Source organism: Mesorhizobium sp. LSHC420B00 (assembly GCF_000503055.1).
Lineage (GTDB): Bacteria > Pseudomonadota > Alphaproteobacteria > Rhizobiales > Rhizobiaceae > Mesorhizobium.
The window spans coordinates 568,747-675,537 of the sequence record NZ_AYVY01000001.1 but is presented as its reverse complement, the minus strand read 5'-3'; the positions used below and the strand labels follow the sequence as shown (position 1 = coordinate 675,537).

Sequence of the window (106,791 nt, the reverse complement as noted above, 5' to 3'; positions counted from 1 at the left end):
AATTTTCTGGTGATTGAACCTGAGGAAGGCATTGCCGTGCTCAAGGGGCTTGCCTCCTCGGCGCGTATCTCGATGCTGAAACTGCTGCATGAGAAGGGGCCGATGAATGTCAACGAAATCGCCGCCGTGCTGTCGCTGCCGCAGTCGACCGTCTCGACCAACATCCAGGTGCTGGAGGATGCGGGGCTGATCCGCACCGAGCACCTGAAAGCGAAGAAAGGCAGCCAGAAAATCTGTTATCCGACGGCCGAAGAAGTGCTCGTCGTGTTCAAGAGCGAATATCGTGCGGTCAAGAACGACGCGATCGAAGTGTCGATGCCGATCGGGCTTTACACCGGCTTCGAGGTTACCGCGCCCTGCGGCCTTTCTTCGCCGGACGGCATCATCGGTCTGCTCGATGTACCGAACACTTTCCTCGATCCGGATCGTATGAAAGCCGGGCTGTTGTGGTTCACCCGCGGTTTTGTCGAATACCAGTTTCCCAATAATGCCAAGCTCGCCAATGCCGAGATCACCGAGCTCGAAGTGGCGATAGAGCTGTCTTCGGAAGTGCCGGGCACCAGCGCCGATTGGCCCTCGGACATCACGCTGACGATCAATGGCGTCGATGTCGGCACCTGGACGTCGCCGGGGGATTTCGGNTCACCCGCGGTTTTGTCGAATACCAGTTTCCCAATAATGCCAAGCTCGCCAATGCCGAGATCACCGAGCTCGAAATGGCGATAGAGCTGTCTTCGGAAGTGCCGGGCACCAGCGCCGATTGGCCCTCGGACATCACGCTGACGATCAATGGCGTCGATGTCGGCACCTGGACGTCGCCGGGGGATTTCGGTGACAAACGCGGCGTCTTCACGCCGTCCTGGTGGAAACTCAAGGGTTCGCAATACGGCAAGCTCAAGAACTGGCGAATTGCCAATGACGGCACCTATGTCGACGGCCTCAGGATTTCCGAAACCGGCCTCGCCGCACTCGATCTGAAGAGCCATCATTCAATCCGCGTCCGTATCGGCGTCAAGNAGGATTTCCGAAACCGGCCTCGCCGCACTCGATCTGAAGAGCCATCATTCAATCCGCGTCCGTATCGGCGTCAAGAACGACGCCAAGCGCCCTGGCGGGATTAACATTTTCGGCAAGGGCTTTGGAAATTACGATCAGGACATCCTGCTCAGGATCAAAACCGGTTGATATCATCGATCCCGGTTTGAAAAATAGTGAACCCAATTTCAGCTGCTTCCTTTCATCTAGCCAACTCGCATCCAATGGTCAGACTTGCGGCTATCTTGTCACCGGCGCTGAGAAACCGATTGGCACGACTGGTCTCACCGAGGAGTTCGAAGAGAGAATTTAAATGTATTATCTGACGACCAGCTTACCTTGATCCATTTTATACTCTCAACCTGCCTCGTCGCAGGCTTCGCCGACTGCCTACGTCATCCGCCTGGGACATCTAGCCCATCCGTTATCGCTTGACGACCATTGATCCGAAACGGCGACTGGCAGCACCATTGTGATGAGCGAGCTTAATCTGTGCCTTTCTTGGGTTTTGTCGGCGTCCGTCGGCAATGCGACCTGGACGAGGTGGGTAGCCCAGCGGCTACGATTGGATCACGTTCTCTAGGCTACTCTGGAAAGTATGTGCCGATCCAAGTCGCACTTGGCCAAGCCATATCGCCAGCGGTGGTTCGTCGTCTCGCGTCTGCTCTGGTAGAACAAAGTCAATTGCCGGCCTTCGATCATTACGGTCGAATGGCCATTCTCGCCGGGCTCACCAGGGTCGAGAACGGGGCCAACGGAAACGTAGGGACCCTTGACGTCATCGGCGATGGCGAAGAAGACGCGCTGCCGGCTGCCGCGCGGACCTTCGGGGAGGAAGCAGGTGGCGTTAAGAAGCACACGACCGTCCGGGAGCTCGACGAGCTGCGCGCCTTCGATCCCCCATTCGTAATCCGGGTGTTCGCGCGCATTGTGATGCGGCACGTCGAGATGATCGAGTATTTTGCCGAGACGTTTCCATGGCCCGAACCAGGAATCGGATTGGCTGCGCGCCAGATAGACATCAGGCTGGGGCACCCTGGTGAATTTTGGCATGCCTGAATAGACGATGTAGCGCTTGCCGTCGACGATTGCCGGATGGGGATCGTAGATGCCGTCCTCATCGGTGTCGGGCAGCGACAATATCGCCGGATTGAGCACCACCCAATGAAAGCCGTCATTGGAGACCGCGTGCTCGCAACGTCCGCCGGACTTCATGAATTCGGTCTGGATGAACATATGGAAGACGCCGCACTCATGAATGACGCCGGGCGCCGCAATGCCCGATCCGGTTACCGGCAAAACGATCGCCTCGTGCTCTGTCCAGGGTCCATAAAGATCCGGCGCTGTGGCGTGGAGGATTTTCCAGCTCTCGGTTGTGACGGTGCCGCTGGAGCCGAAGACGTGCCAGAGCGTGCCATCGAACACCGGACAAGGGTCCTTCAGATCATCCACCGCCTGCGGGTGAAACAGTGGAAAGACGTTGGTTTCAAAGTCGATCTTCATTCGCAAGCATTCCCGCGATTGTTTCGCGGACCCCTTTCATTTGGACCGTCTGCGTGACTCAGCCGAATCGATTCGCAGCCCTCATTTATAACTCCGCCCATGAACGGTTGTTGAACGATTGAACGATTTCAACCGTTCTGTGGCAATGCGCCACATTTTGGGTGAGGTCACGCACGGCGCGGGGCTTCAGCTTCTGGAGCGGCCATCATGTCAGCCGGATGCAGGGTCGTTCGGCTTGACCTTCTCTCTTGAGCCATGGCCGGAATGGAGCGGACCGCTGGCCTCGCCCGAGACAGTTTGGAACTATGGAACAACTTACTGGGATGAAAGTTATATAGATGGCTGCGAATTTCATTCGAAGCTGCCTCGATTAACGTATGTTAGCCGAGTCAATTTCTAATTGTAACGAAGGATTTCTATATGGAAATGGCGGTGGGCACCTCCCTAAAACCAAACACCACCGTACAGTCGTCAATTTTACTTTGCTTTTCCCACCTCCGATGGAATTTTGTATTCCAAAGACCGCAACAGATTCTGACGCTCGCCTCAAAACAGCAGCAGCTAATTTATTTCGAGGAGCCGATCTTCGACGAAAGGCGCCACGCTTCGACGCGGGTGAACGATGTTTCACCTACGATCAGAATTGTGACGCCGCTGATCCCAGTTGGTACTTCCGCGACCAGGGCGAACGCGATCCAGCGCAGGTTCGTCGATCAGATCCTCGCCTCCACGCCGCATGACCGATTGACGACCTGGTATTACACGCCCATGGCGCTACGCTTCAGCGATCATCTCGCCTGTGACGTCTGCGTCTACGACTGCATGGATGAACTCTCCGCGTTCAAAGACGCTCCCGCAGAGTTGACGCAGTTGGAAAAGGCGCTGTTGCAACGTGCCGATGTCGTCTTCACGGGCGGGCAGAGCCTTTACGAGGCCAAGCGAAGCCTGCATCGTTCGATCTTTGCTTTTCCAAGCAGCATCGACGTTGCACATTTCCATCAGGCGAGAGAGCCGGGTGAGGACCCACTCGACCAGGCCAACATACCTCACCCGAGAGTGGGGTATTTCGGGGTCATTGACGAGCGGCTCGACGTCGAATTGGTAGCGGAGACGGCTGCAGCAATGCCGGACGTGCAATTCGTCATGCTCGGCCCTGTGGTCAAGATCGATCCGGCGAGGCTGCCCACGGCAAGCAACCTGCATTGGCTGGGCGGCAAGTCCTATGCCGACCTGCCACGCTACCTCCGGCATTGGAGTGCCGGCTGGATGCCTTTCAAGCTCAACGAGGCGACACGCTACATCAGTCCGACAAAGACTCCTGAATTCCTGGCGGCAGGACTGCCGGTGGTTTCGACAGCGATCGTCGACGTCGTGCGCACCTACGGCGCCGAAGGCCTTGTCGACATTGTCGACGCCGAGGATGTCGAAGCCAAGCTTCGATCCATCCTGGCGCGTCCTCGCGATTTCCTGGTGGAGAAAGCCGACGCCTACCTCGCCGATATGTCCTGGGAGAAGACCTGGAATGCGATGGCGGCCCACATCCAGCGCGCCCACGCGATGAAGAGCGTCGTGCCGTTGCTGAGGGGAGCGTGAGCATGTTCGACTGGCTGATCGTCGGCGCCGGCTTCGCCGGCAGCGTGCTGGCGGAACGCATCGCATCGCAGCGACAAGAAAGCGTCCTGATCGTCGACAGACGAAATCACATCGGCGGCAATGCGTATGACTGTTATGACGAGGCAGGGATCCTGATCCACCGCTATGGGCCGCACATATTCCACACCAACGCCCAATCGATCGTCGACTACCTGTCGCAGTTCACCGAATGGCGGTCTTACGAACACCGCGTGCTGTCGCTGGTCGACGGAAAGCTGCTGCCGATACCGATCAACCTAGACACCATAAATCGCCTTTACGGCCTTAAGCTGACATCCGAGCAGCTGCAGGAGTTCTTCGCTTCCCGGCGAGAGACGGTGGAAGAAGTCCGCACAGCCGAAGACGTCGTCGTGAGCACCGTGGGCAGGGAGCTCTACGAGAAATTCTTCCGCGGCTACACGAGGAAGCAGTGGGGTGTTGACCCTTCCCAGCTGAGCAAGTCGGTGACGGCGCGAGTCCCAACCCGGACCGATCGGGATGATCGCTACTTTGGCGACACTTTCCAGAAAATGCCGGCAGGCGGGTATACGCGCATGTTCCAGCGCATGCTGGATAATCCCAAGATCAAGATCATGCTACAGACCGACTACCGCGAAATTCGCGACAAGATCCCCTTCCAGCGGATGATCTATACCGGTCCGATCGACGAGTATTTCGACTGGAAGCTTGGTCGCTTGCCCTACCGTTCGCTGCGCTTTGAGCACACGACGCTTGATTGCGAGGAGTTTCAGCCGGTCGCCGTCGTCAACTATCCGCAGACGGAAAACTACACCCGCATCACCGAGTACAAGCATCTGACCGGACAGAAGAGTCCGAAGACCAGCCTGACCTACGAATACCCCTCGGACATCGGAGATCCCTATTACCCGGTGCCGCGGCCCGAAAACGAGGCGTTGTACAAGAGCTACGAAGCGTTGGCAGCGGCGTGCCCACAGGTCTGGTTCGTCGGACGTCTGGCGACATATCGCTATTACAATATGGATCAGGTCGTCGGGCAGGCTTTGGCGACGTTCGCGCGCCTTCAAAACAGCATGCCGGTAAACGGCATCGGGCAGATGCCGAGGCAGCGCGAGGCGGCGGAGTGAACGATGCGCCGGGATTAAGCTGCATTCGCGGTGACCATTAACATTTGAGATGGCGCAAAGATCAGCCGAAGCTAATATGCCGTTGGAGGGGTCGTGCGTACGAGACGTTTCACAAAGCCGATAGTCGTTCAACCGGCCGGATCGATCGCGACAGGGTTGTTGTCTCGGTAACGGACGCGGCCGAGGTTCTGCTGAAGGATTGGCCGGAGCCGGCTTGCAAGCGTCGAGACTCGCAACAATCGAGGCGTGCCTTGCCGTCATGCGCGGTGAAAAGTCGCCAAAAGTCGCACGCGAGGCGATCATCGCTGCGGCCAAGGACCCCAGGATCTTTCTCGGTGGACAGATTTAGGCTTACCGCGTTGCCGATGCAGTTAAAGCGCGGCGCACTATCGGCGGGGCTATACCGCGCCTGCTGGCTCGTTGTCGAAGGCCTCGAACAATCGGCGTTGGCGCTCCAACTCGTCGGCAAGCGGCTTGTGAAGAGTGCGCGAGCCGTTCGCATGAATGGTGGAGAACAAGCCTACTTCGGCGTGGCGCGAATTGTCCCAACCGGGGTAGGCCGTCACCGGGTACAGGCATATGCCCTGAATAGGTGCGCCGAGGCTCATCGCATCGCGCACTTCGTCGCAAACATAATGGAGCCAAGCCGGCCGTCCCGACCCCTCGGCGCCGGTCTCGGCAATAATCATCGGCTTCTTGTAGCGCTCGTCGACCTCGACCAGCATTTCCGAAAGCGCCCGGTATTCGTGGTGTCCCATCGGTATCGTTGGCCCATTCAAGTACCATTGGTTGTGCGGATAGAAGTTGAGGCCTATGACGTCGACAAGGTCCTCGCTGCCACCCAACTCCGGCTCAGCGCGCCCGACCAGCATGTCGTAAGCCTCGAATTGGCCCTGACGAGCATTTTCGGCGCGCCGCCGCTCGGCGCGACTGCGGTCACGAGGAGCAATATGGATGAGCGGTTCAGCCCAGATGAACCTGCAACTGGGTTCGGCCTCCCGCATTGCTCTGATCCCGGCGATCGCTGCCCTGACAAGGTGGCGTTTGAACCATCCGCGCTTATTCTGCCCGGCGCGCGGGAAATAGCCGACCTCCACCGCCCACGCAAAGAAAGAAATTTCGTTGATCGGACACACCAGGGGAGCCACTCCGGTGGCTAAGCGATGAACCCGAACAGCTTCCGCGGCGAAACGGACATAGGCCTCGACAAAGCCGGGGCCACCTTGGTCGACGTGGTCTGGCGAACCATAGTGGAAGATATCCCAGATGACCTGCACCCCGGCCGCCTGGGCTGCTTCGATCACCAACATCCAGCTCGACCAGTCAAAGACTCCCGGCGCTGTTTCGATCAAGTGCCAGCGCAAGCCGTCGCGGATCGTGCGAAGCCCAAGCTCGGCACAGTGGCGATAGTCGCCGGATGCATGGGTGTCATGTGAGGTCGCACGGATAAGATCAAGGCGCACCCCGTCGGCACGTCGATGCGAGGAACACTCGAAACCAGCCATGAAAAAGCTCTCGATGCCAGAAGGATCTGCCGCGGGCCGACGAGCCGGTTCCTCGTTCATACCGGCATCCTGTCGGCCAGGGATGGCGCAAGTACTTGCGTTCGGCGACCGCCCTTTGCCAGGTTCGGTCGCCTCTTCGATTTCGATGAGGCTGCCGTCACGTCGAGGTGTTGGCCTTGCCTGGCGTTCACAGCCATGATTTCCTCGCGCAACACGGAGACGAGATCGGGCTGGTTGCGGTTGCGGCGCTCGTAAGCCAACAGCAGTTGCAAGCGCTCGCGCGCCACGGACGCGCTGCCGCGGCGCTTGAATATATCGAGCAGGTTCATGCTGCCCTCCTTCCCAACAGCCGGTCGAGGAGGCCCCTCCGCTCGAAAGGCAGAATGACCGGCAGGTCCTCGCCCTCGAGTCTTCTTGCTGCGTCGATACAGGCGCGTGCGGCGGGGTTGGTGTTTTTGCATAACCGGCGCGCCCACATTGGTGCGCGTAGTAGTACAATGCGGTTAGAGCCAAAACACGTGTGCTCGACGGGCAAGCGACAGAGGAAATGGCCAAATCCGAATTCGCCCATTGCGCTGCTCACGAAGATGCAAATTTCGGATTGGCCACCCCAGCAATGCGCGACCTCACGCGGCCTGCTGCATTGCCCGTTCGTTGACGCCAGTTTCGCCGAGTTGGGTGAGCGCCTCATCGGTGGCTTTTTCTTCTTCGAGAGTCTGTTCCAGAAGTGGGACTGCGTCTCGTAGGCCGAGCAAGCCCGCCCACGTCACAAGAGTGCCGTAGCGCGCGATTTCATAATGCTCGACCGCCTGGGCTGCGGCCACGAGCCCTGCGTCCAATGCTGGAGCGTCTCCGAATTCTTCCAAAATCTCCTGCCCCTCCTCGATCATGCCATCGATCGCTGGGCACGTCTTACCCTGAGCCCTCTTGCCAAACGCGTCGAAAACCTGCTGCAGGCGCTCGATTTGACCTTCTGTCTCGTCTCGATGCTTTTCGAACGCGGCCTTCAGCTCTTCGGACTTTGCGCCCTTTGCCATTTTCTTTAAGGCGGTCAGAATCTTCCGTTCGACGTAGTAGATGTCCTTCAGACCATCGTAGAAAAGGTCTTCCAAGCCCTTGGAACTGCCCTGTGATCTTCGCGTCGTCGCCATTCTCATCTCCTGTTGAAAGCTATCGATGGATGTACGGCTCTAACGAGGCCAGTGCCTTGTTGTTCCTTCACGATGGCCCCACTGACGCCGACTCATGGTGGCGAGCGGCGTCGCTTGCAGGTCATCAAGATGCGTGGGGCATAAGTACGCGGCGGCTACCACGACTTCGTCATCCAGCCGGACGTCGTTACCGTCTTTGCGCGGCTGGTAGCCGCCGAGCACCCTAAAGCCGAACACGGCTCGCCGGCCTTAAGCGGAAATTCCGTGGACACTCTGATCGGCGGCCGCCTCGATCGGGGCACAAGCTCGCTCTTGATCGGCCCTCTCAGGTGTCGGGAAGTCCACCATCGCTTGCTGCTACTCTCACGCGGCGCTCTCAAGGCCGCCTCAAGGTGCGATGGTGGATCCGCGGTTCCGCGGCTGAGCAGGTTGTTTACCTCGACCGGCAGGAGCGAAACGGCCCCGCCGTGGAGCCCCTGAAGCGGCGAGGCTTTGGAACGACATTGCTGGGAAAGGTAGTTGCCGTGCATTGCAATGCAAAGATCGAATTACACTACAACCCCGAGGGACAATCCCGAGGGCCTGCATTTCACCATGGCGTTGCCATTGCGCGAGCCAGGCTCGTGCCAGCATACTCCTGAGCGCCGGGTCGAACGCAACGTGGGAAGCATGCAGCTATGCCCCAGCAACCAATACTTGGTAACCAAATTGGCGGTTCGGCGTTTCCTTTCAACGTGGTCCACGGTGCACTCACGGTGCGGTTTTGCAGTGTCAGGATTTCTGAATGGTCGACAGAGACAAAGCGCGCCGCGATCGGATGTTTGACTCCCTGGTTGTGGGCGGCGGGCCAGCAGGCCTCGTGGCCGCGACCTACCTTGGACGTTTTCGGCGTCGGGTAGTTGTCGTCGATGCAGGTCAAAGCCGGGCAAACTGGATTCCCTTGACGCGCAACTGCCCGGGCTTCCCGCGCGGAATCACCGGCCCTGACCTGCTTCACCGCCTCAAACTGCAGGCCACCCGGCACGGCGCAGATTGGGTGTGCGATACGGTCGTGGGCATTCGCATCGCGGAGAATGGATTTTTAGCGCAGGCTTCATCTCCCATTCATGCCCGCTCACTGCTTATTGCCACTGGTGTCGTCGACAGCCTCCCCGACGTTCCGGGCACCGCCGACATGATTAAAGCCGGAGCCTTGCGATTGTGCCCTGTCTGCGACGGCTATGAGGTCATTGACAAACGGGTGGCCGTCATCGGACCGGCCGAACACGCAATGAAAAAGGCGCTGTTCATGCGGACCTTCACTCGAGACGTAACTTTGCTGATTGCTGATGCAGCCCAGCCCAGCCCGGATGACGTTCTTAGGCTAAAAAGGGCTGGAATCGAGTTCGGCGCATGCGCCCGAGACGCAATTTCAGCTGAGGGCCGTCGGGCAGTTGTCGAACTCGTCGACGGCAGGACGCTCTCGTTTGACACCATCTACCCTGCGATGGGGTCGATCATCCGCTCGAGGCTAGCGACCGACCTTGGTGCAGAATGTGACCGAGCCGGCAATCTTGTCGTGGATTCGCACCAGCGCACCGCCGTGCCGGGACTCTATGCAGCTGGAGATGTCGTCGACGAGATCAACCAGCTTGCCGTCGCGTTCGGGCACGCAGCGGTCGCGGCAAGTGACATGCATAACTATCTTGCGAATGGCGAAGGGGAGCACTGATTGAAAGGCTGAAAACACCGCGTAGGGACAGTCCTACGCGAACGGCGTGCCCGGCGCTGACGTTAAGATACCGACAATCACAAACCATTGGGCTGCTGCCATATGTGTCTCTTTCCGATCCTGCTGCCTCGCGCGAACAATTCCGGCAGACCGTTCCCCAAGCAGGAATTCGACCCGACAAGGCCGAGCTGGCTAGCCGTTCGCCGGCGTCATGGCTTTTCTGCAGTCACTGGCCGAAGGGGTGTGGCGGCAAGGCGGCCATTCCAACATTGACGACCTCGTCATGTTGGAGATGATGACGGACGAGATCGACTTGCCGCGCGGAACTCGAGCGGCGATTTCGCCAGGACGAAAATGACCATCCGTTACCTATCGATCTGCGTCGTGTAGCGCACGCAGCGCTTCGGTTCGACCACGCGTGCTTGCCGTTCCGGCTCCTCTTCGGTGTCGGTTGCACAGGGGTGCCCCCTTGCAGCCTCCAAGCGCACTCCCCGATCCGAGCGGTCTTTGCATCTCGTGCTGCGCGCTCAACCTCGATCAGTGCTCGTACAGCATCGATGTTCGGTTCTCTCTCACTTGTCTCTTTTCTCAGCCGCGCTCCCCGCCTAGTTAACCGATCCATCGTCGCAAACGGGTGTTCCACCACGACAACAAAAAGCCCGCCGGCCGGAACCGGCGGGCTAAGTGACCCAACAGCGGAACACAATTGCTAGGGGTCGGTGGAGTACGAGATTCCAACCGACGAATGCGCAGAAGGTTCCGCAACTGCTAATGTAACGTAGGAGGAGTTGGGGGAACTGGAATTCCGGTCGTAGACCTGTTCGTATCCGAGCTGCTACACCCGGCCAACGAAGCCCGTCAATGAACGATGGCGGAGCGTGCTGCCCTGCTCCGGCGCACGGCGGCAACAATCAAGACTATCAGCCTGACCGACTATTCCGGATCTCAGCCAATGACAGCGCCTCAGGCGTGTAGCTTTCGACTTTGAGTCGATGGCGGTTGTAGTGGCGATTTTCCGGCCACCAACACGCGAGCTGGAGGCTGGTGAGTGCATCAAGGCCGGCAGAGCGCTGTTGGGCCGAAAGCTGAAACTCCGCCGCCGGCTCAGTACGGCCCACCGCCGAGAGGTATTTATAGCCGCCGGTGGTCGTCTAGCGAGCGCGTGCGAGATGCACTTCCCAAACACGAACGCCCGCTCGGAAACGACGGCTGGATGCTCTGCATAGCCAACGAGATCACAATCTGCGGGCTTCGGGAGCGGGGCTAGTCTCCATGACGTCAGGGCACGCCGCCGCTTCCGGTCTGTCAGCTTGGTGCATGTGTCAACAGTTCGGAGCCGAAGCAGTGCGCCGCCCTCCCAGCCAAAGAAAGTTGGCTCGCCCGACTGGCAGAAGAAGGCCCCGATGCTTCGCGCCTTCGCGGGGCCGTCAGCCAGACCATCGTCGGTGAGCCGCCGAAGGAACATGGCATCGTTGCCGCGCTGCGCCGATCCCGGCTGCCGGAGCCGACCTCCAGGTCAAGATCTGATGCGACATCTGCTCGATACAAACCGACTCGGAGCCCCTGCTCTAAAGGACAGCCGAACGAAACGACCATAACCTTTTCATCTCCTCCCTCACAGTCGCCGAATTCGTCGCGGTGTACTTGAGAAGCTGTCGGGCAAGCGGCGTGACGAACTCGAAAAATGGTTCGCGGCGTCGGACGGTGCGCAGATGCTTTTTGCCGGTCGGGTCCTGTTGTTCGACGAGAAGGATGGTCCGGCGAGGCAAAGAGCCGGGCCCAAGGAGAGCCTGCTCAGCCTCAATCGCATCGGCCAGCGGTTCTTTGAATTCGCCGTGATCCACATTCATGCAACCACTGCCCTTGTCTTCGCGTTTAGCCGCGTTCAATCGTGGGGAGCGACAAGAATGCGGGCCTTCAGTCCAATTACAATTTGCCTCAATCGCAACCTGACGGTGGTCGCGTCCATAGCCGACGCAATGAAGGTGCTTCAGCAGCCATGGCCTAGAATGGGAAAGCCGGGGCGGCTCAAGGCGATCCGAATGGTCGAGGAATCGCTCGCCGGGCATTGCAGCCAGCAAGCTGCGTTCGAAGCCTTCAAGGCGGCCGCGGCTGAACAGGGACTCCTTAGAACAAGAGGGACCAGCACAGGTCTGGGGAAATGTGCGCGGATGGTTGAAGACCTGATGTGAGGTCATGCCGGCCTCGCTAACACTGAAGAGCCACCCCACCTGAAGCCCGAAATACTGCCTTCTCCCGCGAGAGCCGAAACGCCTCAAAACGGGCTATTAGCCCGGACGCGAGAAGCGTCCGGGACAGCCACTTATCCGACGGTGAATTCTGCGCTGGCCAAGCAGTGCGCTGCACCCCATTTGCGATCGCGTTTGGGATCCACATTGAGGTTACTCTGACGGTCTGCCCCATCTTGTCAGAAGAAGACATTTCGCTTGACCTTGCGACTAAAGGAAAGCAATCAGCCTTGACAAAAATCGCGATCAGGATTGCGCGAAGAGCCGAGCTTGACGAGCAGGTGGTTCTCCGTAGTCTCTTCGACCGCGAGGATTTCGGCTCGACGGGCATCGGTCGTGGTGTCGCGATCCCTCACGCTCTACTGGGTATGATCTCTTCGCCTGTCGCGTCTTTGACACGCTTGGCCCAGCCTATCGATTTCGACGGCCCCGACGACGACCCAGTCGATCTCATTTACACTGTACTCTGGCCGCGCTCTGCTACTTCCGCCTTCCTCCCTGCCCTTTCGCAAATATGCCGGGTGCTTCGGACATCTCAAGTTCGGGAGCGACTCCGACAGGCACAGTCATCCGATGAGGCCTTGGCGATTCTCGAAACTGAGCCGCTTCCGAGAATTTCACCAAATTTGCATACTTGCCGCGTCGGGCCTGGCGCTGTGATACCTAAGCAGTTCAGCAATGCCTTAGAATCCAGAGGCGCGACGCATACCGCAGTCAACTACGGGGCTCGCTACCAGCCGATGAGGCGGTCTTCGCGGGGGATTGACGCATCTCCGGGTTCCTTTTCTGCGCGGTAACCCAAACAGAATGTCTGCGTCGTCATTACTCCGAGGCCGCGCCGCGCTCCGGCAACGCGCGGTCTGGTCCCCGCGGGTACTGCGATCGATCAGCCCCGCATCGTTGAGCGTAGGATGGCCTGCATGTGCTCTTTCAAGTCGAGTTCGCCTCGTGCCTCAACAGTCAACAGGTACTCGGCCTTGACCCGGCGGTCGCCTCGGCTGGTCGCAGGATAGGAACAGATGGCCAGCAAGGCTTGCTCTTCAATTCGGTCTGCCGTCTTGCGGTCGTGCCAGTTGCTGCCCGCTCGATGAACAACCCTGTGGAGCGCGGCATAGGCGGTTTCATGCCTTGCGATCAGCGCCTGCAGTTCGCGCGAGATACCTTCGCCTTCAGCAAACGTCGGTTCAATGACAGACGCAACGGCGGTGAACGCAAGAAGTGTACGGCGGGTGACTGCGGGCATGCCTCATATCCTTGCCGTCTGATGAGTGCGGGCACACCATAGCACCGGCGCAGCGTTCGGAGAGATGCTTTGCAACATGACCCTATTTTCTGCTGACAAAACGTTTCCGATCCCGCGGCTGCTCCTCCTGCAATGGCTGGCAGCTTCAGTCTCCTGAAGGTCCCAGGTGGACGCTAGTATGCCATTGAACGCCACCCACAACTCAGATGCTGTGTGAGCGCCTGCCCCCAGCCGGCACATTTGCCTGTGTCTTATTCCAGACTGTTCCCGCGTGCACAGTGCCCCTGTGCGATCGGGAATCGACGCTGGCCTTTTAAAGGCCGCTTCCAGATCTCGCCTCCCGAAGTCAGTTTCGGCGAGCGTTGAGAGCACGTGCGAGGAGCCGGGTGTCAGTTAGCTGGATCACGCACGTCTCGAACGCTTTGGTCGGGCCGCGCCAGCGCAGCTCTTCGACGTCATCGAACAGCCGAGCGTCCGTGCGAAGCGTCGCGAGATTTTTGAATAAAAGCGCGAGCTCTCTACGCTTGCCGAGGGCTTCAGGCGGAAAGCTTTCAAGAGGGCCGTAGCGGCCAAGCAGCCGGGCGGCCGAGACCAGGCCGATGCCTTCGAGACCCGGATAGCCATCGGCGGCATCACCGACGAGCGCGAGGAAATCTGGAATGAGGGCCGGCTCAACTCCGAACTTCTCGCGTACACCCGCGGAATCGCGAATTTTCTGGGTCCTGCGGTCTACCTGGACCACATGGTCACCGCGCACACACTGCGCGAGATCCTTGTCCGGCGTCCAGATGCACACCTTCTGCACGCGCCCATCGGCAGCCGCGCTGTGCGCCGCGGAGGCCAGCGCGTCGTCGGCTTCCAGCTCGATCATCGGCCAGACCGCCACTCCCATCGCCGCCAAGGCTTTCTCGAGGGGGTGAAACTGCGCGAGCAATGCCGGCTCGATGCCATCCCCGGTCTTGTAGCCCGGCCAGAGCTGATTTCTGAACGATTCTACTACATGATCGGTAGCCACCCCAATGTGTGTGGCGCCATTCTCGCTCATCTCCAGCACTGTGTTCAGCACGCCGACGACGGCGCCAAACGGCTTGTCTTGGCCGTTGTTGAACCGGCGTTGGCCGTAGAAGTGGCGAAACAGTTCGTATGTGCCGTCTACTAAATGTACGATCATCGCAATCCTCGAGAAACAGCATCCGGCCCCGTCTGCAAAGCTAGACCGACAGTTGGCCTTCTCCAAACCTTCAAGTAGGTGCGCTCGGCCGTGCCCGTACGCCCACCGCAAGCCATGCCTCTCACCGGCACTTAGCAACAGCTTACCTTCAAGGGCAGGCGATATTTCTCGCCCCGCCGCCTCGCTTTTGCGCCAGGCGGCCATTTGGTTCGCGAGAGTATCCCTTCTTCCAAACGCAGCGAAAAACGACTTGGCGATGCTGTCGCGACTAGCGCCGGCCGCGCAGGAGGCAGCCTGGGCCGATATTGCGACCAGCTTGCGATGTGGGGGAAGCCCGGACGGGTGGGTTGGCCCGAACACACTGCTCCTGACGACAGAATGGAAATGACGACGTTCAGACGCTCCGATCTGCGGCGGCAGTTCCGTCATGACGATGATATGGAATGCATGCCCCCGGTTTTGGGGTTCTCATTCCTGTGACGGCCGGCGAGGCGCACCCCGCCTCTTGAAACCTTCAAACATTTTGCAGTTGTTAGGACTCACCTCGTTGACGCACTTCGACACAAAACCCGATGTCGGTAAATTGCGCAGCTTCGGAGGTGGGCACAAGGCGCAGCCTCTAGCACCTGGTCTGTGGTCGGTCGGGTCCCAAGCCAATTTCCGCCTGCCGCGCTTCACGCTATTGCAAGACGTTCAAATTTCAAATTTGAGCTTCCGCACTCATGCTTTGTCGAGAGTATCTCTTACAGTCACTTAAACCTTCTGCGCAGTAAGTTTTAGCCGTTCTGAATCGCCGTCGGCGACGATGACGATGAAATAGGAGGACGCAATGGCTCGCAGTCACGTTGAACGTCTTGGTGAGTTCAGGGAAATCCTGGTCGCGACTCGACGCGAAGGAGTCCGTAACGTGCACCATACTCGCGACGCAATGCGGGCAAGTGGCTTTCAGATCGGGGACGGCGACGGCTCCAGCTACGGAGCCGAGATGAAGGTGCTTCAAGAGGAAATTGAGGCAGTCGATCGCGCCATCGAAGACGAGAAGCGGCTGGCTTTGGCCATCGAGGGCGCGGCTCAACCCCGCCGACCGACTAAACCGAGAATCGTGAAGGGAACATAGAGTCAGGTACGGCCCTTGGCGCCGTCGCGTCGATCGCCTGCGGTATGGTGTCGGGCTCGTCGCCGCCGTGGTGCAGCACCCTGACGTCATCCATTGCCATCAAACGTCAGGAAGGGACGGCCGAAGCCGCCTCTGCCGGCGTCGCTGACTGCTCAGCTTTCATCTTCCCCGTCGATTTCGCCGTCTCCATCGTGACGATGCTTCGCTAATCTCGTGAAGGCGTTCTTCAGGTGTCCGAGTACGGCCTGAAACGCGACATTTGGACACGAAATCACGGAGGTCAGCTTCGAGGCGCGAAGCGGGGCGTGGCGGTGGAATATTGCGGCGAGCAGTTCGATAACGATGGCAGCATGGTCTCTGCAATCCTCAAAAATATGAAACGGGTGATGGCAAGCGAGTACAGCCGCGAGCTGTCCCCAAAGGTCTCCAGAGCGCAGCTGCAGCAGGCTCGTCTCGGATTCAGCCAAAGGGGGACCCGTGCCCTACGGCGTCCGGCGAATGTTGCTGGATAAGGATGGGGAGCCCCGTTACGTTCTCGGCTCTGGAGAACAGAAAGGGCTCGCTGGCGAACGTGTTCTCCTTGTCCCTGGCCCGCCAAACGAAATCAGGCTTGTGAGGGGCATCTTCAACATGTTTGTTGCTGAAGGGCAGAGCATGGCTGGTATATCAGTTCGTCTGAACAAAGAGGGAGAGCCGTCCACATACGGCGATGTGTGAACGCCTGCCCGAACAGCCCGCCGCCGACGATGAAGTTGTTGGGGCTATGAAGCTTGAAGAGAAACAGTTCGCCCGGTTGGAGCGCTCGGAACTGCGACCGCCCCCCCGGGCTGCCAGAAGTTCACCTCGTCAACGTCCTGGCGGCGCGACAGAAATTCGAACCAATCTAGATCGGTGACGCCGACATAGATCTTGATCCCATGGGTGCTCATGAAAACGCCTCAGCGCGGTCGCGCACGATCGCCTTCACTCGCTCCGCCGCTGTTTGAGCGGGATCAGCCCGTTCGGCAAAGGACGGCAGAGCGAGCATGCGCGCTGCTTCGCGCAGGGCAGCGGCGATCGAACCTATCGCTTCTTCCGCGCGAGTGACCGGCAACTCGATCGTGCGCGCGAGAGTTAGGAAGTCCTGCCGTGTAAGCCGGTCGTCCTTACCGTTGAGCTTCAGCGCCATACGATCGCCACCAAGCCCCGGAAAGACGCGGGTCGTCACGGCGTCGTAAAGGGATGCGAACCGGACGGTCTCGAACCGCTTGGAGCCAGGGCCTGCAATCTTGAGGAGCGCCAGGTTCTTGAGATGCATGTCCCCGTCGGCGATCAGCCACGCGAAAAACGCCCGGCGGAACAAGGTCTCGATATCGGCGGCAGGGTCGGTCGAAAGCGGCCGCAAACCGCGCGCCATGCGTTCGATTGGGCCGTCGTATTTGGCTGAGGTCGGCAGATCGAGAACCGAACAGAAGTCCTCGAGCGCTAGGAAGCGTCGATCATCGGGCCCGCGTCGCACGTCGAATCGCTCGACGACCAATGCAGGTGACATCCCATCCGGCATGTCGATGAGCGCGGCGGCCGGAACCTCGAAGCCCGCTGCGCGACCAAGTTCAAGACAAAGCCATTCGACGACCGGCAGCATTTCGAAGCCCGCGGTTCCGGCCGGCTTAAGGATGTGAGTGAATGGCAGATCGATCGCGGGTAGCAGCGCGCCGTCCGATGCCAAATTCATCGGCGCCTTAATCTGGACACCCGATAATCTCGGCATTTCCGCGCGCGCAAACAGCTGAGCCAAGTTGTGCTCGAACGTCTCCTGGATCTCGCCTCGCGACGGGCCGACGTATCGACCAGTGAAGCGCCCATCGTCGGTGAACGCGACAAGTTTGGTGCCGAGTTCGTCTCGCGGCAGGACGTTAAGCTCGGCTTGGCTCTCGACGACCGCGATATTTGACATGTAGCGCTTGCCGCTTCGCAGCGCTTCGCGTTCATCCCGCTGACGGAGCACTTGCGCGAGCCATCCTTCTGGGAGGAGCGACTCGATGAAAGCCGGCAGCTTGCCTGGTGCAGTCTGTCGAACGAGTGGCGGGCCGCTGCGCCTCACAGGCTTCCAGCGCCACTCGAATCCATCGTGGATTAGACGACCGAGAGGATCCCCATGCCATGCCACAAGGAAATCCAGGGCCGCCTTGTTAACGGGGCCCTTGGCCGCCGCCGGGCGCGCAATCAGATAACGCTCAGCGCCCTCCCCTTCGCGGTACCATCCGTTCTCGCGGGCCAACGCCCAGACCGCGTCAGCGGCCACCTGTGGCGAACCGTGTTCTTCTATGAGTCTTGCCGCCATGTCGGCCCGCATCAGTTCGGTGATGGCGCTAGCATGCTCGCTCCGCAAGCGGAATGCTTCCAGGAAGCGTTGGCGCGGCGAGGAAACGTCAACTCGCAGCTCGCCAAGATCGTCCCCTACCACCGCAGAGGCAGTCGAAGGATGGGGAGGCGCCTCGTTTTGGATTATTTCGAGCGTCCGTAGCCGGGTTCGTTGATTACGCCGACCGCTAACGAACAGGCGGCCGTCAGGTGTGGGAGCAAGAAGTTGGGCAGAGGCCGATGATAGATAGGCAGTAGGATAGAGGTAGCGCGCGATGCGTACGGCGTGGCCTAAAACTGCTTGCTCAACGTCGTCGCCTGATCGTGCATAAACACCGCGGACGAGCGGGACGAGTTCCCCTACCACCGCTAGCGCATGCGCACGTCTCTTGTCTATTGTCTCTCCAACCAGCAGTATGGACACGGACTTTCTCGCATTTCAGATGCGCAAAAGTCCGCTAATAGGCGTCAAGAGTCAAGGACTTTCTCGAATCTGAAATGCGAGAAAGTCATGCCTGTCTACGGGCGTCGCCAGTCTGCTCGGCCGCATTCTCGATCTGCTTTTGCCGAATGCACTGGTATTACGGTCGAGCAATGGAGCCCCGTCGAATGAGGGCTCGCGCCGAGCGGAAGCGACCAGTCCAGTACGGGTCATGCCCCTGCCCTGCGCCCTTTTCCGCAGGATCAACGTTCGTTGTTGTCATCCTCATAGCCTTCATAGTTGTCCTGCGGCGCATAATATTCCGCTGCGTCATAGACTTAGGTCTTCTTGTAGCGCTCTCCAGGCCAGCCGCAGCGAGGCGCGAAAAGCCGTTGATCTTCAAGCCGCAGGCGATGCACTCGAAACGATTGGGCAGATATTCCTGCGTCTCGGTGATCTCGCCGTCCTCGAGTTTCTGTGTCGGCGCAGTGACGGGCTCACCCACGACCAACGCTTGGGAAGCGCACGATGGACAGTTCACCCGATGGCCGGCCTGGCGGATTGCCCAACCGGCCGCCGACTGGCTGAGCGTGGTGCGCTCCTCGTTGCTCTTGGCGGCCCAGGCGTTCTTGTGAGCGTCGACATCTCCCAGGACCGCCTTAGCGCCGTCATCGGCAGCGGCGGCGATGAGTTTGGCGGCGACTTTCGCCTCGGCATCCCCGATGAAGTCAGGCAGTGACATGCCCATCGAACCAAGGAGAACCTCGCATAACCGCCAGGCGATCGATGGATTGCGGTGCAATCTCGCATTTGATGAGCCCGTCGGCGACGACGATGCCGATATCGGACGACTTCACCTTCCTGAGCTTGGCAAGCGAGCGGTCGACGATCGGGTGCGGCGACGCAGCTTGGTCATCGCCACCAACGCCGCAAATCGATAACACCTGGTAGTCGCCTTCGAAGGGCTTCCTGCTTTTCACCGGGACGTTAGACCGCCAGCGCTGCTGTTTTTCCCCGGTGTACAAACCCCTCTTTTGAGCGGCCAGTTGACTGCCGTCCAAAATGATTATTAAGTTCGGTGACAGAACGAATTAATCGGAGCTGCTGTTGAACGACGTGCCACGCATTTCTCGTCAGTTCTCGCAGCGCTCCGTCATGGAGGCGATCGTGCAAGGTGGGCCGATCTCGCGCGCTTCAATCGCAAAGCAGACCGGCTTGTCTAAGCAGACAATCTCCGAGATCGTCAGGACACTCGAGCAGGAAGGCTGGGTGCAGGAAACGGGGCGCACGAGCGGACATGTCGGACGCACGGCTGTCACTTACGAACTCGTATTTAACGCGGCCTACATCGCGGCGGTCGACCTCGGCGGCGCCAAAGTCCGGGTCGCCCTCACCGATCTTGCCTGCCAGATATTCGCGGAGGAAACGGCGCCGACCGATCCTCGGGGCGGACAGTTCGTCGTCGACCAGATCGTGGATCTAGCGCTTCAGGCGGCCCAGAGGCACCGCATCTCGCGCACAAAGATAAGGCTGGCGGTGATTGGTGTTCCCGGTGCACCCGACAAGAAGACCGGCCGCGTCCTGCTTGCCCCGAATATTGCCGGCTTTGGCACAATGAATGTCGTTCGCGCTTTCGAGCACGCATTCGGGTTTCATGTGGTGATCGAGAACGATGTCAATCTGGCGGTGCTCGGCGAGAACTGGCAGGGGTGCGGCCGCGGTATCGACAATCTCGCCTTCATAGCGCTGGGTACCGGTATCGGCAGCGGCCTCATGGTTGGAGGCAATCTGGTGCGGGGCGCCAGCAATGCAGCCGGCGAGATGGGCTTTTTGCCGATTGGCGCCGATCCTTTCGCGCCGACATCGTTGCGCGCCGGCGCTTTCGAGCGCGTGGTCGCAACCAACGCCATGGTTGAACGCTACGCGGCGCTGACGGGCAACATCGTCAACGTGCCGACGATTTTCCACAGTGCATTGGCCGGAGACAGGCATGCCGCGACGGTGCTCGACGAAACCGCGCGCTACCTGGCGCAAGGCATTGTGGCCATAGCGGCAATTGCCAATCCGCAAAAGGTCGTCCTGGGCGGCTCGATCGGGCTGCGGCCGGAAATCCTGTTGCGCGTTAGGGACCTGCTGCCGCGCTGCTTCCCCTATCCTATCGCCGTTGAGGCCAGCGAACTCGGGTCGCGGGCAGCGCTCATCGGCGCCGCCGCCATCGGGCTCGGCCAGTTGCACAACAAACTGTTCGGCGTCGACGCGCCCGACGGACGCATTTCGCTTCCCCCAGCCAGTTCGGCCGTGCTGCGCGAGGCCACGCTATGACCGCTTCAAAGGACATCACCGCCCGCTTGCGCGCCGCCCTCGATTGCGACGCAGCGGTGGAGCTTCTGCAGGGGGCAATCGGCCGCGAAAGCATAACCGGTCACGAAGAAAACTTTGTCGCCTTCCTTGAACACCGCATGCGCATGCTTGGCTTGAGCGAAATTCGGCGTGCGGAATTCGCGCCCGGCCGGCCCAATGTCTGGGGTGAGCGCAAAGGTGCCGGCGCCGGCAAGCGGCTGCTCTTCATCGGCCACACCGATACGGTTCATGTCGAGGGCTGGCGCGAGCACTGGGCTGGCACCGCCAGGCAGGATCCGTTTGCCGCGCCAATGATCGACGGGCAGATCTGGGGCCGCGGCGCCGGCGACCTCAAGGCCGGCATCTGCTCCGCGCTGTCGGCACTCTCTCTGCTCGACACGGCCGACATCGAACTGGCCGGCGACGTTGCCTTTGCCTTCGTCGGGGACGAGGAGAGCGGCCAGCCTGGAATCGGCGTCTCCGCCGGCATCAAGGACTTCGTCGGCCGCATTGAGAGAGGCGAAGTCGTGGCGCCCGATTTCATCGTATATGTGGAGCCTACCCGCCTTTCGGTTTATCCGGCCCAAATCGGCTTCTTCATTACCGACATCACCGTCACCGGACGATCGGCCTATTTCGGCGTACCCGAACTCGGCAAGGATGCCTTGCGTGCAAGCCACGCCGTCATGAGCGCGCTGTGGAAGCATTCGGAAGATGTTGCAACCAGAGCCGAGCACCCGCTGATTGGGCGTGGCTTCCTGCTGATCACCGGGCTTGCGGGCGGAGGCTACATCGCGGTGCCCGAACGCTGCACGTTGTCGCTGATCCGCAAGCTGTTGCCCGGCGAGTCACTGGACGAGGCCGCCGCCGAAATCGAGGCAGTGGTGCGCGGCGCCATCACCGATCCTGAAATCATGTTGGCGTTCGCCTATCCGGCAGGCCGCGATCATCCGCTCGGGGGTAACGCCGCCGAGATTGCACCTGACAGGCCGGAGGTCGGCGCCCTTGCTGCCGCCATGGCCCGATCGATGGCTGGTCGCGGCGCCATCGAAGGCGCGCCATTCTGGTCAGAGTCATCATTTTTCACCAACCGGCTCGGCATCCCCGCCGTGTACTGCGCGCCAGGCGACATTCGCAACTGCCACACCTTCGACGAACACGTCGATGTCGAGGAATATCTGGCGGGCATCGTAGGCTTCGCCCGGTTCATGGCGGAGTATTGCGGCGTTACGGAATAAAGGACAACTGAGAGCGAAAATGGGAGAACTACCATGCTGATAGACAGACTTGTTGCTACAGCACTTGCAGGCAGTCTGATGCTGTTGGCCGGCGGAGCCGGCGCACAGACAGTGGGACCGAGCGGCGAGACGGCGACGCCCAGCGCCGAGGTTACTCTGTCGGACACAGATCTGGCCGCAGTGAAGGAGAAGGGCTACAAGGCCGCGCTGCTGTGGCACACCTCGTCCGACTTCACCAATGCGGTCAGCGCCGGCGCCAAGGATGAATTTGCCCGTGCTGGCATTCAGATCGTCGTGACCACCGACGCCGGCTTTGACGCGGCGCGCCAGCGCAGCGACATCGAAACCGCGCTCGCAGCCAAGCCAAACGTCATCCTGTCGCTGCCCCTCGATCCGGTCACTTCGGCCGAGGCTTTCCGTCAGGCGCTCACCGACGGCACCAAGCTGGTATTCCTTTCGAATCTGCCGAAAGGCTACAAGCACGGAACCGACTATGCCGCCATCGTCACTGACGACCTGTTCCAGATGGGCAAGCAGGCGGCCGATGCACTGGCCAAGGCGCTCGATGGCAAAGGCAAGGTCGGCTACATCTTCCACGACGCCAGTTACTATGTGACGAACCAGCGCGACCAGGCTTTCAAGACAACGATCGAGAAGGATTATCCCGGTATCAAGATCGTCGCCGAGCAGGGGATCTCCGATCCGGCGCGGGCAGAAGAGCTGGCCAGCGCCATGCTCGTGCAGCATCCCGATCTTGACGGCATCTACGTCACCTGGGCCGAACCGGCCGACGGCGTGCTGTCGGCCTTGCGGGCAAGCGGAAACACCAAGACCAAGATCGTCACGCTCGACCTCGCCGAACCGGTGGCGCTCGATATGGTCAAGGGCGGCAATGTGACCGCACTGGTGGCCGACAAGGCGTATGAGCTCGGTCGCGCCATGGCCGCTGTCGGCGTCAAGGCGCTGCTCGGCCAGGAGACGCCGGCCTTCGTCGTTGCCCCGGCGCTTACCGTGACCAAGCAGAACGTTGCGCAGGGCTGGAAGGATTCGTTGAACCGCGACGCACCGCAATCGGTGCTCGACGCGGCCAAGTGACAGGCGAATGCCGGCGGCCAATGAGGGCCGCCGACACCATAAAAACAAGGGGAACTGACATGCGCACAGCAATTGGAATGTTGTCGGCACTGGTAGCGCTCGTCGCCGCCAACGCCTTCGCAGCCGACGGCACCACCACGGGACCGAACGGGGAAAAGCCGACGCCGGCAAAGAGCGTCGTGCTCACACCAGCTGAGGAGCAGCAGATCAAGGACGGCAAATACACCGCCGCGCTGGTCTGGCATGAGATGAGCGAATACACCAACGCGGTGAACAGCGGCGCCCAGGACGAGTTGAAGCGGCTCGGCATCACGGTGGTCGCTCAGACCGACGCCGGCTTTGATGCAGCCCGGCAGAAATCCGACGTCGAGACAGTACTCGCCAAAAAGCCCTCGATTATACTGTCCCTACCGGTCGATCCCGCAAGTGCGGCCACCGTCTATGATCCTGCGCGCCAGGCCGGCGTGAAATTGGGATTCGTCGACAATTCGCCAGCAGGCTACGTTCACGACAAGGACTATGTGACCATCGTTTCGGACGACCTTTTCCAGATGGGCAATAAGGCCGGGATCGCAATGGCCGACGCGCTCGGCAAGCAGGGCAAGGTCGGCTACATCTTTCACGATGCCGATTTCTACGTCACCAACCAGCGCGATGGAGCATTCAAGCACACAATCGAGCAGGACTATCCGGACATGAAGATCGTAGCCGAGGCCGGAATGGCCGACCCCGCGCGCAGCGAGGAAATCGCGCAGGCGATGATCACACAGCACCCAGACCTCGATGGTATCTACGTCACCTGGGCTGAGCCGGCGCTTAGCGTGCTGTCCACATTGCGGGCGGCCGGCAACAGCCACACCAAGATCGTCACGCTCGACCTGAACGAACCGGCGGCACTGGACATGGTGAAAGGCGGCAACGTTGCGGCACTCATCGCAGACGAAGCCTATGACATCGGCGTGACGCTGGCACGCGCCACGGCCGCCTCGTTGATCGGCAAGAAGGCCGCGCCGTTCATGGTGGTCGATTCCCTCGCCGTCACCAAGGACACTGTCAAGGACGGGTGGAAGCGGTCCCTCAACAAGGACGTGCCCGCGACCATCGCGGCCGCCATGAAGTAGCGGCAGACAATGGCGCCCCGCCGGAGGAAGTGAGAATGTCGAGTATCAACACCAGCCCCGGCCGGGCAGCGAGCTTGGTCAGCCGCTTCAACCTGCAGCAATATGTCGTCTATCTCGGATTTCTGGCGATCTTTCTGTTCTTCGCGATCGTACTGAAGGACAGCGGTTTTCTGACGGTTCGCAACCTGTCGAACATCGTGCTGCAGACGGCACCCGTGACGATCATGGCGATCGGCCTTGTCTTTGTCATGTCGGCGGGCGAGATTGATCTTTCGATAGGTTCGATCGTTGCCGTGGCAGCTCTTGCTGCCGCGGTGGCGATAAACGCCTGCGGCTTGGTGGCCGGGGTGCTGGCTGGCCTCGGCGCCGGCCTGCTGATCGGCCTGCTCAACGGCGCCCTCGTGGCTTACGTCAAGTTGCCTTCATTCCTGGTAACGCTGGCGACGCTCGGGCTGTTTGCCGGCGTATCTCGCTCGATGACCGATTTGCGGTCGATCCCGGTCACCAACGACGCCTTCACCGGCTTCTTCGGCTCGGGTTCTTTGCTGGGTGTTCCGTCCTTGATCTGGTGGACGGTCATTGTCGTTGCGATCGCGCATCTCGTCTTTCGCGAGACGCGCTTCGGCGCCCATGTGCTGGCCACCGGCGACAACAGCCGTGCCGCCAGTGTTTCCGGCATCAGCGTGGCGCAGATAAGGCTGGCCGTTCTGACCATAAGCGGCGGGCTCGCCGGCCTTGCCGGGCTGCTCTATGCCGGCCGGCTGCAGGCCGCGAAATATACGCTCGGCGAAACCGACCTTATGACGGTGATAGCGGCCGTCATTGTCGGCGGAACCCTGCTCAACGGCGGCAAGGGATCGATTGTCGGCGCGCTGGTCGGCTCGCTGATGATGGGCATGCTGAACAACGGCCTCATCCTGATGGGCCTGTCCGTCTCCGATCAGATGATCGTGCGCGGATTGATCATTCTTGCGGCGGTCGCCGTATCGCTGCGCGAAAAGTCGCGTTGAAGGAGTTTTGTCATGTTCCTCGCTGTTCTGCGGCGCCGCAATCCGAGCTTTATAGAAAGCGCCATGCGCCTGCACCAGGAAGGAAAGCTGCCGGCTAATTCGTATGTGCTCGACCTCGATGCCGTCGAAAGCAACGCCCGGGTCCTGAAGCGCGAGGCCGACCGGTTTGGACTGAAGATTTTCGCCATGACCAAGCAGGTCGGCCGCGCCAGTTCGTTCTGCCATGCGCTCAAGCGCGGCGGCATCGATCAGGCCGTTGCCGTCGACATGGCCTGCGCGCGGGCAACGCACAGAGCCGGCCTGAGGCTCGGTCATCTTGGCCACCTGCAGCAGATCGCAAGGCACGAGGCCAATGCGGCGGCCAAAACGTTCAGGCCGGACTATTGGACCGTCTTCAACGACACCAAGGCTGAAGAAGCCGCTGCCAGCGCAAGGCTCGCCGGGTACACGCAAAACCTGCTTGCCCGCATCCGCGCCGATGGTGACGTTTTCTACCGCGGCCACGAAGGTGGTTTTGAGGCGGCCGATATCGCCGCGGTCGCCGAAAAACTGGATGGCCTCGACGGCGCACGATTCGCTGGCATCACCACCTTCCCGGCGCTGCTGTTCGACCAGACCACGCGAAAGGTCCTGCCGACACACAATCTGGCGACACTGGGCGGAGCTGCCGAAGCGCTCGCCAAGTCCGGCCGCAGCAACATAGAGGTGAACGCGCCCGGCACGACGTCGAGTGTCCTGCTTGGCGCGCTGGCCGAAGCCGGCGCCACGCAATGTGAACCGGGCAATGGCTTGGCCGGCACCACCGCGCTGCACGTCATGGAGGATCTGCCGGAGCTCCCTGCCGTTCTGTATTTGACCGAGGTGTCGCATTTGTCTGGCGGCAAAGCCTACTGCCTTGGTGGCGGCTTCTATATCGATCCGATCTTTCCGGACTATGAGGTGAAGGCAATCGTGTCCGCAGATCCCACCACGGCCGCCGCCGCGCTCAGAAACGTCGAGGTGCCGCCGCCTGCGGCAATCGACTATTACGCAATGATTGACGCTAGCGGCGCCAATGCTCCACGCCCCGGCGACACGGCGGTGTTCGGCTTTCGCGGCCAGGCGTTCGTGACCCGCGCCTACGTGGTCGGCATCTCCGGTGTCTCAAAGCGGGCCCCCCAAGTCGAAACGATCGAAAACGGTTTTGGCGAAACCGCTGCCTGGCCCGTCTAGGAGCAAGCGATGAACGCGACCATGACCGGCACGGCCCCTGTTTTGCAGCTGCGCGACATCCGCAAGAATTTCGGCGGCCTGACCGCCATCGAAAATTTCTCGCTCGAGCTCTATCCCGGCGAAATAGTGGCGTTGGTCGGCGATAACGGTGCCGGCAAGTCGACGCTGGTCAAGATCGTGACGGGGGTGCATGCTCCGACATCCGGGACGATCATCATCGAGGGGCAGGCGGTGGCAATGTCAAGCGCCACCATGGCGCGCGCCCACGGCATTGAGGTGGTCTATCAGGACCTGGCGCTCGCCGATCAGCAGACCGTCTACATGAACATGTTTCTTGGCCGCGAGCCGGTGAACCGCTTCGGCCTGCTCGACCGACGCCGGATGATTGACGACACCGAAAAGCTGGTGAAGGATCTCGACGTTCGCATCCCATCGGCTCACGCCACCATCCGCGATCTCTCGGGCGGCCAGCGCCAGGGCGTGGCGATCGCGCGCGCCACGCACTGGGCAAGCAAGCTGATCCTGCTCGACGAGCCAACCGCCGCGCTCGGCGTTGCCGAAACCGCCAAGGTCGAGACGATCGTTCTGTCGCTGAAGCAGCGCAATATTGGCGTGCTGATCATCAGCCACAGTCTCGACCAGGTGTTCAGGCTCTCAGATCGGATCTGTGTTCTGCGACGTGGCAAACAGATCGGCGTGCGCAAGACCAGCGAGACCGACAAGAACGAGATCGTCGCCATGATCACCGGGCTTCAGCACTAGCCTGGTCGATAGAGGCGCGCCGTTCCAGATACTGCGTTACCCGAGCAGTGAGTGGCATCACTTCAGATCCACGATCAGGCCTCGGCCAGAGAATGTTGCCAGCATCAATCTAGAGCACGCAGGTAGCGAATGGGGCGACCGCCGGCAATCCGGTCGGCCGCTGTGGCTATGGAATTGGCGTCGATGCCGAAATGCCCGTAAAGATCGCCGATCGTGCCCGACTGGCCAAAATGCTCGACGCCGAGACTACGCGTGCGATGGCCGTAGACCGAGCCCAACCAGCCGAGCGCGGCCGGATGGCCGTCGGTGACGGCGACGATGGCGCAATGCGCCGGAAGGTCGGCAAATAACCTTTCGACATGGCTCCTGGCATGAACAACGCCGCGTTCGCGTGCCCGGCTCGCGGCAGTCCAGCCTGCGTTCAGCCGATCGGCCGAGGTCACCGCCAGGAGACCGACATCGCGACGGTCCTCCGCCATAATGCCGAGAGCCTCGATGGCCTCCGGCGCAACCGCGCCGGTATAGGCAACAATTACTTCGGCATTAGGACCCGGATGCCGCAGCCAGTAGCCGCCGTCGATGATCTCCTGCTCGAGTACGGGCGTCACGCTACGCGTGATCTGCTCGACCGGGCGCGTCGAGAGCCGCAGATAGACCGAGCCGCCGGCCTCGTCGCGCAGCCAGGTGCGCTCCGACTGCACGGCGTCGCCGTCGCGCTGCATATAATCCAGGGCAAAGCGCATGATCACGCCCAACTCGTCGACGAAGGCCGGCTCGTAGGCGGCAAGCCCGTCTTGCGCTATGCCGATCAACGGTGTGGCGATCGACTGATGCGCCCCGCCTTCCGGCGCCAATGTGACCCCCGAAGGCGTCGCGACAAGGAGGAAGCGCGCGTCCTGGTAGCAGGCATAGTTGAGCGCATCGAGACCGCGCTGGATGAACGGATCGTAGAGTGTGCCGATCGGCAGCAGCCGTTTGCCGAAAACCGAATGCGACAGCCCAAGTGCCGACAGCAGGATGAACAGATTATTTTCGGCGATGCCGAGTTCGATGTGCTGGCCGGAGGTGCCGAATTCCCATTTCTGCGCCGAGGCGATGCGTTCGCTGCGGAAAGTGTCCGCGAGTGACTGACGCGCGAACAGGCCGCGCCGGTTGACCCAAGGGCCGAGATTGGTCGAAACCGTGACATCGGGTGATGCCGTGACGATCGCGTCGGCGAGCGGCCCGCCAGCTCGCGCAATCTCGTCCAGAATTCTGCCGAAGCCGACCTGCGTGGAGACGCTGCCTTTGGCTTCCGCGACGAGACGACCAGGGATCACGATGCGCTGGGCGTGCCGGCGCCGCTGGCCCTTTGCCGCGAACGGAACGGCATCGAGGAACCCTTGCAGCTCCAAATCCCCAACAGCCAATCCCTCGAAGGCGTCCCACTCCCGCCCGTCGCCGACCGACATCGAGGCGCGAAGGACCGCCATCTGATCCTTGGTCATCAGGCCGGCGTGGTTGTCCTTGTGGCCGGCGAGCGGCAGGCCGTCCTCTCGTCATTCGTGGCGAAGCTCACCCGCACATGACAATTGTCGAGGATGGAATTGTTCGGTCCGTAGGCCTTCTCGATCTGATTGAGCGATTGTGCAATCAGGAACGACTTGATGCCATACCCGGCCATGAAGGCCAGCGCGCTTTCGAAGAAATCGAGCCTGCCGAGCGCGGGAAACTCGTCCAGCAGCATCAAAAGACGCTGCCGGTGATCCTTCGCGTGAAGATTTTCGGCGAGCCTGCGGCCGATCTGGTTAAGCACGAGTCGCATCAGCGGCTTTGTGCGACTGATGTCCGATGGCGGCACGACCAGATAGAGCGTCGTCGGCCGTGCCTCCTCGACAAGGTCTGCGATCCGCCAGTCACAGTATGACGTCACCTTGGCCACAACTGGATCGCGGTAGAGGCCCAGAAAACTCATGGCCGTCGAGAGCACGCCGGAACGCTCGTTCTCGGACTTGTTAAGCAGTTCCCGAGCAGCCGACGCCACGACGGGATGCGGGCCTGCATCACCCAAATGCCGCGTCAGCATCATGGCGCGCAGCGTTGCCTCGATTGGCCGCTCTGGATCAGAAAGGAAGTTCGCCACGCCTGCGAGGGTCTTGTCTTTCTCCGCATAGAGCACGTGCAGTATTGCGCCGACCAGCAACGCATGGCTGGTCTTCTCCCAGTGGTTGCGGCGTTCCAATGTGCCTTCTGGGTCGACCAGGACATCCGCCACGTTCTGCACATCTCGAACTTCCCACTCGCCCCGTCGCACCTCCAGCAGAGGATTGTAGGCTGCGGATCCAGCATTGGTCGGGTCGAACAGAAGCACCTGGCCGAAACGGGCCCGCCATCCGGCCGTCAGTTCCCAGTTTTCGCCTTTGATGTCGTGGACGATTGCCGAACCCGGCCAGGTCAGTAGTGACGGCACGACCAGGCCGACGCCTTTGCCGCTTCGGGTCGGTGCGAAACATAGCACGTGTTCCGGACCGTCGTGGCGTAGATAGTGTCGGCCCAACATACCCAGGATCACCCCATCCTGACCGATCATCCCAGCGGCCTTGATTTCGTCTCGCGTCGCCCAGCGCGCCGAGCCGTAAGTCGTGGTATCCTTTCCCTCGCGCGCCCGCCACAGCGACGTCCCGATCGCTGCGACGATAGCCATGAGGCTTCCGCTCGCCGCAATCGCCGCGCCCTCCAGGAAGACGTTCGGCGCGTAGGCGTCGTAGAAAAACCACCACCAGAAAAAGGCTGGCGGCGGATAAACGGGGTGTCCAGCCAATTCGAACCACGGCGGACCGAGTTGGCTTTGAAAGTCGAGCCGCCCTGCCGTCCACTGTGTTGCTCCCCATGTTGTCGCGACGACGATCAGAAAGGCGGTGAGTATCTGGCCCCATAAAACCTTGCTTGCCGGCATCGGTCGTTTCCCAAATGGATGATCGGAACAACCGAAAAGCTCGAATTCCTAAATCCGCAAGAAAAAAGGGGCGGTCGAAGCAGCATGGCGTACCCGCACGTGGAAAGACTTGCCCGATGCGATCTCGAATGTTGAACGAGCATAGGGGGGCTGCTTTCTTCTGGAGCCGTTGAGCCGCTACTTGCCCAATGATAGTTAGTTGTCTCGGCTCAGATGGCATTTGACGAGATGGACGGGTTCTTGGAGAACCACGGATTGCGCATGACCAAATGAACAAGAGTCCTCAGCGGCGCGCCGAGCCGGAGAACACTCTAGTCCCGGCAAGTGGTGGTCAGCCGTTCTGCTGAGCTCGAATCTTACCNTCTTACCGCCTCCCTGATCGGTAGCGCGATAGATCCAGAGCCGACTCGATGAGCAGACCCATCAAGTCTGTTCAATTTTGTTAATGAATTCAGTCACATCAACTATTGCCATGGACTTTCGTTGGAACTGTTGCAAGCCGCGCCGGCCTCACGGATCGCGGAATCTATTGGGCCGCACCTAAGTTCCAGATGTCCCGATGCAGGCGCCATGTCCCGTCGCCCCCTTTTTTCCAAACGACAATGTACTTGCCCGCAACGGTGGAAGGGGCACCGCCTTTGCTCGGCACACTGAGCGTAAATGCGCCAACTTCGTAGGCGAGATTCCCGCTCCCTTCCACTTCCAGCGCCTTCAGGGTGAGATTCTTCATCCCGGCCTTGATTGCGCCCTGCCAGAATTCTTCCACGCCCTTGCGGTCATCGACGCGTTTGCCGTCGGGTGGCAGCAGAGCGGCATCGTCGGTATACATTTGACCTACCGCTGCTGCGTTTCCGCTGTTGAAGGCGTCCATGAATTTTACCAACGCCGCTTCGATGTCCTCACGAGCCGAGTGGGCGGCCGCAGACAATGCAGACGAAAGAAGCAGCACAGCAGCAAATGCAAATGACTGAACCAGTCTCATTTCGTCCTCCCTTGCGTACCCGACATGCCCACCCGATGAATAGCGCCGACCCGAGGGCGCCGCGGCGTTCGATGGCTAGGCGCGGATTATATTAGACTTATCTGATATGACGGCGCAAGCGCAGCTGCGACCCTCTGAACGACCAGCGTAGCAGCTGCCGGAGAGCTTCAAAGCGGCGGCTACCGCCTCACTGCCCTCCTCGTCTCGACGAAAGAGTTCGTTCGAATGATGCTTTTCCGTGGCTTTGCTCGCAAGTTTTCGTCAGCCAGCGCAGGGCCTCCTCTTACGCTCGCTGGTCGTCAAGGCCCAGCGGCCACTAGCTGACAGTCCCCCCGCAGCCAAGCCGCTGGGCCCTCGACGTGGGGAACGAGCATTGGAGACGATGTCGCGCTTTCCGTTACAGCCCGAAGGCGGGTGACAGATGACCGTGTCAGCCTCTCCACCCGAGCTACGATTTCACGCATTCGATCAGGCACAGCTCTCTCGGGCTAGCGCGCCAAGCAGGAGTTAGCTCCCGAATGAGCAGGTGCCACCCAGTTCAACTTCGGCCCTTGCGCGCGCAAAGTATTGGGCGAGATCGATCGGCAGTCCGGTCGGCAAATTGGGGCAGCGATGGCGAGAATGAATGCCAGGAACTTCCCTTCGGTGCCGCTTCGTCGATCTGTTTGCCGAGAAGACGCGCGCGCTGCGTGCCGTCCCCCATACCGCAGAGAACTCACTTCAGGTCACACACACACACACACGACGCCACCGAGATCCTGCATCAGTTTTCTACTCCGACGCCGCCACGTCACCAAGATCAGTCGCGAGCGTGATCGCGGCTATCAAATCGGGATCGCGCGCCGGAGCGCTCTATGAGTGAGCCCCGAACGGCGCGGTTCTCCTCGAGCAATCCGGCTCGACGTAAGGCGGGCCATCCGTGCCGGCCTCGTGACTAAGAGACGGGCGAATGGCGGTTCCTGGACTCACCTTTTTGTCATGAAGTCGCTTCCTTGAGCCGGTGGCGGAGTACTTGCTTGATGACTCCAGCACCGTTTAGAATCGGTTTTCGGAAAATTTGTCTTGTGGCATCAATTTTCATGGAATAGGATCATTTTTCACAGGTGTTGGCCCAGCTGAACCAAAATTCGATGAAAGGATTCGCTTTTCATGCCTCCGGTGCAAGAGCACCAATTTTCAGGTCCTGTTACCGTTTTTCAGGAAATCCGCCTTCCTGAAACGGCGACCCCGGCCGGGTACAGCGCCCTGGTCGGAGCCTACAGGCTCGCCGTGCCCTTGCCCCGTAGGTTGTTCGCCACGGGCGAGCATCATCGCATTACCGAACGGGATGGCTGGCGGATCATGACCCCCCGCCACGCCCCAAATCCTACCCTCGAAGGCCACCTGACCTTTGCGCTCAAGTACGAGGGACTGGACCTTGCCGTCCTCAAGCGGCTGTTCCAAGTGACCGGTCCCGCGCCGATCGAGGCGCTGGTCCGTGAAAGCCCGACCGGCAGTTATGCCCGCCGCATCTGGTTTTTATATGAATGGCTGAGGGGCGCCCGTATCGATCTGCCGGACGCGGCGGCCGGACGATACATTCCGGTTGTCGATCCCGAGCTGCAGTGGCCCGGACCCGACAAGACCGCTTCGCGCTACCGCGTAAGGGACAATCTCCCCGGCACGCGTGAGTTCTGCCCTCTGGTGTTCCGCACCAAGATTCTCGAAAAATTCATCGGCCTTGAACTACCGCGGCGCGCGGAGGCAATCGTAGCGGACGTGCCGCGCGACCTTCTTGCTCGGACCGCCGCCTTTCTTTTGCTCAAAGACTCGCGATCAAGCTATGCGATCGAGGGCGAGCGCCCGCCGCAAGATCGCATCCAGCGCTGGGGCCGCGCCATCGGCGAAGCCGGCCGCTGGCCGATCGATCGCGATGAGCTGCTGCGTCTGCAAAGAATTGTACTTGGCGACGCCCGTTTCGCAAGACTTGGCTTCCGAAAAGAAGGAGGTTTCGTCGGTGAGCATGACCGAGACAACGGCACGCCCTTGCCCGATCACATCAGCGCTCGGCCCGAGGACCTGCCGCGGCTAATCGATGGAATGGCGGCGTTCGATCAGGGCCCCGCGCAAAACCTTGATGCAGTCGTAGCCGCCGCAATCCTCGCCTTCGGCTTTGTCTACATTCACCCGTTCGAGGACGGAAACGGCCGCATTCACCGCTACCTAATCCACCACGTCCTTGCCATGCGCGGCTTCAATCCGCCGGGAGTGGTCTTTCCCGTCTCGGCCGCGATCCTGGACCAGATCAACGAGTACAGGGGCGTGCTCGAGAGCTATTCGCAGCGCCTTCTGCCATTGGTGGAATGGGAACCGACGCCGCAATTCAACGTCCGGGTGCTGAATGACACCGGTGATTTCTACCGGTTCTTCGATGCAACCCCGCACGCCGAATTCCTCTATGCCTGCGTTCAGCGGACGATCGAACGGGACCTTCCCGAGGAAACCGCATTTCTGCAGCGCTACGATCAGTTCCGGCAGCAGGTGGACGCCTTTATTGACATGCCCGAGCGGTTGACCGATCTGCTCTTCCGTTTTCTTCACCAGAATGATGGACATCTATCGAACCGCGCGCGCGAAAAGGAATTCGCCACGCTGACCAGTGACGAGGCAGGAAGAATCGAGGCGATCTACGCGCAAACCTTTGGTGCCCATTGAAGGTGTGATCATCAGGATCGATTTTTAGTCCGACGGTTTGTAATTCCCTTGTCCCTGCCTTCATCTCGGAGGCTTGACTTGTCGCCGAGACATGCACGATTTTTTCCGCACGGTCTGACCGGCCGCCGATCAGCCGCGGCCAGAACGCGCTTGACAAACCGGAGCCGTCCCGTCCAACCTCACGCATTCACCAGGGGAGTCCCGGCAAGGGGCTGAGATACTGCTGGCATTCGCGGCGCAGTGACCCGTTGAACCTGATCCAGTTCATACTGGCGTAGGGACGGTGCAAGCGCTTGCGGGAGTTTACGCCCGAGGTCCTGTTTCGGCAGGTCGACAGAAGCGTCTTTTCATCCTCCCGGCACAGAACTGGGTCTCCAATGCAACGAGCAAAGGAGCCTCAAGATGAATGCCCTCACCCCCGCCGTCTCGACGGGACCGCTGCCCGCCTCACGAAAAATCCACAAGCCCGGTGCCATCCACCCGCAGATCAGGGTGCCGATGCGCGAAATCTCCGTCCATCCGACGGCCGGCGAACCGCCCGTCACCGTCTACGATCCGTCCGGCCCCTATACAGACCCGACTGTCGAAACCAGCATCGAAAATGGCCTTGCACGGCTTCGCCACGAATGGATTACGGCGCGCGGCGATGTCGAGGCCTATGACGGCCGCCATGTCCGGCCGGAGGACAACGGATTCGCGACGGGCGAACGCCTGACGCCGGAATTTCCCATTCGCCATCAACCGCTCAGAGCCAAAGCAGGCAAGGCGGTGACGCAGCTTGCCTATGCGCGCGCCGGCATCATCACACCCGAAATGGAGTTCGCCGCCATCCGCGAGAACCTTGGTCGCGAGATCCTGCACGGCAAGCTTGAGCGCGACGGCGAGGCTTTCGGCGCGACACTGCCCGATTTCGTCACGCCGGATTTCGTGCGTGATGAGGTGGCGCGCGGACGCGCAATCATTCCCGCCAACATCAACCATCCCGAGAGCGAGCCGATGATCATCGGTCGCAATTTCCTGGTCAAGATCAACGCCAACATCGGCAACTCCGCCGTCACATCGTCGATGGCTGAAGAGGTCGAAAAAATGGTGTGGGCGATCCGCTGGGGCGCAGACACGGTGATGGACCTGTCGACCGGCCGCAACATCCACAACATCCGCGACTGGATCGTCCGCAACGCGCCGGTTCCGATCGGCACGGTGCCGCTCTATCAGGCGCTCGAAAAGGTCGGCGGCATCGCCGAGGACCTGACCTGGGAGGTCTACCGCGACATGCTGATCGAACAGGCCGAACAGGGCGTCGACTATTTCACCATCCATGCGGGCGTGCGGCTGCACTACATCCCGCTGACCGTTGACCGGGTCACTGGCATCGTCTCGCGCGGTGGCTCGATCATGGCCAAATGGTGCCTGCATCATCACCGGGAAAGCTTCCTCTACGAACATTTCGCCGAGATCTGCGACATTTGCCGCGCCTATGACGTGTCCTTTTCGCTGGGCGACGGCCTTCGTCCTGGCTCGATCGCCGACGCCAATGACGCAGCACAATTCGCCGAGCTGGAGACGCTCGGCGAGCTGACACAGATCGCCTGGGCGAAGGATTGCCAGGTAATGATCGAAGGCCCCGGCCACGTGCCGATGCACAAGGTCAAGGAGAACATGGACAAGCAGCTCGCCGTCTGCGGCGAGGCGCCGTTCTATACGCTTGGGCCGCTGACGACCGACATCGCGCCGGGCTACGACCACATCACCTCCGGCATCGGCGCGGCGATGATCGGTTGGTTCGGCACCGCCATGCTCTGCTACGTCACGCCCAAGGAGCATCTCGGCCTTCCCGATCGCAACGACGTCAAGATCGGCGTGATCACCTACAAGATAGCCGCCCATGCCGCCGACCTGGCAAAAGGTCATCCGGCGGCGAAAGTCAGGGATGATGCCCTTTCCCGCGCGCGCTTCGAATTCCGCTGGGAGGACCAGTTCAACCTGTCGCTCGATCCCGAAACCGCGCGGTCCTTCCACGATCAGACCTTGCCCAAGGAGGCGCACAAGCTGGCGCATTTCTGCTCGATGTGCGGGCCGAAATTCTGCTCGATGCGAATTTCCCACGACATCCGCACCGAAGCGCAGAAGGAGGGCATGGCGGCGATGGCGGCGAAATACCGCGAGGGCGGCGATCTCTACCTGCCGGCGGACGAGACCGGCGCACCGCTCATACCTCAGCCACGTGAGCCATCATGAAGGTGCTGGTCAAAGGGGCCGGCGTTGCCGGCCTCACCGCCGCCTTCGAGCTCGCCGCACGCGGCGCGGCGGTTTCCGTTGCCGAGACAAGGCCTGGCCTTGGGGGCAATGCGTCGTGGTTCGCCGGCGGCATGTTGGCGCCATGGTGCGAGCGCGAAAGCGCCGAGCAGCCGGTGCTGGATCTCGGGCGCGGTGCCGCCGACTGGTGGGATGCCGCAACCCCCGGCCAGGTGACGCGGGCCGGAACGCTGGTCGTGGCCGCGCCGCGCGATGCGGGCGAGATCGACCGCTTCGCCAGCCGCACCTCGGGCCATCGGCGTGTCGATGAAGACGAAATTGCGCTCCTGGAGCCCGACCTCGCCGGCCGCTTCCGGCGCGGATTGCTCTTCTCCGACGAGGCGCATCTCGACCCGCGTCAGGCGATGGCAGCGCTTCATGACAAGCTCGCAGCCATGGGTGTCGAGTTTCACTTCGGCACCGAGGTCTGGCATGTTTTTGGTTTCGATCATCAGATCGACTGCACGGGAATGGCAGCCATCGATGACCGGCTACGTGGCGTTCGCGGCGAAATGCTGATCCTGCGCACGCCCGACATCTCGCTGTCGCGCCCGGTCCGGCTGCTTCATCCGCGCTTTCCGCTCTATGTGGTGCCGCGCACCGGCCAGTGTTTCATGGTCGGTGCGACCATGATCGAGAGCGGGTCCGCCGAGCCGGCCACGGTGCGTTCGATGATGGAGCTTCTGGGTGCCGCCTATGCCCTCCATCCGGCATTCGGCGAGGCCGGGATCGTTGAAACCGGTGTCGGCGTCCGTCCTGCTTTTCCCGACAATCTGCCGCGTGTCGAGGCACATGGAAGCACCGTCGCAGTCAACGGGCTTTATCGCCATGGCTTTCTTCTCGCCCCTGCCATGGCGCGCCAGGCGGCCGACCTGGTCTTCCATCAAGACGGAACGAAGGAGCTTGCTCATGAAACTGACGGTCAACGGCAAAGTGCATGAGGTTGCAGCCACCACGCTGGCCGAGCTGCTTGCGGCGCTCGACTATGAAGGCGATTGGCTGGCAACGGCCGTCAACAGCGAACTCGTGCACAAAGCCAACCGGGCGGAATTCCGGTTGAGCGACGGCGACCGGATCGAAATCCTCTCACCGATGCAGGGAGGCTAGGCCATGTTCGATCTTCTCGGAACGTCGCTTGCCTCCCGCCTGCTTCTCGGCACCGCTCAATATCCATCGCCGGCCATCCTTGCCGAGGCCGTCAAGGCGTCGGGCGCTTCGGCGGTAACCGTCTCGTTACGCCGTGAGATGGCAGGCGGCGGGGCCGGCGAACAATTCTGGTCGTTGATCCGCTCGCTCGGCGTCAGAATCCTGCCCAACACTGCCGGCTGCCACTCCGTCAAGGAAGCGGTCACGACCGCGAAGATGGCGCGCGAAGTTTTCGGCACCAACTGGATCAAGCTCGAAGTGATCGGCAACCACGACACGCTGCAGCCGGACGTGTTCGGGCTGGTCGAGGCCGCCCGCATCCTGTGCGAGGACGGTTTTGATGTATTCCCCTATACCACCGACGATCTTGTCGTCGCCGAGCGACTGCTGGAGGCGGGCTGCCAGGTTCTGATGCCGTGGTGTGCACCGATCGGTTCCGCCCTCGGGCCGATCAACATTCCGGCGCTGCGCTCGATGCGCGCACATTTCCCAGGCGTTCCGCTGATCGTGGATGCGGGGCTCGGACGGCCGTCGCACGCGGCAACCGTCATGGAGCTCGGCTTTGACGCCGTACTCCTGAACACCGCAGTCGCCAAGGCGGCCGATCCGGTCGGCATGGCGCGTGCGTTCGGCAAGGCGGTCGAGGCCGGTCGTGAAGCTTTCAACTCGGGAATGCTCGAACCGCAGGACGTCGCCGTGCCGTCGACGCCGACAATTGGCAGGGCAGTTTTTTCATGAAGCTCGACCCCTTCTACCTGATCGTCGACAGCGCCGCCTGGATCGAACGGCTGGTGCCGCTTGGCGTCAAGCTGGTTCAGTTGCGCATCAAGGATAGGGACGAGGCCACGTTGCGGACGGAAATCCGCCGCGCGAACGGCGTCTGCGCGGTCCATGGTTGCCAACTGATCGTCAACGACCATTGGCGGCTCGCCATTGAGGAAGGCTGCGACTTCGTCCATCTCGGCCAAGAGGATTTGGCTGCGGCCGACCTGCTGGCGATTAAGTACCCCGGATTGAAGCTTGGGCTCAGCACGCACGATCATCTCGAACTGGAAACGGCCATCGCTGCCGAGCCCGACTATATCGCGCTCGGCCCCATCTATCCCACCGTCCTGAAGCAGATGAAATGGGCGCCGCAAGGGCTCGAGCGGATCAGCGAGTGGAAGCATCGGGTTGCGCCGATCCCATTGGTCTCCATCGGCGGCCTCAACCCCGACCGGCTCGACGGTGTCTTCGAGGCTGGTGCGGACAGCGCCGCGGTGGTCACCGACATCACCTTGAATGCCGATCCCGAAGCGCGCACGCGAGAATGGATCGAAAAGACAAAGCCATGGCGCTGAGGCGAGAACCGCATGTGCTCGTGGTCGGCGGATCAGACTCCAGCGGTGGGGCTGGAATTGCACGCGATATCGAGACGATCTCTTCCATTGGCGTGCGCACCTGCCTCGCTGTCACCGCGCTCACAGTGCAAACGCACGACGCCGTACTGGAAATCCTTCATTCGCCACCAAGCCTGGTGGCTGATCAGATGCGCGCCGCGCTGCAGGCCAACGAAGTGGCGGCAATCAAGATCGGCATGCTCGGAACAGCCGAGACCATCGCTGCGGTTGCCGCCGTACTGCGCGAAAATCGACAGGTGCCGGCAGTACTCGATCCAGTGCTGGCCTCCACCTCAGGCCGGGCGCTCTTACAGGCAGCCGCTATCGCTGTCATGAAGCGCGATCTGATGCCGCTTTGCTGCCTTGTCACGCCCAACCTTCCCGAACTGGCGCACCTTATTGGCTCCGAACTGGCAGTGGATGAGGACGATGCGCTCCGACAAGGACAAAGACTGTTGGCCGCCGGCCCTCAGGCCCTGCTGATCAAGGGTGGGCATGCCTCGGGACTCCGATCGACCGATATTTTATTACGCTCCGATCATGAACCCATCCACGTCGATACACCGCGCCTTGCCACATCAATGCGCGGAACAGGTTGCATACTGGCCAGCGCGATTGCGGCGCATCTGGCGAAGGCGAAGCCGCTTGAAGACTGCGTGCGCGAAAGCAAGCGGGTTGTCTTCGCCACGTTTCAGAGGAATGGAGCAGAATGAACCCGGCTATGCGGTACAAGCAGCTTTGGCCGCTAGTATGCTGGATCCTGAGCGTCTTGCTCGCTGGCGCAAACTCTTAGACGAAAATCGCAACAACACGGCGGTTCGAACCGGACCTCGTGGAAGCAATTCGGCCGCGGTCGCAGCGATCATTCATGAAGGAGGAGAGCTGGTCCTCTTGTTTCGAGGGGATCGGCAGCTCGTAGTTCGCAGTTTCGTTCAGTCCGGGGAGTCGGAGTGGATTCGAACGGCGTGACCGCCCAACCCAAATTAGAGAAAGTGGTGCGGGTGGCAGCGTGAACCTGCGACCCCATCGTCCCGAACGATGTGCGCTACCAGCAAAGCCGCAGCTTTTTGGGCCCGATCGTCACGCTTGCTTCGCAATGATCGCGTTTCCTTTCGAGCTTTGGGTGGGAAACATAGGGCCCCCCCTGCCGAGTTCATGTTTCATTGTCATCTGTCCTGAGACCGATTTCGTCGCCTCGGCGGCGACCTGCTTCTTGGCGATCTTCTCGGCGGCGTCTGCCTGGAAGTCGGGATGATGGTGGCCATAAGTATCGATCAGGACATCCACGGTGATGCCCAGAAAGCCCGCCGCCTGCCACATGTCGGCGCCGGCCCGCATCAGCCAGGTCGCAGCGGTGTGGCGAAGCGTGTGCGAAGTGACGTCGGGACCGAGGCCGGCTGCCTCGCGAGCTCTCCTGAAGCTCTTCTTTACCGACACCACCGGCTTTCCATTCCATTCCACGACAAAATCTTGCGATATTTTTCGGCCGATATTTGCGCTTTTGCCGCGCGCCTTGGTTCTGATATCGAGATCCGTGCACGCCCAGCGGCGGAGGTGAGCCAATAGCCGGTCCGGCAGGCGCACGGGCGGCTGGCGTTTTTTGGTCTTCTTTGCGCCATCGGCACGGCGGTAAAAGATGCCGCGGTCAAGGTCCACATAACCACGCCCTTTGGTTGGACGGACGGCGGCGCCGCAGACTGCGGCAGAGCGTGTTCCTGTATAAAGCGCGACAAGCATGAAGCGGGCGAGGTGTCGTCCGGTACGCCGGCCGCTCTCCTGGCCCTTCCATTTCTGCTTCATACGCCAAGCTGCCCAGATGAGAGCGGCCGCTTCACTGCGCGTCAACCAGCGCTCGCGTGCACCAGGCTTGTCGGGCAGGACAATCGTCGGTGCGGCAGTCGTGTAACCTTCCCTGCGATAGTAGTTGACGGCTGCACGAAAATCCTCGAGTTGGCGGCGCGCAACGGCTTCTGTGGGACAGGACGCGGCGTAGTCGCGGCAGAGTTTGCCGTTAATAGCGGCGAGGGTCTTTTCACCGAAGAAATCGAGGATGTTGTCCAGCCGAGCCGCCGTCTCTTCCGGCGCGGCATGCTTCGGTGCAACCTCTCTCAGGTAGACGCTGACGACATCGGCTATCAAGACATCTTCGGCACCGCGCGCTCGGTGGTACTTGCTGGCGATGTAGACCGCGAGCGCCTTTTCAGCTTCAGGTCCTGGATGGCCCTTTTCGCCGCTGCCAGCGCTGATGAACGTTGTTCGATCGCGGATAAACCATCCAGCTTTGTTTCGGAGTGTTCCGTCCTTTTTCCAGCTTTCGCCGCGCCAGACGAGGCGTGGCCCTTTCGACGCCCGCGGCATAGTTCCCTCATTCTGGTGATCGCCAGCAAGGTGACGTACTCCTTTCCTGCGATTAGCTCGGTTTCAAGTCGGCCGGCGTCACGTTCCTTGCGTAGGCCTGCTGCGCACATCGAGCCATCGGGAAAGGCAATTCGTGCTGCAATCGCGACGCGCAGGGGCGTGGTCTCGTCGAATTGGTCGGGGATTTTCAAAACGGAGCCCTCAGCCAATCTCTATGGTCCGATAGTTTCGCTCGGAAACAGACGGATCGCGGTTCGCATTGAGCACACTTTTCTGTCTCGCCATTCCGGATGCCCTGCCGCACGATCTTTTCTCTGAATATACGGCTGCGAAAAGCGCCGACTGGAGCGCCTGCGGCAAAGATGCTCCTTTGACCTGCTAATCGGAACGGTTGCGCTGACGCGCACTCCACGAGCCTTTCGGCTGGCTCCCCACTTCCGTGGCCGGTGGAACCGCTCCTGACTGGCTTCGGCTGTCTGTGCGGCTTCCGTTTTCATGGACTCACTGCCGGGTCGCTTGGGCCTACTCCCGTGCGCCCGGCTTAGTGGGTTCTGCTGATCGCCTCACGCTGCGGTTTCGAATGGTGTCTTCCACCTCGGAGTTGGTCGGCAACCGAAATCTTCATTTGAGTTCATAAAGTTGGAGGGCCGCGCTTGGCGCACTGACGGGTTGAAGGCTGGGAGAGAGGCTCCCGGCGCCCGGCGCGGAGACTCGCAATGACCAAGCATCGGCACCAAGCTGCCCCGACGCGGGCCAGCGTATATGAGGACATCACCAGCAAGATCATCGGCGAGCTGGAGGCCGGTCGGCTGCCCTGGGTTCAGCCATGGGGAATGGCAGCTGCGAAGGCGCCGCTCGCCATGCCGAAGAACGCCGCCACCGACCGGCAATACTCTGGAATCAATGTCCTGATCCTCTGGGGTTCGGTGATCGAGCAGGGCTTTTCAGGACAGAGCTGGCTGACCTTCCGCCAGGCGCTCGCGCTTGGCGGTAGCGTCCGCAAGGGTGAGCATGGAACGACAGTCGTCTACGCCCATCGGTTCGTGCCCGACGACGAGAAAAAGCGTACCCGCGAAACCGGCGAGCAAGCCCGATCGATCCCATTCCTCAAACGCTTCACGGTGTTCAACGCCGCGCAGTGCGACGGGCTGCCCGACGATGTTGCGATGGCCACGCACCCGCCCCTACCCGGCCTGATCGAGCCGAAGGTCGAGAGGCTGATCAAGCAGACGGGGATCGATTTCCGGGTTGGTGGCAGCCGCGCCTTCTACGCTCCGGCCCACGATTATGTGCGGGTCCCGCCACCCCAAGCCTACTTCGAGCCGATCAATTGGCACCGGACCGCCCTGCATGAACTCGGGCACGCCACCGGTCATGCCTCACGCCTCAACCGGGATTTGTCTGGTTCCTTCGGCACCAAGAAGTATGCCTTCGAAGAGCTGGTTGCCGAGATATGTGCGGCTTTCTGTTGCGCCTCGCTGGGCATCACGCCGACCGTGCGTCACGCCGACTATATCGGCTCGTGGCTGGAGGTGCTGCGCGAGGATAACCGTGCGATCGTTCGCGCCGCCTCTCTGGCAAGCAGGGCTGCGGATTATCTCTTGGGTTTTTTGCCGGACAAAGTGGCCGCTGACGACGATCGGCGGGAGGCAGCGTAATGGCCGCCCGCTTCCAGTTCGGCGTCTTCCTGCGGATGCGTTCATGACCGAAGTCTGCCTCGATGCCGGACCCCGCTGCGGCGAAGTCGTTGCAGAGCGCCAGGACCGACCTGCTGCTCCGCGACAAGTGTCGCGTGGCTGCCGAGCACATCAGAGGGCGAGGAGTGACGGAATTCTCATGACGGGTTTGGAGGTCGAGAGAGAGGCTCTCGGCCGCCCGTCGCGGAGTACATCCCGATGGCTACTGCCGTTCAGAAGATCACCCTGTCGTCCTCGCGCGACATTCCGTTCAACAAGCTGGTGCTCTCCCAGTCCAATGTCCGGCGCGTCAAGGTCGGCATCTCGATCGAGGATCTTGCGGCCTCGATCGCCCGCCGCGGCTTGATCCAGAGCCTCAGCGTCTTGCCCGTCGTCGACAGCGACGGTAACGAGACTGGCATGTTTGAGGTGCCTGCCGGAGGCCGGCGCTTCCGCGCGCTTGAGCTGCTGGTGAAGCAAAAGCGCCTCGCCAAGACCGCCCTCGTGCCCTGTGTCGTGCGCGCCCGTCACAGCGCGATCGTTGCCGAGGAGGTGTCGCTCGCCGAGAACATTGAGCGAGCGCCGCTGCACCCGCTCGATCAGTTTCGCGCCTTCCAGGACATGCGCCAAAAAGGCATGAGCGAGGAGGAGATTGCCGCAGCCTTCTTCGTGCCGGTCAACGTTGTTAAGCAACGGCTTAGGCTGGCTTCTGTCTCCCCAGTGCTGCTCGATGTGTATGCCGATGACGGGATGACGCTGGAGCAACTCATGGCTTTCACGGTCTCTGAAGACCGCGCTCGCCAGGAGCAGATCTGGGAGGCAATCAGGGATGCCTGGTCGAAAGAGCCCTATCAAATCCGGCGCATGCTGACCGAAACGACGGTGCGCGCCTCCGACAAGCGCGCCGTCTTCGTGGGGACCGACGCCTATGAGGCCGCGGGTGGTATCGTCATGCACGACCTGTTCCAGTCGGATGACGGCGGCTGGCTGCAGGATGCAGCGCTGCTGGACCGCCTGGTCACAGAGAAGCTCAAGGCGGTTGCCCAGGAAGTTGCAGCCGAGGGTTGGAAGTGGGTCGAGGTCGCCATCAGCTTCCCCTACGACGCAACGCGTGGGCTGTATCATCTGCAGAGTGATCCGCTCGATCTCTCTGCCGAGGAGCAGGCTACCATCGATGCCCTCAACGCCGAGCATGCCAAGCTTGAAACCGAATATGAGGGTGCTGACGAGCTGCCCGAAGACGTCGATCAGCGACTCGGTGAAATCGAGACCGCGCTCGCCAATTTCGACAAGCGCCCAAGGCAATTCGATCCGGCCGACATCGCCGTCGCCGGCGCGTTCGTCAGCATCGACACTGACGGCTCACTCTCGGTCGACCGCGGCTTTCTCCGGCCTGAGGACGTGCCGCTGATGTCATTTGACGGCGCGAATGAATCGAAAAGGGACGGCAGGTCCGGAGCTGCCGACAGCTCGTCGGTGCACCGTGCCGTTGTCACCATTGGCGGCCAGGCTGTCGAGTGCGAGGAAGACGAGGACGATGCGGTCAAGCCCCTGCCGGACCGACTGATGACAGAGTTGACCGCACACCGGACACTGGCGTTGCGCGATGCGGTTGCCGGCAACCCTCACGTCGCCATGACAGCGCTCTTGCACAAGCTGGTCACTGACACGTTCCAGCACCGCACCACGAACGGGTGCCTGGAGGCCTCGATCCGTCACGTCTTCTTCCCTCTGCAGGCAGGTGACCTGAAGGACAGCCCCTCGGCGAAATCGGTGGCCGAACGCCATGAGGGCTGGAAATCGGACCTGCCGACCGAGGACGATGCACTTTGGGACTGGATCGCCTCACTTGATGAGACCAGCCGCGCGGCGTTGCTCGCCCATTGCGTCAGCTACGGCGTGAACGCGCTCCACGAGAAAGGCGACCGCTATGGCGGCGCTGTCTCGGCACACGGCGTTCGGCAGCGGATCGCGCAAGCTGATCGACTGGCACGCGCGGTCGGTCTCGATATGGTTGACGCCGGCTGGACACCGACAGTCGAAAACTATCTCGGCCGCATCACCAAGTCCCGCATTCTCGAGGCGGTGCGAGAGGCGAAGGGCGAACAGGCCGCGCAGCTAATCGAGCATCTGAAAAAGGGAGATATGGCGAAGGAAGCCGAGCGCTTGCTGACCGATAGTGGCTGGCTGCCCGAGCCGCTGCGCCTGGTCGACCTCGACGGCAGCGCTGGCGCTGATAACGGCGCCGGCACCGACGGCTATGGGGAAGAGCTGCCCGAATTCCTCTCAGACGACGATGCGCAGATTGAAGACAGCGAACCGCACATGGCCGCTGAATAGATCGCCTCGCGCGGAGCGGGTTCGGCCCGCTCCGCGCCCTTTCCTACCGCTGCCGGACGCTCACTTTCTCAGACACGGGCAAAGCTAATTGGCCGCTTCAGCCGCGTCCTTCTCGCTCGGCGGCTGCTGCCCCGCCGTCCCCACTGCGTGCCAAGATATCGCCCCGGGCTGCCAACCGCGTTGCCGCTGTCGTCGTTGGGCTGACGGCGGGTAGCGGCGCAGCGCCTGGATCGAAGAAGGATCGTTATCGGCAGGACCGCAGTCCAGAGGGGAGAGGCCGGCCAGGGCGGATTTGAGCCGGATTGGTCGAGAGAGAGGGCCGCCCGGTTCATTCCCGTTCCGCTCTCCTCGAGGTTTTCTCCATGTTTAATGTTTCTTCGAAGACTGCCGCTCCGGCAGTGCCGCTTCCGCTTGTCTCATCCCCGGCTGTCGAACCAGCTGCCGCCATCCACAGCGCGGCGCAGTTTCTTCTGCCCCATCTCGAACGCGGTCAGCGCGTCGACGTCTCGAGCCTTCGCTCGGCCATGGAAGCTGCCTTCGGTGCCTCCGATGCGTCCGGCGCATGGGACTGGAAATCAGCCTATGACGCTTGCGAAGTCGCGACGGTGCTGTTCCTGCGCAAATACGGAAAGTCGCTTTTCCGCAAAGCCGGTTCTGCGGCCGCCGCACTTCCGATGCTGGGCAAGATCGCCGGCCTGTTCCCAACTCACACGCGCCGCTCCGAAGAGACCGAAGCGCTTCAGCAGTTCAGCACCCCCATTCCGCTCGGTCTGGCGGCCGTTACTGCCGCGGCAATCACCCCTGCCGACCGCGTGCTTGAGCCCTCCGCCGGCACCGGGTTACTTGCTATTCTGGCCGAGATCAGCGGCAGCACGTTGCTGCTCAACGAACTGGCCGAGGCCCGCGCCGGGCTTCTCTCATTGCTCTTTCCGGCCATCCCCGTCACTCGCTTCAACGCAGCGCAGATCGATGATTGTCTCGATCCCGGCATTGCACCAAGCGTCGTGCTGATGAACCCGCCGTTCTCGGTGCTTGCTAACGTCAGCGGCCGCGTGTCCGACGCTGCCTATCGTCACGTCGCCTCTGCGCTGGCCCGGCTCGCCGAGGGCGGGCGGCTTGTCGCAATCACTGGCGCAAATTTTTCCCCAGAGCTGCCCATCTGGCGCGAGTCCTTCGTCAGGCTCCAGGAGCGCGGTCGCGTCGTGTTCACCGCCGCGATCGACGGCGCCGTCTACGCCAGGCATGGCACCACCGTCGAGACCCGGCTGACCGTCATCGACAAACTGCCGGCCGACAAACGAGGCACCCTTCCAGCATCGGCCGGCATGGCGCCCGATGTCGCCACACTGATCGCCTGGATTGACAAGCATGTTCCCGCGCGACTGCCGGTCAGCGCTTCGGCTTTCGTGCCCGCCGTCAAGGCGACGGGGCCCACCGCGCGCGGCGTGCGCGGCTATCTCGCCAGATCCGCCGGTCCCACTCCGGTGCGCAGCCTTGCCGAGCCGGAAGGCACCGCGCTTGCTTACGAGACATTGGACTGGACGCCTGCCGAAAGTAGGCGCATCACCGATGGCATCTATGAGGAGTACGGGTTGCAGGCGATCCGCATTCCGGGCGCCCATCCGCATCCGACCAAGCTGGTCCAATCGGCGGCAATGGCATCCGTTGCCCCGCCGAAGCCGAGCTACCGGCCGATTCTTCCTGCCAAGGTTGTCAGCGACGGCCTCTTGTCCGACGCGCAGCTAGAAACAGTCATCTATGCCGGCGAGGCCCATTCGGAGTTCCTCACCGGTTCCTGGACGGTGGACGACACCTTCGACCTTGTCTCTGCCGCGCGCGACGATGCCGCGCACGCCGTGCGATTCCGCCGGGGCTTCATGCTCGGCGACGGGACGGGCGCCGGCAAGGGCCGCCAGTCAGCAGGCATCATCCTGGACAGTTGGATGCAGGGCCGCCGCAAGGCGATGTGGATCTCCAAATCCGACAAGCTGATCGAAGACGCCCAGCGCGACTGGTCTGCTCTCGGCATGGAGCGCCTGCTGGTCACGCCGCTGTTGCGGTTCCCGCGGGGCAAGGCCATCCGCCTCGATCAAGGGGTCCTATTCACCACCTACGCCACGCTGCGCTCCGACGAACGCGGTGAGAAGATCTCGCGCGTGCGGCAGATCGTCGAATGGTTGGGCACCGACTTCGACGGAGTGATCATTTTCGACGAGAGCCACGCTATGCAGAACGCGGCAGGCGGGAAGGGAGAACGCGGCGACGTCGCCGCCTCACAGCAGGGACGCGCCGGGCTCCGCCTCCAAAACGCCCTGCCGAACGCCCGCGTCGTCTATGTCTCGGCGACGGGAGCAACCACCGTCCACAACCTCGCCTACGCGCAGCGTTTGGGCCTGTGGGGTGGCGACGATTTGCCCTTTGCGACCAGGGCCGAATTTGTCGAGACGATCGAGGCTGGCGGCGTTGCCGCCATGGAAGTGCTGGCCCGAGACCTCCGCGCAATCGGTCTCTATACGGCCCGATCGCTCTCGTACGATGGTGTCGAATACGAGCTGGTCGAGCACCAGCTTACCTCCGAGCAGACCCGCATCTACGACGCCTATGCCGGAGCGTTTAGCGTCATTCATAACAATCTCGACGCCGCGATGCGGGCCGCCAACGTCACAGGCGAGACCGGGACACTGAACCGTCAGGCAAAGTCGGCTGCACGTTCGGCTTTCGAGAGCACGAAACAGCGCTTTTTCGGCCATTTGCTCACCGGCATGAAGACGCCGACCCTGATACGCTCGATCGAGCGCGATCTCCATCAAGGCCATGCCGCCGTCATCCAGATCGTCTCGACCGGCGAGGCGCTGATGGAACGGCGCCTCGCGGAAATTCCAACCGAGGAATGGAACGACGTTCGCGTCGACATCACGCCGCGCGAATATGTCCTCTCGTATCTGCAGCATTCCTTCCCCGTGCAACTCTACGAGCCGTTCACCGACAGCGAAGGCAATTTGTCGTCACGTCCGGTCTATCGTGACGGCCAGCCCGTCGAGAGCCGCGAAGCGGTCGCCCGCCGCGATCACCTCATCGAGCAACTCGCTTCACTCGCCCCCGTCCCGGGGGCACTCGATCAGATCGTACAGCGCTTCGGCACCGACCTCGTAGCGGAAGTGACAGGCCGGTCGCGCCGCATCGTGCGCAAGACCAGCACTCGAGGCATCGATCGCCTTGTCGTCGAAAACCGCGCCGGATCGGCCAATCTCGCCGAGGCACAGGCATTCATGGATGACTGCAAGCGCATATTGGTGTTTTCCGACGCCGGTGGCACTGGCCGCAGCTATCACGCTGATCTCACTGCGAAGAACCGCCGCCTTCGAGTTCACTATCTGCTCGAGCCGGGCTGGAGGGCCGATGCCGCCATCCAGGGCTTGGGGCGCACCAACCGCACGAACCAGGCGCAGCCGCCGCTGTTCCGGCCGGTTGCGACCGATGTGAAGGCTGAGAAGCGCTTTCTCTCGACGATAGCCCGGCGCCTCGACACATTGGGCGCCATTACGCGCGGCCAGCGCCAGACCGGCGGCCAGGGCCTATTTCGCCCTGAGGACAATCTGGAGTCGCACTATGCCCGGGACGCGCTGCGGCAGCTTTACCTGCTGCTGGTTCGCGGCAAGGTGGACGGCTGCTCACTCCAGATGTTCGAGGAAGCGACCGGCCTAACACTGACGGATTCCACCGGCATCAAGGACGAGCTGCCGCCGATCACGACCTTCCTCAATCGGCTGCTGGCGCTTACCATCCCGCTTCAAACCGCCCTGTTTACGGCCTTCGAGCAATTGCTGAATGCGAAAATCGAGGGCGCCATCGCCTCCGGTGCCTACGACATCGGCTTGGAAACACTGCGTGCGGAGAGCTTCGTCGTCACCGAGCGACGCGTCATCCATGTCCATGCCGCCACCGGTGCGGAAACGCGACTGCTGACCATCGCCCAGCGCAAGCGCAACCGACCCGTTTCACTTGCCGATGCCCTTGCTCAGCTTCACGATCCCCGCGCGAAGCTCCTGGTCAACAACCGATCCGGCCGCGCCGCCGTACAGGTGCCAGCGCCAGCGCTGATGCTCGACAACGGCGAGATCGAATGGCGAGTCCGGCTGATCCGGCCGATGGAGCACCATCAGGCCTCATTGAAGATGATGGCGGAGAGCCACTGGGTTGAGGCTGAGCAGGCTGCATTCGCTGACGCCTGGAGTGCCGAGACGGCTGACGTGCCCGAATTCACGGACAGCACTATCCATGTCGTTGCCGGCATGCTGCTGCCGATCTGGAAGCGTCTGCCCAGGGAATTCTCACGTGTGTACCGGCTCCAGACTGACGATGGCGAGCGCATCATCGGTCGTCAGGTCCCGCCAGCATGGATCGCGGGCGCACTGGCAACAAGCTCGCCTTCGATCACAGCCAGTGATGCTTTCGTTGCGCTTCTGGGCGGTCGAACGATCCTCGACCTCGTCGATGGTCTGCAGCTTCGGCGCAGCCGCCTCATGGGCGTCAGCCGAATCGAGCTGACGGGCTTCAACGACACAATGCGTGACCGTCTTTCGGCTTACGGCCTCTTCCGAGAGATCATCTCCTGGAAGCTGCGCATGTTCGTGCCCGCCGACGCATCTGGACCCGCAATTCTGGGCAAGTTGCTGAAGGGTTATCCAGTCCAGCGCATCGACACGCGGGAGGATGCGTGATGGCCCGCCACGATGCGTCAGAACTGGCGCACCGCCTCGGCCGGCACGCTGAGGCGGTTTGTCGCTACTATCTTTCGAACGGGCATCGCGAGGGCCGCTACTGGCTTGTCGGCGATGTGCAAAACACGCCGGGCCGCTCAATGTTCGTGCGGCTCGTCGGGTCAGCGAACGGAAAAGGAGCCGCCGGCAAGTGGGCCGATGCGGCGACTGGCGAGCATGGCGACCTTCTAGACGTCATTCGCGAAAGCCGCGGCTTCAGCAACTTCAAGGACGTTGCGAATGAAGCAATGACGTTTCTCGGCTTGCCGCATCCCGAACCAGAGCAGATTTCTCCCCGGCCGAAATCGGTAGACACGCCATCCGGATCATCGGAAGCAGCGCGTCGGCTGTTTGCGATGTCGCAGCCGATTGCGGGTACGGTCGTAGAGGCGTATCTGCGCAACCGCAGCATTGCCGCTTTGCACGGGACCGAAAGCCTGCGTTTTCACCCGCGCTGCTACTACCGGCCCCACGAACATGCGCCGACTGAGACCTGGCCGGCGATGATCGCTTCCGTCACCGATCTCGACGGCCATTTGACTGGCGCACATCGCACCTGGCTTGATCCTTCCGGCAGGGGCAAGGCACCGGTCGGTACGCCGAAGCGCGCGATGGGCGATCTTCTCGGTCACGCGGTTCGCTTTGGCCTGCCGGGCGACGTCATGGCGGGCGGCGAAGGCATCGAGACCGTCTTGTCGCTTCGGTGCATCCTGCCCGATATGGCTATGGCAGCGGCACTCTCGGCAGCCCATCTCGCTGCCATGCTGTTCCCCCTCACGCTGAGACGGCTCTACATCGTGCGCGATGCCGATCCAGCCGGCGACAGCGCGCGTGACACCTTGATCAAAAGAGCGAATGCTGCCGGGATTGAGGCGATCGTGCTCTCGCCGGCACTTGGAGACTTCAACGAAGATCTCTGTACGCTTGGCGTGGATGATCTTCGAGCACGCGCGCGTGTCCAGCTCGCCCCGCAGGACATCGCCCGTTTCATGGCAGTGGCGGGATAATTCGAAACGAACAACCTGTCCGCTGTCGCTTGCATCGCTCGAATGCCCCCCGAAGTCGGAGAGAACCGCGCCTGCGGGCCTTCGAGAGGGCGATCGGCCAGCAAACGACCCGGACCCGCAATGTCTTCGGCCGACTATTTTCCGGCGCGCTCCCAAGGGAGCGCTTTCCATCGCGAAGCAAAATAGCCGGCCTTCCCCCTCCTCCGCTGACACTCCGGCCCTTCGCTTCGCTGCGGGTGCAGGTCCGTCCCGTCCGCCGGCTTCCGTCGCCATGAAGGCCGCGAGGTCGCGGTCCAACCGGCGGAGCATCTAATGAGCGAGCATGACGACTACGAACCACAGCACTCGTCTTCACCCATCGACCAAGTCCTCACCGAACTCCAGCTCTATGGCTACCGACCCTTCGCAGATGAGCCTGATCCTCGACCGCTTCCAGAGGGGCACTGCGTCGCCGGCGCGATCGCTGACATCTTCGACGCCCTCATCGTGGCACTGCAAGACAGTCGCCTCGAGCCCGATCTCGACGATCTTCTGTGGTCGACCGTCAACATCTTTCACCGCGCCGCAGATCGAATCGAGCGCGAACTCGACCACAACGAGCAGGCGCAACGCCGCAGCCAGCGTGAGCAAGACGGCAGCGAAGTGAAATCCGTCGAGCTGGAACACCTGACAGCCGAAGGGCAGACGCTGATCGAACGCCAATGCGCCTTCGAACTGATGCGTGATCAGGCCGCGGAGCACTACGAGCGCCACACCGGATCAAGTTGGCGACCGCGCAGCGGATCGATGGTCAACCACCGCAACCTGACCTCTGCGCTGATCGACAGCCGCGACTTTCTCAGCGCCAAGAAACGCGCCTCGCAGGAAGTCCTTCTGCCACCTGGCCCGAAAATCGCCTTCACCGCTGGGCTCGACTTCAATGACCACCAGCTGATCTGGGCCAAGCTCGACCAGGTCCACGCCCGGCATCCAGACATGGTCTTGATGCACGGGAAATCGCCGAAGGGTGGCGAAAAGATCGCCTCCTGTTGGGCAGACCATCGCAAGGTACCCCAAATCGGCTTTGCCCCTGATTGGACAAAGCATGCCAAAGCCGCCCCGTTCAAGCGCAATGACGCAATGCTGGAGTTGCTGCCGATAGGCGTCATCGTCTTTCCCGGGACCGGAATTCAGGACAATCTTGCTGACAAGGCAAAAAAGCTCGGCATCCCAGTCCTCGACTTCCGCCCCAAGGGAGGCGGCGCGTAAGCGCTGCCCGCCCCTACCCTTTTTTCGATTGTACGATACGGCCGCGATGGGGCAGCGCGGCGCCGCCCGTCTTATGCGATACTCAAGTCCGCGCCCTAGCAAAGGCGCGCGACGCCGTCACGCTTGCCGTCAACGTTTCAGCTGCGTCGCAGCTGGCATCACAGCTGCGAATAACGACGCCTGTTCAACCGAACAGGGGCTGGATCTGGGCGAACTCACCGAACAACCGGCGTGGGCAGGATGCTTGTTTCTGACCGGCCGTCGCATTGTTAGCGTTGTCGCTGACACGGCATGGCGCGACGCACAGCTCGAATCCACCACGGCGTGCCGTCTCGTTCCAAAGATCGCGGATATCCGGCGATGCACGTCAGCCGTGACTTGAACCGTGTCTTAAGCGCGGTGCTGACAACAGCTTGCGACTCGCGATGCCTGTACAGAGGAGCATCGACGCCGCTGATCGTCGTAGCCGGGATTTCGCCAGCGACGGTATCGCCAGGTTCTCCGTTGATGTCTCTATCTGGTGGGCCGCTCCAAACGGCCTCTTTAATGGGCTGATCTGGCCGAAGGTCGGCTGCGCCTCGATCGCCTAAGCCGCAATGGCGCCGATCGACTTTCTTCCCCTGCCGGCTACGCCGTCATTCCTCGCCAAACAACAAAGTCGCCTGGCTGCCATCCTCCGCTGGCGCTGCGGTCGCAAGCGATGCGGCGTCGATCGCCCCCGGCCCGCCGATCGCCATCGAGGCCGCAACGGTGCGGGCTCGAAACAGAGTTCAAGGAGAAAACTCATGGCGATAATCGGAACCTTCAAGAGGGCCGGCAACAACGAGTTCACCGGCGAAATCGTGACCCTCTCGCTCCAGACCAAGAACGTCCGGGTCGTGCCCGAGACCAACCGCTCTGGCGACAGCGCCCCCAGCCACCGTGTCTTCGTCGGGCAGGTCGAGATCGGCGCCGCATGGTCCAAGCGCTCCAATGACGGCCGCGACTATCTCGGCATGAAGCTGGACGATCCGAGCTTCACTGCTCCGATCTACGCCAACCTCTTCAACGATGAGGAAGGCGAAGGCTTCAGCCTCATCTGGTCCCGCCCCAACGGGCGCCGCAACGCCGAGTAAGGGCCCGACCAAGGCTCCGCCCGGACGAACAGGGCGGGGCCGATCTCCTTTCATCCGACAAGTTGAGCGCAGTCGCTGCGCAACGAGCTCCGTCGGACTGTGGGGCGACTACCGGTCGTGTTCGCGACTGGAGACTTCATTCTTGCATGTTGCCTCGCCGATCATCGAAAATTCGCGGTGCTTCCCGCGTCAACTCACGGTGCCGATTTTCTGATCAACTCGCAAGGCTCCACATTCAGCGCAGTGGCGATCCTCCCAAGAACACTGATGCTGGCCGAGACCCGAGCGCGCTCGATCGATCCCACGTAACGCATGCTCAGTCCAGAGCGGGCGGCCAGTTCCTCCTGCGTCACGTTCTGGTCATGGCGCAGACGACGCATGTTGGCCGCCATGATCTCCTTGAGATTCATGACGGATTAGGGACCAGAAAGGGAACTATCGTTCTAGGAATGATCGTTCCTATTCGCTATGATTGGTGCTCGATCTAAAGGACGGCTCCTTCGAGATCGCGATCGAAATATGAACGGTCAAATACCATGCTTAAACCGCTGCTCGATCCTGATGTCGCCGACATTGCGCCGGATGCCCCGGTCCTGACCGGCTATGACGAGGAGCGTCTGCTCACCTACATTCGCCTGCTTGATGCGGCAGCGGAAGATGCCGATTGGCAGGAGGTGGCCAGGATCGTCTTGCATATAGACCCGGAGCAGGAGCCGGAACGAGCGTTCCGGTCCTGGGAGACCCATCTTGCTCGCGCGCGATGGATGACGACCAGCGGCTACCGATATCTTCTCGCTGGCGGCGCTCCGCACTGACGCGACCGGCGCTCCACCTTGCTGAATCGGCATAATGGTTTGCCGATTCTCCAACTATCCAACTTCCTTATCCCCCTGAATGTTGACGCCGACGCCTCACATCCGGGTACGCGGGGAGGACAGGAGCAGTGCAAGGCGATTGGACCGATCCGGCGGCGTATGCACATATGTGCAGCTACCAGGCTACGGAGTTCGCTGCCGAGTATCTGATCCGGAATGACGAATTCGTGGCAGAGTGCAGCCAGCTTGCATCGCAATCCGCTGGTTCTGGAGAACCTGCCGGTCAGCCCGATCTCGCCGCCCGTTGGGGCGCGCGATTTCAAAACTGCCGCTGCCGGACTTCCGAAAGCTGACAATATCATCTGGACGGAACAGGCCTCGCCGCGCGTGCTCCGGGTCATGCGGGTACCTGCATCCCACCAGACAGTTCAACCTTCCAGCCTTGGCGGAGCCAGCGTTTGGCCGCAGGACGAAGGCCTTCACATTATTTGGTCTACCTTAATTGGGAAAAGTCATCTCGTCGCTGACGACCGCGCCGGTGAATTCAACGCTATCCTTCTGCCGCTCGACGCTGCATTCGAGACGCGGCTCGATGCAGCGCGCCGGTTCTGGCGCGCACTGAACGGCCGGGCAGCCAGTCCATCTTACGGCGCGCTGCCGCAACAGACCAAGACCAGGCATATCCTCAATTTACGCGCACATGATGGTCAACGCACGGGTGCAACCTATCGTCAGCTCGCGGAGGTGCTGTTTTCGCAAGAGCCGATTGTGCCGCGAGATTGGCGTGATCATCATCTCCGCCACAAGGTCCGAGCTATCTTACGCCGTGCAGCTTTTTTTGTCGCCGGCGGCTATCGCGATCTTCTCTTCTACCCCCACAACCGCAGCGAAAGGTCCGGCCGCCGAAGTCCTTCTTCGGGGTAGCAAAAACGCACCCCCCCATCTTTGCCCTCCCTCGCCTTTCCTCATTTCGATCATGGTCCACTTCGCGCGTCCCGGCAGGCCAGGACGACAGCAGAACCGAATGGAGATCGAGCGATGTCGAAGGGTCCCGCGGACGCGCCCCAAAAGTATTTGCGCACGAAGGAGGCAGCACCCATCGTCGGGCTCTGCGCCCGCACACTCGAAAAGCACCGGACCTACGGCACCGGCCCAAAATACCGAAAGGTCGGCGGGCGCGTTCTCTACGACATCAACGACCTGCACGCCTGGATAGACCTGGGCGCACGCACCTCCACCAGCGATGCCAACGCGACCTATGTTCCGCCGGCAAAACCCCATGCAGCCCGCGCGCCCGCCTATGTCGGCAGGCGCGACCGCAGCTCCTGATCTGTGGCGCACCGAAATGCCGTATCGCGAGACCGTTCAGCAGCAATTTGCGCTGCCTCATGTCCCCTCATCCGGCTTCCCTCCACCCGGCACGCGGGACGTTGTGGCCTGGCAGCTCGTCTTGATGGTGAAATCCGGCCGCCTGACACCGATCCACTCTCATGCGGGCGAAGAATCGACCTGCGTTGAGGCGGCAAGTGTGCACGGCATGGCAACGATTTGGAACGCTGCCATCCTGGTCTGGGCTGCGTCGCAAACCATCCACGCGCAAGCCAGGAGATTGCAACCGCGCCGCCTGGTAGCGGCGAAACAGCAGCAAACCCTGATCTTCATGTCGCTGCGTAAACGGCGGCATGTCCACAGCCGGATAGCCGCACGCGAGCAGCCGAGTCCATACACGGCCAAGCGTCGTAAAACTTGCCTGCTGCGCCCCGGGATCGAGTCATGAGCAAGCGCACAAAGATCATCGCCACGATGGTTGGCGGCGTAGTGCTCGCCGCGGCGCCGGCATGGATTAGCCATCCGCCGCTGTCCATCTGGAACGCATCGGCGAGCATCCCCGTCGGGCTCTACCGCGTCCAGCCGGCCGACAAAATCGGTATTGCCAATATCGCCGTCATCATGCCGCCCGAGCCATTGGCGGCCTTCATGGCAAGACGCGGGTATCTGCCGAAAAATGTGCCGCTCCTGAAGCGTATTTTGGCACTGGGGGGCGCAACCGTCTGTCGCCAAGGCACAACGATCATCGTCAACGGCAAGACGTATGGACATGCGCGCGAGCGTGACAGTCGCGGTCGACCCCTGCCCATCTGGCAGGGCTGCCGCGACATTGCCGAGGCGGACGTCTTCCTTATGAACCCGGGTGCAGCCGACAGTTTTGACAGCCGCTATTTCGGCCCGCTCCCGCTCTCATCAATCGTTGGCCGCGCGCTTCCCGTCTGGACCACGGAGCCCACCACTCCGGTGCTGGAATTCACCAACGATCCCCTTGCTAGCGAGCCGTGACGGCTCGGTTCGACGTGCACTAACACCCATGAAAGGAGCACTGCAATGACTCAGATCGGAACATTCACGCGCAACGATGACGGCTTCTTCGGCAATCTCTCCACGCTAACGATCGAGGCGAAGATTGCCATTCTGCCTGCCGAGAAATCCAAAACCGAAAACGCGCCCGACCATCTGATCTATTGCGAAGGGACGGCGGTCGGTGCGGCTTGGGACCGCGCCGGAGACAAGGCTGGGGATTACCTCTCCGTCTCAATTGACGACCCGTCCTTTACGCAGCCGATCCGCGCCAAGCTGTTCCGGTCCGATGCAGAGAACAGCGTCTGGAGCATGCACTGGAACCGATCATCGAAGCGCGACGGGCGAGGCTGAACAAATGCTTCTGGAGCCCTTCGACGAATCTTTCTCGCCAATCCTTTTGATCCATTGGGCGCCGGTTAAACCCTTCGACCCGACCGCCCGCGAGGCAGCCCACAGAGGGCCGGACACTTGCTTGTGGCTCCGGACGCAGATTTCATCACAGTTTTGGCAAAGCCGGTTCGATCGGCGAGCCCCTGCCCTTAACGGAAGCGTCTGCGGGATGCAGCCCACAGAGGCATGACGACGTTTGCCGCATGTGTCATGCTCGGCTTCGTGGCGCCCGAAACTGTTGCAGCGGCTTCCTCTGCTGGTGAACGGCCGGCGCACTCCGAGTCGACGATCTTGTCGGCAGGCCCGTGGTCGCGGCATATCCGGGAAGCGTCAAAACGCTTCGCCATTCCAGAGCGGTTGCTGCGCGGCGTCATGCATGTTGAGAGCGTCGGCGATGTTCGTGCGCTTTCAAGCAAGGGCGCAATGGGCTTGATGCAGATCATGCCGGCGACCTGGGAAGAACTGCGCATCAAATACCGTCTCGGTGACGATCCCTATCAACCGCGTGACAACATTCTTGCAGGTGCAGCATATCTTCGCGAAATGCTCGACAGCTTCGGGCGCAGCGGCTTTCTTGCCGCTTACAATGCCGGTCCTGGTCGGTACAGGGAACATCTCTCAACCGGCCGGCCGCTGCCACGCGAGACGGTCGACTACGTCAGGAAACTCGCGCCGCTGCTCGATGGTGCAGTTCTCAGTCCGCGGCGCGCGCGGCAAAGAAGGGGCAGAGCCAGCTCACTCCGTGCAACGATCTTTGCGCATCCCCATGACATTCGGAACGCCGCTGCATCGGATGGCAATGGTTATGCCGAGACGATCTTTGCGGCGATTCATTCGTCCGCGATGCGGTCGCCAATGGGCCATCCTGTTGCGGACCTGACTGCGATCGAGCCACGGCCGGGTGAAACCGATTTCCAATCGAACCACGCTGTTTCCGGCCTATTCGCTCAGCCCTCTTTAGTCATATCGCGATGATCGCCACGTTCCTCCTCAATTCCATTCCGGCCTGTTCCGTCGCGGAAATTGCGGCGGAAGGGTTGTCCGCAGATGAGGACAGAGAGAGTGGCAGGATAAAGGGCCGCGAGGTGCGGCTCGGATCGGCCGATTGTTTTCCTTACAATTTTCGACTCATTTCGCGATGTGCTGCCACAATCAGCGATGTGCGCTATTCCCATTTTTTCAGTCTTTCAATGGAAACCGCACCTCGTGGCCGCCTAGCATGACGCGTGACGATAGCTTTCGCGTCCGCCCGGGTCGTATCCGCTCCCGCGCCGGCCAGCGCGCACGACCCTTCATCTTCCAGGCTCTTGCGGCCACACAGCGCGCCGGCGGTCACCTTACACGCGAGGGTCGGATCACCTCCCCGCGAGCTTCAACGTTTGGCCGCGGCAGATCAGCGAGCATCCGCGCCAGTCGCCTCATCTCTGACCGCTCACGCGGCGCCGTCGTCAAGACCCGTGTGGTGCGGCAGTTCAGAGGGTCTGCGCCACTCGCCACCCATCTCAAATATCTTCGCCGCGAAGGTGTTACACGGGATGGTGAGAAGGCGAGGATGTTCGGCCCTGACACCAAAGAGGCAGATCATGACGCCTTCTGCGATCGCTGCAAGGACGATCGGCATCACTTCCGTTTCATCGTTTCACCGGACGACGCAATGGAGCTCGGCGAGCTCAAGAACTTCACTCGTGACCTGATGGTCGACATCGAGCGCGACCTCGGCACGAGGCTTGACTGGGTAGCCGTCGATCACTGGAACACCAAACATCCGCACGTTCACATCCTCGTTCGCGGCGTTGCCGACGATGGCGAGAGTCTTGTCATCTCGCGCGACTACATCCGCCAGGGCATGCGCGATCGGGCGAGCGACATTCTCACCCAGACGCTTGGGCTCCGCACCGACCTCGACATCCGCCAGGCCATCGAGCACCAAGTCGACACTGAGCGCTGGACGCAGCTCGATCGCCAGCTTGCTCGTGACGCCGACCGTCATGGTATCATTGATCTCGCGCCACACCCTGATCGCCATCCCGACCAGTTCCTGGGGCTCAAAGTCGGCCGGCTGCGGCAACTGGAACGCCTGGGTCTCGCGAACGAGATCCGTCCCGGCCAATGGATGGTGGTCGAAGAGGCCGAGGCCACTTTGCGCGCCCTCGGTGAACGCGGCGACATCATCAAGCGCATGCACCGCAGTCTCACCGTGCATGGGCTAGAAAAGGGGACAGCCGACTACGTGCTGGCCGCCGAAAAAATTGATGCGCCCGTGATCGGCCGACTGCTCGAACGCGGCCTTGATGACGAACGGCGCGGCGCGGCCTATGCCATCGTCGATGGCATCGATGGACGCACGCACCACATTCGCTTCCATGATCCTGATGCGGCGGGAGATTCCGACCCGGGCTCGGTCGTGGAGTTGTGTCGCGATGCGAGTGCAAATGGCGGTGGCCGGGTCACGCTCGCCGTCCGCTCCGACCTCTCAATCGAACAGCAGGTCCATGCTTCCGGCGCGACTTGGCTCGATCGCCAACTCGTTGCACGCGAGCCCGCCGAATTCGGTGACGGCGGCTTTGGCAAGGACGTAGGACAGGCACTGCAAGATCGGGTAGATCACCTTGTCAGCCGCGATCTGGCCAGGCGCGAGGGACAGCGCGTCATTCTTGCCCGCAATCTGATCGATACACTACACGATCATGAGGTGGAATCGCTTGGTGCCCGCATCGCCGCCGAGACGGGCCTGTCATTCACGAAGGCTCCCAACGGCAATCATGTGGCTGGGATTTACCGGCGGCGTTTTTTGCTGGCTTCAGGCCGGCTCGCGATGATCGATAATGGACTCGAATTCAAGCTGGTGCCCTGGTCGCCGTCGCTCGAAAAGCGATTGGGTAATCAAGTTACCGGGGTCGTGTGCTCAGATACGGGGGGCGTGGATTGGAGCCTGGGAAAGAAGCGCGGCATCGGCTTATGATGGTTACACGCGTATGCTCTATCCTGATGCTGGGAAGCCGGCACGGTCCGTCGCACATCCTCTGTTTGTACCTGCACGGTGAAGCGCCAAATGGGCTCGTAAAAAACAGGGACGTTGCGAATCCTCAATCAGTCCGCGGTCAGCACGACCTTGACACTCTGAGTGCGGTCGGCGGCAAGTCGGAACGCATCGGGGGCGGAGGAAAGCGTGCGCTCCGCCGTCACCAGCTTCAGGACGTCCACCTCCCGCGACACAATGAGGTCGACTGCGCGACCGAACTCGCTGCCGAAGCGGAAGGTGCCTTTGAGGTCGATCTCCTTGGCCATCACCGCATTGGCGGGCAGCGGGATCTGGCCATTGGGAAGATTGCCGACCTGGACCACCGTGCCGCCGCGCCGGACGCTGGCGATTGCCGCGGCAAGGCCTGCGGCAGTGCCTGAAATCTCGAACGCCACGTCAAGCGAACCGCCGGCGGCGAGCGCCTGGAGCTCGCCGTCGCCGCTGGCAATGTCGATCGTCCTGTCGGCACCCAACCTGCCGGCGAAGGCGAGCGGCGCGGCGGCGATGTCGGCGACGGTCAGTTCAGCGCAGCCGGCAAGCCTGGCCGCGAGCATGGTCAAGAGACCGATGGGGCCGGCACCGAACAGGATGACGTTGCGGCCCCTGATGTCGCCCGCCCGCGCGACGGCGTGCAGGCTGACCGCCAACGGCTCGGCAAGCGCCGCCGCCTGGTAGGCCACATCAGATGGAACCTTGAAACATTGCGCGGGCTTGGCGTCGAACAGACTGGCGAAACCGCCCTGCATATGCGGCGTCTTCGATGCCGAGCCCATGAAATAGATGTTCTCGCAGAGATTGGCGCGGCCTTCCAGGCATCGCGCGCAATGCCCGCACCAGCGCGACGGATTGACCGCGACGTGGTCGCCGACGCCCAGGCCGGGTGCCGCGCCATTGATCTCGACGATTTCGCCTGAGATTTCGTGGCCGAGGACAAGCGGCGAGGTCACCACGAAATCGCCGGTACGGGCATGGCGGAAATAATGCAGGTCGGAGCCGCAGATGCCCCCGGCCTCGAAGCGCACCCGCACCATGCCTGGCGCCAGCGGTTCGAGCGGACGCTCCACGACGCGCAGGTCCTGCGGGCCGAACAGCGTCGCGGCAACCACCTGGCCGCTCACCGGATCAAGCCCATCTCGGTCGGCAGCCAGAGCGTGATGGCGGGTATGAAGGTGATCAGAAGCAGCGCCACGATAAGCGGCACCAGCCACGGCAGGATCGCCATGGTGGTGCGCTCGACAGAAAGCTTGGCGACACGTGACAGCACGAACAGCACCATGCCGAGCGGCGGGTGCAAAAGCCCGATCATCAGGTTGAGCGTCATGATCAGCCCGAAATGCACCGGGTTGATGCCGTAGACGGCGGCAACCGGCAGCAGGATCGGCACCAGAATCGTGATCGCGGCGATCGTATCGAGGAAGCAGCCGACCACCAGCATCAGGATGTTGACCAGGATCAGGAACACCCACTTGTTTTCGGTGAGCGCGAAAATGAAGTTCGAAAACAGCTGCGCTGCCTGGCTGACGGTGAGCAGCCAGGCGAAGATCGATGCGGCGGTGACGATGAAGAGCACCGAGGCGGTCGTTTCGATCGTGTCGAAGCTGGCCCTGGCAAGCAAACGCAGCGTCATCGTGCGGTAGCGCACCAGCCCGAGGAAAAGCGACCAGATGACAGCCGCCATCGCGGCTTCGGTTGGCGTGAACCAGCCCATCGTCATGCCGCCGATCAGGATGACCGGCGTCATCAGCGCCATGACCGCGGAGAAGTCGAAATACCAGTCCGCCGCGACCAGCACCAGCAGCGCGATGCCGACCGCGATGTTGATCGACAGGCCAAGCTGCACAAGCACGTAACAGCCAATCGGAAAGGCAGCCACCACCAGCACCTCGCCTGCTGCTTCGGCGAGCCGCCGAAGCTCGAAAGGTGTGTCGGAACCCCAGCCGCGACTGTAGGCAAAGATGGCAACCGTAATCATCATCAGCACGGTCATGACCACGCCGGGCAGGATGCCGGCCATGAACAGCGCACCGATCGAGACATTGGCCATCATGCCGTAGATGACGAAGGGCAGCGAGGGCGGAAAGATCGGCCCGAGCGTGGCGGAAGCGGCGGTGACGCCGACCGCGGCGTCGATAGGATAGCCGTGGTCCTTCATCGCCTTGATCTCGATCGTGCCAATGCCGGCGGCGTCGGCGAGCGCGGTGCCCGACATGCCGGAAAAGATCACCGATCCGATGATGTTGACCTGCGCCAGGCCGCCCTTCATCCAGCCGACCAGGGCAAGGGCAAAGGAATAGATGCGCCCGGTGACGCCGGCGATGTTCATGAGGTTGCCGGCCAGGATGAAGAAGGGAACGGCGAGCAGTGGAAAGCTCTCGACCCCGGCGATCATGCGCTGGGCCGCAATGATATCGGGCGCCACGCCGTAGATGACGAGGTAAAGGATCGAGGCGGCCGCCATCGAAACGGCGACCGGCACGCCGATGAGCATCAGGACAAGAAAGCCCCCTACCAGAAGCAGCATCGCTCAGACCCCCGCCGTCTCGAACGCCCCGGGACGCTCGAGCACCGAATAGCCGCGCCTGTAATTGCCGATGAAGACCTGGATCGAGCGCAGAAGCATCAGCACGAAGCCAGCCAAGACGGCGTAGAAGAACCAGCGCCGCGGCAGGTTGACTGTGACCATGCGCTCATGCGCCACGATCGTGACGTAGCGCCACATCAGCCATGTTCCGTAGGCGAAGAATGCAATGCGGATAATATCGACGGCGAGCGCCAGCCAGCGGCCAACGCGCTCCGGCAGATAGTGGTAAAGCACATCGACATGGATATGGCGCGAAAGGCGCACGCACATGGCGGCGCCGAGAAAAACGACGACGACGAGCGCGTTGATGGCGATCTCCTCGGTCCAGGCAAGGCTGTTGTTCAGCGCATAGCGGGTGAAGAACTGCAGGAAGACACAGACGACCATGCCCCAGAACACGGCAAGCGTGATCCAGTCCTCGATACCGTGGTCCGACAGGTCGACGTGTACCGGCACCTCCTCGAAGGCGTGGGCGATCTCTTCGACGGTGATCTCGGTGTGGTGTTCCTCGGCCATTGGCGCGGGCTCCCGAAGCTGGTGGTCGTCAAGGATTGGAAAGGCCGTCCGGCACAATTTCAAGCCGGACGGATGGCAGGTTAAAGCGGCGAATCCGATTGCCGCCCTATCCTCTTGATTGAGCATCCGATTTCCCGATGCCCTATTTGATGGCGCGGATCGCTTCCCAATCGGCCTTGTTGTAGCCGAATTCCTCGAAGGTGACCTTCTCCAGCACATTCTTCTCGAAGTCGGCACGGTCGACATCGGTTACGCTGATGCCGCGGTCCTTGAATACCTGCACCAGTTCCTTTTCGCGGGCGACGATCTTCGCCGTGGCGCGGGCGGCAGCCTCCTGCATCACCTCGGTGAAGATCTTCTTGTCCTCGTCGGAAAGCGAGGCCCAGCGCGACGCCGATATGATGGTGTTGAGATGATCGACGATATGGCCGGTGAGCACGATGTTCTTCTGCACCTCGTAAAATTTCTTCGCCTCGATGGTGGTCAGCGGGTTCTCCTGGGCCTCGACCGTGCCGTTCTGCAGGGCGAGATAGACCTCGGCGAAGGCAATCGGCGCGGTGTTGGCGCCGCAGGCACGCGGCATGGCTAGATAGGCGGGCACGTCGGGGACGCGCATCTTCAAGCCCTGCATGTCGGAGCACTTGGCGATCGGCCGGTTCGAGGTCGTCTGCCGCGTTCCATAATAGGTGGTGGCGGCGATGTGATTGCCGGTCTTGTCCTCGTAGCCCTTGGTCAGGGCCTTGTAGACGTCGCTCTTGGTGTATTTCAGCAGATGGTCGGCATCGCGGAAAGTGTATGGGAAATAGGTGACGCCGATCGGTGGATATTCGCGCGCTGCGAAGCTCGATCCGGAAATGATGATATCGACGGTGCCGAGCATCAGGCCCTGGTTGATGTCTGCTTCCTTGCCAAGCTGCGAGGCCGGATAGACGTCGATGGCGTAGCGGCCCTGGGTGCGCTTCTTGATCTCGTCGGCCGCCCACACGGATTCGGTGTGGAAGGGCTCCGTCGTCTCGTAGACATGTGCCCATTTCAGGACCGTTTCCGCCGAGGCCGACGCCATGGGTATGGCAATTGCGGCGATCGCACCGAGCAGAACTGCGTATTTTCTCAGCATCTAATTCCTCCCTGGTTGGATTTGACGGCCGGATCTCCCCCCGGCCAACTGCTATTCCGCAACCTCCTTGGCTGCGGCTCTCTCATCGAAATTGCGTGAGAATCTGATTTGCGACTGGCGCAGATGCTGCTGCATGGCGGCCTTGGCCCGCTCGGGGTCGCGCGCGGCAATCGCATCGCGCACGGCACGATGCTCCTTTGCCGCTATCTGCCAGGAATCGTTGGTCTCGAAATAGATCGACAGGCGTTCGAAGTACGGGTTCATGCGCTGGTCGAAGAGCTCGCCGATGAAGCGCACCAGCACCGCGTTCTCGAGAATGCCGGCGACTGCAGTATGGAATTCCCGGTCGAGCGTAATGGTCATCTTGTTGGGGTGACGCATGGCCTCCATCCGGCGCAGCACGTCGTCGAGCCGTTCGATATCTGCAGGCCGGACGTGGAGAGCAGCTTCGGCGGCGATCGCGCCTTCGACGAATTCGCGCGCGCGCAGCAGCTCGAACGGGCCTTCCTCGATTTCGGGTTCGGAGGCGGGGGCGCTCGGCGGATCGGTGACGTAGATGCCCGAGCCGACGCGGATGCGTATGCGGCCTTCGACCTCCAGCGCTATCAGCGCTTCACGGACCGTCGGGCGGGAAATTCCGAGCTGGTCGGCCAGATCCCGCTCGGTCGGCAGACGGTCGCCGACGGAAAACTCGCCGGCATCGATCAGTTGCCTGAGCTGATCGGCGACCTGTCGGTATAGCCGGCGTGGTTCAACGGCCTGGATCGGCATGCGTGTTTAGTTCCCTCCCCGGCTCGCCCCTGGTACATTGGTCTGACCCATTGACCGCAAGCTTAGACAGACCATGCAGAGAGTCAAGCTCGACAGAACCGCGGCCCGCGCACCGGAAGGCGGCGGCATTCGGCAGGCATTCCATGCGTCAGCGCCGTCCTCCGCGAATGACCAGGACGTTCCCGGCGGCGACGAGGACGAGCCCGATGATCGCGTAAGCGGTCCAGGCATAGCCTTCCAGCGCCGTGGAGATCAAAAGCGCAAAGACGGGAAATATGACGGTCGCATAGCCGGCGCGGGCGCCGCCAATGCGTCCGAGCAGCGTCAGGTAGGCGGCGAAAGCCATGACCGTCGATATGACGGCGAGGAAGACCAGCGAGCCGATATAAGAGGCGGTCGTCGCGAACACGAACGGCTCACCGAGCAGGAAGGCCAGGAACGCCGACCACAGAGTGCCGTAGAGCATGCCCCAGGCGCTGGTTGAAACGAGCGGCAGGCCGCGGCGCTGGTTTGCGACGGAGACGAGATTACCGGCGCAGAAGCTCAGCGTGCCACAGAGGCACAGCAGAAGGCCCACCAACGTCCTGCCTGAAAGCCCGTTCGCGGCAATTTCGGGAAAGAACATCAGCGCTATGCCGGCGAAGCCAATAACGCCGCCGGCGAGAATGCGCGGCGCCGGGCGCTCGCCGATGACCAAGGCACCGAGCAGCATGTTGATGACCGAGGCGAGCGAGAAGACGACCGAGAGCAATCCGCTGACGAGATAGCCGGCGCCGTAATAGAAAAACAGGAAGTTCGATGAGAAGATGAGGATGCCGAGCACAGCAAAGCGCAGATGATCGGTGATCGGAAAGCGGAGCCGCCCGCCGGAAAAACCGGCCCAGGCAAACATCAGCAGCGTGGCGATGGCGAAGCGCCAGACCAGATTGACCTCGTTCGATACGCCGCTGCCGACCTGAAGTTCGATCGCGAACCACGATGCGCTCCAGGCGATGACCGTCAGCGCGTAAAGCCCGTAGTCGACGGGTTCGAAGGGGCGGTCGCGCGTCGTCGTGCGCTTTTCCGCGGTAGCCGGCTCCGGGGCGCCGTTTGGTTCTCTTGTTACCGACATGCTGGCCAAGACTCTTCCGCTCATAAGGCGCTTATAGACCAACCGTCCGCCTTCGCCGCTTCTGACCCCAGACGACGAGACCGAGCAACAGCAGTGCCGGGATGGCGAACCAATAGCGCGACGGCCGTTCCGCAGGGACTAGCACCTGATTGATTTCGTCGCCCGGCTGCAGGCCGAATTTGGCCGCCTGGCTGCCCAGTCGCACCACGCCGACCGTCACGTTATCGCCAAGCGCACTGACGTCCAAGCCCGCGGCCTTCAGGCGTTCGGCCGATGAATTTCCAGGCCCGAGTTGTAGTCGCACCAGCTTCGATATCTCATCGCCGTTGAGGTTCAGTGTCGTCAGGCGCAAGCGAACTGCGCCCCCCTCGGCTGTCTCGTCGACGATACGGCCGAGTTCGGAGGCAGGCACTGCCCGATAGGGTTCGCTCACCTGATCGAGCAAGAGTCCCGGCCTGAACAAGATGAAACAGGCCAGCAGCAACGCAATCGTCTCGTACCAGCGGTTGCGCACGAGCATCCAATTCTGCGTCGCTGCTACAAACGAGACCATGGCCAGCGTCGACGTCACCACCATCGCGACGAAGTCGAACGGACCTTCGAGATCGATCATCAGCAGTCCGGTGTTGAAGATGAAGATGAACGGCAGCAGGCCGGTACGGATCTCGTATTTGAAACCCTGAATCCCGGTCTTCACCGGATCGGCGCCGGAAATTGCCGCAGCAGCATAAGCCGCCAGCCCCACTGGCGGCGTCACGTCTGCCATCAGCCCGAAATAGAAAACGAACATATGGACGGCGACCAGCGGCACGGCAAGATCGTTCTGCGCCGCCAAATCGACGATGACCGGCGCCATCAAGGTGGCGACGACGACATAGCTTGCAGTGGTCGGCATGCCCATGCCGAGAATGATGCAGATCACCGCGGTGAACAAGAGCATGACGATGAAGCTGCCGCCCGAGATGAATTCGACCAGCTCGGTCATCACCAGCCCGATGCCCGTGAGCAGAACCGTGCCGACGATGATGCCGGCCGTCGCAGTGGCAATGCCGACCGTCGTCATGTTCCGTGCAGCGGCGGACAGGCCACCGACCAGATCGTCGAAACCGCGAAGCCAATGCCGTGCCAGCGCACGGTCCTTGCGGAAAAAGGCGGTGAGCGGCCGTTGCGTCACGATCAGCGCCATCAGGGCGACAGCGCCCCAGAATGCCGACAGGCCGGGCGACAGCTCCTCCACCATCAGGCACCAGATCAGCAGGATCACCGGCAGCAGAAAATGCAGGCCGGTGCGCGCCGTCTCGCCGAAATGCGGAATCCTTACGATCTCGCCCTCCAGATCCTCCAGCGGCAGGTCGGGATAGCGCGCACGGTAGGCGACAAGGCCGATGTAGACGGCGATCAGCGCGGCAGTGATCATCCAGGTCGCGGCCGCGCCGAAAACGATCTTCGTCCAGCCAATGCCGTAATAGACAAGCCCTGCGAGGACGATGAAGCCGCATATGCCCATCAGCCCACGCAGCGCACCCTGAAATGCGGAGTGCGTGCTGCGTGACGGCAGGCCCTTCATCCCCGTCTTCATCGCCTCGATATCGACGATGTAGAACAACGAGCCGTAGGTCAGCAGCGCTGGATAGAAGGCATGCTTGACCACCTCGGCATAGGAGATGCCGACATATTCCGCGATCAGGAACGCGGCGGCGCCCATCACCGGAGGCATCAGCTGACCATTGACGCCGGCCGCGCATTCGATGGCGCCCGCCTTGACCGCAGAATATCCGACCCGGCGCATCAGCGGGATGGTGAAGGTTCCGGTGGTCACGACATTGGCGATCGACGACCCAGAAATCATGCCGGTCAGGCCGGAAGCCACGACACCGGCCTTGGCCGGACCGCCGCGGTATTTGCCGAGCAGCGAGAAGGCAAGCTGGATGAAAAAGCCGCCGGCGCCGGCGCGCTCCAGCAATGTTCCGAACAGAACGAACATGAAGACGACATTGGTGGACACACCGAGGGCAACACCGAAGACCCCCTCCGACGTCAGCCACATCTGCGAGGCTGCGCGCGATAACGTCGCGCCCTTGTGGCCGAGCAGGCCAGGTAGGTGAGGCCCGGCGAAGATATAGATCAGCATGATCGCCGCGATGACGGTGATAGCAGGCCCGACGGCGCGACGCGCGGCCTCGAGCAGGATGAGGACGCCGGCGATCGAGACGACCAGGTCAGCCGTAGTCGGAAGACCCGGCCGATGGGCGATATCGCTGTAAAAAACCAACAGATAGAGGGCGGACGCCGCCCCGGCGATGCCTAGCACCCAGTCGGGCGGCGGCACCCGGCTGCGCGACGAGGTCTTGAAGGCCGGAAACGTCAGCATCGCCAGAAACAGGGCGAAGGCCAGATGAATGGAGCGGGCGATGCCGTCGCTGACAACTCCAAAATTGAGCATGAACGGAAGGGGCGAGGCATACCAGAGCTGGAACAGCGACCATGCCAGCGATACGCCGAGGATCAGCTTCGCGGTGCGGCCGGTCGGCTTGCGCCCACCGGTGTCGGCCTCGGCGACGATCTCGCTGAGCTTGTCAATGTCGATAACGGGTTGGTCAGGCGCTGCCGCCCGCTGGCTTTGATCTGTCATCGTTCCCCACAATTATTTGCGATGCGAGGTGCCCGTTGCGCCTCGCATCGGAGGCCTCAGAGCCAGCCCTTTTCCTTGTAGTAGCGCTCCGCGCCCGGATGTACCGGCGCCGACAGACCGGTCTTGATCATCTCCTTGGGATCGAGATTGGCGAAGGCCGGATGCAGTTTCTTGAAGTCGTCGAAATTTTCGAAGACCGACTTCACCAGTTCGTAGACCACCTCATCGGGCGTGCTGGCGTTCGCCACGACAGTGGCGCGGACGCCGAATGTCTTCACGTCGTCCGGATTGTTGGCGTACATGCCGCCCTTGATGGTGGCGACTGAAAAGTAGGGATGGGCTGCTAACAGCGCGTCCACTGCCGGACCGGTCAGTGGGATGAGTTTGGCGCCACAGGCCGTGGTCGGATCCTGGATCGCGGCGGAAGGATGACCGACGCCATAGAAGAAACCATCGATCTTGTTGTCGCACAGCGCGCTGCCCTGCTCGTCCGCCTTCAGCTCAGCGGCAAGCGAGAAATCGCCGAGCGTCCAGCCAATCTGCTTGAGCAATTCCTCCATCGACGAGCGGGTGCCTGATCCGGGATTGCCGACGTTGAAGCGTTTGCCTTTGAAGTCCTCGAATTTGGTGACGCGGGCGTCCGGCCGCGCCAGCACGGTAAACGGCTCGGGATGGACGGAGAACACGGCCCGCAGATCCTTGAACGGCTTGCCGTCGAAATTTCCAGTCCCCTCATAGGCCTGGTACTGGACGTCCGATTGGGTCAAGCCGAAATCGAGGTCGCCGGTCTGGATGGAGTTGACGTTGAAGACGGAACCGCCGGTCGACTCGGTCGAGCATCGGATGCCGGTTTTCTGCCGGTCCTTGTTCATCAGTCGGCAAATGGCGCCGCCCACAGCGTAGTAGACGCCGGTGACCCCGCCGGTGCCGACCGTGACGAAGCGCTGCTCGGCTCCGACGGATGGCAGCGCCAGCAGCATGCAGGCCGCCGCGCCGATCAGGGTTTTCATCGAACTATACATGGTTGCTACCTCTCTGGTGGTTGTCCCGGCCCGTCGCCGATGACGCGTTGGAATTGGGTTGAGGCGATCCGCGTCGTGCGGGTCAGGCCGCTGAAGCGATCGCAGCGTCGATCGCCTCACCGAGCCGTTCGACGATCCGATCGATATCCTGTTTGGAGATGATGAAAGGCGGCGCCACAAGCACATGAACGCCGCGCACACCGTCAATCGTCCCGGCCATCGGGTAAATCATCAGGCCGCGGGCCATTGCTTCGCGCTTGATGCGGGCGTTGAGTTCAAGCCTCTGGTCGAACGGCTCCTTGGTGGCGCGATCAACCACCAGCTCGATTCCCCTAAACAGACCCCGCCCGCGAATGTTGCCGACGTGATGGTGGTTATCGAAGCGTTGGTGCAGGCGTTCGTCCAGCTGCGCGCCCATTGCGCTGACGTTGTCGAGCAGACGGTCACGTCGGATGACCTCCTGCACGGCAAGGCCGGCCGCGGCCGCCATTGGATGCCCCATATAGGTATGCCCATGCTGGAAGAAGCCCGAGCCTTGGGCAAAGGCGTCGAAGATATGCCTGCCAAGCAGCACCGCGCCAATCGGCTGGTAGCCGCCGCCGAGCCCCTTGGCGACGGTCAGCAGGTCGGGAGTGATGCCGTCCTGTTCGCATGCATGCAGCGTGCCGGTACGGCCCATGCCGCACATCACTTCGTCGAGGATGAGCAGCACGCCGTAGCGGTCGCAGATCGCGCGAATGTGCTTGAAATAAGCGGCAACCGGCGGCACGGCGCCGAGTGTGGCACCCACCACCGGCTCGGCGACAAAGGCGATGACCTCGTCCGGGCCGAGTTCGAGGATCTTGTCTTCGAGCTGCTGGGCGGCGCGCACCGCATAGGCTTCGTCGCTTTCGCCATGCTTTTGATAGCGATAGGCATAACAGGGGTCGATGTGATGGGTCTCGATCAGCAACGGCCTGAATTGGGCGCGCCGCCATTCATTGCCGCCGGTGGCGAGAGCACCGAGCGTATTGCCGTGATAACTCTGCCGGCGTGCGATGAGATGGCGCCGTTGCGGTTCGCCTTTCTCGACAAAATATTGCCTGGCCATCTTGAGCGCGGCCTCGACCGCCTCCGAGCCGCCGCTGACCAGATAGACATGGTCCAACCCTTCCGGCGCGTCCTCGACCAGCCGATCTGCCAAGCGCTCCGCCACCTCGGTGGTGAAGAAGCTGGTGTGGGCGTAGGCGATGCGGTCAAGCTGGGTGTGCAGTGCAGCGATCACGTCGGGATGACCGTGGCCGAGACAGGACACGGCGGCGCCGCCCGACGCGTCGATATAGGACTTGCCCTCGGCATCGAACAGTTCGATGCCTTGGCCGCGAATGGCGACCGGCAGCGTCGAGTGGATGGTTCGATGAAGAATGTGTGTCATCGACGGTCCCTCATGGGCATTTTCTTCGGCGGACGTTGGTTGAGATGGGTCTTGAGGGCGGCGCCCTGCTCATCGAAACGTCGCAGCGACTCAACGGCGCCCTCGCCTGCCTGCCCTGCGACAAGAGCGCCGAGGACCTCCGCAACGATGAAAGCTGGCGTCATGGTGTGGAAAAAGGACGGGCTGCCCGTCGGCACGATGACCAGGTGATCGGCAAGCAGCGCCAAGGGCGCTACCCCGCTGTCGGTGACCGCAACGATCGGTACGCCGCGGCCGGCAGCATACTCGACAAGCTCGATGGTGAAGCGCGTGTAGGGCAGGACGCTGGCGGCGATCAGCACGTCGTCCTTGGTCGCGTGGGCCAGAGCGTCGCCGTCGGTTCCGCCGATGCCGTGCAACAGCACCGACTTCTCGCCGATCAGCGACAGGATGTAATGCAGATGCCAGGCCACTGCGTGGCTCGAGCGCAGGCCGAGGCAATAGACACGCCTTGCCGCACTCAGCGCCCTGGCCGTGCCGACCAGACGGTCGATCGACCTGCTTTCGGCGAGATGGGCAAGCTGGCTGGAAATTGAATCCAGAATATCGGCCGCCAGCGCGTGGTCGCCCTTGAGCTTTTGGTTGGCCACCTGGAGGCCCGCCTTGCCGGCAAAACCGATTTCGCCGTCCCGGATCGCGGCGGCGTAGATATCGCGTACGGTCTCGTAGCCATCAAGGCCGAGATGCTGGGCCAGCCGCGTCATCGTGGCCGGCTGCACTCCCGCGTGCCGGGCCTGCTCGCGCATGGACAACAACGCGACATCATACGGCTTATCAAGGACATAGCGCGCGGCGGACCGAAGCTGCGCCGACATGCCGTCGAAGGCACTGACGATCTGTCCAGCAAGCTCTCCCTGGTCCATGGATATTGCTAGCTCGCCAGACCAGCGATTGCAACGTCTGTTTCAGTGTGGTCAAAGATTGATTCATATGAATCTTGTAACTCACAGAGCGTCTCCATGAAGCCGGCCCATGGTCTCGATCGCGTCGCCATAGCTGTCGCGCCGAACGGGGGACGTCGCAGCAAGGCCGACCATCCGGCGATTCCGCTGACACCAGCCGAACTTGCGCGGACGGCCGCGGAATGCGCCGATGCCGGTGCGGCTATGATCCACGTCCATGTCCGCGACAGAAGCGGCAATCATCTGCTCGACGCCGACGCCTACCGCCAGGCGATCGCCGCCATCCGCGGTGCCGCCGGCGACCGCTTGGTAGTTCAGATCACTTCCGAAGCACTCGGTATCTATTCGCCGGCCCAGCAGATGGCCGTCGTACAAGATGTGAAGCCGCAAGCTGTCTCCCTGGCGCTTCGCGAAATCGTTCCTGATGCCGGATCGGAGCTCGCATTCGCGCGCTTCATGGCCTGGCTGCGCACCGAGGGAGTAGCGCCGCAGATCATCCTCTATTCGCCCGAGGAGGCCGTCAGGCTTTCGGACATGCAGCAGCGCGGACTGATCCCCTGGGCAAGCATACCGGTTCTCTACGTGCTGGGCCGCTACACGCCGGGACAGACGTCCGTTCCTGCCGATCTCCTGCCATTCCTCGCGGCGAACACGCCGCGCTTCGACCATTGGAGCGTCTGCGCCTTCGGCCGCAACGAAGCGGCGTGCGTGATCGCCGCCGCGTTGCTTGGCGGCCATATCCGGGTCGGCTTCGAAAACAATCTCTTCCTTCCGGACGGCAGAATAGCTTCGTCCAACGCCGAACCGGTAGCGACGGTCGCACGCATACTCGCCGACTGCGGCGTCAAGATCGCCTCGGCCGCCGAGTTGGCGGCTCAATGGAACGCGCCGTTTCGTTCCATATGACAAACCAAAGCCTATTTTCGGCGGCAAGCTCGCGTAAGGCATAGAGAGGCGGCTGCAATGTCATCGCCACGGAAGAACGACGTGTCCCCGCCTACGGCGCGGCGATTGCAACAACAGTGCCGGTCGTTGTAACCATTCCGGCCGCTTGATTTTGGAGGAGACGCAGCATGGACCGATTCACCGGCGGGTGCCTGTGTGGCAACGTCCGAATTGTCGCGTCGGGGCGCCCATACCGGGTCGGCCTTTGCCACTGTCTCGACTGCCGCAAGCATCATGGCGCCCTTTTTCACGCTTCCGCGATATTTCCTGAGGATGCGGTGACGATCGACGGCGAAACACGCGACTATGCCGGGCGGTTTTTCTGTCCGCGCTGCGGCTCGACGATTTTCGGACGCACCGCCGACGAAATCGAAGTGAACCTGGGATCCCTGGATGCGCCTGACCAACTGATGCCGACCTACGAAAGCTGGATCATCCGTCGCGAGTCCTGGTTGCCGCCGTTTCCGCTCACCAGACGATACGAGCGCGATCGTGACGCCACGGGTCGCTTTGAGGAATAGGTCGCACGAACGGTGCGACGGCGCCGGCGCGTCACTCCGGAAGGCCGGCCTTGCGGAAGCCGTCAACGAAATGCTCAAGCGTCCCAGCGTCGCGGAATGGCTCCGTCGTCGCCCAGTGCCGGGTTGTGAAATGCGGGTTGCCGACGAGGAACAGTTCGACCTCTGCACGCGCCTCGTCGAGCCGGCCGAGTTGGGCAAGGCTTGCCGCCAGGAAACGGCGTGAGCTTGTACGATAAGTCTCGTCCCTGCGCAGTGTCTCGACAGCAGCCTCGTATTCGCGGGCCGCGTATTGCGCCTGCCCGAGCGTCAGATAATACCAACTTGCCGGAAACGGGTTCAGCCGGAAGGCCTTGCGGATGTGCTCAAGGCCCTCCTCGACCTGCCCCGCCAAGATCGCGATGTCGGACAGTGCCGCCCAGGCATCGGCCTCGTTCGGGTCGAGCTCGATGGCCTTGGCGAATTCCGCATCCGCCTCGGCGAAGCTGCGCTCGTAGGCAAGCAGGTAAGCCAAGACCCAGCGGCACCCGGCATCGTTGGGGTCGATCGCCACGGCTTTGCGCGCCAGCTCTAAAGCAACGCTACGGGATGTTTCGGTTGGTCCGCCGGAATGCACCAATCCCATCCAGTGGTTCATGGCAAGCCAGCGATAGGCCTCGGCATATTCCGGATCGAGCGAAACCGCGCGGGTGAGCATCAGATGCGCTTCCCGCGCCGTCTGCGGCGAATCATCCATCAGCTTGCGCGCGCGCACACACAGATCGTAGGCCTCGAGATTTTTGGGCCGATTGCGCGGCGGTGGTGCGCGTAGCCGGCCGAGCAGCGCCTCGACGATCTTGCCGGTGACCTCGTCCTGAACGGCAAAAATATCTTCCAGGCTGCGATCGAAGCGTTCCGCCCATAGATGATCGCCGCTCGCCGCGTCGACCAGTTGTGCATTGATGCGCACCTGCCCGGCGGCGCGTCTTGCGCTTCCCTCCAGCAGGTAGCGCACGCCAAGCTCCTCAGCGATCCCGCGCACGTCCATCGCCTTTCCTTTGTAGGCAAAGGCCGAGTTGCGTGCGATGACGAACAGGCCGGAGATCCTCGACAGGTCCGTGATCAGGTCTTCGGTCAACCCATCGGCGAAGGATTCCTGCTCGGGATCGTTGCTGACATTAACGAAGGGCAGCACGGCTATCGATGGTTTGCCGGGCAGTGGCAAAGGTTTTCGCTTGGCGCCGCCGAGCTGTTCGACGGCGCCCGTGAAGCGGTAGCCGATGCGCGGAACCGTGACGATCCATTCACCGCCGTCGGCGGCCGGACCAAGCAGCTTCCGCAGCAGCGCTATCTGGACGGTAAGGTTGCCCTCCTCGACGGCGGTGCCCGGCCACGTCGCGTCCATCAACTCAGCCTTGCTCAGGATTTCGCCGGACCGTCCGACGAGCGCCGCAAGCAGCTTTAGCCCGCGGTAGCCAACGGCAACGGGGACACCGTTCCGGAGGAGCGTTCCCGCGCCCGGATCAAGCGCGAACGGTCCAAAGGCAAAGCGCGATCCCTGCATACGGCGCATCTATAGCCCGTTTGGAAGTTTTGAGAACTATTTGGGAGAGCTTAATTACGGCGCTGTTCGTATCCTGCAGAATTGCTCCTCTTTCAGGTCGAGGGTCCTCCCAAATCGTATTGGACCTCAAACCATATGGAGGTTTGCCATGAACGATATTCCTACCTTTGCCTCGGGCCAGCATAAGGCAGCTCGGCTGGCGGAAGTGTCGCGTCGGCACCACAGCCTGGCGACGCTGCGAAACATTATCGCGGCCTGGCGCGAGCCGACACGCTTTCGCTGGGACCTCAAGCGATTGGCGGAGACCAATCCCCATCTGATCGACGATATCGGTCTGACGAGACGACAGGCCGAGGAAGAGATCGCCAAGCTGCCCTTCTGGCAGCGATAGGCGAATGCTGCAAAGACACGGATCGCCAACGACCGGCGGCTGATGGCAGATGAAGACGAAGCCGCCGCCTCGAAACGATGATCACAGGCTAGTGGTCGCGGCGACAATCAACCCGCCCAAGACGGCAACATTGATGGTGAAGCCGGTACGAAGGGCTTCGCGTTCATAGCCGCTGTAGCGCCAGAAATTGAGCGCCATGAAAGACGCCGCGATGGTGAAGACGGCCAAAGCTGCGGCGGGAAAGGGTCCACCAAGGCCCGTTGCGAGGCAAAAGCCGCCGCCGATCTCAAGCACCGATCCGGCCGCGAGAAGAGGCTTGGGAGCAGGAAAGCCCCGTTCGGCCAGGGACGCTGCAATCGCCCGGAATCTGAGGAAATGCTCGGCGCCTGCCCAGATAAAGACGCCGCCGAGCAAAACCACTCCGAGGTGGTGGAGGACCGCGATCATTCCTTGGTGCCGTCTTCGGTGTAAACCGCTAGCTCGTAACCGTCCGGGTCCGCAAAATGAAAGCGCCGGCCGCCGGGGAAGCCATAAATCGGCCTGACGATCTTGCCTCCCGCTTGCTCGACACGCTTGACCGTTGCCGGCAAATCATCGGCATAGAGAATGACGAGCGGGCCTCCTCCGGACCTCGCTGGGCCAGCCGCAAAGCCGCCTGACAAGCGCCCGTCGTTGAACTCGCAATATTGCGGGCCGTAGTCAGTGAAGGTCCAGCCGAAGGCCTTTCCGTAGAAGTCGCGTGACCGCTGAATGTCTTTCACGTTGAATTCGACGTAGTCGATCCGTTGGTCGTTGTTGTTGCTCATGACGCATACCTCTCGTGTGATGTACGACACCGAAAGATAAGCACGTATCTCGCTTGCCGGATTGAACAAAACGGCCATCGACGTATGAGCAGCAAACGGCGCTGCCGATGGCGATGCACGTGACATCACCCCTCATCTGCCCTCTTCGTTCCGGCCGGAAGAAAACAACCGATTCTTGCAACCGTTCTCGATTGGCAGACGTTGTCGGTCGTGCAGATTGTTGTCTCGAGCGACGGCCGGGCGCAGCCGCTGCGCCGTAGGTTCACCGCCGCTAATCCGAAGGGGAGCGAGATGAGCGATCCCGTCCCAGCGCAGGCAACGGGCACATTTCAGCAACGTCCAGTGTCGGCGCGGCTTCGCGGGACCTTCGCTTCGGTGTGGGTGCATCGAATGGACCCGGCGGGCCCACCGCCAATCGTCGTCATGCCCGACGCAACGATCGATCTGCAATGGATCGGAGGCAGCTTCCGAATTGCCGGACCTGACAAGGAGCCGCAGACCGAGGTTCTAGCGGCGGACGAGGTCGTGATCGGCTTGCGCTTCCATCCTGCCACGGCGGCGGCATGGCTCGGCGTGCCGCAAATCGAGCTGGTCGGTCAGCGGCTGTCGCTCGACGATTTGTGGGGAGCGCGAGCTCGGCGCCTCGCCAGCCGCGTGCGCGCCAGCGACAATCTCGAAGATCTGGCCTGCTCGCTCCAACAGGTCGTCGCCGAGGAGATGGCCTCCGACGCCCCAGACGTTCCCATGCAGGCGGCATATCGCTTGATCGAGCGCGCTCCGCCACCCGACGCGCCTCTCGTCCCTTGGTTGATGCGCGCCCTCGAGATGAGCGAAAGGACGTTGCGCCGGCGCTTCGACGAGAGCTTCGGCTATGGCCCCAAGACGCTTGAACGTATCCTCCGCTACCAGCGCTTTCTGCGGCTTTCGAACCAATCGAACAGCACTACGGCCATCCTGGCAGCCGAGGCGGGCTATTCCGACCAGGCGCATCTTGTTCGCGAGAGCCGACGCCTGACAGGAAGCACCCCGCGACAGATTCATCACCTGCTGCACGGCGAGTGAAACCTCGGCGCGTTCTTCGACTTGGCGGCACGCTTTTGGCCGTTTTGTTCAAGTCTTCACTGTCGCCCGACTTTATCCTGGTGTCTCCGACAACCAGAGGAGACTGCCATGAAACCGCGCATTTCGGTTTTGACGATCGCTGTCGCCAACCTCGAGAGTTGCCTCGTGTTCTACCGCGACGGCCTCGGCTTGCCGACGGAAGGGATCATCGGCCGCGAATTCGAGCATGGCGCCGTCGCGTTCTTCACGCTGTCCGGCGGGTTGAAGCTCGCGATCTGGGCTCAGGACGACCTCGCCTACGACACCGGCCTGCCCAAAGCGCCGATCAGTTCGACCTCGTTCACAATCGGCCACAACGTTGTGCGCCGCGAGGAAGTCGATCAAGTGATGGATGAGGCCGCCCGTGCCGGAGCCGAGATCATCAGGCCTGCCCGGGACACGTTCTTTGGCGGGTATGCCGGATACTTCCGCGACCCGAACGGACACCTGTGGGAGGTCGTCTGGAACCCCGCCAACATACCGAGTGAGGATCCTCTTTAGGGCGGCGCGGACCTGCAGTATCGAACGGCGTTAGTCATCCCCAGTGCTGGCAAATTCTGTCGGCATCGGGGCGGGCGGCCATGCTTTCCCTGGCAAACGAAGCCAGCTCGACGGCAGTCCACCAGTCTTAAGGGGCTGATTGTGTAGCTTTATCCAGATTCGCCTCGCCTGCATGGCGCATCATGCGGCGGAAGCTCATTGAGATATGCGCCCGCCTTATGTGCCCTATGGACTCCCAGTCGCCGATCTCGGCGGCGGCAAGGACCTCTTCCATTTCGCGGCGGAACGCGGTGAATTCCTCGACAAGGCCCAATTGCGGCATCAGCTTCAGGACGACGCGCGCAACCTGAAAATACAGGCGCTCGCTGATCTCGCGCAGTGGCTGGTTGCCGGTCATCGCCGTGAGCTCGTAAAAGAAGTCCATGTTGAGGCGCAGGAAAGCGCGCTGGTCGGGATTGAGTATATCGGCATCGCAGCGCGCGATGAGCGCCCGTATCCGGTCGAGGTCGTCCGCCGTGCGCGGGATCGGTGAAAGCTTGCCGACGAGGAGCGCCAGCTCCAGGCGCAAATGATAGACCTGCTGCAATTCCTCGATATCGACGTCGGTGACGATCGTGCCGACGCCGTGGACGGATTGAACCAGACCCTCGGATTCAAGGCGCGCCAGGACACGCCGGACCGGCGTGCGGCTGATCTCGAATTCCTGGGCAAGTTCTTCCTCGGACAGACGGCTTCCCGGCGCATAGACGAGCAGACAGATGCGGTCGCGCAATATCCGGTAGATGCGCTCGAACCGCTCTCGCGCGGAGAGCGGGCGCGGCGGCGCGGCGGTCACCGTCGTGGGCGGCTTGGCCTTTGTCTCGATCGTCACCCAGCCTCCAGGACAGCGTGCAGGAATTGCCGTGTCCGCTCGTTCTTGGGAGCACCAAACAGTTCGCTTGGCGGCCCCTGCTCGCAGATCTTGCCTTGATAGAAGAAGCAAACGCGGTCGGAAAACTCCTTGGCGAAGCCCATCTGGTGGGTGACCATCAGCATGGTTAGATCATGCTCGCGGCCGATCTGCCTTATCACCTGCAGCACTTCGCCGACAAGCTCCGGGTCGAGCGCAGACGTCACCTCGTCGAACAGCATGATCTTGGGCCGCATGGCAAGCGCCCTGGCGATGGCGACACGCTGCTGCTGGCCGCCGGAAAGCTGTGACGGATAGTGGTCCTTCTTCTGGGCCAGACCGACCAGCTCCAGCAGCTCCGCCGCTCTTGCCTCGGCGTCCGCCCGCTTCATGCCGAGCACCGTTATCGGCGCCTCGATGCAGTTCTGCATCGCCGTCATATGCGGAAACAGGTTGAACGACTGGAACACCATGCCGATCTTGGCGCGGATTTTACGGATATGGGCGAGATCGGCGGGAACAAGCTTGCCGTTCCTCTCCATATGGGTCAGCGGCTCGCCTTCGACCCAGATGACACCGTCATTGATCGTTTCCAGCGTCATCAGCATGCGCAACACCGTCGTCTTGCCCGAACCCGACGGACCGATGACGGAGACTTTTTCGCCGCGCGCTATTTCGAGATTGAGCCCGTCGAGAACGGTTAACGTGCCGTAGCGTTTCGATACATTGTCGAAGCGGACCATCGGTTGTTCCGTCATCGCGTGGTCCTCCGGTTGAGCAGCTCTTCGAGGGAGCGGATGAGCGCCGCCGAAACCAGGCTCATGGCAAGGAAAAACAGGCCGACCAGCGTGATCGGCTCGGTGTAGCGGAACGTTTCGGAGCCGATGATCTTGGCAGTCTGCATCAGTTCCATCACGGCGATTGCGGAAAGCAACGGCGTCTCCTTGAACAAGGCCACCAGATAATTGCCGAGCGCCGGAACGATCGGCGGGATCGCCTGCGGGATGATGATGTCGCGAAACGTCGTCCAGGACGAGAGATTGAGCGCGATCGAGGCTTCCCACTGGCCGCGATGGATGTTGTCGAAACCGGCGCGATAAACCTCCGAGCAATAGGCGGCGTAGTGGATACCGATGGCCAGCACCCCGGCGGTGAAGGCGTCGAGCACGACACCGAATTTCGGAAAGACGAAATAGAGAAAGAATATCTGGATGAGCAGCGGGGTCGAGCGGATCAGCTCGACCAGCACCGAAATCGTCCAGCTGGTCCATGGCACGGCGATGCGGACGACCGCCAGCACCAGGCCGAGCGAGGCCGCAAGCGCAAAACCGATCAGCGTCGCCTCGATGGAAATGATGGCGGCGCGGGCGAGCACCGGCAGGATTTCCAGGGCAAATCCCCAATCCCAGATCATGCCGCCTTCCCCCGCGCCAGTCCGAGCGACGCCCGCCTTTCGAGAAGCCGCATGCCGATGGTCACAACCAGCGACATTGCCAGGTACATCAAAAGGACGAGGGTGAAGATCGGAATGGTCTTGAACGTGTTCTGGTTCATTTGCTGCGCCTTGAAGGCGAGGTCCGAAAGCGTGATCAGCGAAACCAGCGCTGTCGATTTCAGAAGCTCGATGAACAGATTGCCCCAGGGCGGGATCATCGCGACAAAGGCCTGCGGCAGGATGATCCGGCGCAACATCTGTGGGCGGCTCATGTTCAATGCCGTACACGCTTCCCACTGCCCGCGGGCGACGGACTGGATCGCGCCGCGCACGCACTCCGATCCGTAGGCGCCGACATTCAGGCCGAGTGCGAGCACTGCCACCACGAACGCGTTGATCGTGACGCCGAATTGCGGGAGGACGAAAAACAGCCAGAACAATTGCACCAGCGCCGACGTTCCGCGAAAGATCTCGACATAAACCGTGGCCAGCCATCTGAGCGGCGTTGGACCGTACATCCTTGCAAGTGCTGCAAGCACGCCCATGATAATTGCGAGCAGGCTGCCGAGGACGGCGATCTCGACTGTCAGGACCGCGCCTTGCAGCAGCCCCGGCATGAACATTCGGTAGCTTTCCTGTGTTGCCAAGGCGCCGATCACGACGAGCGCGATGACCAGCATGGCAACGAGCGTACGGATACCCATGCGATTCCCCCGGGGAAAAAGGGCGGCGCTTTCGCGCCGCCAGCAGTTGGGAACCTATTTGCCAGCACAGAGCTCTGCGGTCGTCTTGTTGGGGAGATAGTCCTTGCCGAAGCCGAGTGGCTCGACCAGCGCGATATGCTCCGGCGAACCGAGGAACTTCTTCAGCTCGGCGTTGAACGCCTCCTGCAGGTCGGTGTCTTCCTTGCGGAAGCCGAAGCCGCCATGACCTTTCACCGACTTGCCGGCGACCTCGCCGAAGGGCTTGGTCGATTCGACGCCGTCGGCTTTCTTGGCCATGTCCGCGATCGAAAGAGCGGTCAGTGCGGCAGCGTCGGCGCGGCCCGACTGGACGGCGGCGACCAGGCTGGACTGGTCGGGCAAGGAGACGATCTGCCCACCGGCAACGCCCGCTTCCTTGGCGAAGCCGCCTTCGACGGCGCCGGCCATCACGGCAAGCTTGAGATCCGGATTGTCCTTGATGCTGGAAAAATCCTTGATGCCTTTCGGATTGCCTTTTGCCACCAGCATAGCCTCGCCGATGCCGTAGGACGGCTCGGAGTAGTTGATCTCAGCGCAGCGCTTCGGAGTGATGAACATGCCGGCGGCGATGATGTCGAAGCGGCCGGCCTTGAGACCCGGAATGAGCGAGCCGAATTCGGTCAAAACACCGTCGACCTGCGGTATGCCCATCTTGGCGAGCACCGCCTTGGCGACTTCCGGCGCTTCGCCGGTCAGCTTGCCGTCTGGCGTGGCGTAACCGAACGGCGCCTCGTTGGCGAAACCGACGCGGATGTAGCCGTCCTTCTTGGCCCGTTCGAGGGTGGTTTCCGCGTGAGCGGACAGCGACGTCAATGACGTCGCGGCGAGCGCGATGCAGGCAGCCGCTTTCACGACCATGCGGCGCGATATCGATGATTTGAGCATGCTTTTCTCCCATTGAACAACTGTGGATGGTTCCCAGGGCGCGGCCTTCTTCGAGGTCGACGCCTGCTTGATCAGACGTATACAACTGCCCTAGACATTTCGCAAGCAGAGATATAGAAACCATGTAAATTCGGCGCTAATTCGTAGTTATCCAACAAACTTGACGTCGAGTTGTGCACAATTTCGCCTGGTTTGCCCATTTACAAGAGGGCAACAGCGTACCCAGAAGGCAGGACTTCGGTGGCGACCGCGAACGAGTTCGGGACATTCACGCAAGCGGAGTATGGGCAGCGCCTGGCCGGCGTGAAGACACGCATGCAAAAAGCCGGCTTCGATCTCGTCGTCTGTCAGGATCCAGCCAACATGTGCTGGCTGACCGGCTATGACGGATGGTCGTTCTACGTTCCGCAGTGCGTGCTCGTCCATCTGGAGGAGGACCGGCCGATCTGGTTCGGCAGGGCGCAGGATGCCAAGAGCGCACGCCTAACCACCGGCCTGCCCGAGACAAACATCGTGCCGTTCTCGGAACGGCTGGTGCAGCAGCCGGTCGAACACCCTTATGACGAACTCGCGCAACTGATCCGGTCGCGCGGCTGGGGAAAGGCCCGCATCGGCGTCGAGATGGACGCGCATTATTACACTGCGCGCTGCCACGCCCACCTTGTCGAGGGGCTGCCCGACGCGCACTTCGCCAACAACCACGATCTCGTCAATTGGGCGCGGCTGGTGAAATCCGAAGCCGAGCTGGTGCTGATCCGCGAGGCGGGTGCGATCTGCACGCATGCAATGAACCGCGCCATCGAGAAAATGCGACCCGGTGTGCCTCAGAACCATGTCATTGCGGAAATCTATCACGCACAGATCATGGGCGTGCCCGGAGCTGGCGGCGACTATGCCGCGATCTGTCCGCTGATGCCCGTTGGCGAAGGCACCAGCACGCCGCATCTGACGTGGTCCGACGCGCCGCTGCCGGACAGCGGCCTCGCCATTCTGGAGATCGCCGGCGTGCGCCGCCGCTATCATGCAGCCCTGACCCGGACGGTACATTTCGGCAAGCCGCGGCAAGCCATCCTCGACATGGCCAAGGCGATCGTCGAGGGCGTCGACGCTGGCCTCGAGAAGGCGCGCCCCGGCAACACCGCCGAAGAGGTGGAAGCCGTCTGGCAGGCAGTCCTGCGGAGGAACGGACTGAAGAAGGAAAGCCGCGTCGGCTATCCGGTCGGGCTCGCATACCCGCCCGATTGGGGTGAACGCACCGCAAGCCTTCGTCCCGGCGACACCACCGAGATGCAGCCTGGGATGTGCTTCCATTTCATGGCCGGCGTTTGGCTCGACGATTTCGGCATCGCCATCTCGGAATCGTTCGTCGTCACGGAACGCGGCGGCGAACGCCTCTGCGATGTGGCGCGCGAACTCATCGTTATCGATTGACATGGCGGCCGGGAAGCCGGCTGCCGAAAAGACCATGCCTGCCACCAAGCCGGCAACAAGCACGAGGACGCCCGATGGACCGTAATCCCTTTTCCGAAGCCGAAATCGCCGGCCGCCTTGCCAAGGTCCGTACTACACTGGCCGAGCGTGAGCTCGACGCGGCGGTCTTCGCCTCGCCGGAGAACGTCTTCTATCTCACCGGGCTCGATCACTGGGGGTATTTTGCCCCTCACCTGCTGATCGTCCCGCTCCAGGGAAAACCTGTCCTGGTCACCCGCTCGATGGAAAAGGTGACCATCGAGAAGCGGGTGAAGGCAGCGGAATTCCGTGGCCACTCCGACAGCGAAACGGCGGCCGACCTTGCCGCGCGGGTGCTTGCGGAGCTCGGCCTGTCCAGCAAGCGGATCGGCCTCGAATACTGGACGGCCGGCCTTAGCCATGGACTTGCCGTAGCACTCCAGATGCAAGCGGATGCCAAGTGGAGCGACGTCTCCGGTCTGATCGACAAGATGCGGCGGGTGAAGAGCGCCGAGGAACAGGTGCTGATGCGGCGCGCCGCAAAGGTGACGGACGCCGCCGCCGGTGCCGCGATCGCCGCGATCTCGGATGGCGCTTCCGAACAGGAGGTCGCCGCCCAATGTGTTGCGGCAATGATCCGCGCCGGCGGTCATGCGCCGGGCTTCGGACCGTTCATCCGCCCGGCCGCGCGCCTGGGTGAAGAGCACACGACCTGGGGCGACGGGATCTACCGCAGGGGCGAGCCGGTCTTCGTCGAACTGTCCGGCTGCATCTCACGCTACCACGCGCCGCTCGGCCGGCTCATTCGCATCGGCCACATAAGCGACGAAGACGCCACAATGGCGGCGGTGACCGCCAAGGCGTTCAACGCTGTCGTCGAGGCGCTGCGGCCGGGCGCCAAGGCGCGCGATGTCTACGCCGCCTGGCAGGCCGTCGCCGACGAGGCCGGTCTTTCCCACTATCGCCGCCATCACTGCGGTTACCTGGTTGGCGCTGGCCAGCCGCCATCATGGACCGGCGGCAATTCGGTGACCGGCTTGAGGCACGATTCCGACCTTGAGATCGAGACCGGGATGAGCTTCCACATCCTGTCGTGGCTGATGGGAACCGGTCGCGGCGATGACTTCGTCTCCAACACGGTGCTTTTGACCGACGCGGGTGCTGAAGTGCTCACCCGCACGCCGGCCGGCCCGATCGTTCGATAGGCCCGCACGTATGGCGCGCTACTCGGCACTCTCGATTTTCCGCAACGCGCTGTCTGGCCAGAAGAATTGGCAGCGCGCCTGGCGGGCGGCGGAGCCAAAACCGTCCTATGACGTGATCGTCATCGGCGGCGGTGGACACGGCCTCGCCACCGCCTTCTACCTTGCCGATAACCACGGTATCCGCAACGTCGCGGTGCTCGAAAAGGGCTATGTCGGCGGCGGCAATGTCGGCCGCAACACCACCGTCATCCGCTCCAACTACCTGCTCGACGGCAACACCCAGTTCTACGAATTCTCGATGAAGCTCTGGGAGACCATGTCGCGGGTGCTGAATTTCAACGTCATGTTCTCCCAGCGCGGCCAGCTCGTCACAGCGCATTCGGCCGATCAGCTCGACGGTTTCAGCCACCGCGCCAACGTCATGCGGCTGAACGGCATCGATGCCGATATCCTCGACCGCGAAGAGGTGCGCCGGCTGGTGCCCTATCTCGATTTTTCCGACACTGCCCGCTTCCCGATCCATGGCGCCATCTTCCAGGGCCGGGCGGGCACGGCACGCCACGACGCCGTCGCCTGGGGCTATGCGCGCGCCGCCGATAGCCATGGCGTCGACATCATCCAGAACTGCGAGGTGACAGGCTTCCTCCGCGACGGCGACAGTATCGTCGGCGTCGAAACGACGAAAGGCCGGATCGGCGCCGGCAAGGTCGGCCTCGCTGTTGCCGGGCATACATCCGTGCTCGGTGCCAAGGCCGGCCTTGAACTGCCGATCGAAAGCCACGTCCTGCAAGCCTTTGTCACCGAACCGCTGAAGCCGCTGGTAGATCACGTCGTCGCCTATGGCGCCGACCACTTCTATGTCAGCCAGTCCGACAAGGGCGGGTTGGTCTTCGGCGGCAATCTCGACGGCTACAATTCCTACGCCCAGCGCGGCAATCTCGGCGTCGTGCGCGAGGTGGCGGAGGCGGCGATTGCATTGATGCCGTGTATTTCGCGCGTCCGCCTGCTGCGCCACTGGGGCGGCGTCATGGACATGACCCCCGATGCCAGCCCGATCATCTGCCCGACGCCGATCGACGGCCTCTATCTCAACGGCGGCTGGTGCTATGGCGGCTTCAAGGCAACGCCAGCTTCCGGCTGGTGCTTCGCCCACACGATCGCCACCGGCAAGCCGCATCCCTTGATCGCGGCCTACGGGCTCGATCGTTTCCGCACCGGCCACACGCTCGATGAGGCCGGCGTCGGCCCTTCCGCTTGGCTGCAATAGGAGGCGGAACAAAATGCTGCGCATCGAATGCCCCTGCTGCGGCCCGCGCGACCATGACGAGTTCCGCTACGGCGGCGATGCCTCGGTCACGCGTCCGGCCCATGACGATCCCGATCCGGAGGCCTGGTACCGTTACGTCTATATCAGGACAAACCCGGCCGGCCCGCACCGTGAATACTGGCAGCACGTGACCGGTTGCCGGCAATGGCTGGTGGTCGAACGCGACACCCGCAACCATGCCGTCGCATCAGTCGACTTCGCCAGGAAATCAACTCTCAGGAAATCACCGGCATGAGTTCGAACCGCAAACGCCTGCCGGTGGGTGGCCGTATCAGTCGCGAGGTGCCGCTCGATTTCACCTTCGACGGCCGCAAGCTGATTGGATATCGCGGCGACACCCTTGCCTCCGCGCTGCTCGCCAACGGCGTCACTCTCGTCGGGCGCAGCTTCAAATATCATCGCCCGCGCGGCATCTTTTCCGCCGGGCCGGAGGAACCGAATGCGCTGGTTACGCTCGGGATCGCAGGCAGGCGCGAGCCGAACCTGCCGGCGACGACACTGGAACTCGCCAACAGCATGGACGTGGAAAGCCAGAATCGCTGGCCATCGCTGGCCTTCGACGTACAAAGCGTCAACGGGCTGTTGGCGCCGTTTCTGTCCGCCGGCTTCTACTACAAGACCTTCATGGGCCCGACGCGCCGCGCCTGGATGTTCTACGAGCACTTTATCCGCAAGGCGGCCGGTCTGGGCAGAGCCGGCACCGGCCCGGATCCCGACCGCTACGAGGTTCGTCATGCTTTCGCCGATGTCGCAATTGTCGGCGGCGGCCCGGCGGGATTGTCAGCAGCGCGGGCAGCCGCCGCGGCCGGGGCGCGGGTCGCGCTGATCGAGCAGGATTTCCTGCTTGGCGGCCAGCTTCTGGCGGAACCGTCCGACAGCGCAGCGGCCGCATGGTTGAGGCAGGCCGAGGCCGAGTTGAAGGGCTTCGAAACCGTCGTGCTGATGAAGCGGACAACCGCTTTCGGCAGCTATGACGGCAATGTCATCGGGCTGGTCGAACAGCGCGATCCAACCGGTCCGAAGCCGAACGGCGAGGCGCGGCAAACGGTCACCATGCTGCGCGCCCGCTCGATCGTTTTCGCCACTGGCGCCATCGAGCGACCGATGGTGTTCTCGAACAATGACCGGCCCGGCGTCCTGCTTGCCTCAGCCGCCCGGACCTATCTCAACCGTTTCGCTGTCCTGCCGGGCAAGAAAATCATTGTCGCCACCACCAATGACGGTGCCTGGCGCACCGCCTTCGACTATGCCGCAGCCGGCGCGGAGGTGACGGTTGCGGATCTGCGCGCAGTCCCGCCCGCAGCACTTGCCGCGGAAGCCGCACGGCTCGGCGTAATGATACGGGCCGGGACGCGGATCGTCGACCTGCACGGCGGCCATGCCGTCAGGCACGTAACGCTCAACGGGCCGGAGGGCCAGTCCTCGGCCGCCTGCGACCTGGTCTGCGTGTCCGGCGGCTGGTCGCCAACCGTGCATCTCACCTCGCACCTCGGTGTCAAACCTGTCTATCGCGACGATATCGGCGGCTTCGTGCCGGGCGCGTTTCCGGCCGGCCGGCTAGGTGCCGGCGCGATGATTGGGGCCTATGCAACTGCCGATGCCATCGAGGACGGTCATCGCGCCGGCATCGACGCGGCAGCCTCCGGCGGCAAGTCGGCGCCGGTTCCCGCTCCGGCCAAACTCGATCTCGGCGACACCGCCACGACGCTACTTCGCGAAGCGCCTTCCGTCGGACATGGAAAAGCCTTCGTCGATTTTCAGATGGATGTGACGACGAGGGATATCGAACTCGCCCATCGCGAGGGCTATGAATCGGTCGAGCATCTGAAGCGCTACACCACGCTCGGCATGGGTACCGATCAAGGCAAGACCAGCAATTTTCCGGCGCTTGCCGCGATGGCGGCGCTGCGCAACGCAACGATTCCCGAGACCGGCGTCACGACCTTCCGCCCGCCCTATACGCCGGTTGCCATCGGGGCGCTTGCCGGGCGCGCCATCGGCCATCATTTCAAGCCGATCCGCCGCACGCCAATGCACGACTGGCACATGGCCAACGGCGCCGAGATGCTCGAGGTGGGGCTCTGGATGCGGCCCTATTTCTACCGGCAGTCCGGACATGACGTGAATGAAGCCTATGTCGCCGAAATGCGGAATGTACGTCAGGCCGCGGGGCTGATGGACATCTCCACGCTCGGCAAGATCGACGTCCAAGGCCCGGATGCGGCAATCTTCCTCGACCGCGTCTACGCCAACGGCTTTGCCAAGCTGGCGGTCGGCCGCGCCCGCTACGGCGTCATGCTGCGCGACGACGGCATCGTCTTCGACGACGGCACCACGACGCGGCTGGCGGAAAACCGGTTCTTCATGACCACTTCGACCGCCAAGGCCGCCGATGTGCTGTCGCGTCTCGAATTCCTGCTCGACACGGCCTGGCCGGATTTGCGCGTGGCCGTCACTTCGGTCAGCGACGAATGGGCGGCGATGTCGGTTGCCGGGCCTAACAGCCGCGCGATCCTGAATGCAGCGTTTCCCGCTCTCGACGTTTCCGACGCGGCGCTTTCGCATATGGGACTACTCGAAAGCGGATGGGGGGGCCGTGCGCTCCGCATCCTACGTCTCAGTTATTCCGGCGAGCGCGCTTACGAAGTCTATACCGGCGCCACTGCCGGTGAACAGCTCTGGAGCCGTCTGCTCGAAGCCGGCAGACCATTCGACCTGAAGCCTTACGGCGTCGAGGCGCTAGGTGCGCTGCGCGTCGAAAAGAGCCATGTCGCCGGACCTGAAATCGATGGACGCACGACGCTCGACGATCTCGGCCTCGGCCGCATGGCCGGCAAGCGCAGCGGCTTCGTCGGCGACGTCCTGCGACGGCGCCCTGCCCTCCGGGCGCCCAACCGGCAGCGCCTGGTCGGACTGGAATGCATCGAGGACGGAAAACGCCTGCGCGGCGGCGCCATCCTGTTCCTGCCGGATGAGAAACCCTATGGCCATGGGCGCGGTCGCATCACCTCCGTCACTTTCAGCCCCGAGCGCGGCCATTATGTCGGGCTGGCCCTGCTTGCCGGCGATGTCGCGGCAGAAGGAAGCGAGGTCGTGGCGGTCTATCCGATGAAGGCCGAAACAGTTCGCGCCCGCATTGTCTCGCCAGTATTCCTCGATCCACAGGGAGAACGGCTGCATGGCTAGCTTGACCTCTTCTCGGGATTTCAGCCTATCCGTGGCCGATTGTCCGCTTATCCAGATCGAGGGCTGGGACGGGACACTGAGACAATTCGAAAAGAGCGTCTCGGCGTCGCTCGGCACGAAACTTCCCGCTTCGGTCGGAGAGACCGTTCGCCACAAGGGGCTTCTAATCATCCGCATTGCACCTCGCCGCCTCTGGCTGGTTCTCGACGAAGGCACGCAAGCGCCCGCGCTTTCCGTCGACCCCGATCTCGGCTGTTCTGTTCCCCTCGGCGAAGGTCGTGTTCGTTTGAAAATGGCCGGCCCTGACATCGCAAGGCTTCTGTCCGGCTGCATTACCGTCGACTGGCACGCGCCGGCCGCCGCTCCGGGCCGCGCCGTGCAGACATCCTTCCATCATGTCTCCGTGCTCTTCCTGCGCACCGGCGAGGCCGCGTGCGAACTCATCGTGCCGCGAAGTTTTGCCCGCAGCCTCTCGGATTGGATTGCGGATGGCTAGCCAATGGTGGTTTCTCGGGCAAGGATCGGCTTTAGCGGCCGATCCAAGCCGCTATCACGAAACCGTTTACTCTCTTGCTGGCCAGTCTTGCAGAAGCGTAATCCCAAATTTCGGCGCGGCTGCTTTGAGCCGCTCGATATCGGCAGGCGTCGGCGGCCCGACCACCTCTCCCTTGCCGAGTTCATGGCCACCTTCGGCGAGGAACTGCTCGAACACACTTGGCGTGTCTATCAGGATGTAGCGAACGGGCTGGTTGCCGGGATTCACGAGCTGGTGCGGGATGCCGCGCTTCAAAAACATGCTCTCACCGGGCGAGAGCGTTCGGACCTCGCCGGCCACAATTGCGGCCAACTGCCCTTCGATGACGTAGACTGTCTCGTCGTCATTCGCGTGAACATGGATTGGTGTTTTCGTCTGCCCGTCGCTTCGGTTTTCGAAGAGACTCAACAAGCCTCCCGTCTGTTCGCCGGAGACCAGTCGCTTCATGACGATGCCTGCGAGCACGAATTCCTTTGGGTCAACATCTGTCATTGATCCAATCTGCCAGGTACATTCGGAGTAGGCCCGTACCGTGCCGTCAAGCAGACAAACTGCGCAGCGACATCCGGCAAACGTCGAACGGGCTCACGGGTTCCCGGTCGCCGGAGTTCCCTCTTCCCAAGCTCACTTTGGACGAAAAGCCGGCTAACCGGACATGCTGGCCGACACCGACATACGCCAACTCGAGGGCGCCGCAGAGGTCCGTCTAATTGACGGCGAAGCTGCAACGGGCTGCCAGACTCTCGCCAGGGCCAAGCACCGACAGTCCATTCCATTTGTCGATCGAACCACGATTGTGAGCATCGACCGCATGACTGACCGGTTCAAAACAGAAGAAGTCGCTCTCGTCCGATGGCGAATAGACCAGGTAGAAGTTCAAGGGCGACGAAGCTTCAATCCGCAGGCTGCAACTGTGCTCCGGCCACGATATGGTAGCGACGCCGTCCCAGCCGGCAAACAGATTGTTTATCCATCCGCTCGGCAATACGGCCGGGGCGCCGAAATCCCAATCGGGACGGGTTTTGACATCCACAAACCGTTCGGGGAGATGGCTGGGCAGTTCGAGACAAACCTGCGAGGCCGGCGCATGAAGCGCGGTCCGTGCCGTTCTCGGGAACCATGGATGGATACCAAGCCCGAACGGCAGCCTGACCGAGGCCCGATTGACGATGCGAAGCTTCAGCTCGAGCCCTTGTCTGGCTAGCGCGTAGCTCACATCGGCGCGATATCGGTATGGGCCGGGTCCTTTGCTGATAAGGGACAGCTTTGCGTTATCTTGCGCTACGCTGTCGACGTCCCACTCGCTCGAAAATCCATTGCCGTGAACGGGAAATGGCTCGCCTGCAACATTGGCAGGCAGTTCGTGGAATTTGGAGTCGAATGTGAATCCGCCGCCCGAGATGCGATTCGACCACGGCAAAAGCAGGTTGCAGGCAAGGTCGAATGGGTTGCTGCTCCCGCCGTTTGGCCAAGGCCTGAAGATCGGCACGCGCCCATGGTCCAGTCTCGCAAGACCTGCCCCAAGCGACGGGACGATTTCAGCGGACAGGTCTCCGCTTCCGATTTTGATCGTTCGGACCATCAGTTTCAGACGGTATCGGCCTTGGCAGCGGCGATCGGCTGTGGATGGCGGCCTTTGCGAGCCACTGCAAGGAGGTCGTTCGACGCGATCCCGATGAGCGCCTTCATCTGATCGTGAGCGTCGTCGGCCCTGCGCATCCGGATTGCCTCCAGCACGTCGCCATGCGCGCTCAGCGTCTGCTGGTAATTAGCGGTGGCCGATGTGGTCAATCGGAAGGAGAAGCTGAGGGCGGCAGCAAGCATATTGCCGAGATTGGCGAACACCGGGTTGCGGCTGGCACGAAGGATGGCGGTATGAAACCTGACGTCGGCATCGAGACACGCAGCAAGGTCGTCCTGCGGAGCAATGCGCATGGCCTCATAGGCGGCTTCGATGACTGCGAGATCGCCTGACGTCGCCATCTTGGCCGCAAGGTGGGCGGCCGCGGGTTCAATGATCAGCCGCGCCTCGATCAATCCGCGGACGAAATCGAGATCGGGCTCGATATCGCGCATCCATTCCAGAACCTGTGCATCCAGCCTGTTCCATTCGCTCGACACGCGCACACGCGTCCCGGCCCGCTTGCGTGCCTCGATCAATCCTTTCGCCGAAAGCGTCAGAAGAGCATCGCGAAGCGCCGTGCGGCTCGCCCCGTAGATAACGCAAAGTTCAGCTTCCGTCGGCAAGACGGAGTGCTGCGCGTAGGAGCCGGCGAGGATTCGCTGTCCGAGATCGCGTGCGATGCGATCCTTGAGCGATGACGTGGCGCCATCTGCGGCAGGAATGTCCTGCTTGCCTTGGCCAGTCGAAGCGATCGCCGTGTCCATCGTCATGTCCTGTTCAAGTGGTACTCGGCAATTACCACAGCAAGTATCAGCAGCGAGCCCTTGGCAAGCAACTGATAGAAGGTTGGCACGGACGTCAGTATCATTCCGTTGTTGAGGACACCAATGATGGCGACGCCCAGTAGTGCGCCGACGATCGTGCCCTTACCGCCCTGCAAGGCGCAGCCACCCAGAACGGCCGCTGTGATGGCCTCGAGTTCCAGGCCTTGGGATCCGGATACGGGCTGCCCCGAGCCGGTACGGGCAGCCAACAGAATCCCGGCCAATCCGGCCGCCACTCCACTCATGATGTAGATGCCGACACGGTAGCGGTTGATGTTGATGCCGGAGAAGCGTGCAACAACGGGATTGCCGCCCAGGGCATAGATGTTGCGGCCAACGATCGAGCGGGCAAGGAAGAGATGGAACACGATCGCGGTCAGCAAAAGAATCCAGATCAGCAGAGGCAGGCCGAGGATTCGTCCGATCCCAATGAAGCGGAAAGTGTCGCTGAAAATCGCGATCGATTGCCCATCGGATATGATGAACGCGATGCCGCGGAAGATCGCCATCGTACCGAGAGTCGCGATGACAGCGTTGACCCGCCCGTAGGTGATGATGATGCCGTTCACGAGGCCGGCAAGACCACCCAGGACCAGGCCGGCAAGAATGCCCGCTGCCGGCGATCCGGTCGCCTGGATGGCCATTGCCGTCGATACTGTGGTCAGACCGACGATTGCGCCGACGGCAATATCAAGCCCGCCGGCGACGATGACCACGGTCTGGCTCATCGCCAGGACGCCCAGGATGGTAATGCCCAGACCGATGTTCAGCAGGTTTCGGCTCGAGAAGAACACGTCGCCTCTCAGAGTGCCGAAAATGAGCACGAGAATGGCGAGAGCAACCAGGAGGCTTATGTTGTGAATGCCGATGCGCTCTGCCATGCGCAAGGAAGGGCGTCTTTTGCCGGTTTGTGTTGTTGCTGTCCTGAGCTCAAGGCTGTTCACTGAATTTGTCCTCCGAGCGATGCTACAGGTTGCGGCATGGCGTGCTTCAGGATCGTGGCCTCATCGATGTCTGGGCGGGAAAGTTCGGCCGTGATCCGGCCTCCAGCCATGACAAGCACCCTGTCGGCGAGCCCGATCAGTTCGGGCATTTCCGAGGAAATCAGGATTATGCCGATACCGCTTGCGGCGAGTTCATCGATCAGGCGATAGATTTCCGCCTTGGCGCCGATGTCGATGCCGCGGGTCGGCTCGTCGAGGATGAGAAGCATCGGCTGCCGGGCAAGCCAGCGCGCGAGAACGACCTTCTGTTGATTGCCACCCGACAATTTCGAAACCTGTTCGTCGAGGTTGGGCGCCTTGATCGACATCTTTGCTGCAAGCGGTGAGACGATCTCCAGTGCCTTGCGCCGGTTGAAGAAGCCGAAGGTCGACGTCTTGTCGGGCACGCAAAGCGAGGCGTTGTCAAGAATGCTTCGGAACAGCAGCAGGGCCTCGTGCTTGCGGTCTTCGGGGGCGAAGCCGATGCCTGCCACGATCGCTGCATGCGGACTGTTGGGGCCAACGGGCACGCCGCTCATCGTTATGGTTCCGTCGAGGCGCCGATCATAGCCGACAATCGCCTTTGCCAGCTCGGATCGACCCGCACCCATAAGGCCGGCAATGCCGAGCACCTCGCCGCGGCGGACCTTGAGGCTCACATCGGTGACGTGGTCGGTGGTCAAGCCCGCCACCTCCAGCAACGGTAGCCCCGATTGCCACGTCTCGCGCGTAAACAGATCGGCGATGTCACGGCCGACCATGAGTTTGGCTATGGTCTGCTCGCTGGCACCGTCCGCGCGGGAATCGTCGACCAGCCGGCCGTCCCGCAAAACGACAATGCGATCCGCAAGGTCGATGACCTCGTTCAGCCTATGAGAGATGTAGACGATCGAAGTGCCCTCTTCGCGCAGCCGCCGAATTACTGAAAACAGACGGCGCGCTTCGTCGTCGGTCAGCGACGAGGTCGGCTCATCGAATGCGATCAGCTGGCCGCCAGCACGTATGGCGCGCATGATTTCGATCATCTGGCGCTGTGCCGGACCGAGCGTGCTGCAGAGTTGACGCGCCCGCATATCCTGCTGCATGCCGAAGGTCGCAAGCACCTTGTCGGTCTGCTCCTCGAGCCTATGCCAGTCGAGCAGGACGCCTGCCAGCCGTGGCAGTTCGCCGACGAAAATGTTCTCGGCCACGGTCAGGTTCGGAACGATCTCCGGCTCCTGATGGATGACGCGTATTCCGGCTCTGTGGCTGTCGCGCGGTTCGCTGAAAACGATCGGCGTGGAGCCATACAGCACGGTGCCGGTGTCCGGTGCGAACACGCCCTCGAGAATTCGCATCATTGTCGATTTGCCGGCGCCATTCTCGCCAACCAGAGCGAGCACCTCTCCTGGCCGAAAGGCAATCGAGACATTGTCGAGCGCCTGCACGACGCCGAAGCGCTTCGATATCCTGTCGAGCGAGAAGAAATCCGATTGCATCAAAGCTCACTCCCGAGGATCGATCCCGTGTGCCTGCCGACGAACTGCCGGCCCAAAGAGCGTCATGCGCCCTGCGGCATGACGCATATCTGGTTCAGTGGCAGAGCTTGGCTTTGTAGTCCGACGCAAAATTTTCGGCGGTGATGTATTCCGGGTCCGTGAAGGACTGAACGGGAAGCTTCGTTCCGTCCTTGATGGAGGCCAAGAGAATCTTCACCGCCAGCGCGCCATGATTTTCCGAATTGAGCCACATCGTACCACGGAACGCCGAGGGCTTTCCGGATCCGAAAGCGTCACAAGCGCGGCTCCCGTCGATGCCGATCCCCATGCCCTGGTCTGCGGTATAGCCGGCGTTTTCCAGGGCTCGCGCACCACCCAGCACGCCATCATCGTTGCATGAATAGAATATCCAGTTCGTGACGCTGGGATTGGCCGTCAATGTGGTGGTCATCACGTCGATGGCGTTGACCATCGTATTGTCGTAGGGGACGCGAACGATATTGCCCGGCTTGAAATCGGACACCGCCTTCAGGAATGCTTCTTCCGCGCCCTTGTTGCGCTGCATGCAGGTATCCGCTTTGCGGTCCTCGATCGACGCGATGCGCACCTCTTTACCCGCCCAGCCGTCGGCCTTGTAGAGCTTGGCAAGCTCTTCGCCCACCCGCGCACCGATGTTGTAGGCATTCATGCCGACATAGGGGACCTGAGTGCCGTCCTCGTAGTAGATGTCGTCGTCGACCGCCACCAAGGGAATTTTTGCGGCCTTTGCTTTCTCGGCGATGACCGGTCCCAGCGCCTTGTCGGGGACGACAATGGCGATGCCTTTTACGCCATCGCCGACCATCGTATCGAAGGTCGTGATCGTCAAATTGGCGTCGAACTGAACGTCCTGCGACACGAACGCAGCCCCTGCCGCCTCGGCCGCTTTCTTGGCGCCGCCGACTTCGGCGACAAACCATGGATGGTCTCCCATCTTGTTGATGTAGCCGATCTTGATGTCGTCTGCGCTTGCTGCGCCACTCATCAGTCCGGCAGCCAGTACCGCAAATGTCGCCAAAGCCTTTGTTGTGGTTTTCATGAAGATCCTCCCTGAGAGCTCGATGGTCGTTGCTAGTCGTGGTAGAGAACCGAGCGCCCACCATCGATGGTGATCGTCTCGGCATTTATGAACGGCGCTTCGTCCGAAGCGAGGAAAACCGCCGTCATTGCAACCTCGTCCGGCCGGCCAATGCGCTTGGGCGGATGAAGGTCGTAGGCTCGCCGCTTCTCCTCGGCGGGGTTCGGGAATGTGTTCCAGTAGGCTTCCGCGATCGGCGTCTCGATATAGCCGGGGGCGATCGCGTTCACCCGGATACCGCGCGCGGCATATTCGATGGCCAGGGAACGGGTCAGGCCCAAAAGTGCATGCTTGGCGACCGGATACGGGAATGTATGGGGAATGATCTGGAACGCGTGACAGCTCGCTATGTTGACGATAGACCCCGAGCCCTTCGCCAGCATCGTCGGCAAGACTGCCTTGGCGCAGAACCATGCGGCCTGGAGGTCTAGCTTGAGACAGCGGTCCCATTCCTCATCCGGCATCGCCAGTGGTTCGTAGAAGACGTTGGCACCGGCATTGTTGACGAGAACGTCGACGCCGCCATAGCTCGTGATCGTGCGGGCGACCATGTCCGCGACCGCGGATGCGTCCGTGACATCCGTCTCGACGAACGATACGTCGGCGCCTCCGACACGCAGTTCGTCGGCGATCGCTTTGCCGCTTGCCGCATTCAGTTCGGCAATGACGGTCTTTGCCCCATGCATCGCAAAAGCCCGGGCGGTGGCGGCACCGATGCCTTGGCCGGCGCCTGTGACGATTGCGATCTTTCCTTGCAGCCGGCCTGCCATTGCATTCACCAGTCGACCACGGTGCCGTCCGGCATGACGGCGTTGCGGGCATGCAGCACTTCCTGCTTGAAGGGGTGGCGCGCGATAACGTCCTCCTTGACGGTGACGCCAAGGCCCGGCAGTTCGGGCAGATCCCAGCGGCCTGGCTTGCGCCGAATTGGCCAGGTAACGACATCGTCGTACCAGGCGACGGCACCGGACATCTCCTCCTGAATGACAACGTTTGGGGTCGATATGCCGAAATGAAGAGCAGCCACACCGGCGATCGGACCGAGCGGGTTGTGCGGCGCAAGGCCGATGCCTGCGGTTTCCGCCATGGCCGCGATCTTCTTTGTCTCGAGCAGACCGCCAGTGTGGCAAATATCCGGCTGGGCAATGTTGAAGGCGCGGGCTGCGATCGAGTGCGTGAATTCGCGGCGCCCGATCAGCCGTTCGCCGGACGCGATCGGCACGGCCGATCGCGCCGTGATATGCGCCAGTCCGGCAACATCTTCGGGCGGCACGGGCTCTTCCGCGAACATGATGCGGGCCGGCTCGATTGCCTTGAGGTAATCCATCGCCGCGTTAACCGATGCAGGGCGTCCGTGGAAATCAACCATGATGTCGATATCCGGGCCTACCGCCTCGCGAAGTGAGCCAACCATGTTGGCAACAGAATCGACTGCCTTCGCAGGAGACACGTAGTGGGTGTAGGGAATGCAGACGACCTTGACCGCATCGTAGCCTGCTTGCGTCACGATGCGTCCGCGTTCCACGATGGCATCCGCGGATCCGGTCTCATAGACCGCCTTCATGTCCCCGAGGCCGAGATGCGTATAGGTGCGCAGATAGTCGCGGACCCGACCGCCCAAAAGGCGCCAGACGGGGACGCCCAACGACTTGCCCAATATGTCCCAGAGCGCGATCTCGATGCCGCTGACGGCGGACATTCCCTCGACGCCAAGACGCCAAAAGCCGTGCCGCGTAAGTATCTGGTAGCACTGCTCCACATTGCGCGGATCTTGCCCGATGAGCAGGGCCTCAAGGTCCTGAAGCGCCCCAACGACGGCTCGGGTCTTCCATTCCAGCGTTGCCTCACCCCAGCCAAACAGCCCGGGCTCGTCGGTTTCGACGCGAACGAAGACCCAGTTGCGCATTTCCGCATTGCAGACGCGCGCCTTGATGGCCGTGATTTTCATTGGTCCTCCCAGACCTGCCGTCATTTTTCGAGGCAATATGTATGATTTATTACGGATAATATGAACGAGTCAAGCGCAACATCGATGTGGACCAGCGCCTCGCCTCGACGTTCAGCGCAAATGCGCAACCATCATGTCCTCGCCACCCATCCAGCGCAGGCATCAGCAGCTCACTCAGCTTGCCTGATCAGTATTCGCTGACGTCGATGACAGCCTGGGCAAAGGCTTGCGGGGCTTCTTGAGGCAAGTTGTGGCCGATACCGCCGATGATGATCCGGTGCGTGTATCTGCCCGAGAATTTCTTGGCGTAGGAACTGCTGTCGGGATGGGGTGCACCATTGGCATCACCCTCAAGGGTAATGGTCGGCACTGTGATCACGGGAGCTTCGGCCAGCCGGTTTTCCAGAACGTCATATTCCGGCTCGCCATGTGCCAGGCCGAGCCTCCAGCGGTAATTGTGAATGACGATGCTGACGTGATCCGGGTTGTCCAGGGCTGCGGCGCTGCGCTGGAAGGTGTCATCGTCGAAATTCCACTGCGGCGAAGCGAGTTTCCAGATGAGTTTGGCGAAATCGCGCGTGTATTTCTCGTAGCCGGCGCGGCCGCGATCCGTGGCGAAGTAATACTGATACCACCATTGAAGCTCCACCTCCGGTGGCAGCGGCACCACGCCGACCTGCTGATTTCCGATTAGATAGCCGCTCACCGAGACGATCGCCTTGCAACGCTCCGGCCAGAGCGCGGCAACGACATTGGCCGTTCGGGCGCCCCAGTCGCAGCCGGCGATCGTGGCCTTTTCGATCCCCAGCGCATCCATCAGCGCGATCGCATCCGCGGCGAGCGCCGACTGCTGGCCATTGCGCATCGTCTCGTCCGACAAAAATCGCGTAGTGCCGTAGCCGCGCAGGTAGAGCACAATCACGCGGTACCCCTTTGCGGCAAGCAGGCGAGCGACGTCGGTGTAAGTGTGAATGTCATAAGGCCAGCCATGAAGCAGGATCACTGGGGCACCTTCGGCGGGCCCTAGCTCCGCATATCCGACGCTCAGCTTTCCGGCATTGACCTGGCTGAGCGAGCCGAATGATTTCTGCCTGGGTTGCATCGCGGATGCCTTCGCCTCGACCGTCCAAGTGGCTGCCGGTGCGTTCAAGCCGAGTTCGGTGGCGGCGAACGTCATTGCCGTTGCACCAACAATGCGTCGGCGGCGATGATCGACCGTCTCGGGAGCTTTATTCGCATTCATGATGAAGCCTCTATGATGACCAACAAGCGGGAGCGACCAGAACCCGCCGCCGTATCGGCCGACAGGAAATATTGCGCCTATTCCGACGGTGACTGCGACGAATCCAGGATTGTAACCGCTCGGCCAGGAGGCAGTGCGGCGAATTCTGACCGGATGCCGGTAAGGTCCAGCGTTTCCTCGATTTCCCTCCTGAGAAATTCGAGACGTAGGCCGTCCCCGCGCTTGGAAGCGGCTGGATGTAGCATCCGCAGAAACGGCAGCATGAGAATGACTCCTGATCTTTGTTGGGGTGAGAGGATATATTGCGTCTGATCTTATGCTCGGAGCCACCCTCGGCTTTTAGACGAGGCCCTCACGATCCATTGCGATGCGCACGGCCGGTCGCGCAGCCATTCGGGCGCGAAGCGCTTGCAAAGGCGCGGGAACAGGGACGTGGAAGCGGGCCGCCCAAAGCAGCATCACGAAAAGATAAAAATCCGCCACGCTGGGTTTGTCGCCGAACAGATAGTCGGTCTCGAGCCCGTCAGCGACGAACTCGAGTTGGCTCGTAATCGCCGCGCTCGCCTTGGCCTTTTCGGCATCGCTGCTTTGGTGCCACATCGGCTTGAAGCTTCGGTGTATTTCAGTTGAGACGTAGGCCAGCGCTTCGAGAACGCGGGTACGGCCCAACGGCCCCGCCACTCCCAGTGCCGGGTATTGTGACGCAATCCAGTCGAGGACTGCGATATTTTCCGTCAGCGCTTCGCCGCTATCCAGCACGAGGGCTGGAACATAGCCCTTGCGCGTGACGGTGGTGAAATCATCCCCGGAGCTCGTTCGTTTGGTTTTGAGGTTCACGCTTTCGCGCTCGAAGGAAACACCGGCCTCTTCCAATGCGATGTGATCCGCCAGGCTACAGGCGAGAGGGCTGTAGTAGAGTTTCACCGTTTTCCCTTTCTGACCCCGATTGAGTTCCGCAATTGGTCGTCGCCGGGCGAAAACCTGCCCAGCGCCACGCGAGACAACTGCTCCAAAAACTCGCACTTGGCGGGGACGACGACTACGACACCGACAGCTAGGCATGCCTGTGCCGAGGTATGATCGGGCTGAAGTTCGGGATCGCCGTGCGCAATGCCGGACGGTATCTCAGCTCAGTGGCCAACGGTTACCTGGAGGAATTCAGAACCTTCCATGACGGCGTCATCGCCAGCCCGGCCAGTCCTTCGCTCAGGAAATCGTAAACGAAAGTATTGGACGCACGCGCCGTTGGCACGATGGCTCACACCCGGCCACGGCCGGCATATTCCGCGCGGCATGAGCAGACTGGAAGGCGAAAGCTGTGGCCTGCTTTTGCTCGATTGCCACCAACGCGATGACGCAGCTTCCAACATAGGAGTCGCCATCATGGCCGACCTTTCCGAAACCTCCACAGCCGAGCACACATTGCACGTCGAAGCGCCCGACGCGATCGAGGTCGACGTCTCCTCGCTGAGGCCAGGAACGTCGCTGATCGTCGACTGGCACGGCAATCCGGTGGTCGTGCGCAACCGCACTGAGCAAGAGATGAAGGACGGCCAGTCAGTCAGTCTCGCCGAGCTCAAGGATCCAATCGCCCGCAACGCCAACCTGCCGGTCGACGCGCCGGCAACCGACGCTAACCGAACTATGCCGGGCAAGGAAGCCTGGGTGGTGATGGTCCAGGTCTGCACCCATCTCGGCTGCATCCCGCATGGTCAGGAAGGCGACTTCGATGGCTGGTTCTGTCCGTGCCACGGTTCACAATACGACACCGCCGGCCGCATCCGCAAAGGTCCGGCACCCGAGAACATGGCGGTACCGGTGTTCCAGTTCGTTTCCGACACCAAGATCCGCATTGGTTGAGGCAGGGGGCATTTCGATGAGCGGCGACAAACACTCGACCTATACGCCCAAAACCAGAATCGCACGTTGGTTCGATGCCCGCCTGCCGCTGCCGCGGCTGGTGCACGACAGCTTCATCGTCTATCCGGTGCCGCGCAACCTGAACTATGCCTATACGTTCGGCGGCATTCTCACGATCATGCTGGTTTCACAGATCCTGACCGGCATCGTGCTGGCCATGCATTACGCTCCTGATACGGGACTGGCCTTCAATTCAGTCGAGGAGATCATGCGCGACGTGAATTCGGGCTGGTTGCTGCGCTATCTCCATTCCAACGGCGCGTCGTTCTTCTTCATTGCCGTCTACATCCACATCTGCCGCGGGCTCTACTATGGTTCCTACAAGGCGCCGCGTGAGCTGCTGTGGGTGCTCGGTTGCACCAATCTCCTGCTGATGATGGCGACGGCCTTCATGGGCTACGTGCTGCCTTGGGGACAGATGTCGTTCTGGGGCGCTACTGTCATCACCAACTTCTTCACGGCCGTCCCACTGATCGGCGACTGGCTCCAGCAGCTTTTGCTCGGCGGGTTCGCGGTCGACAATCCGACGCTGAACCGCTTCTTTGCGCTGCATTACCTGCTGCCATTTGTGCTTGCGGGCGTGGTGACCTTGCATATCTGGGCGCTTCACGTCGTCGGCCAGAACAATCCGACCGGCATAGAGGTCAAATCGAAAACCGATGTCGTGGACTTCACGCCCTATGCCACCGTCAAAGATGCCTTCGGCATCCTCGTGTTCCTGTTCTTCTTCGCCTATTTCGTCTTCTACCTGCCGAACTATCTCGGCCATCCCGACAACAACACGATCGCCAATCCGCTGAAGACGCCGGCCCACATCGTGCCGGAATGGTATTTCTTGCCGTTTTACGCGATCCTGCGGGCCATCACCTTCAATATCGGGCCGATCGATTCCAAGCTCGGCGGCGTGCTCGCGATGTTCGGCTCGATCGCGGTGCTGTTCCTGGTGCCGTGGCTCGACACCTCGAAGGTGCGCTCGGCGGTCTACCGCCCCTGGTATAGGGTGCTCTTCTGGCTGTTCGTTGCCAATGCCCTCTTTCTCGGCTGGCTCGGCTCCCGACCGGCGGAAGGCGCCTACGTCGTCATGTCCCAACTGGCGACGCTTTACTATTTTGCGTTCTTCGTCATCGCCATTCCGGTGCTCGGGCTGATCGAAAAGCCGCGACGGCTGCCGAATTCGATCACCGAAGCAGTTCTCGAAAAAGACAAGGCCAGCGGCCGAGGCCCGATCGCCGGGCCGGAGGCCAAACATTGAACTGTGAATGGCGGTGATCGTTCATGAACTGGTGGAACTCTCCTCTGGTCTACATCGTGTTGCTCGGCCTCGCCGGGATCGTCGTTTGGACCCTCATCCCCAGACGCTTCGCCAATGCGAAGCTGGTCGTCCAACTCAGCTTTTTCCTCGCGATGTCGGCCATGGTTCTCGACCTGCGCGTCGTGCCATACGAGGCCGCAGGGGACAACGAGACAACCGGAGGAGCGATCCTCATGGGCTCGGTCAAGCTGCTCTGGTGGGTTCACCTTGCCTGGGCGCTAATCGGATTTGTCCGTATCTATCTCGTTTTTGAGCGAAAGCCGCGCGAGGCACGTCTCCTGCAGGACGTCGTGGTCGGTATCGTCTATGCTGGAATGTTCCTGTCGATCCTGGCGTTCGTCTTTGCGGTGCCGGTCGGAACGCTCATTGCCACGTCCGGCGTGTTTGCCGTCATCCTGGGACTGGCGCTCCAGAATACGCTCGGTGACGTATTTTCGGGGATCGCGCTTAACCTCGGCCGCCCTTACGTACTTGGAAACTGGATCATTCTGAGCGACGGAACCGAAGGCCGCGTTGTCGAGACCAACTGGCGGTCGACCCAACTCCTGACCCCGACCCACAATGTCGTCGCGCTTCCGAACAGCCTTCTCGCCAAGATCGGGGTAACAAATCTAAGCGGCCCGGACGAGAGCCATGGACTTGCCGTAACCGTCAAGATGGCGCCAACGAAGACGCCGGCGATCATCGTAGACCTCATGCGCACCGTCTTGCTGAGCTGCAATTCAATCCTCCAGGACCCTTCGCCTTTGGTCACAATCAGAAGCCTGGATGCGGCAGCTATCGAGATCGAGTTGTTTTTTCGCGTCGCAAATCTTGACCAGCGAAGTGCCGCTCGGAACGAAATCTTCGATCTCATTTATCGCCATTCAAAGTCGACCGGCATGCTGCTGGCGGAGCCACTTTCGGCTTCGATTGCCATGACCAACCGGCTGAGCGACGAGAAGGCAGCCTCCCAAAGCTTCACCCCGATCGAACTCATCAGGTCCATACCGGTATTCTCGGCGCTAACGGATACCGAGCAGGAGTCGCTCGCCGCAGCGGCCTCGGTTCGCACCTACCATAAGGGCGAGATCATCGCACGACGGGGAGAGATGCTGCCGTCGCTCATGATCGTACGGACGGGAGTTATCGTCCGGCAAATTGGCGAGGACGATGCTCACCTGCAGGAGATCGGCCGGCTTGCACCCGGCGATTTCTTCGGCGAGACCGGCTTGCTCGCCGGCATTGGCGAGATGTCGAGTTTGCGGGCAATGACCCCCGTCGAGGTTTACGAGATAGACCAGGAAAGCTTTGCGCCGCTGCTGCACGAAAGGCCCGAAATGGCTGAAGATCTTGCGGCGATCCTGTCGAAGAGGGTGTCGGCTCTTAATGAAAGCGGCATCGCCGGACAGAACCACGCGAGCTCCAAATTCGCGCTCCTCAAAGCCATTCAGACAGTCTTTCGCGCCGCTCCGTTCAAGCGCGTTCGAGCACCTGGCTGACAAGGCATGCAGAAGGACAGAGATCCATGACCATCCGCCAAAGCGATATCACAGGCATCGATACAATCATCCAGCCGGCTATCCGTGATTTTGCCGACGGACTGAAGATAAGGCGCGTATTGCCCTCCTCGAATCGCCTGATGATCGGGCCCTTCATCCTGTTCGACCATTTCGGCCCCGCTATATTCGACGCAGGTCACGGTTTCGATATGGGACCGCATCCGCATATCGGCGTTGCGGCCGTGACCTACCTGATCGACGGCGAGATCGTCCACCGCGACAATTTCGGTAAAGTGCAGACCATCCGTCCTGGCGAGGTCAACTGGATGACGGCCGGGTCGGGCATCGTCCATTCCGAGCGCACGCCACCGGAAGTCCGGGCGTCGGGAAGCAATCTCTTCGGCGCTCAGGCTTGGATCGCCCTCCCCTCCCGCTATGAAGAAATTGCCGCCGACGTCGCACATTTTGGCGCTCCCGAAATACCCAGGATCTGTGCCGACGGCGTCGAGCTTACGTTGATCGCCGGCGCGTCCGACGGGTTGGTCTCGCCGGTAAGGACGTTCTCCGACATGGTCTATGCCGAAATTGTGCTCACGAGCGGTGCGCGATACCAGGTGAAACCCGAACACCGTGAGCGTGCAATCTACATCGTCGCCGGTGAGGTTGGAATTGTCGGCCAGTTCGGGACGTTTCATGAGGCCGAATTGATAGCTCTGGCGCCCGGCGCTGAGATTGTGCTCCAGGCGCCTGCCTTCCATGCGGCGAGGCTGATGCTGATAGGAGGCGAGCCCTTTTCCGAGCCACGTCATATCTATTGGAACTTCGTCTCCTCTTCAGCCGAACGGATCGAGCAGGCAAAGGCGGATTGGCGCGAACGCCGCTTCTCCGGCGTGCCGGGAGACCACGAGTTCATGCCTCTGCCAGATCGCAGCGTGTGAGGGATAAGGCAGCGGATGGTGACCTCAGCGCCGCGACAGCTTTACGCCGGTGGCGTAGGCAGACCACTACGATATCAAGTAGAGATCGTTCATCGTTTCCTCGTCGAGCAAACCGTCGAACCAGACGTCGAAGATTGTCTCGAGCAGGAACTCGTCGTTGCTTGCTTCGGAAAACAGCGTGAGGGACGCGTGCAACTTCTTCGCATCAACCTCACCGAAGACAGCGCGAGCGCTTAGGCCGGAGAGCCGCTGCAGGGTGCCAACACATTCCCGATAACGGCCTCCTAGGATCGGAAATGAGAGATAAGCGCTGGCTTCGTCGAGCGATGTGATTGAATATGGCTCAGGCGCAGTACCGCTTCGCCTGGTGGCCAACCTTGGGAAGATGAACTCCATATAGGGAGTGCACATCATTCCTTGACGGAGAATAGCCAGCGCGTCGTCGTAGACCGGATCCTGTGCGCTGACGAACCTCTGCAAATCATACTCGTCGTGCATTAGGATAGATCCCTGGGAAACCCTCAACATTCGTGCCCTGACTAGCCGTCGAGGACATCTGCATAGTCCGGGTGCTTGGCGAAAAAGCGGCTCATGAAGGGACATTTCAAGATCGCTTTACGGCCGGTTTTGCGGAGCAGCTCGAAGGTGCCCTGCGCCAATCGCGACGCGATCCCTTGTCCGGAAAATTCCGACGGGACTTCGGTGTGTATCAGCGCGACCTTCCCGCCCTCGAGCCGATAGTAGGCCGCCGCAAACATATCGCCGGCGATCGGCAGCTCGAAACGGTCCTGTTCGACGTTTTCAACGACTTGTGCATCCATCTTTATCTCTCGATTGTATGTCACGTTTGTCACCGGAGGGAGATTGGCCGGCCGCTATCGCACCGCAGGCAACCGCAGAGTGACGGTCGTGCCTGCCCCAAGTGTGCTCTGAATATCGATGCTTCCGCCTGACTGCTCGGCAAAGCGCTTCACCATCGGCAAACCGACGCCGCCGAGGCCTTCGCTTTTGGTGGTGAAGAACGGATCGAAGGCGCAGACCATCGTCTCGCTGGTCATCCCGATACCGCTGTCCGCGACACGGATATCTACCTGACCGGCGGTAGAGCTTTCAGAGGCCAAGCCGGCATCGATCGAGATGAAGCCGCCGTCAGGCATTGCATCGCGCGCGTTGAACAGAAGATTCAGAACCGCATTTTGCAATCCAAGGCGATCGCATCTCACCAAAGGCAGGTCCGATCCAACCCGAAGCTCAAGACCGAAATTGGCATCCAAGGCGCTCCGCACGAGGGTTTCGATCTCAGCCAGGCAAGCACCTACGTTTGTGTATTCGATTTCCGCGGGGCTCTCTCGGGCCAGGCTGATGGTTTGCCGGACAAGGCCACCAGCCCGTTCCAAAGCCGTTTTGGCGCCGGCAACTACAGGCCCAAGCGCCGGAGCCGCTTGGATGCTCGGATCGCGGGCCAGGTGGTTCAACGCCGACGAGGCGACCTGAATGAGATTGCCCAGGTCATGGACGATGCCGGCCGTCGACATTTGCACGGACATACCACTTCCAGGACCATCGGATGGGCTGTCGAAGACATCTTCTTTTATGTCCGGACGAAACATTTCATTACCCCGTTGGCTCAGCCGACACCTATTTGCTTCAATACACTATAATTTATGGTATTTATTATCCATTGTATCTAAGAAGACTCCGATATATACTTCTATATATCCAAACGCGAGACCATGATCTATTGATAGCCGACCCCGCTGATGTAGTTGGCAAGCAGCCGTTCCTGCAGTTCCTCTTGTTTGAAGAGCGCCTTCATCGCATCACGGATATCGAGGACGCCTAGCGGTTTCGAGTCAGCCCCGAGCACCGGCACATTCTGCAGGCCTTGCGCGGCCATGGTCTGCCAGACTGAATGAAGATCATCATCGGGACCACAGGACACGATGGACCGGCTCATCAATGCCGCAATCGGCGCTTCTGTTGGCCCTGAATTCGCTAGATGGCGGACAAGGTCGGACTTGCTCAGCACGCCTGCCGCCTCCCCACTGCCGTGGCACACCACGACCAGGCCTATTGCGGGCCTGGAAAGCGAGAGTGCTGCACTGCGGAGTGGAGCGTCGACGTCGATCACCATGAGACGGGCCGATATTACTGGATGCAGACTGTCAATGCGCATGACGCCCTCCTGAGAGCGCCTCGCGGCCGCGGCCGGGAGGCTGGGATCGGTTCCAGGGTTTGGTCGCCGAGGTCGGCGCCTTTGCCTGGCCGGTCAGAATGGCGCGAAAACAAGCGCCATTCTGACCCATTCCAAAGATTAGCTTAGCGCTGCTTTGCTCGGGCCAAACTTCGCATCCCCCGAGCCCGGGACCGGTTTGAAGCCGATGTTCAGACGGTTCCAAGAATTGACCGCCATGACGACGAAGGTCAGATCGGAGATTTCCTTCTCGGAAAGCTGCGACCTGACCCGATCATAGACCTCGTCCGGGACACCCTGCTCGGGCAGCTTGGTCAAGACTTCCGTCCATGCCAAGGCTGCACGCTCGCGAGGAACGAACAGGGTCGAATCCCGCCAGGCTGCCAGGTGGTAAAGGCGCAGTTCGCGCTCGCCATGAATCTTCGCCTGTTTGACGTGCATATCAAGGCAGAAGGTGCACCCGTTCAGTTGCGCGGCTCGGACGGCAACAAGGTCGCGGATCGGTTCTTCGATCGACCCCTCTCGCGTCGCACCAAGAAATTCAATAAATTTCTTCAGAAGTTCCGGCGACTGCTCCGCATAACTCGCGCGTTGGGCGACGGCTTTTCCTTTCGGAGCGACCGGTGACGCTGCAATATTCATTACTTATCTCCTTGAGGTGTTTGCAATCCATTGCAGCGTAA

General features: G+C 61.5%; 97 protein-coding genes, 6 pseudogenes and 1 riboswitch. Of the genes and pseudogenes, 53 read left to right on the top strand and 50 right to left on the bottom strand.

Annotated elements, in window-relative coordinates; genetic code table 11:
- Positions 1-6: 6 nt before the first annotated feature.
- Both X760_RS0136990 and X760_RS77775 read left to right on the top strand, forming a co-directional pair.
- A pseudogene (locus tag X760_RS0136990) lies at positions 7-641 on the top strand (helix-turn-helix domain-containing protein); the annotation flags it as partial.
- A 3-nt stretch (positions 642-644) separates the two neighbouring features.
- Positions 645-1,185 (top strand): annotated as a pseudogene (locus X760_RS77775) (hypothetical protein); the annotation flags it as partial.
- A 429-nt stretch (positions 1,186-1,614) separates the two neighbouring features.
- Here X760_RS77775 and X760_RS43890 read toward each other — a convergent pair.
- A complete protein-coding gene (locus X760_RS43890) occupies positions 1,615-2,538 on the bottom strand; it encodes a hypothetical protein (RefSeq protein WP_023717098.1) in 924 nt (307 codons plus the stop codon).
- 645 nt (positions 2,539-3,183) lie between these two features.
- Here X760_RS43890 and X760_RS43885 point away from each other — a divergent pair.
- The 3 genes from X760_RS43885 to X760_RS77770 all read left to right on the top strand — a co-directional run bounded on the left by X760_RS43885 (position 3,184) and on the right by X760_RS77770 (position 5,625).
- The gene (locus X760_RS43885; RefSeq protein ID WP_245278503.1) at positions 3,184-4,131 is read left to right on the top strand and encodes a glycosyltransferase; all 948 of its coding nucleotides are present in this window, start codon (positions 3,184-3,186) and stop codon (positions 4,129-4,131) included.
- A 2-nt stretch (positions 4,132-4,133) separates the two neighbouring features.
- Positions 4,134-5,276, top strand: a complete 1,143-nt coding sequence (gene glf / locus X760_RS43880) for a UDP-galactopyranose mutase (protein ID WP_023717096.1) — start codon at positions 4,134-4,136, stop codon at positions 5,274-5,276.
- Between the two features lie 259 nt (positions 5,277-5,535).
- The gene (locus tag X760_RS77770; protein ID WP_023717095.1) at positions 5,536-5,625 is read left to right on the top strand and encodes a hypothetical protein; all 90 of its coding nucleotides are present in this window, start codon (positions 5,536-5,538) and stop codon (positions 5,623-5,625) included.
- Between the two features lie 49 nt (positions 5,626-5,674).
- Here X760_RS77770 and X760_RS43870 read toward each other — a convergent pair whose 3' ends face one another.
- The 4 genes and pseudogenes from X760_RS43870 to X760_RS43865 all read right to left on the bottom strand — a co-directional run bounded on the left by X760_RS43870 (position 5,675) and on the right by X760_RS43865 (position 7,932).
- Complete coding sequence (locus tag X760_RS43870) at positions 5,675-6,841, bottom strand: beta-glucosidase (RefSeq protein WP_023717094.1); 1,167 nt, start codon at positions 6,839-6,841, stop codon at positions 5,675-5,677.
- The gene (locus tag X760_RS74295; RefSeq protein ID WP_023717093.1) at positions 6,838-7,110 is read right to left on the bottom strand and encodes a cell division topological specificity factor MinE; all 273 of its coding nucleotides are present in this window, start codon (positions 7,108-7,110) and stop codon (positions 6,838-6,840) included. The genes X760_RS43870 and X760_RS74295 overlap by 4 nt, the downstream gene beginning before the upstream one ends.
- A pseudogene (locus tag X760_RS77765) lies at positions 7,107-7,220 on the bottom strand (septum site-determining protein MinD); the annotation flags it as partial. The gene X760_RS74295 and the pseudogene X760_RS77765, both read right to left, overlap by 4 nt.
- Before the next feature lie 187 nt (positions 7,221-7,407).
- Positions 7,408-7,932 carry a ferritin-like domain-containing protein gene (locus tag X760_RS43865; RefSeq protein WP_023717092.1) on the bottom strand — a complete coding sequence of 175 codons (525 nt, stop codon included), beginning with the start codon at positions 7,930-7,932 and terminating at the stop codon, positions 7,408-7,410.
- Between the two features lie 784 nt (positions 7,933-8,716).
- On the opposite strand from X760_RS43865, the gene X760_RS43860 reads away from it, so the two are divergent.
- The 3 genes from X760_RS43860 (at position 8,717) to X760_RS0136965 (ending at position 12,689) form a co-directional block, all read left to right on the top strand.
- The gene (locus X760_RS43860; protein WP_023717091.1) at positions 8,717-9,643 is read left to right on the top strand and encodes an NAD(P)/FAD-dependent oxidoreductase; all 927 of its coding nucleotides are present in this window, start codon (positions 8,717-8,719) and stop codon (positions 9,641-9,643) included.
- A gap of 1,712 nt (positions 9,644-11,355) precedes the next feature.
- On the top strand, positions 11,356-11,835 hold the full coding sequence (locus X760_RS73620) for a DUF982 domain-containing protein (RefSeq protein ID WP_051409573.1): 480 nt from the start codon (positions 11,356-11,358) through the stop codon (positions 11,833-11,835).
- A gap of 164 nt (positions 11,836-11,999) precedes the next feature.
- Positions 12,000-12,689 (top strand): PTS sugar transporter subunit IIA, encoded by a 690-nt coding sequence (locus tag X760_RS0136965; RefSeq protein WP_245278502.1) that lies wholly within the window; start codon positions 12,000-12,002, stop codon positions 12,687-12,689.
- Positions 12,690-12,778: 89 nt separating this feature from the next.
- On the opposite strand, the gene X760_RS43855 is transcribed toward X760_RS0136965, so the two are convergent.
- Both X760_RS43855 and X760_RS43850 read right to left on the bottom strand, forming a co-directional pair.
- Positions 12,779-13,135: a hypothetical protein gene (locus X760_RS43855; protein ID WP_023717087.1), complete on the bottom strand. Its 357-nt coding sequence runs from the start codon at positions 13,133-13,135 to the stop codon at positions 12,779-12,781.
- 346 nt (positions 13,136-13,481) lie between these two features.
- Positions 13,482-14,306, bottom strand: a complete 825-nt coding sequence (locus X760_RS43850) for a 5'-3' exonuclease H3TH domain-containing protein (RefSeq protein WP_023717086.1) — start codon at positions 14,304-14,306, stop codon at positions 13,482-13,484.
- Positions 14,307-15,135: 829 nt separating this feature from the next.
- On the opposite strand from X760_RS43850, the gene X760_RS43845 reads away from it, so the two are divergent.
- Positions 15,136-15,423 carry a hypothetical protein gene (locus X760_RS43845; protein ID WP_023717085.1) on the top strand — a complete coding sequence of 96 codons (288 nt, stop codon included), beginning with the start codon at positions 15,136-15,138 and terminating at the stop codon, positions 15,421-15,423.
- A gap of 152 nt (positions 15,424-15,575) precedes the next feature.
- Here X760_RS43845 and X760_RS76135 read toward each other — a convergent pair whose 3' ends face one another.
- The 4 genes from X760_RS76135 to X760_RS73615 all read right to left on the bottom strand — a co-directional run bounded on the left by X760_RS76135 (position 15,576) and on the right by X760_RS73615 (position 19,212).
- On the bottom strand, positions 15,576-15,890 hold the full coding sequence (locus tag X760_RS76135) for a hypothetical protein (RefSeq protein WP_023717084.1): 315 nt from the start codon (positions 15,888-15,890) through the stop codon (positions 15,576-15,578).
- Positions 15,891-16,348: 458 nt separating this feature from the next.
- The gene (locus tag X760_RS43835; protein WP_023717081.1) at positions 16,349-18,190 is read right to left on the bottom strand and encodes a HipA domain-containing protein; all 1,842 of its coding nucleotides are present in this window, start codon (positions 18,188-18,190) and stop codon (positions 16,349-16,351) included.
- A gap of 157 nt (positions 18,191-18,347) precedes the next feature.
- On the bottom strand, positions 18,348-18,929 hold the full coding sequence (locus tag X760_RS43830; protein ID WP_198030449.1) for a hypothetical protein: 582 nt from the start codon (positions 18,927-18,929) through the stop codon (positions 18,348-18,350).
- Positions 18,916-19,212 (bottom strand): hypothetical protein, encoded by a 297-nt coding sequence (locus X760_RS73615; RefSeq protein ID WP_023717079.1) that lies wholly within the window; start codon positions 19,210-19,212, stop codon positions 18,916-18,918. The genes X760_RS43830 and X760_RS73615 overlap by 14 nt, the downstream gene beginning before the upstream one ends.
- 91 nt (positions 19,213-19,303) lie before the next feature.
- On the opposite strand from X760_RS73615, the gene X760_RS43825 reads away from it, so the two are divergent.
- From X760_RS43825 to X760_RS43795, 7 genes are read left to right on the top strand one after another with little or no spacing between them, the layout of a single operon-like run.
- Complete coding sequence (locus tag X760_RS43825; protein WP_245278510.1) at positions 19,304-20,509, top strand: ROK family transcriptional regulator; 1,206 nt, start codon at positions 19,304-19,306, stop codon at positions 20,507-20,509.
- Entirely contained in the window at positions 20,506-21,765 is a 1,260-nt protein-coding gene (locus X760_RS43820) for a M20 family metallopeptidase (RefSeq protein ID WP_023717077.1), read from the top strand. The genes X760_RS43825 and X760_RS43820 overlap by 4 nt, the downstream gene beginning before the upstream one ends.
- 33 nt (positions 21,766-21,798) lie before the next feature.
- Complete coding sequence (locus tag X760_RS43815; protein WP_023717076.1) at positions 21,799-22,860, top strand: substrate-binding domain-containing protein; 1,062 nt, start codon at positions 21,799-21,801, stop codon at positions 22,858-22,860.
- A gap of 59 nt (positions 22,861-22,919) precedes the next feature.
- A complete protein-coding gene (locus tag X760_RS43810; protein ID WP_031193416.1) occupies positions 22,920-23,981 on the top strand; it encodes a substrate-binding domain-containing protein in 1,062 nt (353 codons plus the stop codon).
- A gap of 35 nt (positions 23,982-24,016) precedes the next feature.
- Entirely contained in the window at positions 24,017-24,991 is a 975-nt protein-coding gene (locus X760_RS43805; RefSeq protein ID WP_023717074.1) for an ABC transporter permease, read from the top strand.
- Positions 24,992-25,003: 12 nt separating this feature from the next.
- Entirely contained in the window at positions 25,004-26,203 is a 1,200-nt protein-coding gene (locus X760_RS43800) for an alanine racemase (protein ID WP_023717073.1), read from the top strand.
- 9 nt (positions 26,204-26,212) lie between these two features.
- Complete coding sequence (locus X760_RS43795) at positions 26,213-26,965, top strand: ATP-binding cassette domain-containing protein (RefSeq protein ID WP_036244138.1); 753 nt, start codon at positions 26,213-26,215, stop codon at positions 26,963-26,965.
- A 104-nt stretch (positions 26,966-27,069) separates the two neighbouring features.
- On the opposite strand, the pseudogene X760_RS43790 reads toward X760_RS43795, so the two are convergent.
- From X760_RS43790 to X760_RS43780, 3 genes and pseudogenes are all read right to left on the bottom strand, one after another.
- A pseudogene (locus X760_RS43790) lies at positions 27,070-28,494 on the bottom strand (transketolase); the annotation flags it as partial.
- Positions 28,491-29,900 (bottom strand): annotated as a pseudogene (gene traG, locus X760_RS43785) (IncP-type conjugal transfer protein TraG); the annotation flags it as partial. The pseudogenes traG and X760_RS43790, both read right to left, overlap by 4 nt.
- 526 nt (positions 29,901-30,426) lie before the next feature.
- Positions 30,427-30,882: a DUF4440 domain-containing protein gene (locus tag X760_RS43780; protein ID WP_051409569.1), complete on the bottom strand. Its 456-nt coding sequence runs from the start codon at positions 30,880-30,882 to the stop codon at positions 30,427-30,429.
- Between the two features lie 1,149 nt (positions 30,883-32,031).
- Here X760_RS43780 and X760_RS43775 point away from each other — a divergent pair.
- The 8 genes and pseudogenes from X760_RS43775 to X760_RS77760 form a co-directional block, all read left to right on the top strand.
- The gene (locus X760_RS43775) at positions 32,032-33,576 is read left to right on the top strand and encodes a Fic family protein (RefSeq protein WP_023717068.1); all 1,545 of its coding nucleotides are present in this window, start codon (positions 32,032-32,034) and stop codon (positions 33,574-33,576) included.
- Between the two features lie 182 nt (positions 33,577-33,758).
- Positions 33,759-33,875, top strand: a riboswitch (TPP riboswitch).
- A 103-nt stretch (positions 33,876-33,978) separates the two neighbouring features.
- Positions 33,979-35,814, top strand: coding sequence for a phosphomethylpyrimidine synthase ThiC (gene thiC, locus X760_RS43770; RefSeq protein WP_023717067.1), 1,836 nt, complete (start codon positions 33,979-33,981; stop codon positions 35,812-35,814).
- Positions 35,811-36,812 (top strand): glycine oxidase ThiO, encoded by a 1,002-nt coding sequence (thiO, locus tag X760_RS43765; RefSeq protein ID WP_023717066.1) that lies wholly within the window; start codon positions 35,811-35,813, stop codon positions 36,810-36,812. The genes thiC and thiO overlap by 4 nt, the downstream gene beginning before the upstream one ends.
- Complete coding sequence (thiS, locus tag X760_RS43760) at positions 36,781-36,978, top strand: sulfur carrier protein ThiS (protein ID WP_023717065.1); 198 nt, start codon at positions 36,781-36,783, stop codon at positions 36,976-36,978. The genes thiO and thiS overlap by 32 nt, the downstream gene beginning before the upstream one ends.
- Before the next feature lie 3 nt (positions 36,979-36,981).
- Complete coding sequence (locus X760_RS43755) at positions 36,982-37,755, top strand: thiazole synthase (RefSeq protein ID WP_023717064.1); 774 nt, start codon at positions 36,982-36,984, stop codon at positions 37,753-37,755.
- A complete protein-coding gene (locus X760_RS43750) occupies positions 37,752-38,357 on the top strand; it encodes a thiamine phosphate synthase (protein WP_023717063.1) in 606 nt (201 codons plus the stop codon). The genes X760_RS43755 and X760_RS43750 overlap by 4 nt, the downstream gene beginning before the upstream one ends.
- Entirely contained in the window at positions 38,348-39,109 is a 762-nt protein-coding gene (locus X760_RS43745; protein ID WP_023717062.1) for a hydroxymethylpyrimidine/phosphomethylpyrimidine kinase, read from the top strand. Before X760_RS43750 ends, X760_RS43745 begins: the two co-directional genes overlap by 10 nt.
- Positions 39,105-39,248: pseudogene (locus X760_RS77760) on the top strand (GTPase RsgA); the annotation flags it as partial. The gene X760_RS43745 and the pseudogene X760_RS77760, both read left to right, overlap by 5 nt.
- Before the next feature lie 228 nt (positions 39,249-39,476).
- Here the strand turns inward: X760_RS77760 and X760_RS43740 are convergent.
- Both X760_RS43740 and X760_RS77755 read right to left on the bottom strand, forming a co-directional pair.
- Positions 39,477-40,535: a site-specific integrase gene (locus X760_RS43740; RefSeq protein ID WP_245278501.1), complete on the bottom strand. Its 1,059-nt coding sequence runs from the start codon at positions 40,533-40,535 to the stop codon at positions 39,477-39,479.
- Positions 40,532-40,963: an excisionase gene (locus X760_RS77755; RefSeq protein WP_245278500.1), complete on the bottom strand. Its 432-nt coding sequence runs from the start codon at positions 40,961-40,963 to the stop codon at positions 40,532-40,534. Before X760_RS77755 ends, X760_RS43740 begins: the two co-directional genes overlap by 4 nt.
- Positions 40,964-41,470: 507 nt before the next feature.
- Between X760_RS77755 and X760_RS43735 the strand changes: the two genes are divergently transcribed.
- The 6 genes from X760_RS43735 to X760_RS43710 all read left to right on the top strand — a co-directional run bounded on the left by X760_RS43735 (position 41,471) and on the right by X760_RS43710 (position 52,900).
- A complete protein-coding gene (locus X760_RS43735) occupies positions 41,471-42,412 on the top strand; it encodes a zincin-like metallopeptidase domain-containing protein (protein ID WP_023717060.1) in 942 nt (313 codons plus the stop codon).
- A gap of 237 nt (positions 42,413-42,649) precedes the next feature.
- Positions 42,650-44,770: a ParB/RepB/Spo0J family partition protein gene (locus X760_RS43730; RefSeq protein WP_023717058.1), complete on the top strand. Its 2,121-nt coding sequence runs from the start codon at positions 42,650-42,652 to the stop codon at positions 44,768-44,770.
- 362 nt (positions 44,771-45,132) lie between these two features.
- Positions 45,133-49,491, top strand: a complete 4,359-nt coding sequence (locus tag X760_RS43725) for a strawberry notch family protein (protein ID WP_023717057.1) — start codon at positions 45,133-45,135, stop codon at positions 49,489-49,491.
- Entirely contained in the window at positions 49,491-50,537 is a 1,047-nt protein-coding gene (locus X760_RS43720; RefSeq protein ID WP_023717056.1) for a toprim domain-containing protein, read from the top strand. The genes X760_RS43725 and X760_RS43720 overlap by 1 nt, the downstream gene beginning before the upstream one ends.
- Positions 50,538-50,849: 312 nt before the next feature.
- On the top strand, positions 50,850-51,785 hold the full coding sequence (locus tag X760_RS43715) for a DUF2493 domain-containing protein (protein WP_023717055.1): 936 nt from the start codon (positions 50,850-50,852) through the stop codon (positions 51,783-51,785).
- Positions 51,786-52,570: 785 nt separating this feature from the next.
- Positions 52,571-52,900: a DUF736 domain-containing protein gene (locus X760_RS43710; RefSeq protein WP_023717052.1), complete on the top strand. Its 330-nt coding sequence runs from the start codon at positions 52,571-52,573 to the stop codon at positions 52,898-52,900.
- Between the two features lie 194 nt (positions 52,901-53,094).
- Here the strand turns inward: X760_RS43710 and X760_RS43705 are convergent, their stop codons facing one another.
- Positions 53,095-53,310 carry a helix-turn-helix transcriptional regulator gene (locus X760_RS43705; RefSeq protein WP_023717051.1) on the bottom strand — a complete coding sequence of 72 codons (216 nt, stop codon included), beginning with the start codon at positions 53,308-53,310 and terminating at the stop codon, positions 53,095-53,097.
- Positions 53,311-53,436: 126 nt separating this feature from the next.
- Between X760_RS43705 and X760_RS43700 the strand changes: the two genes are divergently transcribed.
- The 8 genes from X760_RS43700 to X760_RS43670 all read left to right on the top strand — a co-directional run bounded on the left by X760_RS43700 (position 53,437) and on the right by X760_RS43670 (position 59,422).
- Positions 53,437-53,715 carry a DUF2285 domain-containing protein gene (locus X760_RS43700; protein ID WP_023717050.1) on the top strand — a complete coding sequence of 93 codons (279 nt, stop codon included), beginning with the start codon at positions 53,437-53,439 and terminating at the stop codon, positions 53,713-53,715.
- Positions 53,716-53,931: 216 nt separating this feature from the next.
- Complete coding sequence (locus X760_RS73610; RefSeq protein ID WP_023717049.1) at positions 53,932-54,639, top strand: DUF2285 domain-containing protein; 708 nt, start codon at positions 53,932-53,934, stop codon at positions 54,637-54,639.
- A gap of 114 nt (positions 54,640-54,753) precedes the next feature.
- Positions 54,754-55,044, top strand: a complete 291-nt coding sequence (locus tag X760_RS43695; protein WP_023717048.1) for a helix-turn-helix domain-containing protein — start codon at positions 54,754-54,756, stop codon at positions 55,042-55,044.
- A 16-nt stretch (positions 55,045-55,060) separates the two neighbouring features.
- Positions 55,061-55,492: a replication initiator protein A gene (locus X760_RS43690; RefSeq protein ID WP_023717047.1), complete on the top strand. Its 432-nt coding sequence runs from the start codon at positions 55,061-55,063 to the stop codon at positions 55,490-55,492.
- The gene (locus X760_RS43685; protein ID WP_023717046.1) at positions 55,489-56,049 is read left to right on the top strand and encodes a S26 family signal peptidase; all 561 of its coding nucleotides are present in this window, start codon (positions 55,489-55,491) and stop codon (positions 56,047-56,049) included. The genes X760_RS43690 and X760_RS43685 overlap by 4 nt, the downstream gene beginning before the upstream one ends.
- A 45-nt stretch (positions 56,050-56,094) precedes the next feature.
- Complete coding sequence (locus X760_RS43680) at positions 56,095-56,421, top strand: DUF736 domain-containing protein (protein ID WP_023717045.1); 327 nt, start codon at positions 56,095-56,097, stop codon at positions 56,419-56,421.
- A 225-nt stretch (positions 56,422-56,646) separates the two neighbouring features.
- Positions 56,647-57,435, top strand: coding sequence for a lytic transglycosylase domain-containing protein (locus X760_RS73605; RefSeq protein ID WP_023717044.1), 789 nt, complete (start codon positions 56,647-56,649; stop codon positions 57,433-57,435).
- A gap of 244 nt (positions 57,436-57,679) precedes the next feature.
- Entirely contained in the window at positions 57,680-59,422 is a 1,743-nt protein-coding gene (locus X760_RS43670) for a VirD2 family relaxase/mobilization nuclease (RefSeq protein ID WP_023717043.1), read from the top strand.
- Between the two features lie 128 nt (positions 59,423-59,550).
- Here X760_RS43670 and X760_RS43665 read toward each other — a convergent pair whose 3' ends face one another.
- The 10 genes from X760_RS43665 to X760_RS43625 form a co-directional block, all read right to left on the bottom strand.
- Positions 59,551-60,600 (bottom strand): L-idonate 5-dehydrogenase, encoded by a 1,050-nt coding sequence (locus tag X760_RS43665; RefSeq protein ID WP_023717042.1) that lies wholly within the window; start codon positions 60,598-60,600, stop codon positions 59,551-59,553.
- The gene (locus tag X760_RS43660; RefSeq protein WP_023717041.1) at positions 60,597-62,003 is read right to left on the bottom strand and encodes a TRAP transporter large permease; all 1,407 of its coding nucleotides are present in this window, start codon (positions 62,001-62,003) and stop codon (positions 60,597-60,599) included. The genes X760_RS43665 and X760_RS43660 overlap by 4 nt, the downstream gene beginning before the upstream one ends.
- 3 nt (positions 62,004-62,006) lie before the next feature.
- Complete coding sequence (locus tag X760_RS43655; protein ID WP_023717040.1) at positions 62,007-62,579, bottom strand: TRAP transporter small permease; 573 nt, start codon at positions 62,577-62,579, stop codon at positions 62,007-62,009.
- Between the two features lie 142 nt (positions 62,580-62,721).
- Positions 62,722-63,642, bottom strand: a complete 921-nt coding sequence (locus X760_RS43650; RefSeq protein ID WP_245278509.1) for a sialic acid TRAP transporter substrate-binding protein SiaP — start codon at positions 63,640-63,642, stop codon at positions 62,722-62,724.
- A 105-nt stretch (positions 63,643-63,747) separates the two neighbouring features.
- Positions 63,748-64,467, bottom strand: coding sequence for a FadR/GntR family transcriptional regulator (locus tag X760_RS0136945; RefSeq protein WP_031193403.1), 720 nt, complete (start codon positions 64,465-64,467; stop codon positions 63,748-63,750).
- 148 nt (positions 64,468-64,615) lie between these two features.
- On the bottom strand, positions 64,616-65,578 hold the full coding sequence (locus X760_RS43645) for a DMT family transporter (RefSeq protein WP_023717038.1): 963 nt from the start codon (positions 65,576-65,578) through the stop codon (positions 64,616-64,618).
- A gap of 31 nt (positions 65,579-65,609) precedes the next feature.
- Positions 65,610-68,210 (bottom strand): TRAP transporter permease, encoded by a 2,601-nt coding sequence (locus X760_RS43640; protein ID WP_023717037.1) that lies wholly within the window; start codon positions 68,208-68,210, stop codon positions 65,610-65,612.
- 56 nt (positions 68,211-68,266) lie between these two features.
- Positions 68,267-69,220, bottom strand: a complete 954-nt coding sequence (locus X760_RS43635; protein WP_051409598.1) for a TAXI family TRAP transporter solute-binding subunit — start codon at positions 69,218-69,220, stop codon at positions 68,267-68,269.
- A 94-nt stretch (positions 69,221-69,314) separates the two neighbouring features.
- Positions 69,315-70,646, bottom strand: a complete 1,332-nt coding sequence (locus X760_RS43630; protein WP_023717035.1) for an aspartate aminotransferase family protein — start codon at positions 70,644-70,646, stop codon at positions 69,315-69,317.
- A complete protein-coding gene (locus X760_RS43625) occupies positions 70,643-71,548 on the bottom strand; it encodes a MurR/RpiR family transcriptional regulator (protein WP_023717034.1) in 906 nt (301 codons plus the stop codon). The genes X760_RS43630 and X760_RS43625 overlap by 4 nt, the downstream gene beginning before the upstream one ends.
- A gap of 96 nt (positions 71,549-71,644) precedes the next feature.
- On the opposite strand from X760_RS43625, the gene X760_RS43620 reads away from it, so the two are divergent.
- Both X760_RS43620 and X760_RS43615 read left to right on the top strand, forming a co-directional pair.
- Positions 71,645-72,493 (top strand): 3-keto-5-aminohexanoate cleavage protein, encoded by an 849-nt coding sequence (locus X760_RS43620; RefSeq protein ID WP_023717033.1) that lies wholly within the window; start codon positions 71,645-71,647, stop codon positions 72,491-72,493.
- Between the two features lie 167 nt (positions 72,494-72,660).
- Positions 72,661-73,053 (top strand): GFA family protein, encoded by a 393-nt coding sequence (locus tag X760_RS43615; protein ID WP_023717032.1) that lies wholly within the window; start codon positions 72,661-72,663, stop codon positions 73,051-73,053.
- A 31-nt stretch (positions 73,054-73,084) separates the two neighbouring features.
- On the opposite strand, the gene X760_RS43610 is transcribed toward X760_RS43615, so the two are convergent.
- Positions 73,085-74,593 carry a winged helix-turn-helix domain-containing protein gene (locus tag X760_RS43610; protein ID WP_023717031.1) on the bottom strand — a complete coding sequence of 503 codons (1,509 nt, stop codon included), beginning with the start codon at positions 74,591-74,593 and terminating at the stop codon, positions 73,085-73,087.
- Between the two features lie 148 nt (positions 74,594-74,741).
- Here X760_RS43610 and X760_RS43605 point away from each other — a divergent pair, with 148 nt between their 5' ends.
- Positions 74,742-74,984, top strand: a complete 243-nt coding sequence (locus tag X760_RS43605; protein ID WP_023717030.1) for a hypothetical protein — start codon at positions 74,742-74,744, stop codon at positions 74,982-74,984.
- A gap of 81 nt (positions 74,985-75,065) precedes the next feature.
- Here the strand turns inward: X760_RS43605 and X760_RS43600 are convergent, their stop codons facing one another.
- Positions 75,066-75,404 (bottom strand): DoxX family protein, encoded by a 339-nt coding sequence (locus tag X760_RS43600; RefSeq protein ID WP_245278508.1) that lies wholly within the window; start codon positions 75,402-75,404, stop codon positions 75,066-75,068.
- A 23-nt stretch (positions 75,405-75,427) separates the two neighbouring features.
- On the bottom strand, positions 75,428-75,790 hold the full coding sequence (locus X760_RS43595; RefSeq protein ID WP_031193399.1) for a VOC family protein: 363 nt from the start codon (positions 75,788-75,790) through the stop codon (positions 75,428-75,430).
- A gap of 525 nt (positions 75,791-76,315) precedes the next feature.
- Between X760_RS43595 and X760_RS43590 the strand changes: the two genes are divergently transcribed.
- A complete protein-coding gene (locus X760_RS43590; RefSeq protein ID WP_245278499.1) occupies positions 76,316-76,852 on the top strand; it encodes an AraC family transcriptional regulator in 537 nt (178 codons plus the stop codon).
- 108 nt (positions 76,853-76,960) lie between these two features.
- The gene (locus X760_RS43585) at positions 76,961-77,392 is read left to right on the top strand and encodes a VOC family protein (RefSeq protein WP_023717026.1); all 432 of its coding nucleotides are present in this window, start codon (positions 76,961-76,963) and stop codon (positions 77,390-77,392) included.
- 127 nt (positions 77,393-77,519) lie between these two features.
- Here X760_RS43585 and X760_RS43580 read toward each other — a convergent pair whose 3' ends face one another.
- The 5 genes from X760_RS43580 to ehuB are packed head-to-tail and all read right to left on the bottom strand — an operon-like array spanning position 77,520 to position 81,344.
- A complete protein-coding gene (locus X760_RS43580; protein ID WP_023717025.1) occupies positions 77,520-78,263 on the bottom strand; it encodes a GntR family transcriptional regulator in 744 nt (247 codons plus the stop codon).
- On the bottom strand, positions 78,260-79,039 hold the full coding sequence (gene ehuA, locus X760_RS43575) for an ectoine/hydroxyectoine ABC transporter ATP-binding protein EhuA (protein WP_023717024.1): 780 nt from the start codon (positions 79,037-79,039) through the stop codon (positions 78,260-78,262). Before ehuA ends, X760_RS43580 begins: the two co-directional genes overlap by 4 nt.
- The gene (gene ehuD / locus X760_RS43570) at positions 79,036-79,695 is read right to left on the bottom strand and encodes an ectoine/hydroxyectoine ABC transporter permease subunit EhuD (protein ID WP_023717023.1); all 660 of its coding nucleotides are present in this window, start codon (positions 79,693-79,695) and stop codon (positions 79,036-79,038) included. The genes ehuA and ehuD overlap by 4 nt, the downstream gene beginning before the upstream one ends.
- Entirely contained in the window at positions 79,692-80,420 is a 729-nt protein-coding gene (gene ehuC / locus X760_RS43565) for an ectoine/hydroxyectoine ABC transporter permease subunit EhuC (protein ID WP_023717022.1), read from the bottom strand. Before ehuC ends, ehuD begins: the two co-directional genes overlap by 4 nt.
- A gap of 54 nt (positions 80,421-80,474) precedes the next feature.
- Positions 80,475-81,344, bottom strand: coding sequence for an ectoine/hydroxyectoine ABC transporter substrate-binding protein EhuB (gene ehuB / locus X760_RS43560; protein WP_023717021.1), 870 nt, complete (start codon positions 81,342-81,344; stop codon positions 80,475-80,477).
- A gap of 240 nt (positions 81,345-81,584) precedes the next feature.
- Here ehuB and X760_RS43555 point away from each other — a divergent pair, with 240 nt between their 5' ends.
- From X760_RS43555 to X760_RS43530, 6 genes are all read left to right on the top strand, one after another.
- On the top strand, positions 81,585-82,775 hold the full coding sequence (locus X760_RS43555) for a M24 family metallopeptidase (RefSeq protein WP_023717020.1): 1,191 nt from the start codon (positions 81,585-81,587) through the stop codon (positions 82,773-82,775).
- A 74-nt stretch (positions 82,776-82,849) separates the two neighbouring features.
- A complete protein-coding gene (locus X760_RS43550; protein ID WP_023717019.1) occupies positions 82,850-83,998 on the top strand; it encodes a Xaa-Pro peptidase family protein in 1,149 nt (382 codons plus the stop codon).
- Between the two features lie 10 nt (positions 83,999-84,008).
- Positions 84,009-85,265, top strand: a complete 1,257-nt coding sequence (locus X760_RS43545) for a sarcosine oxidase subunit beta family protein (RefSeq protein ID WP_023717018.1) — start codon at positions 84,009-84,011, stop codon at positions 85,263-85,265.
- Positions 85,266-85,278: 13 nt separating this feature from the next.
- The gene (locus X760_RS43540; protein ID WP_023717017.1) at positions 85,279-85,560 is read left to right on the top strand and encodes a sarcosine oxidase subunit delta; all 282 of its coding nucleotides are present in this window, start codon (positions 85,279-85,281) and stop codon (positions 85,558-85,560) included.
- Positions 85,557-88,511 carry a sarcosine oxidase subunit alpha family protein gene (locus tag X760_RS43535; protein ID WP_023717016.1) on the top strand — a complete coding sequence of 985 codons (2,955 nt, stop codon included), beginning with the start codon at positions 85,557-85,559 and terminating at the stop codon, positions 88,509-88,511. The genes X760_RS43540 and X760_RS43535 overlap by 4 nt, the downstream gene beginning before the upstream one ends.
- Positions 88,504-89,007: a sarcosine oxidase subunit gamma family protein gene (locus X760_RS43530; RefSeq protein ID WP_023717015.1), complete on the top strand. Its 504-nt coding sequence runs from the start codon at positions 88,504-88,506 to the stop codon at positions 89,005-89,007. The genes X760_RS43535 and X760_RS43530 overlap by 8 nt, the downstream gene beginning before the upstream one ends.
- A gap of 66 nt (positions 89,008-89,073) precedes the next feature.
- On the opposite strand, the gene X760_RS43525 is transcribed toward X760_RS43530, so the two are convergent.
- From X760_RS43525 to X760_RS43480, 10 genes are all read right to left on the bottom strand, one after another.
- Entirely contained in the window at positions 89,074-89,493 is a 420-nt protein-coding gene (locus X760_RS43525) for a cupin domain-containing protein (RefSeq protein WP_245278498.1), read from the bottom strand.
- 259 nt (positions 89,494-89,752) lie between these two features.
- Positions 89,753-90,628 carry an aldose 1-epimerase gene (locus X760_RS43520; RefSeq protein ID WP_023717013.1) on the bottom strand — a complete coding sequence of 292 codons (876 nt, stop codon included), beginning with the start codon at positions 90,626-90,628 and terminating at the stop codon, positions 89,753-89,755.
- Positions 90,629-90,633: 5 nt separating this feature from the next.
- Positions 90,634-91,434: a FadR/GntR family transcriptional regulator gene (locus tag X760_RS43515; RefSeq protein ID WP_245278497.1), complete on the bottom strand. Its 801-nt coding sequence runs from the start codon at positions 91,432-91,434 to the stop codon at positions 90,634-90,636.
- Between the two features lie 2 nt (positions 91,435-91,436).
- Positions 91,437-92,375, bottom strand: a complete 939-nt coding sequence (locus X760_RS43510; protein ID WP_245278496.1) for an ABC transporter permease — start codon at positions 92,373-92,375, stop codon at positions 91,437-91,439.
- A gap of 59 nt (positions 92,376-92,434) precedes the next feature.
- A complete protein-coding gene (locus X760_RS43505) occupies positions 92,435-93,955 on the bottom strand; it encodes a sugar ABC transporter ATP-binding protein (protein ID WP_023717010.1) in 1,521 nt (506 codons plus the stop codon).
- Positions 93,956-94,049: 94 nt separating this feature from the next.
- Entirely contained in the window at positions 94,050-95,033 is a 984-nt protein-coding gene (locus X760_RS43500; protein ID WP_023717009.1) for a substrate-binding domain-containing protein, read from the bottom strand.
- A 32-nt stretch (positions 95,034-95,065) separates the two neighbouring features.
- On the bottom strand, positions 95,066-95,842 hold the full coding sequence (locus tag X760_RS43495) for an SDR family oxidoreductase (RefSeq protein WP_023717008.1): 777 nt from the start codon (positions 95,840-95,842) through the stop codon (positions 95,066-95,068).
- Positions 95,843-95,847: 5 nt separating this feature from the next.
- On the bottom strand, positions 95,848-97,020 hold the full coding sequence (gene dgoD, locus X760_RS43490; protein ID WP_023717007.1) for a galactonate dehydratase: 1,173 nt from the start codon (positions 97,018-97,020) through the stop codon (positions 95,848-95,850).
- A 187-nt stretch (positions 97,021-97,207) separates the two neighbouring features.
- The gene (locus tag X760_RS43485) at positions 97,208-98,263 is read right to left on the bottom strand and encodes an alpha/beta hydrolase (protein ID WP_023717006.1); all 1,056 of its coding nucleotides are present in this window, start codon (positions 98,261-98,263) and stop codon (positions 97,208-97,210) included.
- A 339-nt stretch (positions 98,264-98,602) separates the two neighbouring features.
- Positions 98,603-99,187 carry a glutathione binding-like protein gene (locus X760_RS43480; RefSeq protein WP_023717005.1) on the bottom strand — a complete coding sequence of 195 codons (585 nt, stop codon included), beginning with the start codon at positions 99,185-99,187 and terminating at the stop codon, positions 98,603-98,605.
- 459 nt (positions 99,188-99,646) lie between these two features.
- Between X760_RS43480 and petA the strand changes: the two genes are divergently transcribed.
- From petA to X760_RS43460, 4 genes are read left to right on the top strand one after another with little or no spacing between them, the layout of a single operon-like run.
- Positions 99,647-100,123, top strand: coding sequence for a ubiquinol-cytochrome c reductase iron-sulfur subunit (gene petA / locus X760_RS43475; protein ID WP_031193388.1), 477 nt, complete (start codon positions 99,647-99,649; stop codon positions 100,121-100,123).
- A gap of 16 nt (positions 100,124-100,139) precedes the next feature.
- Positions 100,140-101,435, top strand: coding sequence for a cytochrome b N-terminal domain-containing protein (locus X760_RS43470; protein WP_023717002.1), 1,296 nt, complete (start codon positions 100,140-100,142; stop codon positions 101,433-101,435).
- Between the two features lie 23 nt (positions 101,436-101,458).
- A complete protein-coding gene (locus X760_RS43465) occupies positions 101,459-102,976 on the top strand; it encodes a mechanosensitive ion channel family protein (protein ID WP_023717001.1) in 1,518 nt (505 codons plus the stop codon).
- Between the two features lie 26 nt (positions 102,977-103,002).
- Complete coding sequence (locus X760_RS43460) at positions 103,003-103,914, top strand: pirin family protein (protein ID WP_023717000.1); 912 nt, start codon at positions 103,003-103,005, stop codon at positions 103,912-103,914.
- Positions 103,915-103,980: 66 nt separating this feature from the next.
- Here the strand turns inward: X760_RS43460 and X760_RS43455 are convergent, their stop codons facing one another.
- The 5 genes from X760_RS43455 to X760_RS43435 all read right to left on the bottom strand — a co-directional run bounded on the left by X760_RS43455 (position 103,981) and on the right by X760_RS43435 (position 106,750).
- A complete protein-coding gene (locus X760_RS43455; RefSeq protein WP_023716999.1) occupies positions 103,981-104,412 on the bottom strand; it encodes a DUF1810 family protein in 432 nt (143 codons plus the stop codon).
- 41 nt (positions 104,413-104,453) lie between these two features.
- A complete protein-coding gene (locus tag X760_RS43450; protein WP_023716998.1) occupies positions 104,454-104,735 on the bottom strand; it encodes a GNAT family N-acetyltransferase in 282 nt (93 codons plus the stop codon).
- Positions 104,736-104,789: 54 nt separating this feature from the next.
- Positions 104,790-105,524: an ATP-binding protein gene (locus X760_RS43445; protein WP_023716997.1), complete on the bottom strand. Its 735-nt coding sequence runs from the start codon at positions 105,522-105,524 to the stop codon at positions 104,790-104,792.
- A gap of 128 nt (positions 105,525-105,652) precedes the next feature.
- Positions 105,653-106,090 (bottom strand): CBS domain-containing protein, encoded by a 438-nt coding sequence (locus X760_RS43440; protein WP_023716996.1) that lies wholly within the window; start codon positions 106,088-106,090, stop codon positions 105,653-105,655.
- Positions 106,091-106,228: 138 nt separating this feature from the next.
- A complete protein-coding gene (locus X760_RS43435) occupies positions 106,229-106,750 on the bottom strand; it encodes a carboxymuconolactone decarboxylase family protein (protein WP_023716995.1) in 522 nt (173 codons plus the stop codon).
- Positions 106,751-106,791 lie beyond the last annotated feature (41 nt).

What these genes read in the sequence shown, in the direction of transcription:
- glf (WP_023717096.1), top strand. Translation starts at nt 4,134, where the DNA reads ATGTTCGACTGGCTGATCGTCGGCGCCGGCTTCGCCGGCAGCGTGCTG.
- X760_RS43625 (WP_023717034.1), bottom strand. Translation starts at nt 71,548, where the DNA reads ATGGACCAGGGAGAGCTTGCTGGACAGATCGTCAGTGCCTTCGACGGC.
- X760_RS43630 (WP_023717035.1), bottom strand. Translation starts at nt 70,646, where the DNA reads ATGACACACATTCTTCATCGAACCATCCACTCGACGCTGCCGGTCGCC.
- X760_RS43775 (WP_023717068.1), top strand. Translation starts at nt 32,032, where the DNA reads ATGCCTCCGGTGCAAGAGCACCAATTTTCAGGTCCTGTTACCGTTTTT.
- ehuD (WP_023717023.1), bottom strand. Translation starts at nt 79,695, where the DNA reads ATGATCTGGGATTGGGGATTTGCCCTGGAAATCCTGCCGGTGCTCGCC.
- X760_RS73605 (WP_023717044.1), top strand. Translation starts at nt 56,647, where the DNA reads ATGACGACGTTTGCCGCATGTGTCATGCTCGGCTTCGTGGCGCCCGAA.
- X760_RS43455 (WP_023716999.1), bottom strand. Translation starts at nt 104,412, where the DNA reads ATGCACGACGAGTATGATTTGCAGAGGTTCGTCAGCGCACAGGATCCG.
- X760_RS43820 (WP_023717077.1), top strand. Translation starts at nt 20,506, where the DNA reads ATGACCGCTTCAAAGGACATCACCGCCCGCTTGCGCGCCGCCCTCGAT.
- X760_RS43745 (WP_023717062.1), top strand. Translation starts at nt 38,348, where the DNA reads ATGGCGCTGAGGCGAGAACCGCATGTGCTCGTGGTCGGCGGATCAGAC.
- X760_RS43445 (WP_023716997.1), bottom strand. Translation starts at nt 105,524, where the DNA reads ATGTTTCGTCCGGACATAAAAGAAGATGTCTTCGACAGCCCATCCGAT.
- X760_RS73610 (WP_023717049.1), top strand. Translation starts at nt 53,932, where the DNA reads ATGACGAATTCGTGGCAGAGTGCAGCCAGCTTGCATCGCAATCCGCTG.
- X760_RS43525 (WP_245278498.1), bottom strand. Translation starts at nt 89,493, where the DNA reads ATGAAGCGACTGGTCTCCGGCGAACAGACGGGAGGCTTGTTGAGTCTC.
- petA (WP_031193388.1), top strand. Translation starts at nt 99,647, where the DNA reads ATGGCCGACCTTTCCGAAACCTCCACAGCCGAGCACACATTGCACGTC.
- X760_RS74295 (WP_023717093.1), bottom strand. Translation starts at nt 7,110, where the DNA reads ATGAACCTGCTCGATATATTCAAGCGCCGCGGCAGCGCGTCCGTGGCG.
- X760_RS43610 (WP_023717031.1), bottom strand. Translation starts at nt 74,593, where the DNA reads ATGCAGGGATCGCGCTTTGCCTTTGGACCGTTCGCGCTTGATCCGGGC.
- X760_RS43440 (WP_023716996.1), bottom strand. Translation starts at nt 106,090, where the DNA reads ATGCGCATTGACAGTCTGCATCCAGTAATATCGGCCCGTCTCATGGTG.
- ehuA (WP_023717024.1), bottom strand. Translation starts at nt 79,039, where the DNA reads ATGACGGAACAACCGATGGTCCGCTTCGACAATGTATCGAAACGCTAC.
- X760_RS43890 (WP_023717098.1), bottom strand. Translation starts at nt 2,538, where the DNA reads ATGAAGATCGACTTTGAAACCAACGTCTTTCCACTGTTTCACCCGCAG.
- X760_RS43660 (WP_023717041.1), bottom strand. Translation starts at nt 62,003, where the DNA reads ATGCTGCTTCTGGTAGGGGGCTTTCTTGTCCTGATGCTCATCGGCGTG.
- X760_RS43795 (WP_036244138.1), top strand. Translation starts at nt 26,213, where the DNA reads ATGAACGCGACCATGACCGGCACGGCCCCTGTTTTGCAGCTGCGCGAC.
- X760_RS43615 (WP_023717032.1), top strand. Translation starts at nt 72,661, where the DNA reads ATGGACCGATTCACCGGCGGGTGCCTGTGTGGCAACGTCCGAATTGTC.
- X760_RS43585 (WP_023717026.1), top strand. Translation starts at nt 76,961, where the DNA reads ATGAAACCGCGCATTTCGGTTTTGACGATCGCTGTCGCCAACCTCGAG.
- X760_RS43705 (WP_023717051.1), bottom strand. Translation starts at nt 53,310, where the DNA reads ATGAATCTCAAGGAGATCATGGCGGCCAACATGCGTCGTCTGCGCCAT.
- X760_RS43710 (WP_023717052.1), top strand. Translation starts at nt 52,571, where the DNA reads ATGGCGATAATCGGAACCTTCAAGAGGGCCGGCAACAACGAGTTCACC.
- X760_RS73620 (WP_051409573.1), top strand. Translation starts at nt 11,356, where the DNA reads ATGCTTTTTGCCGGTCGGGTCCTGTTGTTCGACGAGAAGGATGGTCCG.
- X760_RS43505 (WP_023717010.1), bottom strand. Translation starts at nt 93,955, where the DNA reads ATGCAATCGGATTTCTTCTCGCTCGACAGGATATCGAAGCGCTTCGGC.
- X760_RS43870 (WP_023717094.1), bottom strand. Translation starts at nt 6,841, where the DNA reads ATGAACGAGGAACCGGCTCGTCGGCCCGCGGCAGATCCTTCTGGCATC.
- X760_RS43470 (WP_023717002.1), top strand. Translation starts at nt 100,140, where the DNA reads ATGAGCGGCGACAAACACTCGACCTATACGCCCAAAACCAGAATCGCA.
- X760_RS43655 (WP_023717040.1), bottom strand. Translation starts at nt 62,579, where the DNA reads ATGGCCGAGGAACACCACACCGAGATCACCGTCGAAGAGATCGCCCAC.
- X760_RS77770 (WP_023717095.1), top strand. Translation starts at nt 5,536, where the DNA reads ATGCGCGGTGAAAAGTCGCCAAAAGTCGCACGCGAGGCGATCATCGCT.
- X760_RS43855 (WP_023717087.1), bottom strand. Translation starts at nt 13,135, where the DNA reads ATGCCCGCAGTCACCCGCCGTACACTTCTTGCGTTCACCGCCGTTGCG.
- X760_RS43495 (WP_023717008.1), bottom strand. Translation starts at nt 95,842, where the DNA reads ATGGCAGGCCGGCTGCAAGGAAAGATCGCAATCGTCACAGGCGCCGGC.
- X760_RS43535 (WP_023717016.1), top strand. Translation starts at nt 85,557, where the DNA reads ATGAGTTCGAACCGCAAACGCCTGCCGGTGGGTGGCCGTATCAGTCGC.
- X760_RS43845 (WP_023717085.1), top strand. Translation starts at nt 15,136, where the DNA reads ATGGCTCGCAGTCACGTTGAACGTCTTGGTGAGTTCAGGGAAATCCTG.
- X760_RS43830 (WP_198030449.1), bottom strand. Translation starts at nt 18,929, where the DNA reads ATGTCACTGCCTGACTTCATCGGGGATGCCGAGGCGAAAGTCGCCGCC.
- X760_RS43435 (WP_023716995.1), bottom strand. Translation starts at nt 106,750, where the DNA reads ATGAATATTGCAGCGTCACCGGTCGCTCCGAAAGGAAAAGCCGTCGCC.
- X760_RS43485 (WP_023717006.1), bottom strand. Translation starts at nt 98,263, where the DNA reads ATGAATGCGAATAAAGCTCCCGAGACGGTCGATCATCGCCGCCGACGC.
- X760_RS43650 (WP_245278509.1), bottom strand. Translation starts at nt 63,642, where the DNA reads ATGGCGTCGGCCTCGGCGGAAACGGTCCTGAAATGGGCACATGTCTAC.
- ehuB (WP_023717021.1), bottom strand. Translation starts at nt 81,344, where the DNA reads ATGCTCAAATCATCGATATCGCGCCGCATGGTCGTGAAAGCGGCTGCC.
- X760_RS43735 (WP_023717060.1), top strand. Translation starts at nt 41,471, where the DNA reads ATGACCAAGCATCGGCACCAAGCTGCCCCGACGCGGGCCAGCGTATAT.
- ehuC (WP_023717022.1), bottom strand. Translation starts at nt 80,420, where the DNA reads ATGGGTATCCGTACGCTCGTTGCCATGCTGGTCATCGCGCTCGTCGTG.
- X760_RS0136945 (WP_031193403.1), bottom strand. Translation starts at nt 64,467, where the DNA reads ATGCCGATCCAGGCCGTTGAACCACGCCGGCTATACCGACAGGTCGCC.
- dgoD (WP_023717007.1), bottom strand. Translation starts at nt 97,020, where the DNA reads ATGAAAATCACGGCCATCAAGGCGCGCGTCTGCAATGCGGAAATGCGC.
- X760_RS43595 (WP_031193399.1), bottom strand. Translation starts at nt 75,790, where the DNA reads ATGAGCAACAACAACGACCAACGGATCGACTACGTCGAATTCAACGTG.
- X760_RS43550 (WP_023717019.1), top strand. Translation starts at nt 82,850, where the DNA reads ATGGACCGTAATCCCTTTTCCGAAGCCGAAATCGCCGGCCGCCTTGCC.
- X760_RS43800 (WP_023717073.1), top strand. Translation starts at nt 25,004, where the DNA reads ATGTTCCTCGCTGTTCTGCGGCGCCGCAATCCGAGCTTTATAGAAAGC.
- X760_RS43715 (WP_023717055.1), top strand. Translation starts at nt 50,850, where the DNA reads ATGAGCGAGCATGACGACTACGAACCACAGCACTCGTCTTCACCCATC.
- X760_RS43685 (WP_023717046.1), top strand. Translation starts at nt 55,489, where the DNA reads ATGAGCAAGCGCACAAAGATCATCGCCACGATGGTTGGCGGCGTAGTG.
- X760_RS43755 (WP_023717064.1), top strand. Translation starts at nt 36,982, where the DNA reads ATGTTCGATCTTCTCGGAACGTCGCTTGCCTCCCGCCTGCTTCTCGGC.
- X760_RS43810 (WP_031193416.1), top strand. Translation starts at nt 22,920, where the DNA reads ATGCGCACAGCAATTGGAATGTTGTCGGCACTGGTAGCGCTCGTCGCC.
- X760_RS43540 (WP_023717017.1), top strand. Translation starts at nt 85,279, where the DNA reads ATGCTGCGCATCGAATGCCCCTGCTGCGGCCCGCGCGACCATGACGAG.
- X760_RS43695 (WP_023717048.1), top strand. Translation starts at nt 54,754, where the DNA reads ATGTCGAAGGGTCCCGCGGACGCGCCCCAAAAGTATTTGCGCACGAAG.
- X760_RS43860 (WP_023717091.1), top strand. Translation starts at nt 8,717, where the DNA reads ATGGTCGACAGAGACAAAGCGCGCCGCGATCGGATGTTTGACTCCCTG.
- X760_RS43670 (WP_023717043.1), top strand. Translation starts at nt 57,680, where the DNA reads ATGACGCGTGACGATAGCTTTCGCGTCCGCCCGGGTCGTATCCGCTCC.
- X760_RS43515 (WP_245278497.1), bottom strand. Translation starts at nt 91,434, where the DNA reads ATGGACACGGCGATCGCTTCGACTGGCCAAGGCAAGCAGGACATTCCT.
- thiS (WP_023717065.1), top strand. Translation starts at nt 36,781, where the DNA reads ATGAAACTGACGGTCAACGGCAAAGTGCATGAGGTTGCAGCCACCACG.
- X760_RS43700 (WP_023717050.1), top strand. Translation starts at nt 53,437, where the DNA reads ATGCTTAAACCGCTGCTCGATCCTGATGTCGCCGACATTGCGCCGGAT.
- X760_RS43640 (WP_023717037.1), bottom strand. Translation starts at nt 68,210, where the DNA reads ATGACAGATCAAAGCCAGCGGGCGGCAGCGCCTGACCAACCCGTTATC.
- X760_RS43545 (WP_023717018.1), top strand. Translation starts at nt 84,009, where the DNA reads ATGGCGCGCTACTCGGCACTCTCGATTTTCCGCAACGCGCTGTCTGGC.
- X760_RS43690 (WP_023717047.1), top strand. Translation starts at nt 55,061, where the DNA reads ATGCCGTATCGCGAGACCGTTCAGCAGCAATTTGCGCTGCCTCATGTC.
- X760_RS43850 (WP_023717086.1), bottom strand. Translation starts at nt 14,306, where the DNA reads ATGATCGTACATTTAGTAGACGGCACATACGAACTGTTTCGCCACTTC.
- X760_RS43605 (WP_023717030.1), top strand. Translation starts at nt 74,742, where the DNA reads ATGAACGATATTCCTACCTTTGCCTCGGGCCAGCATAAGGCAGCTCGG.
- X760_RS43635 (WP_051409598.1), bottom strand. Translation starts at nt 69,220, where the DNA reads ATGAAAACCCTGATCGGCGCGGCGGCCTGCATGCTGCTGGCGCTGCCA.
- thiC (WP_023717067.1), top strand. Translation starts at nt 33,979, where the DNA reads ATGAATGCCCTCACCCCCGCCGTCTCGACGGGACCGCTGCCCGCCTCA.
- X760_RS43520 (WP_023717013.1), bottom strand. Translation starts at nt 90,628, where the DNA reads ATGGTCCGAACGATCAAAATCGGAAGCGGAGACCTGTCCGCTGAAATC.
- X760_RS43680 (WP_023717045.1), top strand. Translation starts at nt 56,095, where the DNA reads ATGACTCAGATCGGAACATTCACGCGCAACGATGACGGCTTCTTCGGC.
- X760_RS43815 (WP_023717076.1), top strand. Translation starts at nt 21,799, where the DNA reads ATGCTGATAGACAGACTTGTTGCTACAGCACTTGCAGGCAGTCTGATG.
- X760_RS43780 (WP_051409569.1), bottom strand. Translation starts at nt 30,882, where the DNA reads ATGAGACTGGTTCAGTCATTTGCATTTGCTGCTGTGCTGCTTCTTTCG.
- X760_RS43725 (WP_023717057.1), top strand. Translation starts at nt 45,133, where the DNA reads ATGTTTAATGTTTCTTCGAAGACTGCCGCTCCGGCAGTGCCGCTTCCG.
- X760_RS43865 (WP_023717092.1), bottom strand. Translation starts at nt 7,932, where the DNA reads ATGGCGACGACGCGAAGATCACAGGGCAGTTCCAAGGGCTTGGAAGAC.
- X760_RS43530 (WP_023717015.1), top strand. Translation starts at nt 88,504, where the DNA reads ATGGCTAGCTTGACCTCTTCTCGGGATTTCAGCCTATCCGTGGCCGAT.
- X760_RS43730 (WP_023717058.1), top strand. Translation starts at nt 42,650, where the DNA reads ATGGCTACTGCCGTTCAGAAGATCACCCTGTCGTCCTCGCGCGACATT.
- X760_RS43510 (WP_245278496.1), bottom strand. Translation starts at nt 92,375, where the DNA reads ATGGCAGAGCGCATCGGCATTCACAACATAAGCCTCCTGGTTGCTCTC.
- X760_RS43720 (WP_023717056.1), top strand. Translation starts at nt 49,491, where the DNA reads ATGGCCCGCCACGATGCGTCAGAACTGGCGCACCGCCTCGGCCGGCAC.
- X760_RS43460 (WP_023717000.1), top strand. Translation starts at nt 103,003, where the DNA reads ATGACCATCCGCCAAAGCGATATCACAGGCATCGATACAATCATCCAG.
- X760_RS43805 (WP_023717074.1), top strand. Translation starts at nt 24,017, where the DNA reads ATGTCGAGTATCAACACCAGCCCCGGCCGGGCAGCGAGCTTGGTCAGC.
- X760_RS43500 (WP_023717009.1), bottom strand. Translation starts at nt 95,033, where the DNA reads ATGAAAACCACAACAAAGGCTTTGGCGACATTTGCGGTACTGGCTGCC.
- X760_RS43645 (WP_023717038.1), bottom strand. Translation starts at nt 65,578, where the DNA reads ATGTCGGTAACAAGAGAACCAAACGGCGCCCCGGAGCCGGCTACCGCG.
- X760_RS43465 (WP_023717001.1), top strand. Translation starts at nt 101,459, where the DNA reads ATGAACTGGTGGAACTCTCCTCTGGTCTACATCGTGTTGCTCGGCCTC.
- X760_RS43620 (WP_023717033.1), top strand. Translation starts at nt 71,645, where the DNA reads ATGAAGCCGGCCCATGGTCTCGATCGCGTCGCCATAGCTGTCGCGCCG.
- X760_RS43750 (WP_023717063.1), top strand. Translation starts at nt 37,752, where the DNA reads ATGAAGCTCGACCCCTTCTACCTGATCGTCGACAGCGCCGCCTGGATC.
- X760_RS43450 (WP_023716998.1), bottom strand. Translation starts at nt 104,735, where the DNA reads ATGGATGCACAAGTCGTTGAAAACGTCGAACAGGACCGTTTCGAGCTG.
- thiO (WP_023717066.1), top strand. Translation starts at nt 35,811, where the DNA reads ATGAAGGTGCTGGTCAAAGGGGCCGGCGTTGCCGGCCTCACCGCCGCC.